The sequence below is a fragment of the Flavobacterium sp. genome (assembly GCF_027484705.1).
Classification (GTDB): Bacteria; Bacteroidota; Bacteroidia; order Flavobacteriales; family Flavobacteriaceae; genus Flavobacterium.
In genome coordinates, this window is the sequence record NZ_JAIXSL010000017.1 from 1 (window position 1) to 115,343 (window position 115,343).

Below are 115,343 nucleotides of genomic sequence, written 5' to 3' on the forward strand. Positions count from 1 at the left end.
CTTCCTTCTCCCTTGCTTAAAATGCGTTGCGTGATTTACGACGGAGAAAATATGAGGACGGGGCTTGGGGTGCGTTGGACTTGTGGGCTATTAATAACGTTTTTTAGTGTGGGGATTTGTAAGAGTCCTTAGATTCTTTGTTTTTCGATATATGTTATCTATGCACTATTCATACAATATGCCCTGTTCTAATTTTGCTGTACAGATTAATAAATAAATTCTGACGTTGCCGAATTTATTTTCTTAAAAAATTTCTCATTCCATTTTCAGTGTCTCAAAGAATGCAATACTGCTCCTAAAGTCCTTTTCTGAATTGCTGTGGCGTTTGACCGGTATACTTTTTAAACACTTTAGTGAAATAGGAATAATTTTCATAGCCCAAGGCAGTGGCCACCGCGTTGACAGTCATTCCTTTGACGGAAAGCAGGCGCTTGCTTTCTAAAATGACCCTGCGATAAATAAATTCGGTAGCGGTGATGTTTAGAACATCTTTGCAAATCCTGTTTAAGTGTTTTAAGCTCATGTTCATTTTTTCCGCGTAAAAGGCAGGGGTTTTCCCGTCTTTGTAATGGCTGTCCACCAAATGCTTCAGCGTGTTCAGCTTAAAATGGTACGTTGTGGTACTGTGATGCTCTCCGGACTCATACCATCGCTCTATTTCGATGTGAATGCAGTCAAGGATGTTTAACAACTGATCTGCTTTTTTGGTTTGCTGCCCTTTTCCCTCGCGGATCAACAGGTCAAAATAGGGGCGAAGCTGCGCCAGCTGTTCGTGGGCTAACACCAGCTGTGGGGTATTGGATGAAGTGCCGTAAAACGAATAATCTTCCAATTTTTTGCTTCCGAAATACAGATTATATACTTCCTGTGAATAAAAAGCGATGTAGCCGTCAATATCCTGCGAAAGCTGCCAGCTGTGTACCTGTCCGGGTTTTAGAAAGTAGAGGCTGCCGGGCGTGATATCAAACCTGTCAAAATCAATCGTATGGCTACCGCTGCCGTGTATAAACAAAACCAACAAATAGAAGTTGTGGCTGTGCGTAGCTTCTATAAAAGCATTGGCCTGAAGATGAGATTTGAAATCGTTTACATACAGGTCATTCTCGTTCGAATCGCAATAGAATTTCCTGATCTGATATATGGGAAGCTTACTCATATTTGAAAATGTCCGGATAATGCCATTTTTAGCGAATTTAAGGAAATTTTGCCTTTGCAACAAACATTAATTTTGCTATGTAAAAATAAGACTATGATGCGTACGTTACAAAAAATTTTCAGAAACGAATGTCCGATTTGTGAACACGGAAAAGTATTCCGGGATAAAAGCTTTTTCTTTAGTTTGGGTTTCCCAAAAATGAATGAATATTGCAGCCATTGCCACTTTAAGTTTGAAAAGGAACCCGGCTATTTCTTCGGGGCCATGTTCGTGAATTATGCCCTGACCGTTGCCGAGGGATTGGCCACGTATGGCGTAGCACAACAGTTTTTTGATCACACTTTTGATCTGAGGATTATACCCATCATCAGTGTTGTGATCATTGCTTTGTGTTTTTTTAATATTCGATTGTCGAGGATGATTTGGATTTATTTGTTTAAAAATTATTCGGTGTGAGGATTGTATTAGGAAAGAAGGTTATTTTTTCTTTTACCTGATTGGTTAATATTTTTTATAGGAATTGCTGCGCGTGTTCGCTTTGCTCGGGGTCGGTGAATCTCCTCTGATAAATAATAACGTGGCGAGTTAAAAGAAGCAAAAGATCAAGTCTTGGCCACCACGCCACCTGGCTCCTTCGCTAAAAATATCCACCGGACATTTTCTTAACGCCAGCCCTGACGAAGAAAATAATAAGACAGAGCTCGCGGTGTGTTGAACCTTTGGGTAATTAAGGACGTTTTTTGGGTGTGGGGATTTTATGGGGTTTAATGTTGTGGTTTGATGTTTTTTTTAGGTTAGACCCAAACCATAACGCTACATTCTTTTCCTAAGACAAGTTGCTCCTTGGCTCTGATGGCTGCTTTTACAGGGAGCACATAGGTGGTTCTTTTGGTATCATACCAAATGGCGGTTTTCCATTCGGTGGTGCCGCTTTTTGCAGTTCCTTTTAGTCAACCCCATCCTTCTTCTTCTTTGCGGAGTAAGTTTCGTATTTCGGCCGAGGTAGTTTCGGGAAGTGATACGAATTGCCAACCGTTTGTGGAGGGTTGTTGCCATAAGGGAGCAGTGAATTCGTATTGTATTTTACGGGTCATAGTTACTGTCTTTGTGATTCTGTAGACCTTTGCGTTAGCGGTTGCCATTGCTAGCACGCACTATCCAGAGACTGTTGTTACCAGTCATTTTAAAAATCCGCCGTAAAACAGGGACAATATCAAAAAATGAAATGTCTAAAGTATCAGTATGAAAATTGAAATTAAATCATATCATCATGATAAAAACTATTTGTCTGTTTATAAAGAAGGCAACTTATTGTATTTGTTTTGATACTCCCATGGTGTAAATCCAGTAAATTTTTTAAAAATAGTTCTAAATGTTTTTATGTCTCTATAACCTAGGTCATCCATGACTTCATTTATGTTTCGGACATTTAACTCAAGACTTTCTTTTGCAGTTTCAATTTTTACTCTGTTGATGTATTCCAAAACTGAATAACCAGTAGCTATTTTAAATCGTCTTTCAAAACTTCTTCTACCCAAAAATACCATTTTGGAAAGCTCTTCGATGGTTATTTTTTTATTCGTATTATTTTCAATATATTGTTGTGCTTGCTTAATTAAATTATCATGATGATTCTTTTTCCCCATAAAAATAGTAAATAGCGATTGACTTTCCCGATCAATATCAATAGCAAAATATTTAGAAGCCAAGATTGCTGTTTGCCTGTCGGTAAATTTTTCAGCTAAATAGATTAATAAATTCCAATATGAATTCGCACCTCCGCTACTATAAATCCGACCCTCTTCAATTATGACACCATCATCAACAACATGCACTTCAGGAAAAAGTTCCTTCAATTCGTTTTGATAAGCCCAATGTGTAGCACATTTTTTTCCATCAATTAAACCGGTAGAAGCTAACAGGAATGCCCCTGCGCAAAGTGATGCTACTGCAGCCCCTTTATTATATTGCTCTTGAATCCAAGGTGTAATTTCTTTATTCGACGCCAAAGCATTTTTCATATCTCCATATAATGCTGGGATAATGAGCAAATCCGTTTTTTTTACATCTTTCAACAATTTGGAAATACTAATTGTATATAATCCTTCATTAATTTTCATTTCATTTTTCAAGCCAACTAATTGTACTTTAAATAGCGTTTTTTTTCCTGTCATCCTCAAAAAATCATTGAGTGCCGTAAATAGATATTGTGGATCTGCAATGGCTTTCATTGGAGTGTTTTCCGGAACAAGTATACTTACATCCATATATTTAGTTTTTTTAATATTTTAATAGACTGATAATCTATACTTAACAAGTATAATGCACTCAAAAATATAATAATTATGTCGTAAACCACCCTCATTTTGTCATTTTTACATAGCGTCAATTTAAAGCGCCAATTTTATCTTAGTACTTATTAAAAAAACCGATAAAAATGAAAACATTATTTACAATGACAAAAAAGATTTTAGTTGTGATCATGACTATTATGGGTGTTGCAACTAATGCTCAACACAATGCGGGTAACAATGGTAAAGTTTTATTAATTGCATCCAATCCTGCGGTTAGTAAACAAACCGGCTGGCCTATTGGAGTTTGGGCTGCCGAGGTAATTCATCCCTATTGGGAATTTGCTAATGCAGGTTATACCGTAGATATTGCAAGTCCTGAGGGTGGAGAAGTAAAAATTGATGGTTTTAGTGACCCATCTGATGAAAGTAAGTATGCCGCATGGGATTTCCTTTCGTTGGGATTTTTAAAAGATGACGCTAAAGCATCTTTATTGAAAAAAACCATGAAGCTTTCAACTATCAATCCGAAAGATTATAAAGCAATATTAGTATGCGGTGGCCAAGGACCAATGTACACTTTTATTGACAATACAGAATTACACAAGTTTTTTGTGGATTTTTATCTCACAGGAAAACCTACAGCAGCTATTTGCCACGGGACAAGCATTTTGCTAAAAACAAAATTACCAAATGGGAAATTTTTGGTGGATGGAAAAAAATGGACTGGTTTTGCTAACAGTGAAGAGAATTATGCAGATGCTTATGTAGGAAAACAAATTCAACCCTTCAGAATTGAAGATTTAGCTCGAAAAATGCCAAACTCTAATTTTGTTGTCGCTCCTATGTTTGAAGCGTTTGCCGTAGAAGATGGAAATTTAATTACTGGTCAACAGCAAAATTCTGGCGCAGAAGCTGCAAAATTAGTGATTGCTCAATTGGAGAAAAATAAGTCTAATTATCCAACATATGTTCTAGTTCACGGTGCATGGGCGGACGAAAGTGCTTGGGGTTTTGTTCGCAATGATTTGGCTAAAAATGCCAATGTGGTCGTGGTAAACCTTCCTGCTCATGGAGCTGACAACACTTATGGTGTTGGAATTGGATTAAATGATTACGTAAAAACGGTAACCAATGCTGTTAATGCGCAAAAAGGAAAGGTTATTTTAGTTGGTCATTCGATGGCAGGCGAAGTAATATCCCAAGTAGCGGAAAACATACCTAATAAAATAGACAAGTTGATTTATGTTGCTGCTTACATTCCAAGAAATGGTGAAAGCGTAATAGATTTATCAAAAAAGGATACTACTAGCAAAGTGGGTGCTGCTTTAGAGTTTAACAAAGATTATTCGTTAGCCACCATCAAAAAAGAAGTAGTCCACGACAATATTTGTGCAGATTGTCCAGATTATATGAAGGACATTTTGGTGAAATACCATAGAGCGGAACCTAATAAAGCATTAAATGATAAAGCGGTTTTAACCGCAAAGTTTGCGAGTGTTCCAAAATATTATATTGCAACAAACAAAGATGAAGTCGTTCCTTATAGTTTGCAACAACAAATGTTAAAAGATAATGGTACCTTCAAAAAAGTATTTGAATTACCAACATCGCATTTGCCATTTGTAGTAATGCCAAAAGAATTTTTAGGTATTCTTTTAAGCATTCAATAAAATGAAAATCAATTTAATTGTAGTATTTCTTTCATTGAGTTTGGGTAAAACTTTTGCCCAAATCAATGAAAGCGATATTTCAAAATTTCAGATCAGAGCAAGTCTTACTGGCAATTATCAGCAAGGAAATGTAGAAGTATTAAACATTAAAACCAAAATTGATATTACTGTAAAACCCATAAAAAAATTTGTATTTAAAACTCAAAATAGCAGTTTGTACCAATCATTTTATGAAAAGAAAGCTGATAATGACATTTTTAGCAGAAATTATCTCTATTATAACCCTGAAAAAAAAGTATACCCGTTTGCTATAGCTTATATTTCATCTAACTATAGGCGTAAAATTGATCATCGTTATTTTGTAGGAGGTGGAGCGACCTGGCAAATTATTAACAAAGAAAATTACGTACTTAAATTATCCAGTAGTACCGTTTATGAAACTACAAAGTTCAAAAACACAAGTTATAATGATCTTGAATATGACGGCAGTAATACAATCAATACCTGGAGAGGAACCTTATATGTTGGCGGTTGGTGTTACTTTTTAGAGAAACACCTGCGTTTTTTTTATGATGCTTATTGGCAACCAGCCTTCAATAATAGAAACAACTATCGAAACCAACTTGATTTAGGTGCAGATTTTCCGATTTATAAAGGTTTATCCTTCAATACAGTATTTGCTTATACGCACGAAAACATAGTTATTTCAAACATCAAACAAAACGACAAAATTTTAACTTTTGGTTTATCTTATAATTTTAAAACAAAATGAAAATGAACACCTCAATACTTTTCATACTACTTGCTATTGCAGCAGGAGCCATGATACCGTTTCAAAGTACCATGAATACAGCACTTGGTAAAAATTTGCAGAGCCCTTATTTCTCTGCGTTATCTGTTTTTGTAATAGCTGCTTTCGGATTACTAATCTATATTTTTATCACAAAGCAAACTGTTCCGTCGATAGCACAATTTTTATCGGCTCCAAAATGGAGTTACTTAGGCGGAATTTTAGGCGGAATCTATATATTGCTGATCGTAATTCTTGCTCCAAAACTTGGTATTGGTAACGTTACCGTTTTGGTTCTTATGGGGCAAATTATTGCCGCAATGCTAATTGACCAATTCGGACTTTTAGGTGCTACTACACATACTATAAATTGGCAACGATTTTTAGGGGTAATCTTATTGTGCACAGGAGTATTTTTAATTAAAAAATTCTAAAAATATGAAAACGAATAAAATCGCACTTATCACGGGCGTTAGCAGAGCAATGGGACTTGGCTATGAAACTGCAAAACAACTTGCAGCCCTCGATTACAAAGTAATCATCACAGCAAGAGAATTTGAAAAAGTAAAAGACCTTGCCAGCAAAATAGATGTAACTGCAATGGCTTTAGACATTACCAATGACCAGAGTGTGCAACAACTTGCTCACGAAATTGAAAAGCAATTTGGGAAACTTGATGTGCTTATCAATAATGCAGGTGCATTTTTTGACCAAGGAAATGACCCACTTTCAGCAGACATTCAATTTATTAAAGACGCTTTTGATACCAACCTTTTAGGAGCTTGGCGAATGATAAAAGCCTTTGAACCTTTGCTTCAAAAAAGTGAAAGCGGGCGAATTGTAAATGTTTCAAGCGGTGCAGGCTCATTTGGCGACCCCGTTTTTGGTTTAGCCAATCACTTCAGTAAAGTACCAGTTTATGGCATTACAAAATTAGCTTTGAATGGATTAACGGTAAAAGTTGCTAGACAACTGAAAGACACAAAAATTAAAATCAATTCCGTTGATCCTGGTTTTACAGCCACATACCCTGGCACAGAAAATTATGGTGCCAGACCAGTGAGTGAAGGAGCAAAAAGTATTATTTGGGCTGTTACAATTCAGGACGATGGACCCAGTGGTGAATTTTTTAGAGACGGACAAACTTTGAGTTGGTAAGCGCACCAGAACCCAACCCGGCCAACGCGCCACCTGGCTCCTTCGCTAAATATGTCCACTGGACATTTTCTTAGCACTCAGCCCTGACGGAGAAAATAATAAGACGGGGCTCGCGGTGGGTTGCGCGAATGGGTAACTATGGACGTTTTAGATGCTAGAAAATGGTTTTCAAACCTGAGCGCTTGCCTTGTTGGTCAACAAATTTAAAAAGGAGCAACTGGTTGCTGCGTTGGATGGATTCGATAACAAAATTTGAGTCAGAGATATGTTGGTTCTCATACAACAACTTCCCGTTTAAATCGTAGACACTAACCGATTGTAAAGGGTTTTCTTTAGTAGCTATCCTTAAGGTGTTGTTTTCCGTGTAAACTGCAATATCGCTCGAAGCATTAGTATAATCATCAACGCTTAAGGATGCCGTGTTGTTGAGCCGTGCTATACAATTCCTACCTACGGTATCAAAAGTATCAAAACTGCCTCCTATAATGATCTTACCATCGGTCTGCAATCCTACACAATAAACCGGACCATTTGGCCCTAAATGAGTATTAAAATTGAAAGTACCATCAGTAGCACCATTGGCGCTCAATTTACCAACATTTCTAATTCCAGTGGGAAAAGTTGTTCCGCCTATGATAATTTTACCATCAGGTTGCAGTACAAAATTCTCAATGTTTGTGGTGGTATTAGAGTTCATACTGAAAGTGGTATCCTTAGTTCCATCTGGGTTTAGCCTCATCATGGGACTCGTGTTTATACTGTTGTAAGTATTTAAGCTGCCCGAAAATAGTATTTTACCGTCAGGAAGCTCCGTAGCGCATTTTACTGTTCCGATTAGTCCAGTACCAGTAATAAAAGTGGTATCGATACTACCATTTGAATTTAGTCTTACAATACCACGTTTGGATACCCCATTGAAACTACTGAATCCTCCAAACAGAATAATCTTACCATCGGATTGTACGAGTACGGTTGAGATAGAAAAGTTGGCTGCAGTCCCCACATTAAAGGTGGTATCAAGGGTTCCATTGGCATTTAGTCTTGCCACACCGTTACAAGTAACCCCGTTAAAGGTTGTAAAATAGCCAACCACTATAATTTTACCATTACTTTGCACCGCTATATCTAACACCCGATTCGGCGAGAACCCCGTTCCAATATTAAACGATGTATCTAAAGAAAAATCGGCATTCAAGCGCGCTACTAAATTTCTAGATGCGGCACCTACTTTGGAAAAGGAACCGCCAATGAGTATTTTTCCGTCAGTCTGTACTTTAAAGGTATAAATGGGACCGTCTATTAATAAATTAGAATTTAAAGTTGTGTCTAAAGTGCCGTCAGCATTTAATCGGGCGATTCGGTTTCTGACTACACCATTATACAAGCGAAAGTTCCCAGCAATCAGCATTTTTCCGTCGGACAAAACCTTCATATCATAGACGGTGCTATTAGATCCGCTACCGGTATTGAAAGTCATGTCATTGGTTCCGTTGGGTAAGGAGCGTGTAATTCTACGTCTAGCCACATTGGCATAGGTTTCAAAATTTCCTGCGACAATAAAATTAGTGTTGCCTTGCATGGCCAAATCATATATCGCATCATCTGTGCCAATAGGACTTAAAGTAGTATCTCTAGTGCCATTTGCATTCAAACGCGCCATATTAATGACCGAGGTCGCATTGGCAAAAATAGGGGTCGCACCATGGAAATTAAAGGCACCACCCAGCAGAATTTTTCCGTCAGGTTGCACAATCATAGAATTTATTACCCCCAATACCCCAAGATCTATTCTAAAAAATCCGGGCGTAAAGGTAGTGTCTAAAAGACCATTCGAATTCAATCGTGCAATCAGACTTGTATCGTAATTTTGATTGTAACTGTTAAAGTCACCCATCATCAAAATCTTGTCGTCAGGCAAAACGATTACCTTTCTGACGACAGCACTAGCGCCTGTGCCGGGATCAAAACTGGTATCAAGACTACCATCGGTATTCAATCGGAGTATTCTGTTTCGAGAAGTAGTTCCATAACTTGTAAATCCGCCACCCACAATAATTTTACCATCCGATTGCAATCCTAACGAGTAAATATTGCCTTGAGCAATAAAAGCATTGACCAGACAAGTAAAGGTGTTATCTATCGCTCCGTTGGCATCTACGCGTACGATGGTTGTATTATCAAATTTTCCTGCTATATAGAGTTTGCTATCTGCTCGTAGGGCAAGTGCGTATACCGTATATAAATTCCCTTGACCCACAGTAACCGTAAAGCTCGAATCCAAACTTCCGTCAGCATTCAATCGGATGACATTTTGAATCGAAGTACCATTGTAGCTATACAATTCTCCACCAATCAAAATCTTACCATTGGGCTGTATGATAATGGCGTTGACCGTTCCTGCCAAACCAGAGCCGCCGGTATTGAAGGTAGTATCATAAAGACCGTCAGCAGTAAGGCGGATAAGCGTACTACAAGTGGTACCGTTATATTGCGTGAACTGACCGCTGCACAATATCTTACCATCGGCTTGCACAGCTACTTTGGAAAAATAAGTACTGGGATCGACGACCGTATTGTACGGGCCAAACCCATTTCTATGACCAATATCGTTAGGATTAAAGGTCAAGTCAGGCGTGCCGTCTTGTGCTGATAAGGTTAGATTGAGGAAAATGGTTAGGATTAAGATAAAGGCTGGTTTCATTTTTTGGGTATAGGTTGTTGGAATATGGAGCAAGTATACAATTAATTTATTTGTTGGAGGGGAAAATGTGATAAGAAGTGTTGTGTGTAAGGGAATTATGTAGTCGTTGCGTTTTTTTCTGTTAGCTCACTGGTTTATAATTTTAATGGAGTTCGGTGAATCTGCGCTAAAGCTCCGATGTGTCTTGATACAAATCGACGCAGGAGATTCAGTGAACACCGCTGATAAATAATACCGTGGTGAGCTACAAGAAACAAAAGATCAAGTCTTGGCCAACGCGCCACCTGGCTCCTTCACTAAAAATGTCCACAGGACATTTTCTTAACGCTCGGCCCTGTGATTGCTCCCTAACTCCAACGCGCAAAATGCATTGGGTGATTTACGACGAAGAAAATAATATGACAGGCCTCGCGGTGGACTCAGCTAATGGGTAATTTAGGGCGTATTTTGGATTGGGGATTTTATTGGAGAGGGAAGTATATGTTTTTTCTACAGGCGAGAAACGATTTTAGAAAATAAACGCTCCCTAAACCGTAAAGTTAGCCATGGCAACCCATTAGCTATTACTTATCAGATTAATTCTTGACTATTTTTTTTGAGTAGACGCCCTTAGCGCTTTTTATAGTAACAAAATAGATTCCAGTTTTTAGGTCATTGATCAGTAAAGCAGTAGCAGGTGTTTTTAGGACTGTGCTCTTCAATAATTGCCCTTGCAAAGTAGATAATTCAACTATAGTATCACCATTTTCCAAATTGAAATTGGTGGTCTCAATAAACAATCGCTCATGGCACGGGTTAGGATAAACGGCTAAAGCCTCTTTATCGTGGTTTTGGACAATAGACAAACTATTGGCGCAAACGTTGTTCACCAACACAGGCGTAAGACGTTGTATGTTGGTCCCATCCCCAAGTTGTCCCGAGTTATTATTACCCACAGACTTCAAGGTACCATCACTCTTCAGGAACATTGAGAAATGTACACCAGCATCTATTGCAATAACCCCATTCAGGCCGGGTATCGCAGTCGGAATACTCTTATCGGTTGTGGAGTTGTCGCCCAGCTGGCCATAAGTATTCGCTCCTGATGCCAGGACTGTTCCGTTGTTATTGAGGAAAAGAGAAAAAAGAAATCCACCGGCCAGTTTCGATATCCCGCTGAGCCCTTCAATTTGAAATGCGTTATAAATATAATGGCCTACATTCGAATTCCCCAGTTGGCCGTAAGCATTCGATCCGACGCCCCAGACCGTCTGGTCATTTTTCAAGAAGAGCGAGTGCGTCCCGCCCGCCGCTATCGCCGTAATGCCGCTGGCGCCAGCAATTTCTACCGGGGTCTGTACCCCAAAATAAGGCTGGTTTCCTATCTGGCCGTAGTAATTGCTGCCTGTAGCCCAAACTGTACCGTCATTTTTAAGAAAAAGGGAATGGGCCATTCCCGCACTGATGGCAGTTATTCCTGTCAGCCCCATGACCTGGACCGCCGTAGTTTTGCTCACGGTGGTTCCGTCACCCAGCTGGCCATTGGTATTGTTGCCGACTCCCCATACAGTCCCGTCATTTTTAAGGAATATAGAAAAGTCGATACTGGCTGCTATCGCAGTGATTCCTGTCAGTCCCAAAACCCGGACGGGTGCGATTTCAGAGGTCGTGGTTCCGTTACCCAGCTGTCCGTTACCGTTGGCGCCGACAGCCCACACCGTTCCATCATTTTTTAGGAAAAGGGAATTGCCATAGGTTGCATCGACCGCAATTATTCCGTTAAGAGCGGAAACTTGGACAGGGGTGCTATGGCTTACCCAAGTCCCGAGGCCAAGTTGTCCGCTGGTATTCGAACCTACGCACTCCGGTGTCCCGCTCGCGCAGTTAAAAAGCGCGTGGTTGAACCCGGCTGAGAATGTTTGGGCATTGGTGTTGGTGATACTTGCTGCAACCAAGATGAGCGTTATATGAAATATAAGTGAGCGTCTTTTGTAATTCATTGATAATTATTTTTTTTCAAAGATACCATCAAAAAATGTATTTGTTAATCGGCACGGATTAATTCGTCAGTTCCCTATGCTCGGGTTCAAATACGCGCGATCGGGGTTTAAAATAATTCATGATGGCATTGCAGCCAACAGTTGATGTTAGAACTCTTGGCGACTTATGGAAATCGTTTGTTCCATAACCGACCGAGCGTAATTATGGAAAGTAGACGAATAATTGACCGCAGAACCAGCCATAAGTTTTAGCAAGTGTAAGCGGTTCGTTGTTCTTAATTCACGGGCACTTTTATTGATTTTCTAAAATATCAGTTGCTGTTTCACTACCAAGTTGTTCCGCTAGTCCGATGAGTAATCCTTCCACCCCACGGATATAACATAGTCGATATGTTTCTCCGAATTGAACAACTTCATCTACTACTTTAGCACCAAATTTTTCAAGTCTGATTAGTAGTTCGTCAAGATTGTCAACCCTGAACATTACACGCAGATAGCCAAGTGAATTTACTGGATTATTCCTATGATCTGCAATTGTTTGAGGTGCAAAAAAATGAGATAGTTCAAGTCGGGAATGTCCATCAGGTGTAACCATCATTGCAATTTCAACAGACTGATTTCCAAGCCCGGTTACACGTCCGGCCCATTGTCCCTCAACCATCATCCGCCCTTCTAATATCAAACCAATTTCTTCAAAAAAAGCCACAGCATGATCGAGAGATTCCACCACAATACCAACATTGTGCATTTCCATTAATTTACTTTTTGTCATCTTATATTTTTAGTTTAATTATTTTATTAATTTTTGTTTATTCAGAGTCTTTTTACCATGACCGCTAACGAACAGGTCTTTGTGCAGGTTGGGGCATAAAATCCCGTCTGCCCGTAAATGAAGTTGAGTTTTGTAATATTGTTGATGTTTTGTTCAATTGCCAAATTTTTAACGTCCTGCTGGAACTGAAGCAAAATAGTAGCACAAATGTTGAGGTTTATTACGTCTGCCCAACTTGCACAAAACCCCTTGTTAGCGGTTCGGGCTTCTTGTCTTGCGATGATATCTTTTCTAATGGTCTCCACGTTTGTAATGAAGTTGAGTTAATCCTGTGTCAAATGATTTTACAGCAATAAGGGCTAACTTTTGTTCAGGTCTACCGTCTTTGAACAGTTTTGTCCCATTACCAACTAATATTGGTATCACAGAAATAATAAATTCGTCAATGAGGTCTCCTTTTAAAAGTTCATTTACTATTTCTGCTCCACCGTCACAAAATATGTTTTTTCCACTCTCTGATTTAAGTCTGTCAACAAGAGATTTAAGGTCTCCTGTGTAAAATTTTAGAGAACCAAGATTTGGTCTAGGTGTCCTTGTGATAATGTATGTGTCTTTGTCTGCGTGTGGAAAGTCAAAACCCATAGAAATTACTTTGTCATAAGTTTTGCGACCAACAATAACAGCGTCTACGGTTTTTATAAAGTCTGCATAACCATAGTCTTGACCTTCTTGTTCCACGATGGAAAGAAATCCGAGGTCGTCATTTGGTTTTGCAATGTATCCGTCTAAACTTGTTGCGATATATAAAATTACTTTTTTGTTTGTTGTCATTTTTTAGATTGTGTTGTCATTACCTGATCGTTAAAGAAAAACATTTGGTATTGGGAAATTCAATTTCAGTCAGCCGATTGCCTAAGTCAATAATTCCAATATTGCCGGTATTTTATTCAAGTGTTCAATAGCGGTAGGTCTGCCCGAATTGATGCTAAATATTAGTATAAATGCTGAAATATAATTCTGCTGCACCACGGTAGTAATACATTTTGTTTGAGATGGTTTTTTATCCTTTTGATGTTACTTCTAATCGATTATTATCCGGGTCAAGTGTTTCAAATTCAAAATACCCGTCACCTGTCATACGTGGACCACTTAAAATTGGAAACCCATCTGTTTTTAATTCCTTTGCTTTGTCTTCTACTTCCTCTATGGTGTCAACGCCAAATGCTAAATGAATTAGACCTCTATGTTGTTTGGTTATGGTATCATTTGTATTCGCAGGTATATTAGGCATTGCCATAATTTCAAGCCTTGCTCCTGAATTAAATGTCAAGAAATAGCTTTGAAAATTATTTTTTTCATTGGTGTATTTTTCGTTTGGTATGCCACCAAAATACTTGACATAATAATCCTTTAATTTTTCCAAGTCATCTGTCCAAATTGCAACGTGTTCAAGTGTCATTTTTTTATATTTATTAAATTGTAATCTTTTTTTGATTTTAAAATACTTTCCCTATAAAATTTGTATCTGTTTCGTCCTGTAATACTATACGCTTTACGTCAACAGATTTAAGTAAGTTTTTGGATTTAGTGTAAATCATATCATAGTGATATCCATGGTGCTCAAATTCATCTAAAAATCAAAACCATTTTTTTATAATTGTTAATTATTTTTTGTTTCAACTGTCATAACTTTAATACAAAATTATCACGAATATTTTTAGGTTTGCAGAACTAAAGTATTTGGAAGCAATAATGTTTGAGTTTAGCAGAAAAGTTCAAGATTATTTTATACCGTTTGTTTTAGTATGCTTGTCAAAAGATCGCATTTAGTTTTGCGTAAATATCAAGGCTAATAAACTTACCGTTTTTAATTTCACATTCTTTCATTGTTCCTTCGTGTTGAAAGCCAAGTTTAGCCATTGCTTTTTTGCAATTTTTGTTTTCAGTCTCAACAATTCCTTCTATTCTGTGCAGCCCTAATTTATTAAAACCATAATCACATATTAATGGTATCACTTCTTTCATTAGCCCTCTGCCCCAAAAGTCTGAAATTAACCAAAATCCTATTTCCGCTTTTTGATGTTCTTTGCTTAAACTGTTAAGTCCGCCTGCACCATAAAAAGTTAGATTGTCTGGTGAGCAAACAGCCCACCAAATTCCTGTTTCCTTTTTTTCAAGGTCTGCGAAAAAAGTCATTTGTTCTTTTGCAGCTTCTAATGTCTGATAATTTACTCCATAATATTTGATAGTTTCTGGGTGCGAAAGTCCTTTGAAAACATTCTCAAGGTCATTTTCTACAAATTGTCTAAGCAAAAGCCTTTCGGTTTTTATAGTTGGGAATTCTGATTTCATTATACTACTTTTCTATCAATTGATGATGATCGTTTTAGTCTTTATAGCCTGACCGCTAACGTTCCGGAGAAAGGCGCTGTTGCGGCTTGGGAACCCTAATTTTCCGCCAAAAAGGAGCGAAGTTAGGAAAAAGAAACGGACAATTTACCGAAAAATTAGCCATGAAGTTTTAGCATGTGTTTGCGGTTCGTTGTTTATTCTCGTATCGGCTCATAATAAAATACTGTCGAACCAGAGCTTAATGTTTTTGTCTTAATGAGTTTCAACATTATTCTGTCAGTGATTTGGTCAAATAGTCTTAGCCCTTTCCCTTCGATGATTGGATGAACACAAATTTGAAATTCGTCAATAAGGTTACTGTTTAACAGTTGAATAATCAAACTCCGACTTCCCACCGAAATGTCCTTTCCTGATTGCTGTTTGAGTTCCAAAACTTTTTCGTTAAGTGGGCTGTCTGAAAGTTCTGCACTGTCCCAGTTCGTGTCCTTTAGCGTGTTGGAGAAAACAAGTTTTGGGATTTTATCTATGGAAATTGCAAAATCGTCCATTGTTTTTTTACCAGAAGGGTTTTGCACTAGTGTTTTCCAAAATTGCATAAGTTCGTAGGTTGTCCGTCCATATAAAATAACTCCTGCATTATTCAATAGGTCAGAATAATGTTGATGTAAATCGTCACTAGCAATACCAGTTGTATGGTCGCAAATACCGTCAAAGGTCATATTGAAAGCAGCAATTACTTTTCTCATATTTTATCTAGTTTGTTTATCGTTCTGTATTAATGGTGTCGTCTGTTACAATAACCGCTAACGGTTTGGTACCAGACGCAGTCGCGGCCTGGCGACCGAGTTTTCTCCATTACCGCAAAACGAATTTAGGAAAAAGAAACGGACAATTTGCCGAAAAATTAGCCATGAGTTTTAGCATTTGTTACCTGCCGTTTTTTCTTTAATCGTTTTCCATTTTCGATTCAAATTTGGTTACAATTTTTAGTATTTCACCAAAACTATTGTCTCTCAAATTTGAATACGCCAAAGCACCTTTTTTTGTCTTTGGATTAAAATAAATAAAAGCATACACTCCATTGTTGCCTCCAAAATGCAGTCTAACGCCTGTTACAGAAACAGACCAAAGAGTTGCAATATTATACTTGTCATTAAATATACTAGTGTCACTCTTATTTAGACCTTCGCAGTTAAGTTGTGGTTTGAAAAGAGTTTGATATGAATTGCTATTTAGTAATTTTCCTTTACCTTCAAAACCTTTAATCAGTTCTATTAAGTAACTACTTAAATCTAAAGCATTTGTTTTTAGTCCACTCACCGGATAGTTTGTCATATAGTATTGTGGATGTTCTACAACTCCAGTTGGTTTTTGTTCATCGTTCTGTGCATAAATTTTTGAAATTAGATTTTGATTTAGGTCTTCAAAATTCCATGCTGTGTTTTTCATTTTTAAAGGTTCAAAAATATATTTCTTTGTGAAATCTATAAATGACATATTTGATTTTATTTCTACAATTCTAGCAGCAATAGAAGCTCCTAAATTTGAGTATTGAAAAAAAGTTCCTGGTTCTTTTTTCAAAAAGGTACTATCAGTGTACCATTTGGCTTTTGGTTGTGTGTATTTCCTAATATTTTCATCTAGTGAAATCTTTTTTCCCATTCTGTAGTATTGAAGGTTCGGTTGCATATATTTTGGCAAGCTATCATATTCTTTACTGTCATTTACAAGACAAATGTCAGCTTCTCCAATATAGTAAGGTACAAAAGCATCGTCTATAATTGTCGAAGTATGTGTTAGGAGATGTCTTACTGTTATTGGTATGTTTGGATAATGCGGATTAGTTATTTTGTACGGTAGAATTGTATTTATAGGGTCATCTAAATTCAATTTGTTTTCTTCAACTAATTTCATAATTGAAAGTGCTACAAAAGTTTTGGAAATTGAAGCAACCCAATTAATTGTCAGTGGGGTGAAAGCAACACGATCTTTTAAATTAGAATATCCAAAGCCTTTGGAGTATAAAATTTCTTTGTCATTTACGATTGCAACAGAAAAGCCTGGAATTAAACTTTTTTTTGCAAAATCATTTAAAGTACTCGTTAAACTGTCTGAATATGTATTAGATACAATACTTGCAGTTTTTTTTGACGTGCTACAACTAGTAAGTAACAGAATCATTATTGGGAAAATTACAAATAGATTCTTTTTCATATTCTTAAAATAAGAGCTTTTCCTAGTTGACAAATAAAATGTATAAATGTTACAAATGGTTGATTGAAAGAAAGTGTTCTATTTGATGTTGTGGAGTCTCGTTCTAAAATGGCAGGTAACGTTTCGCGGACCTGTGAAGTTGTGAAGCCAGCGAACTGAGTTGTTTCCGCTAAGATAGAATTTCTAAGTGAAAACGAAACACGACGCGAGAAAAAACCAGTAATTTCTCGTGACCGCTGTTACCAGCTGGGCTTTTGTCGTCTCTCCTGTCGATGTTACTGATTTATTTAAAAGCCATACATACCTCCTGAAACAGAAATTTGTTCGCCTGTAATCCAAGCCGCATCATCGGAAGCAAGAAATACAGCCGCTTTTGCGATGTCTTCGGGTTGACCTCTTCGACCAAGCGGTGTATGGGCTACAAATAATTTTTCATACTCGCTGCCTTTTGTGACACCTGCATTTGTTGAACCCTCCGTGTCCGTTGCACCAGGCAGAATAGAATTGATACGAATATTTTTTGCCCCCAATTCTTTTGATAAAGCAATGGTTACGGCATCTAATGCTGCTTTGGTGGAAGAATATAACGAAGCTGTTGGAAGTGGCATTTTGCTTGCACCTGAACTAATGTTGATTACATTTCCGCCTTTGTCGCCAAATAGTTTTAACGATGATTGAATTGTAAGGATTGCACCCAAAACATTTACGTTGAAATGCTGATGAAAACTTTCTACTGTTACTTGGTCAATAGGTGTGTAACCTTGATAGGCAGCGTTGTTCACCAAAATGTCCAAAGTGCCAAACGCTTTTTCTGTGGTTTCAAACAACCTTTTTACATCGTTTTCATTTGAAATATCGCCTTGCACCGCAATGGCAGTTCCGCCGTTGTCGGTTATGGCTTTTACTACTTTTTCTGCCTCGTCTTTACTTGAAGCATAATTTACAATAACTTTTGCACCCTCTTTGGCAAATGCTTTTGCAATTCCGGCACCAATTCCTTTTGATGAACCTGTAACTATCGCTACTTTGTTTTTTAATTTACCCATTTTTAAATTTTTGTTTATTGCTCATTTATTTTGTTGCATAGTTGGTCATCCCACCGTCCACTAAGAACTCGTTGCCTGTAATGAAATCGGCTTTGTCAGAAGCCAAGAACAGCACCGTGTTTGCGATTTCTTCGGGTTGTCCCATTCTTTTAACCGCAGTAGAAGCAATGATTTGTTCCGTAACTTGTTTTTCAACATCTTTCGGCATACCTACCTTTGCCAAAACGCCTGTTTCTGTAGGACCTGGCGTAACAATGTTTACACGGATTTTTCTTTCTGCCAATTCATTAGCCGCTATTTTGGCAATAGTGTTTACAGCAGATTTTGTTGCAGAATAAACACCAACATTTATGTTTGACAAATGTACAGCGTTTGATGAAGTGAACACAACCGAAGCACCGTCTTTTAAATGCGGTATGAATTTTTGCAACGTAAAGAAATATCCTTTTACATTGGTGTCGAATTGTGCATCAAAATCTGCTTCTGTTGCAAATTCAATTGGTGCAAAAACTGCAATTCCTGCGTTTAGGAAAAGAACGTCCACTTTGTTACCACTTTCTGCAACTGCTTTTTCTAAAACTTCAATTCCTGCCAAGTTTGATGTATCGGAAACAACTGTTTTTAGTTTTGGGCTGTTAATTTTTTCAGCCGCTTTTTTCAGGTTGTCGGCACTTCTTCCTGTAATCCAAACGCTTGCACCTGCGTTGATAAATGCTTGTGCGGTGGCAAATCCTATGCCTGTGCTTCCGCCTGTAATTACTACATTCTTGTCTGTAAAACTCATTTTGATGTTTATTTATTTGTTCAACGATGCAAACTTACTTACATTTGCTATCCATTAGATATTACTATCCTATTGGATAGCACTTTCCAACGGGATAGTAAAGCAAAAAGAATGATAACAACTACAAAAAATATGGAAGAAAAGCGGGTGGAATGCGTTCATGCAATTCTTCCTGTAAAAGATGCTTTGGACGTTTTAAGCGGTAGGTGGAAGCTGCCTATACTTATTGCGTTGAGTTTTGGCAACAAACGATTTAAGGAAATTTCAAAAGATGTTCAGGGAATTACGGACAAAGTGTTGTCTAAAGAACTGAAAGAATTGGAAGCCAATCAACTTATTACCCGAACGGTTTATGATACGTTTCCGCCAACGGTTGAATATGCCGCCACTGAACACGGACATTCCCTGTTTAATGTTATTGCAGCATTAAGAGAATGGGGTATGAAGCACAGAGGAAAAATTATTGGGAAATAGCCGTTATCAGAAAGTTTGAAAATTGTCTGTTGTTGTATTTTTCAAGTGTCGGACTGTGCAGTTGGTTAGCCTTGCCGCCAACGTTCCCTCGCCAGACGTAGTCGCGGCTTGGGAACAGAGTTTTCTCCGCTTCGTAGAAAACGAATGTAGTAAAAAAGTTGTTCAATCAGCACAGACGTAGCGATTGTGCTTGACGGCTGTTAGCTGTTCGGTTTTATTTTTTTGAAACAAGTTTATTTTCTAAGTAATCAATTATCTTTTTTTGTGTTTCAGAACCATATTCTAACAAATCATTTTTCTTATTATCGGTGCATACAATGCTAATCATATGATGATTCCCATTCGATATTGATTGTAATTTTAGCGTTAATTTGTTTTCACTCCATTCAGGCTTTTTAAATCTCTGGAAATAAATAGTTTTATTAAGTTTTCCATCAATTACTGGATTGACATTCCCCAAATCTAATTCAAGTTTATTAACAAATATTTCTATATCACCATCATAAACAATTTCCAAAGATCTTAATGATTTACCATTTTCAGAAGCGTTACCTTCATTAATCATTTTATCTAAATTATTTGGCGCTGAATGTGAAGCAGCAAACTCAATTTTTTTTCTTCCTTGAGCACGGACAGTAACTGAGTATAAGTAAAGTTTGCAGGTAGTTTCAGCTTTATTTGCCACTAAGTCAGGAGAATTTGCTTTGCGAGTTATTAAATAAATCAAATTTGAAGAGCTATAATTTGATTCTTAAAGCTTTCTCTTTCTGTTGTCTTGATGTAAAAGAAACAAAAAATATTCACGCGTTTTTATTTGTTTTTTATTGGTGTTCATGAATCTGAGATTTCAAGTCTTGCCCACTGCGTCACCTGACTTCTTCGCTAAAAATGTTCAGGGGACATTTTCTTAACGCTCGGCTTTTTCGTGCAAATCATTACGACGCATTTTTTTGTCATTGAATGTTCTTTCTTTTGTCTTGATACAAATCGACGCAGGAGATTCAGCGAACTCCTCTGATAAATAATATCTAGGTGAGCTAAAAGAAACAAAAAATATTCACGCGTTTTTTATTTGTTTTTTATGGGTGTTCATGAATCTGCGATTTCAAGTCTTCATATTTAATCCTGTAAATCATTACAACCCGGCCAACGCGCCACCTGGCTCTTTCGCTAAAAATATCCACAGGACATTTTTTTTACGCTCAGCCCTGACGAAGAAAATATGAGGACGGGGTTCGGGTTGGGTTGAATGAGTGGGTAATTAAGGGCGTTTTTTTTGGTTCTGGCAGTGATAGCATCTGCTAACGCGCAAAATTGATGATTTGACTAACTCAATGCTTTCGTTTGGTTCACCATCTGGGCATTAGAGTATTTCTATTTCCTTTTACGTTATACAGTTATAGTGTTTTTATGTTAAGTTTGAGAAGTTGGAAGATCACAAAAAAGCGATGTCTTTGTGTTTATGACGATTTACTTAGTAGAAGTTATTTGCTTGGCTTTTTTAACTAATTTTATAATATCTCGCTGATGTAAATTTACAGCTAACCCAATGTTGGGCGAGATTTCCCTAAACTCTCGGACTGATTTCGTAAGCTAACATTACAAAATTGAAAAAATTAAAGGTATTAATAAGAAAAAAAAACTTTTATAAATCTTAGATTTACAAAACGATAACAAAAAGTTAGTTAGTATTTTTTGAAAAAAAAGGAAGAATTTGAAAATATAGAAAAATGAAATTTAAATACTTATTTACTGCGCTATTTTTTGTTTTCAATAGCATTCAGGAAATTAATGCTCAAAATTGGAACACCAATTTTGGAGTTAATGGCTATTCTAAAATTGAAATAAATAATAGAAATACAAGGGGAAATATTTTACTACAATTAGACGATGGAAGCTTAATAGTTGGAGTAAATAGCGATTATAGTCAGTGGGGAGCACTTTTTGACAGAAATATTTATATCTATAAACTTAATCCAAATGGATTAATAGATGCCTCTTTTGGAACAAATGGTTTTTTTTTCATTCCTTCTGGTAGTTTTGAAAATTTTTCTTGGGTATCTGCATTAACCTATTCTAATTATGATCATTTTATTTATGGGTTAGCAAAGGTTGCAGGGGTAAAGACAATATTTCGATTTGATACTAATGGTATTTTAGATACAAATTTCGGAAATAATGGTTGGTTAAATGAAGCTACCAATGGAATATATAATATTCTATTAATTCAAAATGACGGTAAAATATTGTTAGTGGGTATGAGTTATAATAATAATATCACAAAGCAATCTTTAGAAAGATACAATACTAATGGAAACTTAGATACAACATTTGGAAACAACGGACTCGTTATTAATGATCTAACCAATTATGCCTACGAAATTGTTTCTTCAGCAAAAATATATGATAACAAAATAATTCTTGTTGGTTCTTCCTATAATAATAATGAGACGCAAAGTTTAGCTACTATTTCACGATACAATTTAGATGGAAGTTTGGATACTTCGTTTGGACTAAATGGTTATAATATTACATTTATTGGTCCAGATCATTTGGCATGTTTTAAAGATATAGACATTAACAGCAATGGAGATATTATTGCAGCGGGTTTTAATTTACATAGTGGCGGAACTGGAGGTGGACATGGAAACAAAGCAATATTAGTGAAGTATAATGCCAATGGAATTTTAGATAATAGTTTTAACGGAAATGGAATAAAAATCTTTGATAGCATTAATGGAGCAAATGATTATTTCAACACAGTAAGTTATCTAAAAGATGGTAAAATTATTGCAGGAGGAAGTTCTGGAAGTTTTTTCCCCATTATGCAATCTTATTATTACCTCACTAAAGTGAATTCTGATGGAACTTTGCATAGCAATTTTTATAATTCAGGATATATGGTTACAGATTTTGAAAACGGAGTTACTAATGTCGCTCAAGACGTAATTACTACTTCAAAAGATGAAATATTTTCGATAGGTATTACGAGAGATATTACGGACACCTATTTTATTGCTGTAGTATGTAAAATGGATAATTCTTTTCTTTCCACTAATAAATTTTATGAAAATGAAACTGTTTTAGAATGCTTACCTAATCCTGTAAATGATTATTTAAATGTATATTCTAAATTAAATATTAAAGACATACAATTGTTTTCTATTGATGGCAGACTATTAGAACAAAAGACAATTAATAACTTTGAGGAAAAAACAATGCTAAATTTCGAGCATTTATCAAAAGGAAATTATTTATTAAAATTTACGGATAGTAATGGTAGGGTCATAAGAAAGAAAATTATTAAACAATAAAAACCAGATTGTTTTTTAGAGGTATATATAAATCTGTGATTTAGGGCTTCATATTTTTACCTGTAAATCATCACAACGCATTTTCCCCCGCGCGACCACAGCGGTTCGTCGCGGGCTCCAAGGCCAACACGCGGCTGGCTCTTTCGCTAAAAATGTCCACCGGACATTTTCTTAACGCTCGACCCTTTGCTGTAAATCATTGCAATGTATTTTTTTGTCATTGAATGTTTTTTCTTTTGTCTTGATACAAAAGAAACAAAAAATATTCACGCGTTTTTTATTTGTTTTTTATAGGTGTTCATGAATCTGCGATTTCAAGTCTTCATATTTAATCCTGTAAATCATCCCAATCCATTTTTCCTATCGCAACCACAGCCGTTCGTACCTCACTCCGTGATTGCTCCCTAACTCCAACGCGCAAAGTGCATTGGGTGATTTACGACGAAGAAAATAATAAGACGAGGCTAGGGGTTTATAGAACTATTGGTGATTAATTGTTTACTTCAACCCTTCAATAATTGCTCTGAAACTAGCTAATCCTGCTTCGATGTTTTCTACAATATCTAATGCTAAAACATCTGGGTCTGGCAAATTGTCTAAATCGGCTAATGATTTATCTTTGAGCCATGTGATGTCCAGACTTGTTTTATCTCTGGCTATGATTTCGTCGTAACCGAACTTTCTCCAGCGTCCTTCGGGATTGGTTTCTGGGTTGTACGTTTCTTTTCTTTTATTGCGGTTTTCAGGATTGTATAAGTTGATGAAATCACGCAAATCTTCTAACTTTAACGGATTCTTTTTCAGCGTGTGGTGGATGTTGGTTCTATAATCATAAACCCAAACTTCTTTCGTCCACGGGTCTTTGCTTGAGGGTTTACCATCAAAGAAAAGTACATTGGCTTTGACACCATTGGCATAGAAGATTCCTGTAGGCAAACGCAATATAGTATGTAAATCGGTGGTGTCTAATAGTTTTTTGCGTACGGTTTCTCCGACACCTCCTTCAAATAATACATTATCGGGAAGTACTACTGCGGCTTGCCCTGTGGTTTTGAGCATGGTGCGGATGTGTTGCACAAAGTTGAGTTGCTTGTTGCTCGTGGTTACCCAAAAATCCTGACGGTTGTAAGTCAGGTCTTCTTTTTCCTGTTCGCCTTCGGCGTTGGTAAAGGTCATGCTGCTTTTTTTGCCAAAAGGCGGATTGGCTAAGATATAATCATAGCGGGTTCCTGAATCGGTTATTAGAGAGTCATTAGGAGAAATAAAATTGTCCGAATCGATATCGCCGATGTTGTGCAGGAATAAATTCATCAAAGCCAAACGGCGCGTGCTGGCTACAATTTCATTTCCGAAGAAGGTTTCGTATTTGAGAAACTTTGCGGCTTCTTTGTCTAAATTTCTGTTAGCGACAATCCAGTCATAGGCAGCGAGGAAGAAACCTCCTGTACCACAAGCTGGGTCGGCAATTGTTTTATTGGCTTCTGGGCGCAAACACTCAACCATAGCTTTAATAAGTGGGCGAGGCGTGAAGTACTGCCCGGCACCGCTTTTGGTATCTTCGGCGTTTTTTTCTAAAATACCTTCATAGATGTCGCCTTTGTCTTTCACGCCCATCAATATCCAATTCTCGGCGTTGATGAGTGCAATGAGTTTATACAACTTGGCAGGGTCTTGGATTTTGTTTTGGCTTTTTACAAAGATTTGCCCTAAGATGCCTTTTTCTTTGGCGAGTTCGCGAAGCATGATGTTATAATGCAACTCTAGTTCAGTACCGCTTTTGCTAGTAAGTGTTTCCCAAGCAAACTCAGCAGGAATGGGCATCGTTCGGTTGTGAGGTGGCTTCGTATATTCGTCTGCCATTTTTAGGAAGAGCAAATAGGTGAGTTGTTCTAAGTAGTCGCCGTAGCCCACACCGTCATCGCGGAGGGTTTGACAGAATGCCCAGACTTTGGAAACTATACTGGAGGCGTTTGGGGAATTTTCTTTACTCATAATTTTTGTTGTAGGCTAATTACCAGATTGTTAAAATATCTGTAAACAGTGTACTTGTTCTATTGTTAATTTTTTGCTCATCCCAAATTTTATCTCCATTATCGTACTGATCTAAAATGTCAAATTTTGTAATTCCTAAATCAGCATAATGTCTTATTCCTTTTTTCCTTCCTTCTCCTTCAATTTTTCTACTAAACTCATAATTTCTTAACGATGTATTTAAGGAACTGTTCAGTAACGTCATATTACCAATAGAGTATATTTTAGACAAACGCTCTTTTTTTGCTACTTCTCTATCAGTGATTTCAACATTTTCTATATTTCTAATCGGTATGTTATTCCAAAACTCTTCCCACTTCTGTGGCATTAAATGTTCTAGCGAATAATTGTATTTTAATTCCTTTACTGATTGTTTATTGTCTTTATCTCTTCTGTAGAGTTCAATCCAAAATAAAAGAATTGTAGCATTTTTATTTGATATGAAAGATATTCCATTACTAATACTGCTGTTATCTAATTCTGCTATTTTTTTATCAATTGCTGAATTATTATTGATAAACTCCTTACACATTTTATTATAACTTTTAGTTTCAGATTTTGTGATCATTCTTCTGATGATTAATGACTCCACTTTTTTGAGTTCTAATTCTAGTCTCTGAGGATCATTATCATATTTATAAAATAATGAAAGTATGTAAGGGTGAAAAGTCGAGATTTCACATAAACTTAATATATGGAATAATCTTGAATGGTTATCTTGATAATTGAACAAAGAACTATTATTAAAGACCAAAATCTTTTCTCTAAAAAGTTTTGCATATTTTGAGATTTCTTTCAAAAATAATTCTAAATCAGATTTGTTAATTTGTTTTATATAATCTTTATAAAGCGTTGATAAATCTGACAACGTGTTTTTATCTGGATCAAAAAAGCCTTTTATAACTGAAATGGAATGAAGTAGTATTTCAATATTGTCTCGCATTAATCTTCCGGTTGTTCTAGGTGTATCCCAAAAATTGATGGCATCTTCATCTTTAGAAAAAACATCTTCCCAATTTTCCTGATATAAAGTTTCAACATCTTCCTGTTTGTCAAATAGATCTAAGGCCTTTTGGAATAACGCATTTTTAACTATATCCGCGCTACTTAACCTAACGCCAGCACTGTTAATAGTATCAAAAATTGACTGCTCATCTTCTTTTTCTGAAAGGTCGATTATCACGAGAATCTTGTTTTCCTGATCGAGTAACCTATTAAACAATTCCAGTCTTAAGTCCTCATCGAGCTGTTTAAGTGTTTCAAAAAAGTATTTATAGCATTGTAAAATTTGATTTGAACTTTTTTGAGTTCTTACACCAGGAATATCAACTACTATTGCATCATATTCTTCCTCTGATACTTCATCCTTTATGATTTTTTGAAAATATCTTTTGTCAATTTTAGAATGTGATATTTTAACATAGAATTCTTTATCAGTTTGATTTTTTTTGTAGAACAGATAATTTCTTAACGATACAATGCAGTTCTGTTGTGTTTCAAAGTCAAAGCCATTATATAATGCTCTTATTAAAACGCTTAATGTTGTTAATCTTTGCTGACCGTCGATAACGAGTACTTCTTTTGGTTTACCGGTTTGCTTTTCCAATTGCTTTAAAATCAATGAACCTAAGAAATGACTTTTTTCAAAATCGAGTAAGTCACTTAAAATATCTTCCCAATTGTCTCTATTCCATACGTATCCTCTTTGAAAAAAAGGGATTTTAACATGTCCTTCGTTACCTAAAAATGTCAATGACATTGCTTCTGCTTTCATATTTCTTATTTATAAATTTATTACTATATCTGTTCCAACAGTTTGAGTATTCGAAACTTGAAACCAGTCAAATGTTAATGCTCTTGTATAGGCAAGTTTTGGATGACCATATCGATTATTACCAACTGAAATCACTGCCTGTTGAGGAGTTGTTCCGGGTTGCATTTTATAATCATAAGCACCTGCGTTACCTCCATGATGAGGAACTACTAAATTATGAAGGTGTGTATGATTTAACATCGGTAATATATAATTTGATAGAAGGTCATAATGACAATCACCAGGTATTATTATACTTGACTTATTTGTTTTTATAGCGAGTACTATACCCGCTTGATTTCTATCTTTGTTATAAGTTGAATTAAATACCATCAATTTGTTTCCAGTGGTTGATATTAAACCCAGAGTGGGAGGAATACCTTTTGTTTTTGGTATGTTTGATACAGTATAAATATTATGAGTTCCTAGAGCAGCTAAAATTCTACCATATAATATTCTACTGGTTATATTGGGTCTAATATCAGGACATATAAATGAAGAAAAACATTGTAATTCAGCATCAGTCATACCAACTAATGAATGATAATGGTCTTTATCCCAATGAGACAATATTAAGCAAGGTTTGCTTTTTAAGTATTCAGTTGGTTTGTTTCCTATATAAGTTCTTACAACAGTTCTTGGAGCATTCATAGGTGCTCCCGCATCATAAACTATTTTTACTTCTTTGTCAAGGTTTATTTCATTCCAATTCCCTTGTCCAATATTTCTAATAGTTATATCAATATTTCCTTTAAGAGGTATATCTAAAATATTTTTTTGAGCCCCACCACGAACAATTGCTCCAATGTTATACCTGTCTAATTCTCCTATTGTTACCGATTCTTTGAATAAAAACTCTGTTTGATTTGGTAAATTTATTGAATAACCAAATAAAAAAGAATCTTCAATTTGTTCAATGTTTTGTCTTAAACTTAGAATTACTTTTCTATCAATGGCATATACAGTATTTTCTCTAATGCTTCTTTGTTTGTAGTTTGTAACTTTAACCATAGAAGCTTGTAATATTTTGTGTTGAATTTCAAGAGTATTGTCAAATTTTTCAAATTCGTTGGAATCAATGAAATCAAATACTACTGTATTTTCATCCCAATTAACCTCTTCAATAAAAACCAAAATATCGCTAGGATAATATTTGTTATAATAATAGTAATACATAATCTCTTTTTTAAACCAACTCCCCACTAAAAGCCTTTTTCAAAATACTCTGCCGCAATGCCTCGGCTTGTTGCATACTTTGCGCAATACTTTCCTCCATTTTATCAGCCACACTTAAACGGCTTTCGATTTCTTGGATGATTTTGAGTTGTTCGGTAAATGGAGCAAGCGGTATGTTTACCTTTTCTAAAATATCAACATTGATGTTTTTTTGAGCAGTTGCAGGTGCTAATTCCTCTAATTTTTGTTTAAATGAAATAAAGAAATAATTCAAGTATTTATTCAGGAGAACATCACTTTTTGATAGCAATCCGACAACACTATCTGGAAAGCAAGCATCAAAATCTAATATAGCAGTTTCGCCAATGTTTGCAGCAATAGTAATACATAATGTGCCCTTCGGCCAAAGCTTACTTTGTGCTAATCCAATTTCACTGTAGGTTTGAGAATATCTTTTTATGTACCCACCATTAGCATTTCTAATATCTCCCGTTTGTATGAATGGATAATTACCTCCATACAATTCTGGTGCATTTCTTGGGCGATGCTTTGATTTTCCTCTTTTTATTTCACATACTTCTTTTAAATCAACTATTTTCCATTCTTTCGGCAACGCACCATCTTTTACATTCTCATTCGTTAACTTACCTTCAAAAGCCCATTTCAATACACTTTGTCGGTAGGTTTTGAGTTGTAGTTGTGCCGTTTTTAAATCTTCTATGCCTTTGTCTAATTCGCTGAAGAGTTCTTCTAATTTTAATACAATATTGAGTTGTTCACTAATTGGAAGTTGAGGAATGAGTGTTTGTCTAATATCTTCTAGATGAAAGTTTTTTAATAAACCACCTTTGATATCTTGAGCAATATTAATATGGTTTAGAAAATTCTCCAGACAGAATTTAAGAAATTTAGAATCAATTCGTTCTTTTATATTTTTAATTAAAGCAACACTTACAAATAGACTAAATTCAGGCTTTTCAGGAACTAAAGCCATTCTGCCAATTGTCCCACTTTTAGTTATAAGAATATCATCTTTTTCAGGAAAACATCTTTTAATAAGTTCTTTGTGTGCTTCAAGAGAAATATATTTACAATTATCAAAATGTACTTTATCATTATATACATCTTTAACTGATATAAATGGGATTCCTTCATTTATATATTCGGGTTTGAAATGTACTCCGTCGCTAATACGAGTACAAAATTCATTTAGTTTTACTAATGTCCAAGATTTTTTATAGGTAACTTTATTTGTCTCTAAGCCCATTATTTTACCAAATATTTACCATCTATTAAGTCCAAAACTTCCTCATTATACAATCGTTGGTTGGCATACGAAATGGTTTTGTCAAACGCTAATTTCCCAATAATCAATGCAGGGTGTATGGCTAGTTGTTTAGCGCAGTTTTCAATATCTTCGGTAGATAAATAATTCAGCTTAGCTTTTAGAAATGTTATAATTTCTTGGTGTTTTAATTTTTCAGCCGCTAGTTGGTTTGCCTCTGTTTCTAAATCATTTACTTCTTCATCTCTAAAATTATCAAGGAAAAAAGTATTCTTTTCGTCAAGATGTTTTAAAATATGTGCTATTTCATGGGCAATAGTAAACCAAAAGTTATCAATGCGTTTGTATCTTCCGGTATAGACAATAACAGGGTTGTTTTTATAATAGAAAGCTGCACCGTCCAAATAGGTTTTTTGCAAATGAGGCAAAACAAAAAAGACAACACCCAATTGGTTTAGTTTTTCTAAAAATTGGTTGATTCCGTTTTCTTTTACCGTATAATTGTGCAAGTCATTACAAAGGACTTCCAGTCCTTTTTTATTAAATTCAGGAACAGAATAACTGCTTGCTACCATCATTGCTTTATGATACCAAGTGTAGGTGTATGAAGCTTTGTATTGATTAAAACTCTCTGATTTTCTTGCCAATAGTGGCGTGATTTGTTTGTCCCATTCTCCAAAATCTAATGTTTTTAAATTCCAAAATTCGAGCATGCTTTCATAAAGCTCATGCACATTAGAAAAATTAGGTATCCAATTTTTAGCAATCATATCTCTAACAGGCATACGCTCGTATAGGTTAGCTTTGAGTTCTGCTTGTTTTTCTTTTTCAGAAGGAACAGAGTCTAACCACAATCTATAATTAGCATCTAAATTCAACCAATATTGCGGAGAAGTGTCAAAAACTTCAGCTAATACTTTTGCAGTATCAAGTGTAATGGGTTGCTTGTCTTTTAAAATTTTATTAATGTGTTTACTAGTCATTCCCATTATTTCAGCTAGTTCATCTTGAGTCCAGCTTCGGTATTCCATTTGTTCTCTAATGAAATAGCCAGGGCCAAATTTAATTGCGGGTCTTAATTTTTGGGTAGTTGCCATACTGATTGTTTGTTTTTAAGAATAGTGATTCGAAATATCGGTTATAATGAAATCCCCAATGGTTAGTTCGTTATTTTTCCAATCAATATCCATTTCAAGACGGTATTTTATTTTTAAACGCATGGAGTAAGAGTTTTCAGTATTTGTCATTTTTTCAAAATTCAAACCTTTATCATTCCATAAATCATAAATATCGTTAGCTGCTTCAATTTGCTGTAATCTAGCAAAGAATTTTTCAATTATATCATTGGAAAGCTTAAGTTTTTTTGATTTTCCTGTAGTATACAATTTTTCTAATTCTTTATTTTTGAACGTAAAATCCATCTTAATTCTTTTGCAAAGGTATAATTATTTTTTGTAAATATAATATTAAAAATGTAGTAATAGGTTAAAATCAACAATCGATTTAGTCTTTTGAGTAATAAAGCTTTGTTTTTAAGCCGCTAAAACCTCATTTAATTCCTTAATGATTCCATCAGTATCTTCTCCAAACAACTGCCACATTTTACTCAACCCACCTTCGGCGTTAAACGGTGGCAAATCAAAATCATCCTTCTCTACGCAAAAGCTATTAGCCACATAGTCTTTCATCATCCGCAGCCAATGCATTTGTTGTTCTGTAAACGCATTGTGTTGTCCGGCATTTTTCTTAAAAATCCATTCCTGAAAATTGCGGTCAACGGTTTTGTCATAACCCGTAAGACATTCATCGGTTCCGATCACTTTGCGCAACAACGACACGAGCAACACCAATTCTTGTTTGGGTTTTTCGGTACGCGGCATGCGTTTGATTAGTTTGCTTTCTGCTTCGGTATCTTCCTGTGTGGCAAACGCATCCCACAACGTATTGAGTTTTATGGTTGGCTTTTCTGAAAGCAGTAAATCATATAATTCCTTAATCATTTTATAAGTCAGGCTTCGGTTGCGGAAGTCCTGAGTGTAAAAAATTTGCAAGGCCGTAATTTCATCCTTATGCTGGTAAATCCATTGTTTGAAATCGATTATCAGTTTGTCGGCGGCTTCTGCATGGTCTTTCACCCATCCAATTTTGGTGATGGCATCGATATTCACAACATCAATAATCTGGTCGTATTTTTTACGGATATCTACTATAAAATCGCGCAGCTCAGGATTGTGAAATACGGCAACGGCATCTTCAATCAATTGTTGGTTGGCTTTGTTGAGTGCTTTTTTAATTTCGATAGGAGCGTGGCCTCGCATGCCGCTTCGGATATCGATTTCTGACTGCGCAAGTACATCAGGATCATAAGCATGCAACAATTGCTTGACAATTTGGTTAATCGTGAGCCCGTTAGCTTTCTCGCTAAACTGTTGTTTGTCTTTGTCCTTAAGTTGCTTATCCAATCGAATCAAGCGGTTGGCTAAGGTCGTTAACATGTCTTCTGAGGTATTGCCCATAGCTACACTGGTCAAAACATCTTTCAGGGATATTCCGGGTAACTTTTCTAATGGGCGGCTGTCGGTTTTCTGTGATTGTTCGACACCAATAGCATCGATAATCACAAAATGGTCTTTGCTGTATTTGGCAGTCGGAGTGCCTTTCGCTTTGAGTTCTTCCACTGTGCAAGTGCGTGTGCCACGTCCTTTCATTTGTTCGTAATAGGAACGGCTTTTCACATCGCGCATAAACAGTAAAACTTCGAGCGGTCTGATGTCGGTTCCGGTGGCAATCATATCAACTGTAACGGCAATGCGTGGGTAATAATCATTGCGGAATTGTTGTAAGACCGACTTTGGATCTTCGACACTGCGGTACGTAATCTTTTTGCAGAACTTGTTTTCTTCGCCAAACTCTTCGCGCACAATGTCAATGATATCTTCGGCATGGCTATCGGTCTTAGCGAATATCAATAGTTTGGGTACTTCAAACGCTCCTTTACTATCAACACGGTCATGAAACATGGCAGGCAAATTGTCTTTAGTGGCTCTGATGATGGTTCTGATCGTGCTTGGGTTTACAATATCTTTGTCTAATTGTTTGCCGCTGTATACTTCATCTTCATCCAAGGCTTCCCAAAACTTTTTTCTAGTAAGACGTTCACGTTTATCTACTTGTTCGCCCATTTTAATGACATTGCCGTTTTTGGTAATTTCGGTTTCAATGGTAAACACATTATAGGGCACCAAAACACCATCAATGACGGCTTTTTCATAACCGTAATCTGAAACAAGGTTCTGATTAAAATACCCGAAAGTTCTGTTGTCGGGTGTGGCGGTTAATCCGATTTGGAACACATCGAAATAGTCCAGTACTTGTTTCCATAAATTGTAAATACTGCGGTGGCATTCATCAATAACGACAAAATCGAAGAACTCCATCGGTACCTTTTCATTGTAGCCTACGGGAATCGGTTCTTTGGGTTCAAAGCGAGTTTCGTTGGGGTTTTCTTCTTCGGCACTTTCATCGAGTTCCGTTTCCTTCAAAATAGAATACATGCGTTGAATGGTACTTATATATACTTGGCTGTCGTTCGGAATAAATGAACTGTTCAAACGGGTTACACCATACAATTCGGTAAACAAACGGTTGTCTTCTTGGGCGGTGAAGGCTCGAAATTCACCTTCGGCTTGTTCGCCTAAGTTCTTCGTATCTACTAGAAAAAGGATGCGTTTGGCTTTGGCGTATTTTAATAAGCGGTAAACAAACGTAATCGCGGTAAAGGTTTTACCCGAACCCGTTGCCATTTGAATTAAGGCTTTTGGGCGCTGGTCTTTAAAAGAGTTTTCAAGGTTGTTGATTGCGGTTATCTGACAATCGCGCAAGCCATCAACGGGCAGGGCAGGAAGGTTGTGCAATCGGGTGCGTAGTGTTTTGGTTTGGCTCAGCCACTGAACAAAAGTTTCAGGACGATGAAATGTAAACACATTGCGCGAGCGGGGTTTTAAATCCCTGTAATCGGTAAAACGGGTTATCTCGCCAGTACTTTCGTATACAAAAGGCAAAGGGTCATTGTTGAGTAATCGAAGTTTTGCGTTGGCATATTGAGTAGACTGGTCTTCCACAGAAGTCAGGCGAACCCCTTCTTCTTCGCGCTTTGCTTCAATGATTCCGACTGGTTTTTTATCAACAAACAAAACATAATCAGCAGGGCCAATATCGGTTTGGTATTCGCGAATGGCTACGCCTAATCCTGCGGCAAGATTAAATTTCTTCTTAACCTGAATAATCCAACCACACGCAAGCAATTGCTTGTCGATATGATCGCGGGCGATTTGCTCAGGATTCTGGTTAATCATGGTTTGTGATAGTTTCACCAAACATACCAATAAATACCCATACCAACAATAGTATTTATACTGAATTTGAAAGGTGTTTTTACCGCGTTAATACGTAATAATCAATAAAAGTTATTGATGGCATGACCTTATCAAAAAAATGCAATCTTCACCCAATACGCTATTGATAACGTATAGAAAAACGTCATCAATTATCAATAAGTTCAACTCTACGCGAGCCCCGTCCTCATATTTTCTCCGTAGTAAATCACGCAACGCATTTTAAGCAAGGCAGAAGAAAGTGACCACGGAGTTGAGGAGGCACGACGAACGGCTGTGGTCGCGCGGCGGAAAATGGGTTGCGATGATTTACAGGCGAAAATATGAAGACTTGATCTTTTGTTTCTTTTGCATCAAGGCAAAAGAAAGAAACGTCAATAATAGAAAAAGGTGTTTGCTGAAGCTCCTCCGTCAATTTGCATCAAAGCAAAAAAAAAGAATAATATAACAGCACATTGTTTCTATTTCAAAATATACTTACGCACCACTTCATCATCACCCACAATCCTAGGTATATTCTCAACAAACTCAACCCTAAACCCATCAATCAAATCAACATCACGCAACTCAAAATCCAACCCACTAATAATATGTTTTTGAAAAAAATAAGAGAGGTCTTTACCAAGATATTTCTGAGCCATTTCTAAAAATAACTCATCCGTAAACTTCCTGTTTTCAGTAGTACAAATTTTTAAAAGATCCCTCATCAAATCATCTAAAGATTTAGTGTAATTACTTTTCTTCAAAATTTGATTGTCCAACCAAAAAGCAAAAATAGCGCCTCTTCTGTAGGGTATTTTTTCAATATTCCGGTTCTTCCAAAAGTCCTCTTTAATCACATAATTGGGTTTGTTTCTCTCTGGATTTTCCCAATGCGCTTTGATGACATCTTTGTTAAAACCATCAAGCCATTCTTTCAAAGTAATGTCCTGATTTCGCAGCCTGTTTTTGTAGGCGTAATAATCGGTAAATCCTTCGCTAAACCAATAATTCAACTCTTCATTTCGCATGGGGATTTTCCCGCCAATCCAATCGTGCATCATTTCGTGATTGAAGATGTAATTCATAGTCGGAAAGTGATTAAACGGATTGTTTGAAGATTGAATCAAAAACCCGTTTTTCACACCGGAGCCTGTGATGCTTTGGCCTTTATAGATGCTATCTGTTTGTGTCATGGTTGGCGTCATAATCACCGTGTAATAATCAAAATTATTGTCGTTCCAAAACGCTCTTTGGCTTGGAATGGTCTTTTTCAAGGCAGTAAAAAGGTTGTCGTCCGTATATGCTCCAAGCCATGTTCCTCTGATGGCAAAATAAACGGTTTTTTTCAGGTAGTTGAAGGATTTGATTCTGTAGTCTCCACCAACAAATAAGGAATTATAAAACGCACTCCAAAGTTTTACTTTTAAGGTTTGTTTTACTTGCTGTGATCCGAAGGTGTTGTGGATGATGAAGTTTTTGGGAAAATTCAACCATTCAATGTCCGCAATAATTTCAGGGTCGTCAATATTAGATTCGAATATTTCTTCAGGAATAACGAACAAACTTTGTCCTAAAATATGGAAATAGTTTTTTTGCAGCAGCGGTCTGTTTTTTGATTTCGGGCTTTCTTCTTTAAGGTCTTGTATGATGTGGTATGAAAAACGGATGTTTTTTTCTTTGGGATGATACACGACGATTCTGTTGCTATCGGCTACAATTTTAAAAGCGTATTTAGGATTTTCTTCTTGTATCAGTTTCAAACAGTTGGTGAGATTCGTTTCTCCCCAAACTTCGTTGGAATATTGAAAATAGGTGGAGTCTGTTGCTTTTTTTGAAGTAAATGAGATTTCGATTTTCAACCCTTCATGTTCGATTTGGTCCGTATAAAATACTTTGTAGTGTATTTTGGTTTGTCCGAAAGTTAAAGCGCTCGTGAATGTAAAGATTAAAAGTAGTAGAACATTTTTCATTTTTCTGTAAGTTTCTTGCCTTTCGTCAGGTGTTTTATATTTACGCTAAAGCTTTGATAAATTGTTTCATTTCCGCCATGGTGCCGATGGTAATTCTTGACCATTTTCCGTTTTCTTCGTATATCTTTGTCCCAAGAATATGGTTCTTTTTTAACTGCTCAAAAAAGTCTTTGTTGTAATTTTCTAATGAAAAATAGACAAAATTTGTATGCGACGCAATACAACGTATTTTTAAATGCTCCAATTGTTCCATCGTGTATTGTCTTACTTCATGGTTAAATGCCATGGTATCGGTTACAAATTTATCATCCTTTAATGATGCTAGAGCGCCTGCAGCCGAGACAACACTGAGACTGCCGTTGGCAGAAAATTGCAGTTGACTTATTGCCGTTATAGTATCAGGATGCGCTATGGCATATCCGATACGCGAACCTGCTAAACCATATATTTTTGAGAAGGTTTTGGCAATGATTAGGTTTCTATTTTCCGTTACAAGGCTTGCCACTGAGGGTTGGTCTGTAAAATCCAGGTAAGCCTCATCGACTAAAACTTTTGTTCTTTTGGTGGCTTCATTGATGAAATTTAGTAATGTTTCACTGGCGCAAATGGTCCCCGTTGGATTATTAGGATTGCAGATGTAAATCAATTTCGTGTCAGCATCAATGGCCTTTAACATGGCTGATAAATCATGTTTTTTATCAGCCGCTAATGGGATGGCAATTTTTTTAAGACCTGCTTGTTCCGCGGTTACGGTCCAATAATCAAACGTAGTTTCCGCTATAATTAAATTCCCTGATGCTTTAGAGCAATACAAGGCCACTAAATTTAAAATTTCAGAGGAACCCGCGCCCAATAAGATGTTTTGGGTAGTTAAATGATGCTTTTGGGCAATTTTTTCAAGAAGTTCGTCCAACAAGTCCCAATCATAGCGATTGCTGACGTTGATACTATTACGCATGGCATTTCTTGCCGATGGAGATGGACCGTAAGGATTTTCGTTTGACCTTAACCGAATCAGGCTTTCCTTTTTTTCTTCAATGAGGTTTTCTGTTGTTGGAATGGCAAAACGCTCCAACGGCATAACGCCTATACCTACAATCCCTAAACCTGTTTGCTTTAACCAGTTTCTCCGATGATTCATAATTTTTAATATAAAATAAACACCCTGTTTTAAGATCAGACAATAGGTTGGTTTATTTTGGATTTGTTACAATTCGTTTAGTGATTCGTTTAGGGAACAAGCAAACCAATCTGATATACCTATGAACCAACTTATTGTAAACATCAAAAATCTCCATTTTTCTTATCATAAAACAAAACAGGATATTGAAAATTTGGAACTAAAAATTCCTAAAGGAAGTATTTATGGATTTCTGGGACCCAATGGTTCCGGAAAAAGTACCACCATTCGTTTGATGCTGGGATTGTTAAAGAAAAATTCAGGCACCGTGGTTCTTTTCGGTCAAACATTTAATAGTAAAACCAGACTTCAAATTTTAAACAGAGTGGGAGCCTTAATCGAGAACCCTTCTTTATACGATCATTTAGATGCGGTTGATCATTTAAGAATAGCAGCCAACTATCGCCAGAATATAGCATTTACTAGAATAGATGAAGTATTAGAAATTGTCAAACTAACACAAGCAAAAAACAAGAAAATAAAAGAATACTCTTTAGGTATGAAGCAACGTTTAGGATTGGCGATTTCATTGTTAAGTAATCCTGAGCTCATCATTTTAGACGAGCCAACCAATGGTTTAGACCCGAAAGGAATTATTGAAATGAGAACACTGATTAAAGACTTAAATAAAAAATACGGGACTACCATATTTATTTCCAGTCATCTATTAAGTGAAATAGAAAAAACGTGCACACACGTAGGTATTATCAGAGATGGTAAAATGTTATACCAAGATACGGTGGCTGGTTTAAAAGAATCTCAGGGGACCAACCTTAAAATAGCTATTGAAGTAGATAAGCCCACAGAAGCTCTGTCCGTTCTAAAGAATTTGAAAATGGAGCATAGCGCTTTACTTGATGATCTTTTACAGATTGAGGTCAAAAATAAAGAAGAAATTACAGCAGTGATCGATATTTTAAGAGCTGAAAGAATAAATGTTTATCAAGTGTCAATTAAAAACGATCTCGAAGAACTTTTTTTATCCCTAACTGAAAACTAAAAATTATGACAGCAGTATCATGCTACGTATCAAGCATAAAAAATGAATTCATCAAGTTAAAAAGAACATTTGCTTTTTGGCTTACGATGATTAGCGCAGTACTTTTTCCTATACTATTTTTCATAGCATTTTTCATAAAACATAAAACAAACAATCCTAAAATTGGCGTAAATCCTTGGGATTATTTTATGACGGTTCAGATTGAAAATTCTACGCCTTTTTTTATACCCATGTTTATTGTGTTAATTACAGGTTTAATCATGCAAATAGAACATAAATCATCAGGAATGAAGCATTTATTCGCTTTGCCTATCCCTAAATGGAGTATCTATTTTGGAAAATTAACCATAGTAATTTTCGCTATAATTACTACTTATATCTATTATTATTTAGCCATTTTATTATCAGGATTTTTATTAGGGATAGTGCATCCAGATTTGGCTTTTTTGAATTTTCAGCCAGAACATTTAAAATACATCAAAATGCTATTGATTTCCTTTGCGGCTTCTTTAGGAATTATCGGAATTCAATTTTGGTTAAGTTTTAGATATAAAAATTTTGTTGTCCCTTTAGGATTTGGGATGTTTTTAGCCATTATTGGGATCATTGTTTCTCAAGCGCCACAATCTATTTGTTTCCCTTATTCTTTTAGTGTATTAGCTGTTTCTTTAGGGGATAAAATGCCTTTGATTTTTGGTATTTCATCGGTTACCGTTTTTAGCTTAGTCTGTTTTTTGGTAACCAGTATCTTGGGTTACATTCATATAAAACAATTAAATATCCAATGAGCATTTGTTTAAATAACCTCAATAGGGTATAAGCCAAATCCTATTAAACCACAAGATAAAACGCCATTGATTATCGATTAGTCCAACCTACCACGAGCCCTGTCTTATTATTTTCTTCGTCGTAAATCACTCAATGCATTTTGCGCGTTGGAGGATGGGAGCAACCCCGGAGTTGAGGAGAGGGCTGAGCGTTAAGAAAATGTCCGGTGGACATTTTTAGCGAAGAGCCAGGAGGTGCGCTGGCCGAACGAACGGCTGGGGTTGCGATAGGGAAAATGGATTGGGATGATTTACAGAATAAAATAATCAGACTTGATTTTTTGTTTCTTTTAGCTCACCAAGATTTCATTTGTCATAGGTGTTCGCTGAATCTCCTACGTCGATTTGCATCAAGGCAAAAGAAAGAGAAAAGTAAAACAGTTACGTAAGCGTCATAATCAAAGACTTAATCTTTTGTTTCTTTTAGCTCACCAAGATTTTATTTGTCACCGGTGTTCGCTGAATCTCCTACGTCGATTTGCATCAAGACAAAAGAAAGTCATTAGCACAACAATTACATAAACGCAATAATCAAAGACTTGCTCTTTTGTTTAAAGGTAGCACTTACTACCTTATTTTCTTACCTTCCATTTTTCTCCCCCCTTGAGAAAAAGTAAGACTTTTCACAGTGTTATTAGCGTCTAAATTAAAAGTAATTTGGGCATCGATCTCTTTGATGAAAAAAATATTCTCGGTTTCCGCAAAAAGCTGAACAGCTGGCTGTCCTGTGGCCTTTGCAAAAATACGGTCATTTTGCCTTTCAATCTCAATTTGAAAAGACGGTTGCAGTTCGTAAACACCAACATATTGGATAAGAATTTCTGGTGCCAAAGTGATGGATTCCTTTTCTGACGCTGGCTTTTTGTCTGTTTCAGTACCCATGCTTTTTTTGATACGGTCTGCAAAGAGTACTTGCTTTTTGCCGTCTTTTGATGAAAAAATATAAGTTGTGGTGAGGTCTTCAAACCTAAATTCATTTTCTGAAAGTGGTATAAGCTTTAAAGGGCGACTGCCTTCACGCATACTGTAAAGCATGCCATGATCGTAAATAATAAAACGAACGACATCTTCAAATTGGTAAGCACCAACCCACTTTTTTAGTTGCTTTTCAGAAAGTTTTACCGCTGCTTTATCCACGATGGGTTTGCCCAAAAGAAAAGATACCGCTTTGAGGTTATGCGTTTCAGGACCTTTGCCGTCATCAAGATTGGTCAATACGATGGCATAAATATTTCTGTCAGGCACATAAATGCCAGAAGTGGAAAAACCATTGATGCCTCCGGTATGTTCGAGCGTTGTCATACCAGCCAGTTCATTTATAAACCAACCATATCCATAATTGTCGCGTTTTCCGTTGGTCAGAGTGTGGTTTGTAAAAGCTAATTTTTTGCTTTTTTCTGAAATAAGGGTGTTGTTCTCAATGGCTTTATTCCATAAAAACATATCATCAACAGTAGCCATCAACGAACCTGCAGCATAAGGAATAGTCGTACTCATATACTCAGGATTTTCGTAGTGGTCTTCATTGAGTTGGTAGCCATTGGCCCTGTCAGGAATAATTTTGTAACTGTTTCCGTAATACGAATTTTTCATCCCGAGTTTGTCGAAGATGTTTTTTTGTATGAATTCCTCATAGCTCATACCGGATAATTTTTCTATGATATACCCTAAAAGGACATAGCCCGAATTGGTGTATTCATACTTTTCGCCAGGGTTAAATTCCAAGGGCAGGTTTTTGACATTGCTAAGGATGTCTTCGGGGGTCAGATCAAGCCGGGTTTTGGTTCTAAATTCAGGCAAATTGGTGTAACTCTTAATGCCAGAGGTATGATTTAGCAAATGGTGAAGCGTAATTTCATTTCCTCTTGGGAAATCTGCAATGTATTTTGATAAAGGGTCTTGAAGGGAAAGTTTGCCTTGTTCCATCAGCATCAAGATCGATACACTTGTAAATTGCTTGGTGATGGAAGCCAAGTGCAATACATTTTCGGGCTTCATTGGCACTTTCAATTCTAAGTTGGCCATACCGAAAGCCTTTCTGTAAATTATCTTGTCATCTTTGGCTATCAGAACAGTTGCCCCAGGCGAATTGACAGGGTAGGCCTGATTGAAAATGGCATCAATTTCGGCTTCTATGTTCTTTGTGGAAGCTGCATCAAAAGCGGAAACCTGCTTTGCTTGTCCGAATACTAGTTGAACCACTAAAAGTACTACTAATGTGACTGTATGTTTCATTGTTTTATGATTTTTAAAATGGATTAATTAAAAGTGTTTGAGTGTTTTTTTTTGAGCAATACGCTGCCAGCCTCACGAAGTGAAGTTTAATTTTTGCGATAATGAAGAGGTGTTAAAAGCAATGCGCTTTAACGTCGCAGGTAGAAGAAATAAGCCAAATAACTGAGTCCAAGACTAAAAGCCATAATGGCTAAGGAATGAATATTAATGGGGGCAGTCAGGTAAGTCATGGTCAAACCTGTTCCAAGGCCGCAAAATAAAATACCCAATTTAATAACCTCATTCTGTTTTTCCTGGTCATTTTTGTTTGACAAATAGGCCGATAATTGTTCTGACATTCCTTTCTCAATGAGTTTGTTTTTTAAACGATATTCTAAAAAATACTTAATCAAAGCGATGAGCATAAATACCAAAAAAAGAATAAACAAAATAGGAAGTATTATTCCAGCTATCGGTTCTGATGCCAACGGTTCAATAGGACTTGATGTTTTAGCTGTTATGGTTTTATTTTGTGCAAAAGCCTGAACTGTTGCCAGTAAAATTAGGATGCTTGTTGGTGATTTTTTCATTTCTAAATTGATTTTAAAAGATACTCTATTAGACAGCCAATTAAAGTATCGGTTGCAAATTGTTTTTAAATATTTTTTGCTCCTTCGTTTTGTATTGTTGGTGAATGTCAGCCAATAAAAATAGCAATACCACCAAGCCTGTTCCCACCACCAATAGCGTTGCGAATATAGATTTTGAATAAAACACGGTCAGGATTTTAGGTATAAATGGAATGGCCAATGATGCCATAATAACAGCTAAAAAAGTCAAAAGCGCCCAAAAGACGAATTCTTGCTTTTTGCTTTTTTTCTTCTCGTATTGCATGATTTTGTCCATCACAGCAGTGGTAAGGTCAAAAGAAAAAGTTTCAGGTGCTATTTCCGAAAGGCTATCATTCAAATGCTGATATTTTTCAAGTTTTTCACGACAGTTTGTACACTCTGCGAGGTGTGTGGCGACGGTATCGTCTTGCCTTTCATGGAATAGAAATGCCTGTAAAGTTTCGTCTGCTAAATGATCATTTTTCATGGTAGCTTATTTTTATAATGGGAATTAATATTGTCTTTAAGGATTTTTCTTGCTCTGGATAGGTAACTTTTTATCGTTCCTTCTGGTAAGTTGGTAATGGCTGCTATTTCCTTATTGGGCAATTCTTCTAAATGGTAAAGTGTGATTAAAGTCTGATACAAAGGTGAAAGTTTGCCTATCTCAGCATTAAGAATTTCGACTGCTTCTGTTTTGATAGTTACGAATTCTGGATGGTCAGTTATTGTAAACTTATTTTCAATCATTGTTTCTATTTCAATGATTGGAATTTTCTTCTTTTGAAGATAATTTACGGTCGTATTGTAAGCAATGTTTGCAATCCAGGTTGATAATTTAGATTTGAATTGAAATGAGGCCAGGTTTTGGTAAGCTTTCAAATAAATATCCTGTACAAGGTCTTTTTGGTCATCTTCATTGGCCAACATTTTTCGTACAATTTGAGTGACCAGTTTTTCTGTATTTTTTACCACAACAGCAAAGCCTTGAATGTTTCCATTCAGGATATTCGTAACAATAACCTTGTCAGAAAAAGGATTACTTTCATTGCTCATATATCATTATTAGACAAGCAACTTGAAGTTTGGTTGCAAAAATATTTGCCTTTTTTATCATTTCGCCTTTTGGGCTTGTGCTGTACGTTCTAAAATGGCAGGTACAGTTAAGGAAACGACACAATTTAAGACAAAACTAAATTATGAAATCATTCCAACCCATTTAAACCTCAAGACAAATCGCAGCATAGCGAAGATTCACCGACCCGAGCAAAGCGAACAGATGAAGCAATTCCTATAAAAAAATAATAACCAATGAGGTAAAAGAAAGCCTATTTCCCGATACAGAAATAATGAGTTATTGATTTTAAAGGGCTTCAATGAAATGAGGTACAAATAAGGTACAAGAAATAAAAAAACAGCGTATTAATTTCCTCTTTAATGAACGTGCAATACAATTGCAATTATCGATATAAATAATTGCAATTGTATTGCAATCTCTTTAATAAAGCCTTATTCAAGTTACATAAACCTTTACAAAAGTATTGCAATTTTTTTAAATCGCATATTGTTTAGATAAGTTGCTCCTTATTTCAGAAATTTATGCTTTAGCAATATAAAATTTTTTCCTAAACCAAAAAGCAAGATTTACCAATGCAATTAATGCAGGCACTTCTACTAGTGGTCCAATAACACCTGCAAAAGCTTGACCACTATTGATACCAAAAACTCCAATAGCTACCGCAATCGCTAATTCAAAATTGTTTCCAGTTGCTGTAAAGGCAATTGCTGTCGATTTTGAATAATCTGCTCCAAAATATTTACCTATGAAAAAACTGATGGTAAACATTATTGCAAAATAAATTACTAACGGAATTGCAATTCGTAATACATCCATTGGAATCTGAATAATTAATTCTCCTTTTAAACTGAACATTAAAATTATAGTGAATAACAATGAAATTAATGTTATTGGAGAAATAAAAGGAACGTATTTATTTTCAAACCATTCTGAACCTTTGAGAGCAATAAGTGTATAACGGCTTATTATTCCGAGTGCAAAAGGAATTCCTAAATATACACCTACGCTTTCTGCAATTTGTCCGATACTAATATTCACTTCAAAGCCTTTATACCCAAAATAAGGAGGTAAAATCGTGATGAAAACATAAGCATAAACACTGTACAGCAATACTTGAAAAATACTGTTTAAAGCTATTAATCCTGCTCCGTATTCACGGTTTCCTTCGGCTAAATCATTCCAAACTACTACCATTGCAATACATCTAGCTAGTCCAATTAGAATTACTCCAATCATATATTCGGGATAGCCATTTAGAAAAAGTAACGCTAAAAAAAACATCAAAATTGGACCAATAATCCAATTGAGAATTAATGATGCACCAAGTACTTTTGTATTTTTAAACACTTCTCCCATTTTGGAGTAATTCACTTTGGCTAATGGTGGGTACATCATCAAAATTAAACCTATTGCTAAAGGAATATTAGTTGTTCCACTTGAAAAGGAGTTGATAAAACCACTACTTGACGGAATGAAATAGCCAACCGATACACCTACAGCCATTGCCAAGAATATCCAAAGGGTTAAAAATCTATCAAGAAAACCTAATTTTTTCCGTTCTACTACCGGAGCACAATTATTAGCTGACATAGTTATTGTTTGATTAGTGAAAAAACATAAAACATTTCGGTTGCAATCTGTAAACTGCGTTCTTCGTATTTTTCTGCTTGTTGTGGAGTGTTGTCGAATGCTTTTGGGTCTTCAAATGTGATTGGAATGCGTTTTTCTGCTCCTGCAATAAACGGGCAACCACCATCGGCTTGTGAACAAGTCATTATAGCCGCAAATTGATTTTCGGGGTTAAAGTCATCATCATAGCTTTTAGAAAAGCCAATAATTGGATGCTCATTTTCTGCGTATTTGATGCTATAAATTGGATTGTTTCCCTCTGCAATTTTTTTAATTTTGAAACCTTGATTTTCTAAAGTTTTTGCAACCATAGGAAACATTGCAGTCGCTTCTGTTCCGCCCGAATAACAAAATACATTATTGATATTATAATGAGCTGCCGCTGTTTGTGCCCAAATTTGAGAAAGATGGCTTCTTCTTGAATTGTGAGTACAAATTAAATTCAATCTTATTTCTTGCTGATTTGTAGTTTTGGACTGAATGTAATCGACAAGCGGTTGCAAAGTTTCTTTTCGCTCTGCCGAAATGTTATTAAAATTAAAAGTGCTTATTAGTTTCTCAATTTCCGAAAAAATAATCGTTTTAGTTGTAGTCATTTTTTTGATTTCTAAAAATTACTTTATTAACAGCAGTTTCCATCAGGAGCGCAACAAGGTTCATCGGTTCTATCTGATAATCTTACCTTTTGCTTTTCGATAGGATTACCACATTGCTCTTGTGCCAAACAAGCTGTTTGTTTGTTCAGTAATACAAAATCGCTTCCGTCAAAATCTAACTCGTATTTACCAATAGTTGTGTCTTGGTATTCTACTTCAATTTCAAAATCTTCTATACCTAATACTTTTTCAGATAGTTCAATAATGTTTATTAATTTTTGGGGTTTTAAACGGTGTTCAAAATCATTAGCATCCCATAACTGAAAATTAACAACAGTTTCTTTTCGTACTGTTCCTCCACAATCGATAAAGTTTTTGGTTATTAAACCAACTTCAGTTACATGGAAATGTTCGGGTACTGAAGTGCCGTTTGGTAAAGTGAAGTTAACTGCTTCAACTGTTTTTAAAATGGATTTAATTTGTGATAATTTCATAATAATTCATTATTTAAGTTTAACAACATTTATTTCTTTTTTTGTCAAGGTCTTCGGAAATATGCTGGAAGAAGCCTTTTATTTTTTCAATTCCAGACTCATTGATACAATAACAAATAGATGTTCCTTCAATGCTTCCTTTTATCAAGCCTGCATTTTTCAGTTCTTTTAGATGTTGGGATACCGTTGGTTGTGCCAATGGCAATTCGTTTACGATGTCTCCGCAGATACAAGTATCAACTTTTAGCAAGTATTCCATAATCGCTATTCGAGCAGGATGCCCTAATGCTTTGGCTAAAATGGCTATATCATTTTGTTGTTCGGTAAAGTGGTCAGTTTTTGTTGCTCCCATTAGTAATATATTTATATTGCAATATTACGATAATTGTATTTAAAAAAAACAAAACTTATATTAAATTTTGTTTTTTAGTTCAAACTATAGTTTATGTTAATCTTTAAAACTTCATCCTTTGAATTCTAACCGCATTAAGTATCGCCAATAACGCTACTCCAACGTCCGCAAAAACGGCTTCCCACATTGTAGCTAAACCGCCTGCACCAAGAACTAAAACAATTGCTTTTACAATAAATGCTAAACCTATATTTTGCCAAACAATTTGTTTAGTCTTCTTGCCAATATTGATAGCGGTAAATATTTTATAAGGTTGGTCGTTTTGAATTACGATGTCAGCAGTTTCAATTGTTGCATCACTTCCTAAACCACCCATTGCAATTCCTGCATCTGCAAGAGCAACAACTGGAGCATCATTTACACCATCGCCAACAAAGGCAATTTTTAGGTTTTGTGATTTTAATTCTGTTACCTTTTCAACTTTGTGTTCGGGTAATAAATCGCCATGTGCAAAATCAATTTTTAGTTCTTTTGCAACTGCATCAACAACTGCTTGTTTGTCGCCCGAAAGCATTACAGTTTTTATATTTACTTTGTGTAAGCTATCAATTGCTTGTTTTGCATCTTCTTTGATTTCATCGGCAATTAGAAAATATCCTGCATACTTTTGGTTGATGGCAATAACAATAATTGTAAAAGGAGTATTATCAATTTCAGCATCGTAACTGATATTGTATTTTTTCATCAGTTTTATATTTCCTGCCAAGATTTCGTTTCCATCTACTTTGCCTTTTAGTCCGTGTCCTGCAATTTCTTCTACATCGGTAACTTTTGAATCCTTTTCAGTTCCTTTTGCGTGTTCAATAATAGCCGTTCCGACAGGATGCGTTGATTTAGTTTCAAGTGCTGCAACCCATTTTACTAAATCAGCTTCAGAAACATCAACGGCTACTACTTTTTGGACTTTGAAAACGCCTTTTGTAAGTGTTCCTGTTTTATCCATAACAACTACTTGAATAGATGCCATTATATCGAGAAAGCTTGAACCTTTGAATAAAATCCCGTTTTTACTTGCTGCTCCAATTCCGCCAAAATAACCCAAAGGAATACTGATAACTAAAGCACAAGGACACGAAATAACCAAGAATACCAATGCTCTATACAACCAATCTCTAAACACATAATTATCTACAAAAAGCATAGGTAAAACACAAATTGCAATTGCTAAAAACACTACAATAGGCGTGTAGATTTTGGCAAATTTTCTAATAAATAATTCTGTTGGTGCTTTTTTGGCTGTGGCTTCTTGCACCATTTCAAGGATTTTTGAAAGTTTACTATCGGTGTAAGCAGTAGTAACCTCCACTTGAACAACGGTGTTTAGGTTTATCATTCCTGCCAAAACAGTTTCTCCTTTTAGCTTACTATCAGGTTTGCTTTCTCCTGTTAATGCGGCTGTATTGAATGTGGCATTGTCTGAAAGCAATTTTCCGTCTAACGCTAATTTTTCTCCAGGTTTTAATTGGATGATTTCGCCAATAGTTATTTCAGAAGCTTTTTTGGAAATAGCAACATTTTCCTTTAAAACGGTAGCTTCGTCAGGTCGCTGGTCTAACAATAATTTGATATTCGATTTTGCTCTTTGAACTGCCAACGTTTGAAATATTTCTCCAATGGCATAAAACAGCATTACAGCAACTCCTTCGGGAAATTGTCCGATAGAAAATGCTCCAAGTGTTGCAATGCACATTAATAGAAATTCCGAAAATATTTCGCCTTTACGGATACTTTCAATGGCTTCTTTTAAAACAGGAAAACCAACAGGAATATAAGCCACAATATACCAACCAATTCGCACCCAACCTGTAAACCAAGTTTGCGTAAAATAGTTGTCGAAAGCAATTGCAATGAGTAATAAAGTGAAACTAATAATTGCAGGTGTAAACATTTGCAATGTAGTTTGGTCTCCGCTAGAATGGTCGTGGTCGTGTCCGTCTTCGTCTGAATGTTTATGCTCTTTGTGAGTAGTACAACAACCGCTATCCTTATCCGTTTTCCTATTTATTTTCTCTTCAAGAGTGCAACAAAGCTGTTTGCCGTTTGCATCGTATTTGTGTTGGTGTGCCATTTGATTTTCTTATTGGTTTTACTCTTCTTCTCCACTTCCTTTTGTCAACTCTGACAGTAAATAATAAGCACCTTTTATCACCACTTTAGCATCGGGTGCTACTTTATCTATGGCTTTTACTTCGGTGTAGCCCATATCAGTTGCTCCAGTAGTAATTTTAATTTGCTGAAATGTATTCTTGGCTGTTTCAATAAATATAAAATGGTCTTCACCATTATTTACGATAGCTTCTGTTGGCAATGCAACAGCATTCGCATTATTGATTTTTACTCTTGCTTCTACATACATGCCCGGCAAAACCGTTTCGGTCATTTCGTTAATTTTTGCGTGAACCAATACTGCTTGTTCGTTAGGCTCAAAAGCTTTATTTACAGCATAAATAGTTGCAGGATGCGTGTGTGCAATATCATTGGCATCACTGAATGTTATCTGTTGTCCAATCTTTATTTTGTGGATGTCTTTTTCAAAAACTTTCAAGTCTAAATGTAAAAAACGGTTGTCAATGATTTCAAAAAGTAAGGCGTTTGGTTCAGCATATTTTCCCATACTCAAATTGATGTGTTGAATATAGCCACTTATAGGAGCTGAAATAGCTATGCTTGAAGCAATGTTTTTTGAAGATAAATTAGCAACGTTAATACCCAATTGCATCAATTTAGATTTAAACGTTTCTCTTTTGGCTTGTGCAATCTGTAATTCCCTTTGTGCTTGTTGATAGGTTTTACCTGCATTAATGTTATCATCCCTTAATTCCTTTTGGCGTTGGTATTCCTTTTCCAAATAAGATAGATTAGCGTTGTTCTCTAAATAATCCTGTTGTAATTGTAAAACTTCGGTATTGACAATGGTAGCCAATGTTTTCCCTGCCTTTACAAATTCTCCCTCTTGAACATAGATGTTTTTTACAATTCCACCACTCAATATACTTACTTGTGCTTGGTATTGTGGCGGTAAAGAAAGTTTACCATTTATTTTTAAGGAAGAAGTTAGATTCTTGTTTTCAAAACTGCCTAACTCTAATCCGATAGCTTTTATTTGGCCATCTGTAAAGTGAACAATAGTTTGACTTTTCGATTCAGTTGTAGCTTCTTCTTTTTTAGCTTCTTCGGAATTGTTCTTGCACGAGCTAAAGGTAAGTATAGCTATCAGTGCGATGATTATATTGTGTTTCATAGTGACGAATTTTATTTGTTTATTAAGTACTGAATATTGATAACCGTTTGATTGTAATTATTCAATACCGTTAGATAATCTGTTTTTATTTTATTGGCATCTTTTAGGTTCTGGGCATACTCAATATATCCGATGTCACCCGATTTGTATAGCCGTTGTGCAGATGTTATTATACTTTCTGCCATTGGCAAACCCTCTGCTTTGTAGTAATTAAGTTGTTCCAAATACTGCTTTTGCTGTTCAAATTGTTGCAAATAGATTGTTGCTAATTCTTGTTGGGATTTTTCCAATTCCTTTTTTGCAATCTCTGTTTCGATTTCTGCTGCTTGGCTTCGTGCTTTGATACCGTTTCTGAACAAAGGAATATTTATACCGACACTTCCGTAATAGAAAGGCTTTTCTTTGTCTAAACTTTGTCCGTTAAAGCCCAAATTAAAAGAGGGAATTGCTTTTGCTTTTTCTGCTTTTACGCTTAACTCTTTGGCAATAATTTGTTGTTGCAAATACTTTAAAATTGGATGGTCTTTCACTAATGTACTATCGGTTAAACTGATTTCGGGCAAAGCTTCATATTTTGATGGAGCTGTGTAGTTTTCATTGCTTTTTGTCCATTTTTGAAGTTCAGCTAAATAATAAACCACTTGCGTATTGGCTTGTGCCAATTGATTTTTCAATTCTTTGCGGTGTAATGAAGCACTGATTTTCTCTAATCTGTTACTCTCGCCAACTTGAAATTTTTTATCAGCATACTTTTCATAATCGGCAAAAACTTTATCGGTTTCAACCAGTAAATTGTATTGTTGCCAACTGTATAGCCAATTATAGTAAGCATTGGAAACGTTTTTAATCAATTCGTTTTTGGTAACTTCTTCAAAGGATTTGGCTACGGTTACATTTTGATTTAACAATTTTCTATCCGCTTTATTAGTTATTCTGAAACCTTGCGCTACACCAACATTGTAATCAAAAAGCTTGCTGTTCATTTGCCCCAAATTACTATTGATATTGAAAGGATCTAAAACAGTAGCTGTTTTGGTTAAAGTTTGTTGTTGCTTGGTTTGCAAAGATGCCTGTTGAATAGCAGGGTAATTTTTAATAGCCAATTGCAAAGCATCGTTTAACTGTAATGGGTTGGTTTGTGCCTTTGCTGTATAGGATAAACTACTCATTAGCAACAAAGCAATAACAGTAATTACAGGATTTGCCTTTTTAAGTTTTTTGGGTGTCATCACTAAATAATATAAAACAGGTAAAACAAATAAAGTTAATAATGTAGAAGTCAATAAACCACCTATTACAACGGTTGCTAAAGGTTTTTGTACTTCTGCACCTGCACTGGTTGACAAAGCCATTGGTAAAAACCCTAATGAGGCTACCGTTGCCGTTGCTAAAATAGGTCTTAACCTTGCAGCACTTCCTTTGTAAATGCGTTGTAATAAATCATCTTCTCCCTCGTCTTTCAGACTATTGTAATAACTGATTAATACAATACCGTTGAGTACTGCAACTCCGAATAATGCAATAAATCCAACTCCTGCCGAAATACTAAAATTCATTCCACGAACCCACAAAGCCAATATACCGCCAATAGCCGCTAATGGAATAGCAGAAAATATAATAGTAGCTTCTTTGATGGACTTGAACGTAATAAACAGTAAGAAGAAAATCAGTAGTAATGCTACAGGAACAGCCAATTGCAAACGTCCTTTAGCTTCCTGTAAGTTTTGAAACTGACCGCCATAAGTAATGAAATAGCCTTCGGGAAGTTTTAGTTTAGCATCTAGCTTTTTTTGAATGTCTAAAACCACGCTTTCCACATCACGTCCTCTAACGTTTGCTTCAATCACAATTCTGCGCTGTGCATCTTCACGGCTTATTTGCGATGGCGATGTTTTAAAAGTTACTTCTGCTACTTCGTTTAAAGGTATTTGATTACCGTTTGGAGTAGGAATCAATAGACTTTTAAGAGCGTCAATATCGGTATTTTCATTTTTTGGAATACGAACCACTAAATCAAACTTTCTCTCTCCCTCATAGACAACTCCAGTAGTTCCACCTGCATAGGCAGTATTTATAATGCGGTTTACATTGGCAATATTTAAACCATACTGCGCAATTTTATTTCGATTATAATTGACTACTAAATTTGGCATCCCTGTTACTTGTTCGACTTTAATATCGGCTAAACCGTCAATTGATTTTAAAAGCGGAACTGCTTTATTAGCTTCTGAAAAAAGGCGGTCTAAATTGTCTCCAAATATCTTAATGGCAATATCCGATTTAACCCCTGCAATCAACTCATTAAAACGCATTTGTATAGGTTGCTCAAAAGACAAATTGCATCCCGGAATAGTACTTAATTTTTCATTCATCTTTTCAGCTAAATCTTCTTTATTGTGTGCTGTTGTCCATTCTTTTTTATCCTTTAAAACAATTATTACATCGCCACTTTCTATTGGCATTGGATCGGTTGGAATTTCGCTACTACCAATTTTGCTTACTACTTCTTTTACTTCTGGAAATTGTTTTAATAAATTTTCTAATTGTGTACTAACTTCTATTGTTTGTGGCAAACTACTACCTTGTCTAATTCTTAAATTCATTGCAAAATCGCCTTCATCTAATTCGGGAATAAATTCGCCACCTAAAGAATTAAATATAAATAATGATGCTATGAATAGAAATATGGCACTTGCAACTACCATTAATCTTCTTTCTAAAGCTTTTACTAGAATCGGTTGATACCAGTTGTTTAGTTTATTCATGAACCTATCTGTAAAATTAGGTTTGTCGTGTATTTTTTTACTTAAAAATAGACTACTAGCCCACGGCACATAAGTAAGGGAAAGTATCAATGCTCCCAATATGGCAAAACTTACCGTTTGCGCCATTGGCATAAACATTTTTCCCTCAACGCCACTCAACACAAATAATGGAATGTAAACTATTAAGATTATAATTTGCCCAAATATGGCACTATTCATAATTTTAGAAGAGTTACTGATTACTTCCTTATCCATTTGATTTTGAGAAAGCATATTGTTTTTGTAATGCTTGGAAAAAATGTGCAAAGTAGCTTCGACAATAATAACAGCTCCATCCACTATAAGCCCAAAATCTAAAGCACCCATACTCATTAGATTGGCACTTAATCCGAACATATTCATAATGATTATGGCAAAAAGCATCGCTAAAGGAATTACTGAAGCTACTATCAATCCTGCTCGTAAACTTCCTAAAAAAAGCACTAATACAAGGATTACAATTAATGCACCTTCCAATAAATTTGTACTAACGGTGTCTACTGTTCTGTCAATCAGTTTTGTCCTGTCTACAAAGACATCAATTTTTACTCCTTGAGGTAATGATTTTTCTATTGATTTTATTTTATCTTTTACTCTTTCAATAACCCGTACTGCGTTTTCGCCTTTTTGCATCAATACAACACCTCCGACAGTTTCTCCGTTTCCGTTTCTTGTCATTGCACCATAACGAGGTGCTGAACCAAATTTTACTTCGGCAATATCTTTTATAAGAATAGGAACACCAGTATTGTTTTTCACGACAATGTTATTGATGTCTTCCAAGTTTTGAATTAATCCTTCTCCTCGTATAAAGTAGATATTCGGACCTTTATCAATGTAACTTCCACCTGTATTTTCGTTGTTGTTTTGTAAAGCATCAAAAACATCTATCAACGTTAGATTATTGGCAGCTAATCGCTCTGGTTTTACTGAAACTTCATATTGTTTAAGCTTGCCACCAAAACTACTTACATCGACCACACCAACAGTTCCTAATAACTGACGGCGCACAATCCAATCTTGAATAGTTCTTAATTCGGATAGGTCGTATTTTTTTTCATAGCCTTTTTGTGGCACTAACACATATTGAAAAATTTCTCCAAGTCCTGTAGTTGGGGGTAATAATTCAGGAGAGCCGTATTGTTTGGGTATATTTTCTGTGGCTGTTTTTATTTTCTCGTCAACACGCTGACGAGCGATATTGACAGGTACGTTATCCTTGAAGACAATTGTTATTACTGATAATCCCGAGCGGCTTGTACTTCGCAATTCTACCATTTCCTGCAATGATTTGAATTCCGTTTCTAATGGATAGGTAATAAATTGTTCTACTTCTTGAGTAGCTAAATTTGGGGAGTTTGTAATTACTTGAACTTGATTATTGGTTACATCGGGTAGCGCATCTACGCTCAATTGTGTAAATGAGTAGATTCCAAACGAAACAAAAATAGCAAGCAAAACCCCTGTAATCAGTTTGTTGTTTACTGAAAAGTTTATGATTTTATTTATCATTGTTATAGTATAATGAATGAGTAATTAGGCACGGATGCCCATTAAATACTGTGGAAAGCCCACAACTCTTTAACCCGAAATTACTCGGGCTTCATTATGCTATTTGAGGCGGTTGCCAAATACTTCCGAAGAAATTGGAAGCAAAAATTGACTTGTATTCAGGTACTTTTTTATCAATACTAGTCTTAATGGAAATAAGACTATAGGCGAATGCATTGTTTAGTGAAAACCCTTGACAGCCACAGCAACTACAAACACACATAGGAGAACAAACATCATTATCGTGGTGTGGCGTAGATTGGTTGCTTATCGCTACTTTTTTGGATGCTGAAAACGCCTCTCCATCTGCACAAGGCATACAGGAAAGAGCTATTATGTAGCAGGATAATATGAGGGTTATTAATTTCACGATTGTAAAAGTAGTATTTTTTTAATAAACAATAACAAACAGCCTATTTTGCCATTTGCCATTGCTATTAAATGTACTTTTAATTTATTTTTTTTCCACTAAATCCATTCCGCATTTAGGGCATTTCCCTGGTTTGTCACTTGTAACTTCAGAGTGCATTGGGCAAACATAAGTCATTGCCATAGTATGCTTTTTAGATTTTGTTTTTTTGCTTTTTGTTGTCATAGAACATTTGTCCATTTTGCCATCCATGTCCATACAGTCGCCTTCTTTCATTTTCATTTTTTTTCCGTCTTTCATAACGCATTCGCCATTTACCATGCAAGTTGTACCATTTTTCATTTTCATGTCTTTGTCCATGGGTATCATTTTACCATCTTTCATGCACATCATTTTACCGTCTTTCATCATGCAACAATCTTTCATCATTGCTTTTTTAGTTTTGGTTTGTGCGTTGATGTTACTTGTTGTAAGAGATGCTGCTATGAATAGCATTACCGTAAACATCTTCGCCATCATTTTTGTGTTTTTCATAATATTTAAATTTAATTTTATTCAGTAGCGCTGTTTCTCGCTCTTCAGATTGCTGTTGCCCAGAAAATTTTTATTTTAATAATTCAAATTTGCCCCAATTCCAAATCCCATATCACTGTCATAATGGGTTCTGATACTTAAATTTCTTTTGATTATATATCTTGCATCAACCATATATTCCTTATCAGTATTTATCATAAATCCCATTCTAAGGCGTTTTGAAATAGGAATATCTTCTCGCATTAGTTGAAGACGCAAAGCTCCGTTTGTGTATATTTCAGACTGGAAAATAACTAACATTGGCAGTGTGTAATTAAGTCCGACGCTGAATGCGGAACGGTTATCTTTTGTGTTGGTTTGTCCAAATAGATTTCTTTCTTCTTCATCTATTCCCATTTTACGGTATCTCCAATCAAAACCAATAAAAGGCATTAACCATTGCATCTTTCCAATATACCTGCCTATGTGGGTTTCGGTTTCATAACCGTGCATATTATTATATCCTAATCTCCATTCAGTCCCAATACTCCAACGAGTATTGGCTAACATTGCCCCACCATCATTTCCATTAGTAGCAAAATCATTTTCAGCCATAAAATGAAATTTTCTATCATCAGCAAATAATTTGCGTTGTGCTAGTTTTGGGTCTGGAATTTCGGGGTTAGCTGCTTGGTTTTCATAAGTGAAAACACGACCCATTCCACTCATCATGTGATAAAGAATATGACAGTGAAAAAACCAATCTCCCTCGACATTCGCATTAAATTCGATAGTGTCAGTTTCCATAGGCATTATATCAACTATATTTTTGAGCGGAGCATAATCTCCTTGACCATTTAACACTCTAAAATCGTGACCGTGCAAGTGCATAGGGTGTCGCATCATCGAACCGTTGTACAATACAATTCTAACATTTTCGCCTTTTTTAATAAGAATTTTATCGGTTTCTGAAACTACTTTGTTGTCTAAACTCCAAACGTAACGGTTCATATTTCCAGACAGTTCAAAGCGTAATTCTTTTACTGGTGCATCTTTTGGAAGATTAGTTTTAATTGGAGATTTCAACATTGCATAATTCAAGGTTGTAATGTCTGAAAGTTCATTGCTATTATAATCATCAGCAGTCATTTTCATTTTACCCATTTTATCGTCTGTTTTTTTCTCGATTTCCCCTGTGATTTCAGGATACATTACTACATTCATATCCATTTGGTTTAATGACATTTGCATTCCAATATCATCTAAATCACCGTTCATTTTCATCATGCCGTTCATCATTTTCATACCTTCAAAATACTTGAGTTTTGGCATTGGCGAAACTAACTGCTTAATGCCCTCACCAATATAAATTGAAGTTGATTTTGTTCGGTCTTCGGGTGTTGCTAAAAGTTCATATCCAGTTTTATCAGCAGGAATGGTAACAATTATATCATAGGTTTCGGAAACTGCAACTATTAATCTATCTACTTCAACAGGTTCTACATCGTTACCATCATTGGCAACGACAGTAATTTTTCCACCTGCATAGGTTAACCAAAAGTAAGTTGATGCTCCGCCATTTGAAATTCGCAAACGAACTTTATCTCCTCCTTTGAATTGGGATAATTGGCTTTCGTTTTTGCCATTGATTAAAAATTTATCATAATACACATCGCTCACATCCATTGCGTTCATTCGCTTCCATTCATTAGCAACTTTGGTTTTGAAATAGCCCTGCTTAATAGCTTCGGCATAACTTTGAGTAGTCCCTTTTTTAATAGCAAACCAGTCAGTAGCATTGTGTAACATTCTATGAACGTTTTCGGGTTTCATATCTGTCCATTCGCTTAAAATTATAGGAACAGTAGGCAAATCGTCAATACCTTTCCTAAAGGTTGGGTCAGTGGTTCTTTTGTTCATAACAAACGAACCATACATTCCGATTTGTTCTTGTAAACCAGTGTGGCTATGATACCAATGTGTTCCGTGTTGGATTATAGGGAATTTGTATAAATGGGTTGTATGCGGTTTAATGGGCATTTGGGTAAGATTAGGCACTCCATCATATTGATTAGGTAAAAATAACCCGTGCCAGTGCATTGAGGTTTCTTCGTTTAACTCATTATGCACATATATTTCCGCAGTATCTCCCTCTGTAAAAGTTAAAGTAGGCATTGGAATTTGTCCGTTTACTGCTATTGCTCGTTTTTCTTTACCCGAAAAATTTACAATAGTATCACGAACATATAAGTCGTAACGAACGGTTCTTGGAGGTTCGCTTTTTGCTGTAACAGTAGTTTGTTTCGGTTCAGTTTTTTCAACCTTTTCTGAATAAGAAATGGTATCTTTTGTTATAGCATCTTTCTTTGGGTATTGAATTTTATCCTGCTTTGGGAGGTTCTTTTTAACACTTGTTTTTGGCTTTTCTTTTATCAAAGTCATACCACATTTGGGACAATTACCCGGTTTCGTAACATGAATTTCGGGGTGCATTACACAGGTGTAAGTTACAGGTTGTGATTGCTGGAGTACTTTGCCTTCAGCAAAGGAATATATAGATAGGACAAATATAAGTAAGACTAATTTTTTCATTTTTTTAAAGTTTTAAATTTCGTAATCGTAACGCATTTACTATTACAGATACTGAGCTGAATGACATTGCTAAGGCAGCTATCATTGGGGATAATAAAATTCCAAAAAACGGATATAAAACTCCCGCTGCAATTGGAACACCTAACACATTATAGAAAAATGCAAAAAATAAGTTCTGCTTAATATTTCTCATAACGGCATGACTTAAATTCTTGGCTTTCACTATACCTTGCAAATCGCCTTTTACTAATGTGATTTTGGCACTTTCAATGGCTACATCTGTTCCTGTACCCATTGCTATCCCGATATCGGCTTGTGCTAAAGCAGGGGCATCATTTATACCATCGCCTGCCATCGCTACAATTTTTCCTTCGGATTGTAAACGTTTAATTTCGTTTAATTTGTCTTCGGGTAAACACCCTGCTTTGTAGGATGATAAGTTTAATTCATCAGCAACAGCTTTGGCTGTATTTACATTGTCGCCAGTTAGCATAATTACTTCAACACCTTGACGCATTAGTTCTTTTATGGCTTCTTCGCTAGAGGTTTTAATAGCATCTGTTATTGATACAAATCCAACCACAATACCATCAACGGCAATATAAGAAACAGTTTTCCCTAATTTTTGTTCGGCAATAATTTTGTTTTCCAAATCATTTGAAACACTTGCCTTTACTTGTTCCACTAGTTTTTTATTTCCTAATGCTACTTTTTTATTGGTTACTGTTCCTGTAACTCCTTTGCCTGCAACGGCTTCAAAATCTTTAACTTCAATTAATGAAATGGATTTTGTTTTTGCATAATTCACAACAGCTTGTGCCAATGGATGTTCACTATACTGATTTAATGAAGCAATGCTTTTCAATAAATCCTCTTCGTTGTTATCTGACGAATAGATTTTTTCAACAGATGGTTTTCCCTCAGTTATGGTTCCTGTTTTATCAGTAATTAGCACATTTACTTTATTCATTTTTTCTAAAGCTTCAGCATTTTTTATCAAAACGCCTGATTGCGCACCTTTACCAACACCCACCATTACTGACATAGGAGTTGCCAACCCCAAAGCACAGGGACAGGCAATGATTAGTACAGCTATGGCATTTATAAAACCATATACTAAAGCAGGTTCGGGACCAAATTTTGCCCAAATGAAAAAGGTAATTACCGAAATAATCACAACAATTGGCACAAAATATTTTGCAATACTATCGGCTAATTTTTGAATTGGCGCTCTTGAACGACTGGCATCATTTACCATTTGAACGATTTGAGAAAGCAAGGTTTCTGAACCCACTTTTTCAGCTACCATTACAAATGATTTATTACCGTTGATTGTTCCTGCAATTACATTATCATCTTTTTTTTTGTCAACTGGTATTGGTTCGCCAGTAATCATTGCTTCGTCAATGCTACTTTCTCCATCGGTTATTTTTCCATCTACAGGAATTTTGTCTCCGGGTTTTACTCTTAATAAATCGCCTTTTTTGATGTCGTGAATTGAGATTACTTTATCGCTTCCATCAATAACCAAAGTAGCTTCTGTAGGAGCCAATTTTAATAATTCTTTTATCGCTCCGCTAGTTTGACTATGCGCTCTCGCTTCTAACAATTGCCCTAACAAAACCAAAGTTAGAATGACAGTTGTAGCTTCAAAATAGAGTAATACTGTTCCGTGTTCTGTCTTAAATTCACTTGGGAAAATATCGGGAAAAAACATTCCGACTAAACTAAATAGAAAGGCTACTCCAGTACCAATTCCGATAAGGGTAAACATATTCAAATTCCATGTGATTATTGACTTCCAAGCACGAACAAAGAATATCCAACAGGCATAAAAAACCACTGGAAGCGAAAGTAGTAGTTGTATCCAATTCCATTTTGAAGCTTCCATTAGTTGAAGTAATGGATTGTTGTGTGCCATTTCTATCATTGCAATAGCGAAAATGGGAACTGTAAATACAACCGCTATTTTCATTTTCTTTACCAAATCCTTATACGTTTTTTGGTCTTCGGTGTCAGTTGGATTCATAGGGACTAAATCCATTCCGCAAATTGGACATGAACCCTGAGTTTCACTAATAACTTCTGGGTGCATTGGACAAGTATACAAAGTTTTGCTAACTGTCAACTCTGGTGCTTTGACTAAATCCATTCCACACACAGGACAATCTCCTGCTTTGTCATAGACTTTTTCGCCTTCGCAGTGCATTGGGCAATAGTATTTTCCATTAGCATTACTTGGCACTTTTAATTCATTTTTGTGGCTGTGAGAATGTGTGGAGCAACAAGATTTTGAAGTAGCTTCATTTGTATTTGATTCCTGTGGATTTTTTCCATTGGTCATTTCTATGATGTATTTTCCAACGGCGGTTAACGCTTCTTGTAACTGCGTTGTTGGAATGTGTTTTTCCATAGTTATAGTAGCTATGGGTGGGTTTAATGAAACTGAAGCTTCAACGCCCTCAATAGTATTTAATGTTTTTTCGACTTTGCTACGACAACCATCACAAGTCATTCCGGTAATGTTATAAGTATGTATCATCTTTTTGTTATTTTAATACAAATTTCCAGTATAACAGTTTATTGGAGTTGCACAATTTTGGGTTTGATTTGCAAGATTTATAAATCTTCTATTTGTCTTCGTTTTACAGATTTTATGCTTTTAAAATAGGTTGGTGAAAAGCCCGTTATCTTTTTGAACTGGTTGCTTAAATGAGAAACGCTACTGTAATTTAGAGAATAGGCAATCTCGCTTAATGATAGTTCATCGTAAATAATTAACTCTTTTACTTTTTCAATTTTCTGATTCATAAAATACTTTTCTATAGTAGTGTTTTCTACTTCGGAAAAGAGATTGCTCAATGTATTGTAATCTTGATGAAGTTGTTGTGAAAGGTAATCGGATAAATTGCTTTTTAAATCATTGTTTTTATTCTGAACCAAATCAATAATGAGTGTTTTAATTTTATCAATTGCTTTACTTTTTCTATCATCAATTAAATCAAAGCCAATAGCACGAAGACTTTTCAGTAATTCTTGTTTTTGGTTTTCTTCAATGTCATTTTTCAATTCAACTTCACCCAATTCAACTCCAATAGGGTTAATGCCTATATTTTCAAACACAGACTTTACAACCATTTTGCAGCGACTACAAACCATATTTTTTATGTACAGTTTCATATGGTAACGGTTAAATTGATTTTGCTATTTTATCCATTATTGAATGGTCTGAACCGAATTTGCAAATGGCATCACAATTGGCTCTCAATTCTGAAAACAATATGTATTTGATAATCATTTTTGAGTTTTTTATAGCAGGTCTGTTGAGTTGCTGAATAACATCTTTTTCTCGACTGTCGGGAATAATGATATAGAATACTTCATCACCATCGGAAATACTAAAATAAAGGTCAGAAAGGCGTAAAATTCCTGAATAAATACTGGTGCTTTTTTCTACTTCAAATGCACCAATAATATTGTTTGTTCCTTTTTCAAACCAAAGGACATCAATTAGTTTGATAGTGTTTTGCGTGTCTTTATCACAGGGTAACTCAGGGAATTTACTCATAGAGATAAAAGAAAAACTTTGTCCATTGAATGCTTTACTTTTATCATTACTGGCAGGTGTAACATCAAAACCTAATGACGCTCCAATTTTTAATAAATGGTATTGCATTTCACTATGAAGGTTTTCTTCTTGCTTTTCTTCCTGAATTTCCTTTTGGCGTTTTACAATGTTCTTTTCAAATTTATTACGTTCTTCTTCGCTCAAATATTCATCATTGCCAATCAACATTTTTTGCGTTCCAATTTCAAAACACAGTCCTGCGATTGCTCCTAAATCATTGGATAATTCAGATTTATGTGCGCTGTTTGTTTCGAGTAGTGTTTCACGGATTTTTAGGTATTCTGTCCAACTTCCTAATTTCTTTTTGTCTTTGTACAAGAAATTAAATCCATTGAGAATAGCTGTATTGAATGGTGGAAACCAAGTAGGGTGTATGAAGTATAAAATACTTGCAACCGCTGGACCAAGTCCCTTTATTTTAAGTGTATCTAACTTTACAATTTCTTTTACAACTTGTTCTTCAGTTTTAGCATTGATGCAATTTTCGAGAAACTGACCAAAAGCTATTTTGTTGGTTTGATTTTCATAAATATCGGGGATGCGCAATTTTGGTTTCCAATAAAAAGGATGTGCAACTCCCACGAAAACCTGCTTTTGTTCTGCAATACAACTCAACACAAACTCTAAACTACTTTCTTTAAAATCGTTTGGGAAGTTTTTGTTTTTTATGTCTTCAATAACTTGTAAAACACCACGTCTAATTGTTCGGAAAGCTTTTAGTCGTTGGTCATTATCTACAAACCAAGTATTGTAAACACTTTCGTTGTCATTTTTGTATTGCTGAATAATTTGTGTTAGGTTACTCATCTTTATTAAGGGTATTTATCCAATTGATTATTTCTTCTTTTTGTTTGGCTGTAAGTATTGCATTTTTGTGAATCAAAGTATAAGAACTTAAAGGCATTTCGTTTGATTTTATTTGTTTGCTTATTGCCTCTAATTTACTTCTTTGTTTTCTATTAGAATAATTTCCAAACTCATTGAAATTTAGTTCCTTTTTTCCTTCATTAATATGCCCGTCCATAAAGAAACGAATGGGTTGAACATAAGAGTACCAAGGATAGTTTGTATTATCACTATGACAATCATAGCAGGATGCTCTTAAAGTGGTTTCGATATTCTTTGGTACTTTATACATTTCAGTGAAATTTGCTGAAAAATACTGCTCGTAACCAATATTACGAGCAGGTTGATAGCATTGCATCAGCAAAAAAATAATGAATCCAATAATTGCTATTTTCTTGATGATTTTTTTCATTTAGTATGTTTTTTTGATAGAACCACAAGTTAACATTTTGCTGCCTTGATATGGGTTTTTAATGTCTTTTACTTCGCTTATCCAAATTGCACCTTTTCCCTCATCTGCCATAGGGCAATAATCTTGATATAACTTTCTTTTTGTGCCGAAGACTTTAATCAAATCATTGATGTCTTTGCTTAATAATACAAAGTGTTCTCTTTGGTGTTCTAATTTATCTCCATTTGCTCCAATATGTTCAGCGTGTTCTTTAGCATCATCGGCAATATCAAGATATTCTTTTTTCTGCTTCGCATCAAGCGTTTTTGCATCAAACCTGTTAAATGATGCTAATAGCATTTTGCCTTTTTCCGCAGCACCTTTAGAATCGTCTTTTGCTAATTTATTTTTAAGATTTATATAGCAAGTTATAATGTCAGTTACATAGTCTGATGGTGCTACCATAGAATTAACAACAGTTTCTTCAACTTTTGTTATTGTATCATTCGTTTTTGACTCTGTGGTTGCAACTGGCTCGGTTAATTCCATACCACATTTTGAACATTTATCGCCTTTTTTCCCTGTTACTTCTGGGTGCATTGAACACGCATATAACTGCGAGGTACTTTCTGTTTTTTCTGAATTAGTTGTTGAAGCTTCTTTGTTTTTTTGATTACAAGAAACTAGAACAAATGCCATTGCTATGGCTGAAAGCATTATATTTTTCATTTTTTTATATTTTAAATCGTTATCGTTGCTATTGGCAACATTTTTTAATAAATATTTTTTTGAAAATCCACTTCAATATGTTTAGTGTTTTTTTCATTTTTATAATTACATTTTTAAAACGATACCATTTGGCTTGTTACCTACAATAATTGTTTTAGTAACTGTATGATTGTTTACATTTATTACAGAAACAGATTTTGCGGATTGATTTGTAACATAAGCTGTATTTCCATCAGTTGTAAAAGCAACTGCATGAGTGCCATTTCCTGTATTTATTACACCTGCATCCATCCACATTCCCATACCTGAATCCCAAGTGTAGTAGTGTACTTTTGCATTCATAGGATCTGTAACCCACAATTCATTTTTAACCCCATTGTGAGCAGCGATACCCGGCATAAAACCTAAAGCAATAGTTTGGTCAACTGCATTTGTAGCGACATTAATTACTGAAATAGATTGTCCGTCTTCGTTGTCAACAAACATTTGTCCGTTGCTTCCAGTCCAAGCACCAACTGGATTATCGCCAACATTTACAGTAGTTATAACCGCTTTTGTAGCAACATTGATTACAGAAACTGTATCATCGTCTCCATTAGCCACATACGCTTTTGTCCCATCAGATGAAAATGTTAATTCTGCGGGCATCATTCCAACTGTAATTGTGTTCATCAATGCATAGGTTGTAGCATTATAAACCAATACTTTTCCATCCATGTCCATTTGCGGAACCCAAATTTCTGTACCGTCAGGGGAATATATAGTATTGTGATTCATTACTGGTAAATCTAAATCCTCTAAAATTGCACCTGTCGTTGCATTTAAAACTAACATTTTACCCGGCATTGAACCAGTTGTTGCATGACCACCACTAAAATCCATTCCTGGTACTCCCAAAGCTAAATGTCCTTGATGATAAGCAATGTGATGTGGCCAAGTAATCATATCGGAACTAGGAAACGATATTGTTCCTGTTACTTCTCCTGTCGATAGTTTTATTACTGAAACTGTTGCATCTTGACCATTGACAACATAAGCTGCTGGGTAATCTACATTTAAAGGAGTAGCTGTATTGTTATCTTTTGAACATGAAGCTAATGTGAAAAGTGCAACTATTGCAGTTGCTAGAACGAATATTGAATTTATTTTTTTCATTTTTAGATTTTATTTGATTGTTTCTACTGTTTTACCACAAGTCAGCATTTGTGAGCCATAGTAAGGGTTTTTAACTGCATTTTCTTTACTTAACCAATTAGCATCCTGCATAGGGCAGTATTGGTAATATACTGGTTCTGTAGGTTTTGAAACCTTTATCAATTCATAAGTGTTTTTAGATAATGATTTAAAAGAATCTCTTTGCTTTTTGATGTCCTGAGTTTCTGAAATACTTTTAGCATCAGCTTTCAAATCTTTCAAAACTTTCATCCAAACCATGTGAACATCCATTTTCAAAGTTTCCATTTTTACGGTTTCAATTGATGTTAGTAATTCATTTGCTTTAGTTGCTGCTGTTTTAGAATCTGTTTTTACTAAGGCATCTTTCAATAAGAAATAGTTATCAAATACTGATTGCAATTGATTTTTTTCTTGACTATCATTCATTGCAGTATGGTCATTCATTGCCATTTTATTTGCTCCCGAAACCGCATCTACTGTTACTGGAACTTTTGCTTCTCGGTCATACTGACAACAGCCTGGAAGATTTGAATAGACTTTATCAGGAGCAAGGAATTTTTCGCTGTCATAACCAACAAGAGCAATACGTTTTAATATTTCATCTTGATTGGTTTTACTTTCATCATAAGTCAGGGTAGCCATTTTGGTATCTTCATTCCAATCGACTTGGGCAATATTTTTTAGATTCCCTGCTTTTTCTATTTTGGTTTTGCACATACCACAGTTTCCGAATATTTTAACTGTTTCGGTTTTAGCATTTTTTATTTGTGCGTTTGATACTATTGATAGCAATACTAAAACTGCCATCATTACTTTTTTTAATGAGTTCATCGTTATGAAATTAATTTTAAATTGAATTAGTTAAACAACCACAAAACGCAGCGTATTATGCTCAAATTTTGAAATTGAATTAACCGAGAAAATAAATGATTTGAAAAGCAAATTACGCTTTCGATTTGACACACTTATGGCTGTCAAAAAGGGGTTTTAGCTTATTTTTGGTATTAACCAAAGGAAGTAGAAACCAGAAGAAATAAAGGTTTCTGAATTAGAGAATTTTTGTTTTTCAGAAGAAAAATCAAAGTTATTGTTTTTTAAAACAAGTTCGGATGAAATTGTAAAACCATTACTAACTGAAGGGCAAGCACATTTTGAATGTCCACATTTTCCACCACAACCGTTATGGTTTTTAGTTTTGGAATGATTATTACTTTCGCAACAACCGTCTTTTTCTGTTTTGGATGAAACTTCTTTTTTTGCTGAATGTTTGTCAGTCGAGCAAGTTCCACAAGCATAAGTGTTATTAGGCATAAAGAATATGCCTAATAACAGAAGTAATATGAAGTGGTATTTTTTCATTTTTAAAACTAAACACATCAAAAGTAATTAAATGCAATTAATATTTCACTAAACATTTGTTAAAACGTTACGCTTTTTTGAGAATTATTCAAAAAACTATTAAGGTGAATTGTTTTTGTTATTTATTTCGTTAAGATAATATTGTAAATTATAGTATACTGTCCCGAAAAGAATATTGCAATGTTTTCGATTATTAATTGCAATGACATTGAAAGAATTAATTAGTATGAAAGTTTCTTTTTACTAAGGAATTGAGAGATATTGCAATGGTATTGCAATGATTTAGGAGGATAATTGCAATGCCATTGCAATGGTTTATTCTTGTTGAAAAACATTTATTTTTCTAAAAACATCTTCTAAATCATTATTATAAATCCCCTCAAGTTTTAATTGTTCGTCAGATTTACTTTCGGTCATATCCCATATTTTAGCATTTATCCCCAATGAAATAAGATGAGGCATTTTATTTGAAATTATGCTAACGGCATTTTCGCTCATATCGGGAACAATTAGCACATTATGACCAATTAAAGGGCTTATTTTACTTTCTGTTAATCCATTAATTCCACCATAAGCCACCCAAACATATTGAGGAAATAAAATGTAGCCAATAATAGCTGTTTTTTCACTTTCAGTTAATACAATGGTTTTCTTTGTTTTGATTTTATCGTAAACCAAATGTTCTCCAAATAAGCAGTTGAAATAACCATCTTCATTTTTATAAGGAACTCTAAATTTATTAGTTCGTTTACCATTTGTATCATAGTAAGCTATTTTAGCCTTTAGAACATTTAGATTGGTGTTTATACTCCAAAATATAATCCCACCATCATTACTTGTTCCTAAAGCATAAGTTTCTTTTGCATCTTCTGTTTTAGTATCGCCATAAGTTTTGCGTAAATATTGTAGAAGATTGTTTTCGGGATTTACTTTGAAATACTTCCATATTATTGATTCATCTATAAATTTTTGAGTAGTTGTTGTAGGTAGATTTGCAATATTATTTCTGGTTGGAATAAAGTCTGTTTGAAATTTATTTTCTAATTCATCCCAAATGTATTCGTTTCCGTTTTCATCAGTATATATAGTAGGGGGTAATGAAGCTTTTCCACAAGAATGACAATAACCATAATTTGAACTTAAATTTTTATAGTTGATAAATTTTCCGTCCGAATTATTTCTACCACAGCAAGGAGTGATTAATTTATAATCTCTTTTTGAGTTGAATGTAAGTTCTAATTTGGTTTTTTGTAGCATTACTATATATTTTTGTTTGCAACCTGCAACTTGCAATCTTTTGAATAATCGTTGTTAAGTATTGTTTCTATTGGTTTTTCAGAGGTTTTGTGTTTTAATCTCAAGTTGCAAGTTGCATCAATTCGTTATTCCATTTTCTTGATATGGTTGATTTATTCATTCCGGTAATGGCAACAACATCTTTTTGACTAGCATTGTTTTTTATTGCCAATCTGATAATGTCTTCAGTAGTTGGTAATTTCTCTTTTTGATTGATGTTTTCATCTAAAACAATTTTGAAGTTAATGAAATAGAACTCAAGAATCAATATTGCAATTTCAATGGTTTCAACATTGATTTTATTCTGATATGATTGTCTTTTAGAATTTAAAATCAAGTGTGTTAAAAGACTTATTTTGTGAATGTTTATCATCATTTTTGAAATGTATTCTTTGCTTAAATCATTCACTTTGTTTTGACGATTTATTAATTCTTGAGAATACTCAAAAAGTCTTTTATTGGCATTTGAATCAAGCTCTATCTGTAAATCGTCCATTTCAAAAGTGTTTTCTATTTCGGTACGATAATTTAAAAGGTTGATTAAGGATTTAGAATAATTTTCAGTTGCTTCAGTAGAAATATCATTTATAGACAATTGATTATTCATTGTCAACTTGTTTGTAAAAAGAATTCTGTCGATTAACCCGCTTTCTAAATTTCCATCAGCGAATAATTTAGGAACAAATTGATTTTGAATTGAGCCTAATAAAGTTGGGTATGATTTTTCGATTCTGAAACTTTCAGTTGTTTTTCGGGATATATCAATATGCTTATTGGTATTTCCTTGTAAAAAGAAAGTTCTCCAAGCTGTGCCTTCAGTACTGCTTTTATTTGCCATTTTTTCAATAATGAAATAGAGTTCATCTATAAAAATCCCAATAGAATATTTGTTTTTATAATGCGTATAAATTGCCGATTCGATGGTAGCATCTTGAAGAAACAATTGTTTTCTATCACTCTTTTCAGTTTCATCTAATTCAGCATTATTTTTCTTGAATTCTTTGTACTTTTCGTTGTCATATTTTACCAAAGGAAGTGTTGCTAAATCCATTGCGGGTGATTTAATATCTCCACGACTTCCAATTATAGAAAAGTATAAATTGGCATAATTTATATATCCCATCGCTTTTATTGAAAAGGCAAGACCACCAGCATTACTGTAAGCGAATAATATTGAACTTAATAAATATTCTTTTGGAATCCTTTTTAAAGTAAACGCATCGTTAATAAGAGTTTTGATTTCAATTGGCATCTTGGAAATTATTTCTTCTAATTGATTAATTGCAATTTCTTTATTTGGTTTAAAAGCGTTTCCAATTTTATCATCAATATCTTTAAGATTTTTTAAATCCATAGTTAACGATTAAACAGTTGGTTTTTCATTAAATATTCATTGGCTTTTGCTTCCGTGTCATCTTTGGAATCTTTTTTCCCAGACTTTAACCAATCAATAATTTGTGATTTCAAAAAGTACAAACGCTTCCCTTTTTTATGAAATGGAATTCTGTTTTGATGAACCAGTCCATAAACACTGGGTTTTGCCAAATTGATGAGTTTTGCAGTTTCATCAATGTTCATAAAGACATCCTCCGTTAAAGAAATAGAGGGATTCATCGCCTTTTTAATGTTTTCCGTGATTTGCTCTGCAAGTACTTTTATTCCTTCCTCCGAGAGCATGTAAATTTGTTGATTCATTTTTCTGTTTTATGGGGCAAACGTAAAATGAAAAAATCCCTAAAGGAATACTTTAGGGATGGCTTATGGATACTTTAGGGATGTATTAATGTATTGAAAAACAATGATATATGTTGAGATGTGATTTTGATTTTTTGTGTTATTTTGTTTCTTTTTGTTCAGAAATCAACGATGTTCTATGTTTTTTTAACGTTTGTTTTGTATGTACTAAATCAAATTCATCAATTTTAATTTTAATGCTGTCTATGGTATCTAACATTGTATTTGAACTACCTCTTCTTAAAATTCCTTTATTTACTTTTTGATATACTTTATTGTTTGAAGACGATTCGTATAAAATGGAGTCGTCTTTTATTTCGCCAATAAGAATTATCAATTTTATTTTTTCGGTTAGTGGAATAGAGTTTTTATCTGATAAGCAAAGGTTTAAAATCAATAACTGTTCGTCAATTTCAAATGTTTGTTTTCTTATTTTGTCTTTTGCTTCAGAATTAATTACAGGAACATTTAATTCTTCGCTGTCTTCAATTATATCATAAACAGTATTAAGATAATCATCAATTCGTTTTACTGCAATAGGGATTTTTTTACTAGGATAATATTCAGAAAATATTTTTCTAAATAACGGTGAATTGACTACATGCCCATCAAATTTTTCTAAAGTGAAATCTTCATAATTGTTTACTTCATAAAACAATTTATACAGCTCAATATTATCCCACAATCTATTATAGGTGTTTTGATAAACATCGTATTTTAATAAATGGATGATAAAGCTTTCATAGCTAATATTGTCAAAATCATCATCATAAGTATAATTTGAAACTTTCTTAATTTTTAATCTCTTCAAAAACTCTTCGTGCGCTTCATTTTTTAAGACAGATTTTACTACATCTACTTTATTTTTGTTATAATTAGATAATGATAGCCTATAAATTCGATATACTTCTTCAAAATGGTCTTTGTACTTATATATGAAACTGGTTTCAATAAATTCATCCCAAATTCGTCTTATTGTATCATCGATTGATTTAAGAGCTGTTCTTCCGTCTTCATAATCCGATTTAAAAGAAGTAATAATAAAGTCGAGTATTTTTTTTAATTCTGTATTTGTTATTTCCTGATGATTTTTAAGATATTCCATCTAATTGTATGTTTATTCGATTTGCGGCTTCAATTTTGTTTTTGTCCATTACTTTGGTATAAATCTGTGTTGTAGAAACGTTTTTATGACCTAATAATTTTGATACGGTATATATGTCTGTTCCATTTGCAAGTTGTAGGGTTGCGTAGCTGTGTCGGAAATTATGAAATGAAATTTTCTTCTTAATGCCGGACTTCGTTATCCAATCTTTTAAAGGTCTAGTTATTTGTGAATATTGAATACCTCCAAATATCAGTCCTGTATTTGTTTTTTGTGTTTTCAGAATATTATAAGCAGTATCAGAAATAGGATGATTTTTTATTGATTTTGTCTTTTCCTCTCTTAATGAAATGTAATATCCTTGATGTTTGTCTTTAAATATGTTTTCCCAGTAAAGATTGTTTATATCTACAAAACGCAAACCACTCAAAGCGGAAAATATTGCCATATATTTTACTTTCTCGATTTTAATTTCAGTTTTCCATAGCAAAGAGATTTCTTCTTCGGTTAAATACTCCCGATGTGTTTCTTCTTCTTTAATGTATTCAGCATCTTCGGCTAAATTCTTTTCAATCAAATTTTGTTTATATGCAATCTTGAGGACAGTTATAAAATTTTTAAAGTATGAAGAAGCAGTATTTTTTGCTAGGTCTTTGGCAATTTTTGAATTTCTTGTACTTTTTGCGTTTAAAAGATAGGCTCTGTATTTTTTAATATAATCGAGCGTCAGATTATTTGATAATATTGTGCCACCACTAAAATTTTCCAAATGATTTAATGAAGCTTTCCAAGAGTTGTAATTGGATTCACTACCACTATTAAAATAATCATCAACAACGCTTTTGTATAGAGTTATAAAATTTACATTCAATACTACATTGTCTTTAAAGCCAAATTCTTTGTTTTTAAGTTGAACATTTCTTTTAGATTTAATTATCTCTGCAAGGTCAAGATTTTCTTTATTGTGTTTTTTTTCTTCTGCTGTTTTTGGATTACTGAATAGATATAATTTTAAAAATTCTCTGCGGGTTTCCGTTCCGTTTTTAGGGTTAATAATAGGAGGGTAGTAGTCTAAATAAAGGCTTATTTTACCAGTATTCAATGTTTTTTCTCTTAATGTTACTTTACTCATATTTGGTTATTGAAAAATTCTGTTTAAATCTTCCTTTTTTACTAATGTATATTTTCCGTGTTTCTCCTTTGGGATGTTGTGCCTTTTGATAATATTGTATAATGCGCCGTTTGAAATATTAAATTTTTCAATGGCTTCATTAATGGTATAGGAGTTTTTCAAATTTATTTCGCTTTTTCTTTCGGGGTTAACATAATCATCACTTATCAAATTCCTTTCAAAATAATCATCAATATCTTTTCTTCTGATAAGTATTTTTCTAACCGAAAAATTGTATGCGTTTAAGTCCTTTTGTTCAATTAATCTATAAATGGTTTTGGAAGACATATTCAGTAATGTAGATGCTTCTTTAACGGTTAAAAAATCTTTTGAATTTACATCCACAACATATTTAGAAACTTTTGATTTTGTTTCTGTATCGCTCGTTTCAATTTTTTTCAATTTTTGATTTAATTTATAACCTCTGCTGTTACAAATATGAGAGCAATATTTAGTCTTTGTTGTTTTAGCATCAAAGGTGTTTTTACAATAATCACATATTCTTTTTACTATAATATTTGAACTCATATTTAGTGGAATTAAAAGGATATAAAGCGAAATAAGCAGAATTAAGGGTAAATAAGGGACATAATTTCGCCATTTCATTTCAAAAATAGTAAAAATATGTTTATGAGGTACAAAAATGGTACAAAAAATAGCAAAAAATAACAAAACAACACGAAGTCAATATTTTAAATAAAATAAAAAATCCCTTTATTTAAAAGGGATTGATGTATTTTTCTTTGTTTTAATTTTTAATGATTTGTGAGTGCTATTTGCCGATACAGAAATTTGCAAAAATATTCCCCAACAACTCATCATTAGTAACCTGCCCGGTAATCATCCCAAAATGGTATAAAGCTTCTTTAATATCAATGGCCATAAGGTCTGAAGATAAATTCGTCTGCAAGCCATATTTCACTTTCTGAATTTCTTCAAGTGCCTTAAGCAGGGAATCATAATGGCGCGTATTGGTTACAATCGTTTCGTTGTTTCTTAATGCTCCGGTGTTGACAAACGACAACAATTGATTTTTTAAATCTTCAATGCCGGTTTTATTCTTAGCCGAAATCGGAATCAGTTGCGCGTTGCTATTGGAAAGTTTTTCAACAATCGAAGTTAATGTTCCTTCAGCCAACGTGTCAATCTTATTCAAAACAACAATCAAAGGCTTTAGCGGAAATTGGTTTCTGATTTTCTCAATCTCCACTTTCAAAAGATCAATCGTAAATCTCGAACTATCCACCAAAAACAAAACGACTTGTGCCTGTTCAATCTTCTCAAAAGTTCTTTGAATGCCAATACTTTCGACGACATCTTTCGTTTCGCGGATTCCCGCCGTATCGATGAATCTAAATCCGATTCCATCAATCACCAGTTCATCTTCAATCGTATCACGCGTGGTTCCGGCAATTTCGGAAACAATCGCGCGTTCCTCATTCAAAAGGGCATTGAGTAAAGTGGATTTTCCAACATTCGGCTCACCAACAATGGCTACAGGAATACCGTTTTTAATTACATTTCCAACGGCAAATGAATCTATTAATCTTTTTAAAACCAGTTCGATACGCTCAATCAATTCATTGAATTGTGAACGATCGGCAAACTCCACATCTTCCTCTGCAAAATCAAGTTCGAGTTCAATCAGCGAAGCGAAATTCAACAGCTCAACCCTCAAATTCGCAATCTCGTTCGAAAACCCGCCGCGCATCTGCTGCATCGCAATCTGGTGTGACGCTTCGTTGTCCGAAGAAATCAAATCGGCAACGGCTTCAGCTTGTGACAAATCAAGTTTGCCATTGAGAAAAGCACGCAAAGTAAATTCGCCCGCATTGGCCATTCGGCAACCTTTACGCAACAACAACTGAATAATTTGCTGCTGAATGTAAGTAGAACCATGACAAGAAATTTCCACGGTATTTTCACCCGTATACGAATTCGGCCCTTTAAAAATCGAAACCAATACTTCGTCTAAAGTCTTATTGCCATCCACAATATGGCCTAAATGCAAAGTATGCGACTTCTGTTTTTCCAGATCTTTCCCACGAACCGACTTAAAAATACCAGTCGAAATGGCAATCGCCGCTTCACCCGAAACGCGGATAATCGCAATAGCGCCGGCACCCGAAGGCGTTGCAAGCGCAACAATAGTGTCTTGTGGAATCATGTTTTTTATTTGAGCGACAAAGATAAATCAAATTGTTTTGATTTTGAGGAGCTGATCCCGCTATCCGTTGCAATCTTTTACGCCGAACACCGGCGCAAAAGGATTTCCTCTACTATCGGGGCTAGGGCATTGGATTTTAAATCAATTTTCTGCAAAATTTGCGTCTTGGCGTCTTGGCGAGCAAACAAAAAAACTGTAAATTTGCGTCACTAAAATCAAAAAACATGAGTTCATTTGACGTAGTCATCATAGGATCCGGCCCAGGCGGATACGTATCAGCCATTCGTTGTGCCCAATTGGGTTTCAAAACAGCCATCATCGAAAAATACAGCACTTTAGGCGGCACTTGTCTTAACGTAGGTTGCATCCCATCGAAAGCATTATTGGCGTCTTCGCACCATTACGAAGAATTGCAGCATTTCGCCGATCACGGGATTGAAGTGTCAGGCGAAGTAAAAGTGAATCTTGAAAAAATGATTGCCCGCAAGCAAGCGGTCGTCGATCAAACTTCTGGTGGCGTAAAATTCCTGATGGATAAAAATAAAATCACCGTTTTTGAAGGTTTGGGTTCTTTCGTAGATGCGACGCACGTAGCGATTGCCAAAGCCGACGGCACTTCAGAAACCATCGAAGGAAAAAATATCATTATAGCGACAGGTTCAAAACCATCGAACTTGCCGTTCATCAAACTCGATAAAGAAAGAATCATCACTTCTACGGAAGCATTGAAATTAAAAGAAGTTCCAAAACACCTAATCATCATTGGTGGCGGTGTGATCGGCATCGAATTAGGGCAAGTCTATCTTCGTTTGGGCGCTCAGGTTTCCGTAGTAGAATTCATGGACCGAATCATTCCAGGAATGGACAGTTCGTTGTCGAAAGAATTAACTAAAGTCTTGAAAAAACAAGGCATGAAATTCTACGTGTCGCACAAAGTGAAATCCGTAGAAAGAAAAGGAAAAGCCGTAACGGTGCAAGCCGAAAACCCAAAAGGAGAAACCATCACTTTAGAAGGCGATTACGCTTTGGTAGCGGTTGGTCGTCGCCCATACACTGACGGACTAAATGCTGATAAAGCAGACGTGAAGCTGACCGACAGAGGCATGGTTGAAGTGAACGATCATCTTCAAACCAACATTCCAAATATTTACGCGATTGGCGATGTCGTTCGCGGCGCGATGTTAGCGCACAAAGCCGAAGAAGAAGGAGCCATGGTTGCAGAAATCCTTGCCGGTCAAAAACCACATATCGATTATAATTTGATTCCAGGCGTTGTTTACACTTGGCCCGAAGTGGCTGCAGTTGGGCAAACAGAAGAGCAATTGAAAGCTTCAGGCGTTGAATTTAAATCAGGAAGTTTTCCATTCAAAGCCTTAGGGCGCGCCAGAGCGAGTGGAGATTTAGACGGTTTTGTAAAAATCCTAGCCGATGCCAAAACTGACGAAGTGTTAGGCGTTCACATGATTGGAGCCAGAACTGCTGACTTGATTGCAGAAGCCGTAACCGCGATGGAATTCAAAGCCTCAGCCGAAGACATTTCAAGAATGAGCCATGCGCATCCGACGTTTGCAGAAGCCATTAAAGAAGCCGCATTAGCAGCTACGGATAATCGCGCGCTGCATGTGTAGACTGTAAGATTTTAAGACTGTAAGATTTTTAAATACGAAAGCCGTTCTATTGAACGGCTTTTTTAATTCGCGTAAATCCGTGTTTTCGGTGTTATCCGCGTGCCGTTTTTCAATGACTAAAACACCACGTTTACTTTTTAGAATACCGCTTAATACCCAAATAAATCAATATTCCTAATAGAATCAAACTCCAGATATGAACCACAAAAACCAACAGGCTTTCCAAAATATACCAACCCGATTTGATCGAATCTAAAAGTTGCAATCCCAATGGCGGCTCATAAGCGCTGGCGTCTTTTTCATTGGCGACAATTTCCTGTTTCACCGTTTCCTTTTGGTAAATATGAAGCGTAATCGTGCTAAAATTGACCTGATCCTGCAAAGCCAGATTTTCAATTTTTTTGTCATCCTGCGCTGTGCCGGTTTCATCAACCTTATCTTCGGCATTGACGATCTGATTTAGTTTTTTGCCTTTGGTATCGACAGCATTTTCAAGCCGTTGTTGATGCTTGGCACTTCGCCGTTGTGCCATTTCGTTCGACAACAACTGGAGCGCCACATCATCCGCTTTGATATGGCGGCTGTCCAGAAAAGCAACCTCACGCGCAATGGTTTTGACCACGGTATCAAATTGTGCATTCGGTATCCTGAGCCGAATATTGTTTTCTACGGTATAACGCGTGGTTTCGAGCGTACTGTCCTGGCTGATTTTAGTCGAAAATTGTTTGTTGATGGTGCTTTCGAGTTCGGAAGAAGCGACAAATCCACCATATTTTCTTGCGGCATTTTCAATGGCATCGGTCGATTTTGAGACATTTTTGACTTTGAATTTTAACTCAGCGGTGCGGATGAATTTCCGTTGAGGTTGTTTTACGGTTTTGGGTTTTACAGGACTAACGGAGTCAGCAGATACTGCGATTTTTTCATTGGAAATTGCGGCTTCTTCTGAAGGTGCTTCTGCTTGTTTGCACGAAAAGATCAGCAGGAAACTGCCGAAAAGAACCAAACTGATGCGTGGGATGGTGTTCATAAAATTGTTTTTAAAGGATGAATTAAAAATTACTTGACGGTAATCGGGTTGTTGCGCTAAAACCTAATAAGTAGTTTTCTATCAATAAGCCTTCAATTTTATGACAATGGATTTTCGGTTTGCCAATAAAAAGCGTGCCACAAATTTTATCGGGTTTTTGTTGTAATTTTGAACCTTCTAAAACCCCAACTTGAGAACATCGATTCATAAAAATATTGCCAACCCGAAGGAATTCAAACAACAGCTTTTGGCTTGGTCACAGGAATTTCGGGAAGTCGTTTTTCTTGAAAGTAACGCGCATCACGACGCTTATTCACAGTACGATTGCATACTTGCCGTCGATGCCTTCACATCTTTAAAAACAGATCAATTCAACGCTTTTGAAGATTTAAAACAATACCAGCAAACGACCAAAGACTGGCTTTTTGGTTACTTGTCTTATGATTTAAAAAACGATGTCGAAGTATTGTATTCCGCCAACCAAGACGGCTTGCAGTTTCCCGATTTGTATTTCTTCCAGCCAAAAAAACTGTTTTTGCTTCAAGGAAATAATCTCGAAATCCGTTATCTCAATATGTGCGATGACGAAGTCGAAACGGATTTTTCGGACATAAAACTTTTTATTTTCAATCCAAATCCAACAAAGGAAACGCTTGCTATTGAACAAAGAATTTCCAAAGATTCCTACGTTCAGAAAGTGAATAAAATGCTCGAACACATCCACCACGGTGACATTTACGAAGCTAATTTCTGCATGGAATTTTTCGCTGAAAACGCGACTATAAATCCTTTAGAAAAGTTTCTGAAACTCAATACGATTTCTCAAGCGCCGTTTTCTGTTTTCCTGAAGAACCACAAGCATTATCTGTTGTCGGCTTCCCCGGAACGTTATCTGAAAAAAACGGGCGAACGAATCATTTCCCAACCCATCAAAGGAACCGCCAGACGTTTTGCTGACGCGATTGAAGACGAAGCTTCCAAAAACAACCTCGCCAACGACCCGAAAGAGCGCTCTGAAAACATCATGATTACCGATCTGGTGCGCAACGATTTATCGCGGACGGCTCAAAAAGGTTCGGTTAAAGTTGAAGAATTGTGCTGCATTTATTCGTTTTTGCAGGTGCATCAAATGATTTCTACGATTGTTTCAAAATTGAAAGATGAACATTCTGCGATTGATGTTTTGAAAACCACTTTCCCTATGGGCAGCATGACCGGCGCACCCAAAATCTCTGCCATGCAAATCATCGAGAACCTTGAAGAAACCAAACGCGGTTTGTATAGCGGTGCTGTTGGTTATTTCACACCCGATAATGATTTCGATTTCAATGTCGTGATTCGCAGTATTCTTTACAACGTTGAAAAACAATACGTTTCATTTTCGGTCGGCAGCGCAATCACTTCACAATCGTTTCCCGAAAAGGAATACGAGGAATGTTTGCTCAAGGCCAAGGCGATGTTGGAAGTGCTGCAATAATTCCACGGAAATCCCTACTTTTGGATATGCTTGAAAAACTCAGAAACCATCTCAACGAGAATTTACCTTTTTTGAAAGATAAAAAGTTGCTGCTGGCCGTCAGCGGTGGCATCGACAGTATGGTGATGGTCGATTTGTTTCATAAACTACACTATAAAATCGCCATCGCGCATTGCAATTTCCAGTTGCGTGGTGCCGAGAGTTTTGGCGATGAACAATTTGTTGTTGATTATGCCGATAAGAATAAAATTCCGGTGTTCACTACAAAATTCGATACCAAAGCGTTCGCTGAAGATTACAAATTATCAATCCAATTGGCGGCGCGCGACCTGCGTTACCATTGGTTTTATGAATTGCTCGAAACCGAACATTACGATTACATTCTAACGGCGCATCACGCTGATGACAACCTCGAAACGTTTCTGATCAATTTAAGCCGCGGAACAGGTTTGGAAGGCCTGACCGGAATTCCTGAACAGAACGACAAGATCATCCGTCCGCTTTTGGCTTTCAACAGAACCGCTATTGAAACTTACGCCGACGAGGATAAAATCAATTGGCGTGAAGACAGTAGTAACGCTTCCGATAAGTATTTGCGCAATAAAATACGCCACGATTTGGTGCCTTTATTCAAGGATTTGAATGCGAACTTTATCGATTCGTTTCAAAAAACACAATCGTATTTGCAGCAATCACAGGCTATGGCGGAAGATGCCGCGGTGATGGTTTATCAGCAAGTGGCAAGCGAACAAGGCGATGAAATTCATTTCGATTTGAAAAAGCTTACGCAATTGCCGAACTACACTTCGTATTTATACCATTGGCTCAACGAATTTGGTTTTACCGCTTGGGATGATATTTACGCTTTGGCCGACGCGCAATCCGGGAAACAGGTTTTTTCAAAGGATTACAGGTTGCTCAAAGACCGCGGTGTTTTGATTGTTGCACCAATAAGCAATGAGATTGAAAATCTTGAATTCACCATCGATAAAAACGTGCAAGACGTTAATTTTCCCTTAAAACTTTCGTTTTGTAAAGTAGCCGACACTGCCCACATTTCTAATTCGGTTATATTTGTTGACGAAGAAAAGCTGCAATTTCCGTTGCTGTTAAGGAAATGGAAATCGGGTGATGCCTTCCAACCCAGCGGGATGCAAGGCCAATCGAAAAAGCTCAGCAAGTTTTTCAAAGACGAGAAATTCTCACTGTTTGAAAAAGAAAACAGTTGGCTTTTATGCTCCGGAAATGAAATCGTCTGGGTAGTAGGGTTTCGCCACGATGAGCGGTTTAAAGCAGACGCCCACACGAAGAAGATATTAAAAATTGAAGTCAAACCATGAAAAAAATCCTTTCCATTATTGTTGCCTTTATAGCAATCGCCACGCAAGCCCAAATTCTGGAGCCCGTAAAATGGACCCACAAAACCGAGAAAAAATCAGACACCAATTTTATACTGGTTTTTGATGCCAAGATTGAAAAAGACTGGCATGTCTATTCGCAGTTTACCGATGATGGCGGCTCGTTGCCTTTAGAACTGACGTTTAAGAACCAAAAAGGAAACTTCACTTTAGTCGGAAAAACAAAAGAACGCGGGACGAAAACCGGATTCAATGATGTTTTTGGCGTCAATGAAACGTTTTTTGAGGATAAGATCCATTTTGAGCAGGAAATCAAAATCACCAATCCTAAACTCAAAAACGTTGAGGCTGTTGTAGATTATCAGGCTTGTAAAGCGTCTTGTGTGAACCTCGTCGAGAAATTCAAATTTGTCATTCCTGAAATTGTTACGACTGCAGAAGTTGCTCCAACTAACATTGATACTACAACTGTAGATACCGCGACTGCAACCGTTGCAGAAGTTAAAGCTGCACCGGTTCCGAAAGTTTCCAAAATTGCAGCGCCTGTAAAACCGACGCGTGGTTTGTTCTCGATTTTCTTTTTGGCCTTTTTAGGTGGTTTCGCGGCTTTATTGACGCCTTGTGTGTTTCCGATGATTCCGATGACCGTCAGTTTTTTCACCAAACAAAGTAAAACTCCGGCGCAAGGAAAAAGAAACGCTTTGCTTTACGGAATTTCAATCATCGCGATTTATGTGATTTTAGGTTTGGCAGTAACTGGCATTTTCGGGGCTGATGCTTTGAATGCTTTGTCCACAAACGTCTGGTTCAACATCATTTTCTTTTTATTACTGATCGTTTTTGCCGCATCTTTCTTAGGAGCGTTTGAAATCATGTTGCCGAATTCCTGGGCGAATAAAGTCGACAGGCAAGCTGATAGAGGCGGGATTGTAGGCATCTTATTCATGGCGCTCGCTTTAGCGATTGTCTCGTTTTCCTGTACTGGTCCAATTGTAGGAACTTTATTGGTTGAAGCTGCTTCTCACGGTGGCATTGCCCCAATTGTCGGAATGTTAGGTTTTTCTTCGGCGTTGGCGTTGCCGTTTATGTTGTTCGCCATGTTTCCAAGTTGGTTGCAATCGTTGCCTAAATCGGGCGGTTGGCTCAATACCGTGAAAGTATTTCTGGGTTTTCTGGAGTTGGCGTTGGCGTTCAAATTCTTATCGAATGCCGATTTGGTGTTGCAGTTGCATTTATTAGAAAGAGAAGTGTTCCTTGCGATTTGGATAGCTATTTTTGGAACTTTGGCTTTGTATCTTTTCGGTAAAATCTCGACACCGCACGACAGCCCGCTGACGCATATTTCTGTAGGAAGATTGCTCACAGGTTTGTTGGTCTTATCGTTCACCATTTATATGATTCCAGGACTTTGGGGCGCGCCTTTGAAACTCATCAATGCTTTTCCGCCACCGATGGAATACAGTGAAAGTCCATTTGGTGTGGGAGGTTCAAGTGCCAGTAATACAACCACAACAGCTTTGCCGGCCGGTGCTAAAATTGGTCCACACGGCATCGTCGTTTTTGATGATTACGACAAAGGTTTAGCTTACGCCAAATCGGTCAACAAACCCATATTGCTAGATTTTACGGGTTATGCCTGTGTCAATTGCAGAAAAATGGAAAACAATGTGTGGTCGGAGGAACCGATTCTGTCGATATTGAAAAATGAGGTAGTCCTGATTTCATTGTATGTTGATGACAAAAGGGATTTACCGAAAAACGAACAATTCACTTCCAAAACCACTGGCTCGGCAATAGAAACCGTAGGAGACAAGTGGACGGACTTTATGATTTCGAAATATAAAACCAATACGCAACCCTTGTATGTATTAACGGATTTGAAAGGGAATTCATTAAATATTGATAAACCAACCACGAGTTATGATCCCGATGTTTCCTTGTATGAGAAGTGGCTGCGCGCAGGAATCGCAAATTTCAAATAACACTGGTATCCCAATCGAAAGGTTGGGATTTTTTATTTTTTTGATTTATCGGGTAGGGTGTCGTAATTTTAGGTTGTCTTAGCTTTGAATCTAAAATCAAATTACTATGAAAACTATAAAATTATTTTGCTTCTTGTTGGCAGTTTGTTCTTTTACCGTTTCGTCCTGTTCGGATGCTTCACCGATAGAAAACAATACGGCAGAAGCTCAAAAAAGTGTGGCTTTAAGAACTACTATTTTCGAATTGCGAAAAGCCAATCAACCAGGAGATAGGTCAGCAAATAATTCGACAAAAGCCCATCGATTAACTCCTGTGAACCCTTTTTGTTTTGAATTTTTGTATCCGCTCGTATTGTCGTACAACAATGGTACGGCGATCACCGTAACCAGTTCAGAGGGATTGTGGCAAATTATCGATAACGAGTCACCAACGCTGTTTTTGGATGGCATTGTTTTTCCTTTTCAAGTAGTGCAAAATTTGACAACGGTTACCATTAATTCGGAAAGCGAATTCATTGCATTAATCAATAATTGTGGTTTTAATAATCTTTATGATGAAATTCACAATACTTACTGTTTTGACATTGTTTTTCCTATTACATTAAACTATAACGGACAAGTAGTCACCATTAATTCCGAGGAAGAACTATTGATATTTGGCGACGCGCCCGGATTCGACGGAGCAGTGAACATCGTTTTTCCAATATCCGTTATGTATCAAGGTCAAACGGTTCAATTGAATACCCTTTATGATTTTTACCAAATGGCGGCCAATTGCACTGGCGATTGTATCTGTACTTTAGAATATGCCCCGGTCTGTGTTCAGACACCTAATGGTATCGTAGAATATGGCAATTTGTGTTTTGCACAATGTGCAGGCTATACCCAAAATGATTTGGTGCCTTGTAATCCGGTATCAGAATGTTCCATTACCAATCTGACAGCAACTCCGGGAACTTGCAATCCAGCTACTTTCCAGTATCCGGTTACGATTGATTTTAATTCAGGCAATACCACGGCTACGCAATTCGAAGTGTACAGTAGTTCAAATGCACTCCTTGGGGTTTATCCGATTGCCTCACTGCCAGTTACCATAGAAAACTATCCGGAATCTATTCTTGGCGCACCTAATTTAAATTTGGTAACGGTTAAAATCAATGAGAATAATGAAAATTGTACCGCTACGCAATCATTCACAATACCGAATTGCGCAAATTGCATTTGCACGACTGATTATCTTCCTGTTTGCGTTCAGTCAGGTGGCCAAATTGTCGAATTTAGTAACGCCTGCTTGGCACGATGCGCTGGATATACATCCAATGATTTTGTGAGTTGTTTACCAGCTACATTCAATTTCATGGAATCATTAGGAACTTGTTTTAATATCATGTATCCGGTAACAGTGCAGTATCAAGGAGCTTTAGTAACGGTTAATTCAAATTCCGAGCTGGTGCAATATTACAATCCGCAAACACAGAAGATGCCCATTATGAACTATCCAATTGCGGTTACGTGGGGCGTTCAAACAGCGACATTTACCTATGCTAACCAAATATCATTTGAAACCGCAATTATCCTTGCGAATTGTCCGTAATTATGAAAAAGAATAATTAAAAATTGCAGTTAAGTTTTGTAAGACCACATGTTCCAGTAACCGGGCATGTGGTATTGCATTTAAAAAGATATCCAAGTTGATGGACGAACAATCACAGTCAAAATTATGTTCAGAAGCGGTATTCCGGTCGGTTTTTGAAGCCCATTTTAAGTTGTTGCGGAACTTCCTGATTTTTAAGTTCAAGGATGTCGCAAGGGCAGAAGATACCGCCCAAAACGCATTCGTGATTTTGTGGGAAAACTGCGCTATTCTAAAACCTGAGCAGGCGAAAAGTTTTTTGTTTACGACGGCCATCCGGATTTCACTCAATAACATCAAGCACGATAAAGTGGTCATGAATTTTGAACTGCAGTCAAAACCCAAAGCCACACATGAAGAATCGCCTGAGTTTTTGCTTGTTGAGGACGAACTCAAAAAGCAACTCGAGAAAGCCATCAACGATTTGCCGGAAAAACAACGTGTCGTTTTTTTGATGAACCGGTTTGAGAATCATACCTACGCTGAAATCGCGTTGCTGTTGGATTTGTCCGTGAAAGCAGTAGAAAAAAGAATGCACTTGGCTTTACTGTCACTAAGGAAAGTGATCAAAAATGTATAACATTTCAGAAAGATAAAGATGAAGAATACCTCAGAAAATAAGGCGAATGAAACGTTCCTGTCCGATTGGATGTCGGGCAAGATCACCGATGAACAATTAAAGGCTTTGGTGACCGAATCCGATTTCAACGCCTACCGGAAATTGAAATTCTCGCTGCAATCCGTTGCGCTTTCCGAGCCCGATATGTCCAAAAACTTCGCGTCGATTCAACAAAAAATTTCGAACAAAAAACAACGCAAAAAATCGAAAGTATTGTCGCTCTACACTTATGCGGCAATAGCTGCGTCTTTGCTGTTGTTTTTCGGATTGTATCATTTGCTCTCTTTCAGCAATACGTTCGAGAGTGATTATGGCAAAACCGCCACACTGGTTTTGAGCGATCATTCCCAAGTGACTTTAAATGCCCACTCGAAAATGAGTTATCCGACGCTTTTTGAATACAGAAGAAATTTAAAACTCGAAGGTGAAGCGTATTTCAAAGTAGCCAAAGGAAGCACGTTCACCGTCGAAACTTCGCAGGGAAAAGTGCAGGTTTTAGGCACGCAATTCAATGTCATTGCGCACCAGGATTATTTTGAAGTGCATTGTTTTGAAGGTAAGGTTAAAGTCACTACGCCAATCACTTCTCAAATTTTAACCCACGGAAAATCGATGCAAGTTTTCAAAGGCAAGATTGAAATATGGGAAGATGAAGCCTATCAAAAACCCACATGGATCAATGCGGAATCGTCTTTCAGAAATACGCCGTTGCAAGTGGTGATCGCGCAATTTCAGAATCAATACCAATCAAAAGTGGTGTTTCAGGAATCATTGACTGACGTACGTTTTACGGGAAGTTTTACGCATCAGAATATCGAAACCGCTTTGCAGTCGATCTGTCTGCCGATGCATCTTCATTATACTAAAACCACTTCAGGAACAATCCGAATCTCAGAATGAAACCCTTTCTAGCGCCATTGATTTTCTGTTTATTGTTTCCCGTTTGCTGGGCTCAAAAAGCGCCACAGCATCATTTTTATTTCAAGTCCATAAAACTGAGTGAGGCACTTACCGCAATAGAAAAGCAATTCGATATCAAGTATTCTTATGTCGATAGTATAGTCGCGGTAAAAACGATTTCATTGCTTCCCAAAGCATACACTTTAAATGAAATCAATACCGAAATTGAAAACCTTACGGATTTAAGAATAACCCAGATTGATGCGCGCTATTATTCGGTTTCCAGAGCTATGGAAGCGCCTGTTCGTGAGGAACAATTGCACGAAATTTTAGTTGAAGGTTTCCTATCGAAAGGAATCAACAAAAGCGACCAGAAAGTAATACTGTTGCCGCAAAAAATTGAAGCGCTTCCCGGCGTTACCGATGCTGATGTGCTGCTTTCGTTACAACAATTGCCCGGCGTCAAAAGCCCGAACGAAACCGCAACTGGCTTGTATATTCGCGGCGGCTCGTCGGACCAGAACCTTATTTTGTGGGACGGCATCCGCATGTATCATCCGGGACATTTGTTTGGAATGATTTCGGGTTTCAATCCGAACGTCACGCAAACCGTCAATTATCAGAATAAGGCGACACACCCAAAATTTGGGGAACGTCTTTCAAGTGTCATCGATATTCAATCAACCGATAAAATTGAAGATCAAACGAAAGTTGATGCCGGAATCAATGCCTTAAATGCCGATGTTTACCTCAAAGCGCCGATCGTCAAAAAGAAGTTGGGCTTGCAGCTTTCGGGCAGAAAATCTTATACAGAATGGCTTCAAACCGCAACATTTAACGCGCTGGCGGAGAAAGTTTTTCAGAATACTAATTTCAAGGATTTTGATGACAGCAATAAGTTTCAATTTGAGGATTATTCCGCGAAACTCAATTATCAACCGAACGAAAATACTGACCTTGCTTTCACAGCGATTGGTATTGACAACAACTTAAATTTCACTACGCAAAACGAAACCGACGGCATCCAGAACCAGAAAATGATGATTGAAAACCAAGGTTACAGTGGGCATTGGAACCAAAAATACGCAGCGAAATGGCGTCAAAAAACCAACGTTTATTATTCCGCTTACACCTTTGATTACAAGAAAAATAAAACCAAAACCGCCACCACTTTTGAGCAGTTCCAGAAACTTAACCGCGTGACGGATTCGGGCTTTGAAACAGGTTTTGAATTTCAGGCCAACGACAAACTCAATATAGCATTCGGTTACCAGCTTTCGGGAAATGACGTTTCGCATTCGTTTACGACCGAAAGTCAGGATTTGAGTATTATTCTCGACCAAAAGCATTTCTACAGCAAGACGCATGTGGGTTATGCGTTTTTAAAATACAAGTGGGAAAGTTGGCATTTTCAGGCCGGAGCACGTTATAATGATTTCAGTTCGTTGCAGTCACACAGTTTTGAACCACGCCTTTTCATCCAGAAAAATATTACGGATGCTTTGGTTTTGCAAGCTTCTTTTGAAAGAAAAAGTCAGATTATGAGTCAGGTCCGCGAAAGTGTGGCCAATGATTTGAGTTTGGAAAATTATCTTTGGGTTGCGTCTGATAAGGAAAGCTATCCGATCCAGAAAGCCAATCAATATACGGCCGGATTGATTTATAAGATGAAATCGTGGGTTTTCGATTTTGATGCTTATTATAAAACCACACGAGGCATCACTTCGCTGACTTTTGGTTTTTTGAATCAATTTGACCCTGACATTCATCAGGGAAATGGCTTTATCAAAGGATTGGATGTCTTGATCCAGAAAAATGCCCCAACCTGGCGCACTTGGATGACTTATACTTTTCAGGATTCCAAAAACAGGTTTGAAGACTTGAATGACCACCAATATTTTGCCGTCAATGCAGATATCCGACATGCGCTCAACATCTCATTCTACAAAAAGTGGAACCATTTTTCTTTGTCAACCGGTTGGTTCTGGCATACCGGAAAACCGTATAGTTTGCTCGATGAAACCAATCAGGTGGCATCTTTTAACACCGAGCGTTTGCCGTGTTATCATCGCCTTGATATTTCGGGAATCTACCATTTCCACGAACAGAAATCGTGGTCGGGAAAAGTCGGTTTTTCGATTTACAATGCCTATAACCAGCGGTCGCTCATCAGCAAAGAATATGAAAGGCAATATGCTACTATTGGAAACGTGATCCGCGCGACCTATAAAGTGCAGGATTATTATTCGCTAGGCATGATGCCTAACGTTTTTGTACGGGTAGCTTTTTAAACACCGTAAAATCGATGTTGATTTTTATTTTAAAATGTGAGTACTTAAAATCTTATAAACGTCATTGATGTTGTTGCCGCCTTTACCGAATTGTTTGACGATTGGCGCGGCTTCATCTTTGATCCAGATTTTTAGTTCGGCATCGAGGTCTAAGATTCCGGCGCTTTCTTTAGAGAATTTGATGACGTTCGAATAAGGAATCGAAAGGTAATCGACTTTGCTTCCGACAAGTTGTTTCTCTACTAAAATCAAGCGTTTGTTGGTGAAGATGAACATGTCTTTGACCATTTTGAATGCCATTTCGATATTCTCGCCGTCAATCAGAATTGGTTCGAATTCTTTGGATACATTGTTTAAATCTACTTCGGAGGCGTTGCCTAAGATGGCGTTGAAAATTCCCATGACTGTATAGTTTTATATTTTTTGGAAGCCCAAAAATACTCCAAAATGATGTTGAGGCGAAGAAATTTTTACTAATTTTAACTTCATATAAAGTATACGCCATGTTAGTTAAAGTATTTGGAAGCGCCGTTTTTGGGGTCGAAGCCACGACCATTACCATTGAAGTCAACATCGATAAAGGGATCGGATACCACCTCGTAGGTTTGCCCGATAATGCCATCAAGGAAAGCAGTTACCGCATCGCTGCAGCACTCAAGAATAACGGGTATGCCTTGCCCGGAAAGAAAATCACGATCAACATGGCGCCCGCCGATCTGCGCAAAGAAGGTTCCGCTTACGACCTGACTTTAGCTATTGGTATTTTAGTCGCGTCAGGTCAAATTCAGGCCGAAGAAAGTGCGCAATATATCATTATGGGCGAATTATCGCTCGATGGAAGTCTGCAACCGATAAAAGGCGCCTTGCCCATCGCCATCAAAGCTGAAGAAGAAGGGTTCAAAGGTTTTTTTCTGCCGAAGCAAAATGTCAAAGAAGCCGCCATCGTTTCCGGACTCGATGTTTATGGCGTCGAGAACTTACAGGAAGTCATTGATTTTTTTGAAGGCAAAGGCACTTTGGAACCTACATGTATCAATACTCAAGAGGAATTCATCCAGAATCTCGATTTTCCAGAGCATGATTTCAGCGACGTGAAAGGGCAGGAAGGCATCAAACGTTGTATGGAAATCGCAGCGGCGGGTGGTCACAACATTATTCTAATCGGCCCGCCCGGCGCCGGAAAAACCATGTTAGCGAAAAGATTGCCGAGTATTTTGCCACCGATGACAATACGCGAATCTTTAGAAACCACCAAAATCCACAGTGTTGCCGGAAAGTTAAAAGAAGTCGGCTTGATGAACCAACGGCCGTTTCGCAGCCCGCACCATACGATTTCGAATGTGGCTTTGGTCGGCGGCGGCAGTTATCCGCAACCCGGGGAAATATCGATGGCGCACAATGGCGTGTTGTTTTTGGATGAATTGCCCGAATTCAAGCGTGAAGTTCTTGAAGTCATGCGACAACCTTTGGAAGACCGTGAAGTGACGATTTCACGCGCCAAATTTACCGTGACTTACCCTTCGTCATTTATGCTCGTGGCGAGTATGAACCCGAGTCCGAGCGGTTATTTCAATGATCCAACCTCGCCCAGTAATGCTTCGCCCAATGAGATGCAACGCTATCTCAGTAAAATATCGGGGCCATTATTAGACAGAATCGACATTCATATAGAAGTGACGCCGGTTCCTTTCGAAAAACTCTCCGACAACCGTAAATCCGAGAGCAGTCAAATGATTCGAGAGCGCGTTACCAGAGCCCGTGACGTTCAATCGAGAAGGTTTGAGGATATTCCCGCTGTGAATTACAATGCGCAGATGAGCACGAAATTAATACGCGAATTTTGTGCGCTTGATGATACTTCTTTACAATTATTAAAAACTGCGATGGAAAGATTGAATTTATCCGCACGCGCTTATGATCGGATTTTGAAAGTTTCCAGAACCATTGCTGATTTGGAAGGTTCTGAGAACGTTGTTGCATCGCATATTGCTGAAGCTATTCAATACAGAAGTCTGGATCGGGAAGGGTGGCTCGGGTGAAGTGGATTAAAAAGTAAATTTTACTACTCCATTTCTGAATTGTATAACAAACTTCACTAAAATAGCAGGAATTTTATAAAACTTTATCATTTGCTTGATGGGGCACTATTTACTGCTGATTCTGGGTGCGAATTACCTACTATCGCATCACAGCAGTTTATAACAACACTATAAGGGATGTTTATTGATAAACCCAATTTAAGAGACTTTATTGGTTCCTTTATAGTGTTGTTTTTTATTTGGAATGCTTATTTTTGAATACCAAAAAAAGCACCATGAAAATTATCATTTCTCCAGCCAAATCGCTCGATTTCGAAAAGCCGTTACCGACGCCAAAACACACGATGCCGAAATTCCTCAAAGACAGTCGTGTGATCAACAAAGCCATCAAAAAGAAAAAGCCGAAAGAACTCATGGAACTCATGTCGATTTCCGACAAACTTGCCGATCTCAACTGGCAACGCAACAAAGTTTGGAAAACGCCTTTTACGCCCGAAAATGCACGCCCGGCGATGTACGCTTTCGCGGGCGATGTGTATATTGGCCTAGACAGTTATTCGATTGTTGAAGATAAATTAGAACCGCTACAGGACAAACTTCGCATTCTTTCAGGTTTGTATGGATTGCTCAAACCACTCGATTTGGTACAGGCTTATAGACTTGAAATGGGAACGCATTTGCCTATTGGAGAAAATAAAAACTTATATGAATTCTGGAAAAAGAAGTTGACTGCAGCCTTAAATAAAGAACTCAAAAAAGGCGAACTGTTTCTCAATTTAGCGAGCAACGAATACGCTTCAGCCATTGATTTTAAAGCACTTAAAGTTCCCGTGGTCACGGCAGATTTTCTCGATATGAAAGACGGAAAACTCAAAATGATCAGCTTCTTTGCGAAAAAGGCGCGAGGCATGATGGTGCGTTATATCATCGATACGAATGCGGAAACCATCGAGGATTTAAAAGGCTTTAACTATGAAGGCTATCGTTTCGACGCCACTTTATCGAAAGGCAATACTTTGGTTTTCACGCGTTAGCGCAGAATGTTAATTAAATTGCTCTTGTATAGTATTTTATTACATTTACATCCATTAAAAATTTTAAATATGATTAAAAAGAGTTTCGTATTCGCAGGAATATTGTGTTCGCTGAGTTTGTTCGCTCAGGACGAACTGATCAAAAAAGTGATTGGAAATGCTTCGGTGAATTCCAAATTTGAGTTCAAAGATGTCATCAACGTTGAGAATACATCCGTGAAAAGTCAAGGTTCAGCGGGAACTTGCTGGAGTTATTCGGGAAATTCATTTCTGGAATCTGAAATGATCAAAAACGGAAAAGCACCGGTTGATTTGGCCGAAATCTATTCTGCACGCCACGTTTATTTAGGCAAAGCCAGAAACTATATCCTTTTTAATGGAAACATAGGATTGGGCGATGGCGGCGAAACGCACGATGTCATGAATATGTTGCGCAAATACGGCGCAATGCCACAACAGGCTTACACTTATGAAGATTACGGAAAAGGTGCTTTGAAATCGGATGACTTCCAAGCGGAATTTAAAAAAATACTCGATGCGTACATCAAAAATGAAGATCCGAAAAAAGGTGCTTCATGGGTTACCGACATCAACAATTATATGGATGAGAAATTGGGTAAACTGCCTGAAACATTTACTTATGCCGGAAAAACCTACACGCCAAAAACGTTTGCTAAAGAAGTCGTGGGCATCAATCCGGATGATTATGTAGAGTTTTCTTCTTATAAAGACAATCCGTATTACCAGAAAATGGTTTTGCCTGTGCCGGACAACTGGAGCTATGATCAAGTGTATAACGTTCCGATGAAAGAAATGACTGATATCATCGATTATGCTTTGACTAAAGGTTACACGGTGGCTTGGTCTTCAGATGTTTCAGAACCATACTTCAGTTGGAAAAACGGTGTAGCCGAAGTTCCGGATTTAGACATTTACAACATCACGCCTGAGCAAAAGAAAACCCTTTTCGATGGCCCAATCAAAGAGAAAGAAGTTACGGAAGATTTGCGTTTGGAAGGTTTATACACTTTGACGACAACTGACGACCACGCGATGCAAATAGTTGGTTTGGCCAAAGACCAAAACGGAAAAGAATACTATAAAGTGAAAAATTCCTGGGGCGCGACCAATGATTATAAAGGTTATTTGTATGTGACCAAAGCGTTCGTACAATTGAAATCTACGGGAATTTTGCTCAACAAGGCGGGAATTCCGAAAGCTACCAAAAGTAAAATCAGAGTATAAATGAAAAATCCCGATGCGAATCGGGATTTTTTTTGGAATTTTATTTACTCAAACTCTTCGTATACTCTCAAAGTTTCGCGGGTAATTTTTCTTTGGCTTAAGGACAACTCGCGCATTGATTCCACGCCTTTTTTAGCGCAACGGTTGATGTGTTTTAAGCCACTCGATAATTCCTCTAATTTTTTGGCTTCGATGGCGGTCAGTTTGCTTTTTATTTGGGAAACAAATTCGGTAAAATCTGAATATACCTGGTGGTGTTCGTCAAATTCGGACTTTAGTTCCTCGAAAGATTCCTTGATGTCGCGGCTTAAATCATTCGAATAATATTCGCTTTTATCGCGAAATTCCTGAATCATTCTTTTGGTATTGTTTCTAAATAATCCCATAATCATTATGCTTTAAAAATGACTTAATTGATTTATTATCAATCAAATGTAAAGATAAATTTTTTAAGTAGGAATGCGTTTGTTAATAAAATCGATAAGTTGTCAATCTAAACCGACAAGCTGTCAATGCATCGCTTCTGACATGTCGACTTTCGATTTTCCTTTTTTGATGAACAGGATGATCGGAATACAACAAAGGAACATCAACCCGAGATACCAGAAAATATCCATATACGACATCACAGTGCTTTGTTTTGTTACTGAAAAATCCATGATTTGGTAGGCTTTTGCCAATGCCTCATTAGGACTGAACCCTTTCGCCATGAAACTTTTTTGAAGTTGGATGACGCGCTGTTGCACTTCAATTTTAGTGACATCCAAATTCGCAATCAAATCCACGCGGTGTTTTTGCGAAAAACGCGTGATATAAGTCGTGATGATCGCAATCCCAAAAGAACCGCCCAACTGACGCATCATTCCTGTAAACGCCGCGCCTTCTCCGATGCTTTTCCCTTTAAGGGTTGACAAAGCCATCGTCGTAATCGGAACGAACAATAAGCCAAGTCCGATACCGCGCATGATTAAAGGCCAAAACATATGTTCGACGCCTGTATCCGGTGTGATGACATTATACATCCAAAAAGTAAAGCCAAAGAAAATCGCAAAACCAAGAGCCACAAGATAGGCCTGAGGCACACCTTTCTGAATCAGGTTCCCAATAATCGGCATCATGAAAGCGGTTGTAATCGATCCCGGAATCAACAGCAATCCCGCATCGGTGGCCGTCCAGCCTAGAATTTGTTGCGTATAGATCGGAATCACCAAAGTCGATCCGTATAGACCAAAACCAAGGATAAAACACATCGCCGTTCCGACGCGCAGGTTTCCATCTTTCAAAACCCGAAGATTTACAATCGGATTTTCATAGGTCATTTCGCGCCAGATGAATGCTAAAAATCCTAATACGCTTACAATACTCAATGTCACAATGACCTCGTCGTTGAACCAGTCGTCCTGTTGGCCGTGTTCCAATACAAATTGCAACGATCCGATGAACGCCGCCAGAAACAAAATGCCCCACCAATCCACTTGATGCGCTTTGAGTTTTTCTCCATATTTTGGGCTTTTTACAAAAGTCAAGGTTAGGAAAGTAGCGATGATTCCAAGCGGAATATTGATGTAAAATATATAAGGCCACGAGAAATTATCGACGAGATAACCACCTAAAGGCGGGCCTAAAGTCGGGCCAACAATCACGCCCATTCCATAAATAGCTTGCGCCATACCGCGTTTTGCAGCAGGATAACTTTCAGTAATAATCGTTTGAGCGGTCACCAGTAACGCACCGCCACCCAAACCTTGGATGAAACGGAAAGCCACGAGTTCCCAGATATTGTCTGCATTCCCGCAAAGGAATGAGGCCGTGGTGAATATGATGATCGAAACCGCAAAATAATTCTGCCGTCCGAATTGTTGTGAAAGCCAGCTCGTCATCGGGATGACGATAACGTTCGCAATCGCGTAAGCTGTAATCACCCAAGCCACATCGTTGAGCGTAGCGCCGAGACTTCCACGCATGTCGGTCAGCGCTACGTTGACAATCGTGGTATCGACGATCTCAAGCAATGCGCACATCACCGCAGTGATCGTAATGATCACACGGCGGAATCCGTATTCTACTAAATCATCGGCCTGAACAGTTGGTGCTGCCATATTGGATTTTCTTTTTGAGCATTAAAAGTAAATTGGTGTACGATTGCGCTAGCCCTGATAGCAGCGATATCCTTTTGTGCCGGCGTTCGGCGCAAAAGATTTAGCGGATAGCAGGATCAGCTTCTGAAAAAATTACTTCAAATGAACGTCTACATCCGCATTCATGCCCGGACGCAACAGTTTGATTTTTTCGATATCGTTGTTCGTATCGAGCGTGATTTTTACAGGCAATCGTTGGATCGTTTTGACGAAATTTCCAGTAGCATTATCAGGCGGAAGCAACGAAAAGCGCGAACCAGTAGCAGGCGAGAACGAAGCAATCGTGCCTTCGAATTCCGTGTCAGGATAAGCATCGACCTTGATGGAAACCTTTTGGCCGGCGACCATTTTGTTGAGTTGCGTTTCCTTGAAGTTGGCGATTACCCATGCTTCGGCGTTGTTGATGATGTAGAACAACGACTGTCCGGGTTGCAAATATTGGCCAGGTTGTATGCTGATTTTGGAAACTTGTCCGTCAATCGCTGCGGTGACTACGGTGTAATTGAGGTTCAGTTTCGCAGCGTCCAATTGGGCTTGCGCTTTTTTGATGTTGGCGGCGGCGACGTCGGTTTGTTTTCCGCTGACATTCGATTTGGCTTCGATCACGGTTTTTTGGTAAGCGCTGGCTTTTTGCTGTTGCTGTAAAATACGCAATTGGCTTTCGGCTTCTTGTTTGGCGGCTAAAGCTTGTTCGAATTGCTGTTTGGTGATCGTGTGGTTTTTATACAAATTGTTGTAACGTTCGAAATCATTCGTAGCCAAACCCAATCGAATTTTGGCGGTTTCGATGTTGCCCGAGGCAGATTTTACATTCGCATCTGATGCGGAAATATTTGCGGAAGCACCCTGAACGTCGGCTTTTGCGGCGGCATAACTTCCTTGTGCGGCTACTAACGCGGCTTCGGCTTCCTCGACTTTTACGATATAATCTTTGTTGTCGATCGTGAATAAAGTGTCGCCTTTCTTTACGAAATCATTGTCTTTGACATACACTTTGGTCACATAACCGCTTATTCTTGGAATGATCGGGTTCATGTTTTTCTCAATCTGCGCATCGTCTGTGGTTTCGTGGGCGCGAGAATGTAAGAATTTATAAACGCCGTAAGTGCCGCCTGCGAGAATCAATACGGAGAAAATGATGATGAATTTCTTGTTGGTTTTTTTTGCTTCCATGATGTTAGTTTTTGCTGAGATTGAAGGATTCCAAAAGTTGGCCTGTAGTGTTTAGTAATTCGTAATATTTTAAAGCGACGTTGGCTTTGGCATTCGCAAGGTTGATTTTGGCACTTAAGGCATCGACGTCGGCTTCGAGCAAATCATTGGTGTTTGACAATCCGTTTTCATATTTGTCTTTGACGATTCGGAAATTTTCAGAAGATTGTATGACGGATTCGCTGTAAACCTTATCTTGTTTGACGGCAAGTTCGTAATCTTCCTGCGCATTTTTGATTTGTATTTTGACGGCGTCGGTGAGTTCGGCTTCCTGTTTTTGAAGTTCAATCGCTTTGCTTTTGGCGACTTTGACGTCTTTGCCGTTTTTGAATAATGAAGACAAGTTATATGATACTCCAACACCAACATTCATGGCATTAGAAACGGTCAAAGCGTTTTGAATGTCAAGCGCAATGTAACCGGCACTTAGCGATAGGGCAGGATAATAACCGCTTTTGGCCACTTTAATTTCAGACTCACTCGCTTTTTCGAGCGAACGGATTGAAGCAACATCATCGCGTTTTTCAATCGCTTCGGCTTCGGTTTTTGGAAGGTTATTGAACAGATTAGGATCAATGTTACTCGGACTTACTACGACTTGCGTGTTCGAATTCATTTTCAATAAAGTAATCAGACGGAAATTGATCATCTTAAGGTTTTTCTCGGCCTCGTCTAAATTCAATTGGATTCTCGAAACCTGCAGTTGTGATTTCAACAAATCGTTTCTGGCGATGATGCCGTTTTGTTCCAAAGCTGTAAAATCAGTGACGCGTTGTTGGCTGCTTTTGAGGCTTTCCTTTAAAAGTTCGACGGTTTGCTGCGCTTTGTATAAGGCGGCGTAATATTCAATAACCTGAATTGCAGTTTCCGATTTCGAGTGTTCGGCACTCGCGACTTCCGATTGGTAAAGATGTTCCGAAGCGTCAATGCTGTTTTTGAGTTTAAAACCTGAGAACAAAGGCAGACCGACATTGGCTTGACCTAACATCAACTGATTCACCGGTTTTGATGCGCCTGAAGTACTGCCCGAATTTGAATTCGATTGGCTTTTGATATTGATATTGGCATTCGTCAAACGCATGTATTGCCCCGAAAGTTTGACATCAGGGTACTGATTGTTCTGCACGACTTGCTTTTCGAATTTTTTGGTTTCTACTTTCGCTTTGGCTAGGCCCACGGCATCACTTTTTTCGAGCGCCATGGCTACCGCGTCATGTACTGACATGCTGGTTTTTTGTTGTGCTTGTATGCTGGAGATTCCAAACAGCAATACTATAAGGAATCTGATGGCGTTAATTTTCATAAAGAAGCAGGGATTGAATGGTTTGCTGAATGTGTTTGGTGAGTTCGGTTTTGATGTATTGGTCGTAAGCCGCATCGGATTCTAATCCGAGCATTTCTTCATAATGTGGGCGGTTCATCTGGAAATGGAAAAAAGGTCCAAGGATGGTGGATGGAATCAGGAAGATGTTGATGTCTTTTCGGAAAACGTTTTCTTTCTGGCCTTCGATGATTATTTTTTTAATGATTTCGAAGTTTTGCTTTTTGACTTCTGTGAACGATTTGAGATCAAGTTCCCTTTTTTTAGAAGTCAGTTCAAAATGCAGAATCTGGTAAATACATTTGTTTTTATTAATTTGGAAAATGTACAATTCTATAAGCTTGTTTATCTTTTCGATGGATGAAATCGCTTCTTTGGACAAAGTTTCCAACTGTAATTTCATATCAGAAGTACGCGAAAAAATCAATGATTCGAGCATTTTCTCTTTAGAACCGAAATAGTACGAAACCATCGCGACGTTGATGTGGGCTTCTCTGGCGATATCCCTGATGGAAGTTCCGTCAAACCCTTTTTCGGCAAACAGCTTTTCAGCCACCTGAAGAATCTGTATTTGTTTTTCGTTTAAATCGTGAGGCATAATAGTCATGTTAAAAACGAGACAAATTTAAACGTTTGTTTAAATTAAACGATTGTTTAAATTTGATTTAACATAATATTAACGGCTACTTAACAAGATTTAATGCTTGACCCAGTTGGCTAATATTTGCATGCCATCTGGAGTGAGGACGCTTTCAGGATGGAACTGCACGCCTTTCACATCATAAGTTTTATGACGTAAAGACATGATTTCGCCGTTTTCGCCAAGCGAAGTAATTTCAAGAATTTCCGGAAAATCCTCAGTGTTAATGACCCACGAATGGTAGCGTCCGACTTCGAACTGCTGATTCAAACCTTCGAAAAGAGTTTCGTCATTGACCACTACATTGATTTTCGTCGCGACGCCGTGATAGACTTTTTCAAGATTCACAATGCTGCCGCCGAAGACTTCACCAATGGCTTGTTGGCCTAAGCAAACCCCGAGTATACTTTTGTTTTTCGCATAGGTTTCGATCACCGCTTTTAGCAAACCTGCATCACTAGGAACGCCTGGCCCTGGAGAAAGTACAATTTTATCGAAAGGTTTTAATTCATCGAGTTCGAATTCATCATTGCGCAAAACGGTCACTTCACAAAGAAAATCTTCAAAGTAATGCACTAAATTGTAGGTAAAACTGTCGTAATTATCGATGATGACTACTTTCTTCATGGTCTTATTTTAGGCGGTTGGGCACTGCAAAAATAGGAAATGATTAATAGGAAAGTTTCACTTGGAGTTCGAATTCGTCATAAATCGTGCGGTCGCCCAAATCATCAAAGAAACTGCCGGAACCATATTGGATACCAAATTTCGTGCGGTCAATGATAAGATTGGCTGTGGCTGTTTTGCCTTTGGTTATTAAATCGAAAGTTACGGGATTGGTTTTTCCTTTGATGGTAAGGTCTGCAGCAATACCATAAGTTCCTTTGCTTTTGAGCTTGATGGTTTTGAATACCATTTTCGCAGTTTTAAATTCATCAGTTGCGAAGAAATCTGAAGACTTCAAATGGCCTTCGAGTTTTTCTTTCCCTTTTCCGGTCTGGTCGGTGTTGGTTAAGGTAGTCATATCGACTGTAAAACTGCCGTTGGTTAAGGTTTTACTTTTAAAAGTAAGCGAACCTTCTTTAAACTTTAAAGAACCTTGATGTTCGCCGGTTATTTTTTTTCCGACCCAAGTGATGGTACTATTCTTAACGTTGATTTTACGAACCTGGGCCGAAACCGAACCAATAAAGCAAATGGCTAAGAGCATGAAGAGTGTCTTTTTCATAATGTCATCTTTAAATAATTGATATTGAGTTCTTTCAAAGTTACGAAAAGATGGTTACCAAAAACGAAAGCGCACAAAAAAACCTTGACCGTTAAGTCAAGGTTCTTTTCAGCAATTTTTCCCAATTTTTTAGAACTGTAGGGATACAGCCAAGTCAAAATTATCAGAAATCGCTTTGTCTCCTAAGTTGTCGAAGAAGCTTCCTGAACCGTATTTGATATCGTATTTCGTTCTGTCAACCACTAGATTCGCTGTCGCTGTATTTCCTTTTACAGTAATATCGAAAGTAACAGGATTCGTTTTTTCTTTGATTTTTAAATTAGCGGTAACCGTATAAACACCATTGGCTTTTGGAGTTACTTTTGTAAACATGATGGAAGCCGTAGCAAATTTATCCGTTCCGAAGAAATCATCTGCTTTCAAATGGCCTTCTAATTTTTCTTTTCCTTCGCCGGCTTTGAGGTCCGTTACTGCGATTGAGTTCATGTCTACGGTAAATTTACCTCTTTCCAATTTATTGTTTTTGAACAATAGGGTACCCTCTTTAAAATTAATGGTTCCTTCATGCTGGCCGGTTACTTTTTTCCCTGTCCATTTGATGGTGCTTTTGGCTACATCGATATTTTTCCCTTGTGTCTGAGCTTTTTCTTGAGGTGCTTTGGCTTTAGTTTGCGCTGAAACCAATGTTGTTGATAATGCTGCGAAAGCAATTACTGCGAGTGTTTTTAAGTTTTTCATTGTTTGATTTTTATGGTTATTAATTATAAAGTTAAAAATAGTTCTTCGTTAGATTTGCGCACTTTGATATAGTGTTGGGTGGCATCTTCTGAATCTCTGTAACCGATAGTGGCAATCACTGATGCATTCAACCCGAGTTTGTCTAATCCTAGAATGGTGTTGAATTGAACCGGATCAAAACCTTCCATTGGCGTAACATCAATCTTAAGTTCCGCGGCAGCATTCAAAAGGTTTCCTAAGGCTAAATAAGTTTGTTTGGAGGTCCAGTTGTTTCTGCTTTCTAAGGGTAATGGTGAGATTTTCGATTTCATAAAATCACTGTAACCATTTAAAGCATCAGCTGGTAAGCCTCTTGTAGTGGTTAGGTTTTCTATAGCCTGATCAATTTCGTGGTCTCCAAAATTGGTAATATTAGCAAAAACTACCAAATGTGAAGCCTCTGTAATTTGGCTTTGTCCCCAAGCTGCTGGTTGCAATTGCGATCTTAATGCTTCGGTTTCAACAAAAATTACTTTGTAAGGTTGTAATCCGTAGGAAGAAGCTGAAAGCCTGATGGCTTCTTTTAATGTGGCTATATCTTCCGCTGAAACTTTGCGCGTTTTGTCAAATTTTTTGGTGGCGTAACGCCAATTCTGATTTTCTATAAATCCTGTCATGATGGTTATGGTGTTAAATTATTTTAATGTTCTATATTTTTCTAGCAATCTGTTGAGTTCCAATAATTCTTGCTGAGTGAGGTTTGAAGCGTAAAACTGCTCGTGAGCAGTAACTTTCGGATCGAGTTCTTGCAAAAGTTCTAATCCTTTGTTGGTAATTAAAATTTCAATCTTTCTACGATTTTCAGGGCAGACTTTTCGGGTTACCAATTCTTTTAGCAACAATTTATCGATCAATCGGGTGGTGTTGCTGTTCTTGGCAATCATGCGTTCCTGAATCACACTCATGTTAGCAGGTAAACCTTTCTGACCTCTTAAAATCCGAAGTACATTATATTGTTCTCCAGACAAATCATAAGGTTTGAGCAATTCGCTAAACTTATCTGCCATAAAATTTTGAGTATACATCAAATTGAGGATGACTCTTTTGGCATCATCAAGGATTACATTTGATTTTATGATTTCTTCAATGGTCATAATTGTAATTACAAAATTTGTAGGTACAAATGTACTGTGTTTTTATATTTGTATATACAAATGTGTGTTATTTTTTTGTTAATTCTACGGAAAGCTTCCGCATCGCAGGTTTGAAATTGAAAACCAGCAGAAGATTTTATTATTTTTACAGAAAAAAAGATGGATTTATCCCAAAAAGACTGGACAGAACAATTACTACAAGACCCAAATGCCGCTATCCTTGACGTGCGAACGCCCGAAGAATGGAGCGAAGGCATCATCCCCAATGCAATAAAACTTGACCTATATCAAGGGCAGGGATTCATTTACAAACTTGAAGAACTCGACAAATCAAAAAATTATTATGTCTATTGCAAAGCTGGCGGCAGAAGTGCGCAAGCTTGCAATATCATGAACCAACTTGGTTTCGAGAATACATACAACCTTATCGGCGGCATGATGCAATGGAATGGGGAAGTGGTAGCTCCTGAATAAAGAGATTTTAAGATTGTAAGATTTTAAGACTTTAAGATCTTATCGTGTTAAAATCTTACAATTTCATAGTCTAATCATTATTTACTGATACGGTTTTTCTCGTCTTCTAAACCGGTTTCGCGTTGTCTCGATTTTTTTACAGCGTCGTTACCGAATTTATAGGTTAAGTTAAAACGCAACTGTCGGCTGTCCTGACCGCCATTTCCATTGATTTTCACAAAAGCGTATTCGGTTTTCCCTTGCCATGGAGAAGTGTACAATACATCCGAAACAGCTACTCTGGCGGTAAATTTCTTATTCCAGAATTGTTTCTGCACCGCAATGTCTAAAGATCCAATACTACTGGTTTTGAAGGTTCCGCCCCAAATGGAAGGCGAACTGTACCAACCTGAAATTTCCAAATTGATCTCTTTCGGCAACTTGAAATTGTTCTGCCCATAGAAACTCAAAGTTTCCTGTTTGATGGAGATGAACGAATCGTTCGTCGCCATGAATTTACTTTGAAACGCATTCACGCTCAAATAAACATTCCACCATTTGTTGACATCAAACGGATAGGAAACGCCAAGATCAATGACTTGCTGATCAGCGACATTTTTGGAAGTCAGGAAACTCTTGCTTGGACCTGCAGCCTCAATGACCTGCGCAAAATAATCCGTGACATGCGAATAACTGATGCTCGTATTCAAGGTATAATTGTAAGTATGCGAAAACTTAATGTTGTCGGTATACTGTGGCTTCAAAAACGGATTCCCACGTTGGAAAGACAATTCGTCAAGCTGATATTCAAAAGGATTTAAGGACTCATAATCCGGTCTTTCGATCCTTCTGCTGTAAGTCAGTCCCAAAGCATTCTTTTGGTTTACATTATAAGTAATTCCGCCGCTTGGGAAGAAATCTGTGTAATTTCTTTTCACGCGTTCATTATTGCTGGCAACTAATGCATTCAGTTTTCCATCGGAATTCGTATTCTCGACACGCAGCCCGAACTGGAAGTTGATTTTCTTAATCGTGCGGTTGTAATTCAGATAACCCGCATTGACGTTTTCCTTATAAAGGAATTGGTTGCTTCGGTTCGGATTTAAAGTGCTGACATCGGATACCACATCATAATAATCTAGCGTATTGTCAGTTTTGACCAACGAAGTTTTCACGCCTAAGCCAAGTTTCCCTTTGAGGAAATTCTGCTCGTAATCAGTTTTGAAAGACTCAATATCAATCGTTACCGGCGTATTCTGAAAACTGTTGTTTTCGTTCAGAATCGTCGCTTCGTCGTTTTCGTAATAGGTATTGGGTTGGTAATTGTCTTTTTTGCGGTCGTATTTTCCGTAATCCAAATCCATGTTCAGCGAAACGCCTAACGTATCGGCATATTTATAATTGATATTGGAGTAAAGGTTGTAGGTTCTCGTATGCCCGTTGCTCTTAGCCAACAAAATGCTGTCATTCACGCTCGTATTGATTTTTCTGATCGGCGTACGCGTTCTGACGTTTGCGAAACTGTTATTGAAATTGCCGCTGACCATCACCCCAAACGTGTTTTTGGCATTCGCGTAATAATCATAGCCTAATTTGAGGTTGTTGGCGTTGACCGTATTCTGGGTTTTAGATTTAGAATCGAATATCGTATTGCTCTGCTCGCGGTAGATGTTGATGAAATCATAGTTATCGCCAAAACGGTTGCTGTAATTCCCGTAGATATTGTTTTTCTTGTTGCGGTTGTTTAATGAAATCGAATTGATGGCCGTTTCGTATTTACCAATGTTTGCACCTGAAGAAGCGGTTCCGTTGGTTCCGTAATTTTTATTTTTCTTGAGTTTGATGTTAACGATACCCGCGTTTCCAGCTGCATCATATTTTGATGAAGGTTGCGTGATGATTTCGATACTGTCGATGTCGCTGGCTTGGATGGTTTTCAGAAAGTTGGTCAAATCGGCTCCGGTCAGATAAGATTGTTTTCCGTCGATGTAGATGAGCACGCCGGTTTTTCCTTCTACGATCAGTTTGTCGTTGTTGTCAATGATTACGCCGGGCGCTTTACGCAAAAGATCAAAACCTGAACTTCCCGTGGCGTTGATTGTATTTTGTACGTTAAACACCGTTTTGTCTGCGAGCACTTGAATCATCGGTTTTTTGCCTTTGATGACCACTTCCGATAGTTCGTTGACGGCTTCTTTTAAAGTGATAGCCGGAAGTACAACCGCAGCTGCATTCATTTTGAACACTTCCGAACGGTATTCCTTATAGCCAACGGCTTTAATCTGGATGTAATAATCGCCATCGGGAATATTCAAAAAACTAAAGGCATTGTTTTTATCGGCTACAGCAGCTTTGTAAAAAACATCCTTTCCGGTTTGAAAAAGCAATACACTTATTCCGGAGCTTGGTGCTTCTTTGGCTAGTTTTAAAGTACCTGAAATTTGATGTTCCTGGGCTGTAATGAATGTGATGATGAATAGAAAAGTAAAGGAGAAAAATTGCTTCATAAGAATGTAATAGGATGATTGATGAATTTTGTCCTGACAAAAATAGCGAAGACAACTACTTGGTCAGCCAAAAAGATTTTTAGTTACAACCAGAGTTGTTAATAAATTTGATTCAGGCTTCGAGTTGCTTTTCAAAACACACGCTGTTTTCCACGCCGGCGTATTGCCCGAAGTTCGGAATGATTTGATACTGGTTTTTTTTGTAGAGCGCGATGGCTTCGGGTTGTTTGGTTCCGGTTTCGAGAAGGCATTTTTGATAACCAAGTTCCTGAGCCCACAATTCGAGTTCTTTTAAAACGATGGAGGCGATGCCTTTTCCGCGCTCTTCTGGAAGCACAAACATGCGTTTGACTTCCATCGTGCTTTCATCGTAAGGTTTGATCGCGCCACAACCTACAGCAAGTGTTCCGTCATAAGCAACGATAACGTGTTTGAGCATGGCAATCGAGTTGAACTGTGCGTAAAAGCCATGCTCGGCGCCATCACGGATTTGTAAATCAAGATCAAGTTCTTTGACTAGGGTTTGAAAATCGGTATTGTCGGATTGTGTTCTTATGGTGGTGATCATCTTGTTTGTTTTAGTGCGATAAAAATAAAGGTTTTTGTGGAAAAGGAGTGAATTTTATTTTGTGTTTTATTGGATTACGCAAAGCCCTAGCCCCGATAAAAGTGGAAATCCTTTAGCGGCGGTGTTCGACGCTAAAGATTGGGAACGGATAGCGGGATCAGCTCCTAAAAAAAATCCCCCCATTAAGTTTTGACACTTAACAGGAGGAAATCTAAATGCAACAAAAACGGTAGGACGTTTTGTGCGCAATTATTTTTGTTTGTTTATTGTTTGACGACGCTGTAGGTTTCGACCGAGACTTTATCTGATTTGTCGTCGTAGGTTTCCAGTACTAAGTTTCCTTTAGTATCGAAATACCCAACCGCGGTTTTGTTTTTCGAACGGAAGATATAACTGTTCGTGGAAGTTTTTCTGAGCAAAGCCGGTTTTTCGCGGCCGTTTGTCATGGTATATCCCGAAGCATCGAGCGCCAATTTGTATTGTGTTCCATTCATATCGTAATAAGAACTTCGGTCTACATCGACCGTTCTGGTGCTTCCGTCAGGATTGGTGATTTGCGTGGTGGAAGTGACGCTCACAGGAGATTCTTTCATCTCAATGTTGAGGGTGTTGGGTTGGGCTTCTTTAAGTTCGATGTTTTGCACTTCGGTCGTGTTTTCATTTTTCACGAATTTTTTCTCGCCGTCAGATGATTTTACTGTGGTGACGGTCGTTTTTGTGGTTTCCTGTACATTCTTGTTCTGTGCTATGCTGTTTAAGGAGCATAATAGGACTGAAACTCCTAATAAAATAGTTTTCATAATCGTAGTTTTTTGCATTGTTATACTACAAAGATAAAGGCAAAGCTGCGGCTTGGGTTTTACAATTTTAACATTAAGTTTCATAATTCACATATTGCTGAATCCTTATAAATAAAGGCTTTATGTGAATTGTGCAAATATTGTGAACGGTTCTTATAACTCCAAAAAACCATTCTGGGGCTAATTTTACCATATCAATAATTACTAAGAAATTTAAAACATAGCAATCATGAAAACAACATTACTTATCGCTTTAGGAATCTTATTTTTTCCGCTACACAATGTAAAAGCACAAGACAGTGCTGAAACCAATATAGACCTCCAGATTGAGAAAAAAGCAACTTCTTCTTATGTAGATGTTCGTTATTACTATTACCCAAACATGCAGGCTTATTTCGATACCAAAAGAGCTTTATACCTAATCAATCAAAACGGCGTTTGGACGACTTCAGAAACCATCGATTTCACTACAAGAGGTTATTGCGTCAGAAACGGCGCTTATGAGATGATTAAAGATTACACAGGCGATAATCCACAACAATTTTTGGCAATACACAAATTGAAATTCCCGGCGAACTTTTCTAGCAGACCGACACCACCAAAAAAAGTTACTGCTCCAGGAAAAGCAACCGATGCTCTCGCTTCTGCTGATTAAAAAAAATCATTTCGTAAAAAAGGAAGTATTACCACGGTAGTACTTCCTTTTTTTTGCATTTGATTCAATAGGTTTTTTATGTGGGTTTGTCGTTGGTATTTCTCACCAGACCAATCCCGCCAAAAAAGAAAATGACGCCCAGTATTCCTGTAATGATGATAGTTTTGATATCTTTCGTGTTGCCGTTTCCGTTCATAAAAGTAATGCCGGCATAAATAAGACCGACGATTCCCATAATCGATAAAATGATTCCTAATACACGTTTTTCCATGTTGTTGTTGATTTTGAAGGTTTATTAATGAGTCAAAAAAAAAAATTGAAATACTGTTATCAATATTTCAATTTTAAGAAGGAATGCGTTTTGAATGCCATCAGAAAAACTTCCTTCCGATGAATTGCACCAGGCCTCTGATCGGTCCTTTAGCCAAACCGAAAAGCCCTATTTTATTAGAAAGATAGGCAGACGCTAAACCCGCCACGCCATTGACCATATCGGTTTTGAGATCGGGAGCACGCACGATGTCTTTGATGGATTTCTTGATGTAATTCAGAGGCGAAATGCTCTCGAGCGAATCATGAAGCTGGTATTTCAAGGCCATCAAATCTTCAGCTTGTTGAATTTCGAGCGTCTGAATGCGTTGTGTGAGTAATTGGGCTTGATTTTTCATTGCAGTTCTTCTTTCATGAAACTTTTGATGATACTGTTGCTGATCGGAGTTTTGAGTAAATCATTTCTAAAAAGATAAACCACCAAACCGACTAGCAAATAAAATAAAGCGACAATAAAAAAACCATAGTAAGGTTCTTCCAAAAGTTTGCCGATCCAGAGCGCCGCACCAATGTTGACCATCGAGAGGAACATGACCATAAAAATGGTGAGGAACATCTTCGCCGCGATATCCGTAATAAAATCGGATGCATTGGAAACAGCCTGACATTTATACAACTCGAAAGTAGTTTTGACGTAGTCTTCTGCTTTTTCAATCAGTTGTTCTACCGGTGATTCTTGATTTTCCATGGTTTAGATTTTTAAATAATGGTAAAAGAAAAACCTGCTTGCGTTCATTGACAACACAAGCAGGTTCCTCCAAAAGCATCACTATTTTAAGTTTTTAGCGATCTCTTTTTCTTTCGCGGCCACCATATCTTTGGCATCATCGAGGAAACCGTTGTATTTCTCGGTCACTTCGTTCTGAAGATCTTCAAATTTGTCTTTGAGATCATCGATATAACCTTTACCGTTCTTTAATAATTTTTTTCTTGTGTCTTTTCCACTGGCCGGAGCCAATAAAACACCTGCTATGGCACCCACGGCCACGCCGCCTAAAATGCCTAATAATACTTTGCTTGAGTTCATGATATTTGGATATTTATTTGTGATTAATGTTATACTTTTTCTCCTTTGATTAACCTTAGGATGATTGCAATGACTGCGATCACTAACAGGATGTGAATGATGCCTCCGGCTGCGTAACCAAAATAGCCGATAGCCCAAAGAATGACTAAGATGACCGCGATGGTGTAAAGTAGATTGCCCATATTTTCTATTTTTTATTGTTTAACGTGAAATTTTTTAATGCGTCGCCCAAATCCGACATATCCGAATTGAATTCTGTTTGGAAAGATTCCCAATCTTGTTTTTTATCGGTTTCGTAAATTTTTACTTTCACTTTGAGATCTTCATTTCTTTTCTGAAGCTCATCGACGTTTTTCTGATACTTAGCATCGAGTTGGTTGCCTTGTCTTTTGATGTCTTTGTTGAGTTCGGCAATGCGCTCTTCGTTTCTGGAAATCGTCGCATTGACATCTTCTTTAAAAGCTTCCCATTTGGCCTGATTGGCTTTTTCGGTAGCTTCATCCACTTTGTTTTCCTGTTGCACTTCTGTCAGATCTTCATTGGCTTGCTGGACGTTTTCGACGGCGTCTTCCTGTTTTTCTGTATTTGATTTGCAGCTTGTCAATCCTCCGTATAATAAGGTCAACATGGCTAGCGTGTAAATGGATTTTTTCATGATGATTTGTGTTTGTTTCTATGTTGTAAAATTGCTAAAACCGGCCTTCAAAAGTGTTACACAACTATTACAATACATTATATAATTTACATTATGGTTTGGCTGTGTCGCTGTTTTCTTCTTCGTGTTGTTCCGCCAGATCGATATATTCTTTGGTCAGTTCGTTGATTTCGTGTTCCGTTTTCACTTCAAGATTCATCACGGCGTTGCGCGCATTTTCATTGGCCGAGACGAGTTCGTTAATCTTTACATGCAAAGCCGCCGAAAATTTATTAAAGGATTTCTGGATGATGAACAAGCACAGAAACGTCGAACCAAAAATGATATCGCCGATGACTTCATGGATGTCGGTCGAAAACGAGATGCTGTTGATCCACCAAAAAGCAACCATAATCACCGCAAACATGAAAGTGATCGAATTTCCCAAAACGGTCGTAGCTATCGAAACCAGTTTTTCAAAACCAGTTTCAGCATGTCGGTATATTATTTTCATGGCTTTTAGTTTTGAGTAAGTGTTAGTCTGCAGTCAATGAATCAAAACAATACTCAGGATCTATTTTTCTTTTCCAGGTAGTTCCGTTTCTTTTTTGGCAGCGGCCTCTTTTGCGGCTTGTTGCTTCTTTTTGGTTTCGGCTTTTTTCTTTTTGTTGATGTAACCGCGCAGTAAAATATTATGCTGTGCCGCTTCTACGGTTTCGCCAATTCCTGTAATGGTCGAATCGATTTTGTTGCCCAGTTTCTCATCGTCTACAAGTTTCGACAACACGTTGTTTTTGTTGTTCATTTTTTGGGTAAAACGATCGACATTGTTCATAATCGATTGCACGTTGTTGGAAAATTTCGGATCGTTCATCAGTTTCGAAATCGCGCCATTCGGATTGTTCATGCTTTTGGTGAACACGGCCAGTTCGTTGGTGATGATCGCAGCATTGTCGACACTTTTTTTGAAACCGTCCATCATTTCGTCCATTCCGGCGGTCGGTTTGGAAGCAATCGTCATGCGATCTGTAACGACTTTATTCGAATTCGAACCCGGAGCGATCGTCAGGATTTTGTCGCCCATCAGACCGTCGGAACCGATGCTGGCTTTCGCGTCAATTTTGATGTACTGGCGCACGTCTTCCTTGATGGTCATAAAAACCACGACATTGGAATCTGAAACGAACTCAATGTTTTTGACCGTTCCGATCGTAATTCCCGAAAAACGGACATTGTTGCCTTCGCGCAAACCGCTGACATTTTTGAAATGCGATTTGAGCTCGAACGTGCTTCCGAACAGGTTTTTGTTTTCCCCAACGAGATACATCGCTACGACAAAGATGAGTATGCCAAACACTACGAAAGCGCCTAATTTGATTTTGAATCCTGAACTATTTTCCATGTGAATGATTTTGATTAATTAAAAAAAGAGCGCACCCATGGGTCTTTGCTTTGCTCCAGTTCTGCATAGGTTCCTTCGGCGTGGATGATGCCATCATTGAGGATGACGATTCGGTTTCCCGTGATTTTCGCACAAGACATATCATGCGTGATGATGACCGAAGTTGCTTTATATTTTTTTTGTACGGACACGATCAGTTCGCTGATTTCTCGCGCCGTGATGGTGTCTAAACCTGAAGTCGGTTCGTCGTATAATATGATTTCTGGTTTGACGATTATCGTTCTAGCCATGCCGATTCTTTTGACCATTCCGCCGGATAATTCCGAGGGCATTTTATCGATGGCTTCTGACAAGCCTACGTTGTCAAGTGCTTCGGCGATGCGTTTGTCAATTTCTGCGTCGTCAATGTCTTTTTGATGGTGCTTCAAGGTGAACCTTAAGTTTTGTCTGACGGACATCGAATCGTATAAAGCGCCGTTCTGAAACATAAATCCCATGCGCAATCTGATGGAATTTAGTTCTTTGATATCTACTTTTGTAATGTCGGTTCCGAAAATCTCAATGGAACCTTTATCGGCTTTAATCAATCCCACCATGCATTTGATCGTGACTGATTTTCCGGTTCCCGAGCGCCCTAAAATGACGAGATCTTCGCCCGGATTTACCGACACGCTGATGCCTTTCAGGATTTCTTTGGTTCCGAAAGTTTTGTGTAAGTTTTCAATTTTTATCGAAGGTTGTACTGTTTTCATCGTTTAGAAAAATAAATCAGTAATTTGAACCGCAATCATATCGAGAATAAAAATCGAGAGCGATGCCATCACTACTGCAGAATTGGCGGCAACACCGACACTTGCGGTTCCGTTGGCAGCATTGAATCCTTTGTAGCAACCAATCATTCCAATAAAAAAACCGAAGAAAAAAGTTTTGATGACCGCCGGAATGATGTCAAGAAATTCAAGGCTTTCGACCACCTCAGAAAAATAACGCACGATGCTGATATTTCCGTGAATGTTATAACCGATATAACCGCCGATAATGCCCACCAAATCAGCATACAATACTAATAAAGGAACCATAATCGTGGTCGCGAGAATTCTCGTAACCACAAGGTATTTATAAGGATTTACAGCTGATACTTCCATGGCGTCGATTTGTTCGGTGACTTTCATCGAGCCGAGTTCCGCGCCAATTCCTGAAGCAATTTTTCCGGCACAAATCAATGCTGTGATTACAGGTGCAATTTCCCGAATCAGCGATAACGAAACCATGCTCGGCAACCAGGATTCCGCACCAAACTGCACCAAAGTCGGTCGCGATTGTATCGTCAGAACCAAACCCATGATAAAACCGGTAATCGTCACCAAAGGCAACGTTTTGAATCCGACGGCATAACACTGTCTGATGAATTCATTAATCTGAAAAGGCGGCTTGAACACTTCCTTGAAGAATTCAGCCGTAAACAAAGCCACATTGCCCGTATCGTGAAATATATTTTTGAGAGATGTTACCAAAGCAATGGGTTTAGGTGAATATTTTTAAAGAAAACAATGTCATCAGTTAGGACCAGAAAGGCTGTGCTTTATGGTGATCATGATTCTTCTCTTGACTCATAACATTGTTTATAAAACTGTAAAGATTACTTGAATGCTCTAGTTGGCTTCGGCAATCGAATCGCGCAAACGTTTCACCTTATCATGGTCGCTTTTCAATAAGGCGTATTGTTTGTTGAGCATGACTTGTTCGCGCGTGTCCGTATTGACATGATCCTGAATCAGTACTTTTTTGTAGGTTTCCAAAGCGGCATCCTCGCCATATTCGCAAGAATCTAAAATGGCTTTGCGGTCGTTTCCGGTGAGTGCTGCTTTGACGTCCATCCAGACACGGAAGAATTTTCCGGACGTTCTGGTGCCTTCATCGGGTGTTCCGCCGAGTTTGTTGACCTCGGCAATCAGTTCTTTTCTGCATTCGATGCTCGTCTGGCTCAAATCTGCAAACAGTTGTTTGAGATCGGTTTCGCGGGCTTCTGTCGCTGCGGTTTTGTAGCCTTCGATTCTGTCGTTGTTGATGACAATTAAACTATTGAGTGCTTCTATCGTTTTTGCGGTTTCCATGATGTAAATGTTTTTCGGTTATTTTCTTATTGGTAAAATTCCATCAATCGATACTGTGAAGTGTTATACAATTTTCCGATTAAGTTGTAATATTCCCTGATGGAACGATTTTATGCAATGGTTTTAACTCAGGTAACGTCTTAATATCCAGGCGTTGGTTTCGTGTTGTTGTAATATTTTAGTAAGCAAATCAGCGGATCCGGCATCGTGATTTTCGTCAGCGCATACATCAATGTCTTTGCGCAATTCCGCGATTAAGGTTTCGTGATCGGATAGCAGTTCCTGAAGCATTTGCTTTTGTCCGGGATAACTGTTCGGATTTTCTTTGATGCGCGAATGCTGGATGAATTCACCCATAGTTCCGATGGTTTTTCCTCCGAGTTTGTTGATGCGTTCGGCCACTTCGTCGATGATTTCCTCGAGTTCGGTATATTGTCTTTCGAAGAGTTTGTGCAGTTCCATAAAGCTTTCGCCCGAAACATTCCAATGGAATTTTCTGGTTTTGACGTATAAGGTCATTTCATCGGAAAGCAATACAGAAAGCAGGTCGATGCTTTTTTTCAGTTGGGCGTCGGTAATCTCAATTTTTGGTTTCATAAGTGTGGTGTTATTGGTAATCAATATTTTTTAAGTTTTATACAGGAACGTTTTTTTGGAACTCGTTTTCCTTGTCGCATTGAAATTTATAGGATGTTTTTTCTTTTCTCCCGTGAAATAATGCGCCATCGTCAATCGTGCCATCAGATAACTCACCGTCGATTCGGCGCCTTGATTGAGGTTGATGTAATCGGTTTCAAGTCCGTCATAACAACCACCTGTGCAAGGATTATAGATGATCTGGTGCATGTGGTTGTTGCCCAGGAACCAACTGAAAGCGATTTCCATTTTTTTGAGGTATTCGGGATCTCCAAAGACTTTGTAAAACTTGTCTAAGGCGAGTATGGTATAAGCTACATCAATCGGTTGTTCGCCGCCAACGGTAAGCGGTTTGACTTTATCGTCGTTGTGCAGCCAGCCTTTATTCGAAATCACATTGATGTTGTTTCCGTTGAATATTTTCGACAACAAAAAGTCGAAGGAAGTTTGCGCAATTTCTTTATAAACCGGACTTTTATCGGTCAGGAAAGCACAAAGCATGGCTTCGGGAAGAATGCTGTTGCCATAAGTCAGATAACTTTCAAACCATTGCCATTTCGAATCGGTTTCATGTTTGTACATCTGAACCAAACGATTGGCGAGGTGTTTTAGAATCAGTGTGTTTTCAAAAGTCTGATGCCTTTTGTTACTGTAATAAATGCCTTTGATGATGAAAGCCATAGCGCGTGGCGAATAGATTTTGTGTACCTGACCTAACGCAGTCTGCATCAAAGTTTGCGCTTTTTCTACGAAATCTTCAGGCAATAAATCACCCACGGAAATCAGATAACCCAGAGCCCAAATCGCTCTTCCGTTGGAATCGGCCAGATTCTCACTGTTTTGCTTGGTGAATTGCAGTGTTTCATTGACATAATTGAGGAAATATCCTTCGGGCTGCAAACAGAATTCAATGAAATTCAAATAAATCCCAATATATGCGATATCATTGGCGTCATGCGTCAGTTTCAGATGCTGACACAGGGCCACCAAAGCCCGCGCATTATCATCTAGCGTATACCCGGATTTGATGTCCGGCTGATTGATCACCGAGAATTGGATGATGCCAAAAGCGGTAGTCATATGCTTCAAATGGTTCAGATTGATCGGCGGAATATTGTAATGCAAATCGATGTTTTCTTCGGTGATTTTCTCCAACAACAAAGCATGCCCAATCGCTGAATTTTCCCAAGCCGTTGGTGCGAGTTGGTGAATTCCGTTGGCGGAAATGTTTTTGCGCAGCGTATCGTTTTTAAAAAGTCGGATCACTTGTTTGGCCAGTTGTTTCGGGTTTTCAAAATCTACGATGATTCCGGAACCTTTTTTCAACACTTCAACCGCATGCGGAATAGGTGTGGAGATGATCGGGCAACCGCAACTGATCGCATAAGAGAATGTCCCGCTGACGGCTTGATTTCGGTCTTTAGAGGTGAATAAATAAATATCCGTAAGCTGAAGGTATTCGAGCAAATCCTGCAAGCCCAGATATTTATTGATGAACAGTACATTTTTTTCAAGTTGTAGAGCTTTCACTTGTGTCTCGAGGCTTTCTCGGTAACGTTCGCCTTCGTTTTTCACGACCTGCGGATGGGTTTTTCCGATCACTAGAAATAACACTTCCGGTTCCTTCGCAACGATTTCCGATAAGGCATTGATGGTAGTTTCGATGCTTTTTCCGGAACTTAACAATCCGAAAGTGGAGATGATTTTTCTCCCTGCTAATTGGTGTTTTTCTTTGAGTTTTTGTTTGTTTGAATGCGACACTAAATGGGTTCCGTGTGGAATCATGGTAATTTTTTGAGCGTCAATGTCATAATCGTCAACCAGTAATTTTGTAGCCGCATGGGTCATCACAATAAATGCAGAGGCGCAGTCATCAATCGTTTTGACCATGTTTTTTAAGGCATCATCAGGATGCGGTAGCACGGTGTGAAAAGCCACAATCACAGGTTTTTTTATAGATTGCAGGCATTCGATGAAATCGGCTTCGTTGGTGCGGAACAAGCCAAATTCGTGTTGCAGCAAAACCGAGTGAATTTCATCGGTATTGTTGATGGTTTGTGCCAACTCACGGTAGGAATTGTTATGGTCAGTTTTCAGGATAAAATCTACTTTGCCGTCGTAATCATTCGCATCATTTTGTAGTTCCAAAGCACAAATCCTGATGTCGAAAGAATCTGTAAATTTGCTTTGCAAAGCGGCAATCAGATCTTCCGAATAAGTGGCAATACCGCATTCTCGTGGCGGATAAGAAGTAATACACAAAATTTGTGGCAGCGGATAGCGTGCCGCTTTATTGTTGTTCTGATCCGTAGTATTGGTCTTAAAAGTTTTAGCTAAGAAAACTGGATCATAGTTTGGGACTGTATTGGCTCTCATTGGTGTTAGGATTAAGTAATAATTCAGTTAGTAGTTCGGAGAGGCTCACAGACGAGCAGGCAATTCGTTCGTCGGCGGCGCCATAATAAATGTAGAGCGTGTCACCATCCAAATAAGTTCCTGTAGGGAAACAGACATTGTTGACTTCACCTTCAAGTTCCCAGTTCAGTTCAGGTTTGAACAGCGCATAAGGCAACCTTGCAATTTCCTTTTGCGGATTTTCGAGATCCAGTAATGCGGCACATGCACAATACACATAACCTTTTATAGTATCATAAACACCGTGATAGATAATAAGCCAACCGTGCGTGGTTTCAATCGGAGGACAACCGCCGCCCAGATAACTTACTTCATGTTTGTATTTCGGTGACATTACAATATGACTATCAAAATCAAGCAGATAGGTTTGCCAGTATTCCGGTGTCAATTCTGAAAGCTCATGACACGAAGCAATTTGAATATCGGGTTTGATGCGGTGCAGGAAAAATAGTTTTCCGTGAATCCTGCGCGGAAAAAAGACCACATTTTTATCCCAGACCAGCACTTTCTTTTTGTTGTTTTGATGAATGCCGTGGTTGGTGTTGAAACGGATGTATTTCTCATTGAGATGTCCTTTGGTTTCAGCCAACCGGATGAATTCCTGATAAAGGATTTGCGGCACGACTATACCTTGTTTCTCCCAATGAATTAAATCCGTGGAAGTAGCGACCGCACCCAATGCATTCACGCCGTCATAAGCACAGTAAGACATGTAAAACAAATCATCGATTTTTACCACGCGCGGATCTTCCACACCATGATGCTCGTAATCGAATTGGGAAATCATCACCGGCACATCGCGCTGCTCAACGATGGTCGAGAAACCTTCCATCTTGCAATAGCCTACAGTCGAATAATTGCCTTTGGCCACCGCGCGGTATAATATATGGACAAAATCGCCGTAATGTATCACCGCGGGGTTCAGCACGCCTTCTATTTCAAATCCCAAGGCTCTTTTCTCGAGAATAATCCCTTCTTTATTGACCGTTAGCATTTTGCGTTGATTGAGGTTATAAGATTAAAATCAAAAGCAGGATCACGATAATAATCGCTCCTACGGAAAGGTAAACACCGCCGCCTGCTGTTGCGAGTTCTTTTTTGATGCCTTTCACTTCTTTGCGCAGCGCTCTTTTGTCTGCTCGGGTCATGTTGGAACGATCCATGGCTTTGATTTCTTCCAGACGGTGCATCAATTTTGCAGCGTAAGCTTCTTCTGTTTTGGGTTCATTTCCGGGAGCCGTCGCGGTATCCATGGCATAAGTCTGCACAGGTAAAACGATGCTTAACAGTAGGATTAGGGTGAATTTTTTTAAGTTTTCAAAGGTTCTCATGAGTGCTGTTTTTTAAGTTTGTTAATAAAAATAAATTTCCGCATAAACGGCTTCAAAGCTGTTATACAATTCTTTTAAAAACTTACATTATTTGATTAAGCAGTGTTTATTCATGTCATAAAAAAAGCGCTGCCAATAAATCGACAGCGCTTTCTTAACAAAACAAAACAAACTAATTTTTAGTAATTGGTTTTCAATTCAACACGACGGTTTTTAGCACGCCCTAAAGCTTTTTTATTGTCGGCAATAGGTTCGGCTTCACCTTTTCCTATACCGGTCAAACGGCTTTCTGCAATACCTTTGCTCACCAAATAACGTTTCACGGATTCGGTACGTTTTTGAGAAAGGTTGATGTTGAACGCATCAGAACCATTACTGTCGGTATGTCCTTCAATGACGAGGTTCGCACCTTCGTATTTGGTCAGTATTTTGGCAAGCTCATCAAGTTGAGACAACGAAGCCACTTTAAGTTTATCGCTGTTGTTCTCGAAGAAGATTTTGCTTCCGATGTAAGTGATTTTCACCGCATCCTGTTTGGTGATTTCAGGACAACCTTTGTTGTCGATGTTTCCTTTGGCATTCGGACAACGGTCATCCATATCGGCTACACCGTCACCATCCGCATCCGGACATCCTTTCAGACTGGCAATACCAGCGGCATTCGGACAACGGTCTACGTCATCAGCCACACCATCGCTATCGCTGTCGGCTACACAACCTTTAGCATCTACTTTACTTCCTTTTTTCGTATTAGCACATTGGTCATCCAAATCGGCTACACCATCGCCATCGGCATCAGGACAACCTTTCAAAGCGGTCGTTCCGGCTGTATCAGGGCAACGGTCTTGTGCGTCAGCCACACCATCTCCGTCTTTGTCAGGGCAACCGTTCAGTGCTTGCGTACCGGCAACATCCGGACAAGTGTCTAAGTAATCGGCTATACCATCGGAGTCTTTATCCAACGGACATCCTTTTTTATCTACTGCTACGCCAGGCGGTGTATCAGCGCATTTGTCTTTGCTGTCGGAAACACCATCTTTATCGGCATCTTTCATTTTTCCGAAACTATAGGTAACGCCCACGGAATGCATCAGGAAGTCATCATCGGCTCCTGAAACTACGCCGTCTCTTGCATCATTATTGGTGAAAAGGAAGGTTTCCTGCAGGTTGATCGCAATCGCATCATTAAGTTGGAACGTAAGTCCACCACCGGCAGATGGCAAAGCGGTATCAATAAGTTCTTTTTGAAAATTGAGTTGTCTGTCGAACAAAATCGCACCGATTCCTCCAAATCCGTAAGGTCTGACCATCCAGTCAGAATTCAGGAAGTAAATCCTTAAATTCGCGCTGATGCTGCTGAAATCGCTTTTGAAACCTGTAACACCGCTATCGTAACCTAAGGTTCCGCGGGTGTAAAGTACCTGAACATCCATATGGCTGTTTAAGTAAGCGGCAAATGAAATACCGCCAAATCCGTACGCTGTTTTGCTGTTGCTGTAAAAATCGTGGCCAAGATCCCCGTGATATTGAATGGCGCCACCGTGAAGGCCGACCGCCCATTTTCTGTCTTTAGTTTGTGCTTGCGTGCTGAGTGTAGCGGCAAAGCAGATGGCTAGTAAAAGGAGCTTTTTCATATTCTGTATATTTTAAATTAGTATACCGCAAAGGTGACTTGGATTGCAGCGTCGTCCGTTACACAACTTCATTCAAAACTTGTATTATTCACAGAAACCTCTTACGAAATCTACATGCGTTCCATATACCACTTGAGTTCTTTCCTGATTTTGTTGTAGAAAAAAATAGAGTTGATGATTTTCTGCAACCGCAGGAACGCCGTTTCGCTTTTCACTACATAATCGTAAGCTTCGTGGTGCATACACTTGACCGCGACATCAATTTTGTCTTGTGAAGACAACATGATGACCGGAATTTCAGCATCATACTTCTTAATCTTATCGAGCGTCTGTACCCCGTTCATCGCGTTGTCTTCGATACCGTCAAGATGGTAATCCAAAATAATGATGTTGGGTTTTCGGTTTAAGTTCTCTATGCAAAGTTCGCCATTGGCGTAGGTTTCGATTTCAAAACTATCGAGGCTCAGGAATTCGATTTCTAAGGCTTTCAGGAACAACGCATCGTCATCGACGAGGAATATTTTTATTTTATCATTGGTTTCCATGGGATTTGTTTTTTATGAGGTTAAGTTCCGTCTCGAGTTCTGCATAGGCGCTGTTGCAGACCGTTTCGAGTTTTGAGATCAATGAGCCGATGTCGCCGATCTTTTCCATATTATTGGCATATTCCTGAATTTTGACCGCGATTTTCTCAAAATCAGAGCTGATGCCCATAATCGTAAACGACGGAATGATTTTATGCGCGGCCGATTTGAGTGCTTTCCAGTCTTTATCAATCAGGCCTTGTTTCATGGCATCAATCAGCGTGGGCGTTTGGCTCAGATAGACAGTAATCATTTCGGTCATCAGCGTCGGATTCGATCGCGTGAGTTTGTTGAGGTATTGCAAATCGACATATTTGACTTTCTCTACAGTTTGGTTGTCGATGGTTTTTTCTTCGATGATCAGGATTGGTTTTTTGATTAAGCCTATGATTTTGCTGTAGAGCAAGCGTTCGTCAATGGGTTTCGCTACATAATCGTTCATGCCAACCGCTTTGCATTTGGCCAGGTCGACCGTCGTGACATCTGCAGTCAATGCCATGATGGGAAGCGTTAGTTTCATGGTATTTCGGATGTATTC

At 37.4% G+C, this 115,343-nt stretch carries 107 protein-coding genes and 1 pseudogene (1 of these 108 running past the window's edge); 22 read left to right on the plus strand and 86 right to left on the minus strand.

Features of this window, described 5'->3' with window-relative positions; translation table 11 throughout:
* Positions 1-295: 295 nt before the first annotated feature.
* Positions 296-1,156 carry a helix-turn-helix transcriptional regulator gene (locus Q0058_RS10360; protein ID WP_298223618.1) on the minus strand — a complete coding sequence of 287 codons (861 nt, stop codon included), beginning with the start codon at positions 1,154-1,156 and terminating at the stop codon, positions 296-298.
* A gap of 93 nt (positions 1,157-1,249) precedes the next feature.
* Here Q0058_RS10360 and Q0058_RS10365 point away from each other — a divergent pair, with 93 nt between their 5' ends.
* Positions 1,250-1,612: a DUF983 domain-containing protein gene (locus Q0058_RS10365; RefSeq protein ID WP_298223620.1), complete on the plus strand. Its 363-nt coding sequence runs from the start codon at positions 1,250-1,252 to the stop codon at positions 1,610-1,612.
* Positions 1,613-1,950: 338 nt separating this feature from the next.
* Here the strand turns inward: Q0058_RS10365 and Q0058_RS14550 are convergent.
* The 3 genes and pseudogenes from Q0058_RS14550 to Q0058_RS10375 form a co-directional block, all read right to left on the minus strand.
* Positions 1,951-2,073 (minus strand): annotated as a pseudogene (locus tag Q0058_RS14550) (DUF1905 domain-containing protein); the annotation flags it as partial.
* A 33-nt stretch (positions 2,074-2,106) separates the two neighbouring features.
* Positions 2,107-2,250, minus strand: coding sequence for a DUF1905 domain-containing protein (locus Q0058_RS14555; RefSeq protein ID WP_366869729.1), 144 nt, complete (start codon positions 2,248-2,250; stop codon positions 2,107-2,109).
* Between the two features lie 198 nt (positions 2,251-2,448).
* The gene (locus tag Q0058_RS10375) at positions 2,449-3,423 is read right to left on the minus strand and encodes a DJ-1/PfpI family protein (RefSeq protein ID WP_298223622.1); all 975 of its coding nucleotides are present in this window, start codon (positions 3,421-3,423) and stop codon (positions 2,449-2,451) included.
* A gap of 170 nt (positions 3,424-3,593) precedes the next feature.
* On the opposite strand from Q0058_RS10375, the gene Q0058_RS10380 reads away from it, so the two are divergent.
* From Q0058_RS10380 to Q0058_RS10395, 4 genes are read left to right on the plus strand one after another with little or no spacing between them, the layout of a single operon-like run.
* On the plus strand, positions 3,594-5,120 hold the full coding sequence (locus tag Q0058_RS10380; RefSeq protein WP_298223624.1) for an alpha/beta fold hydrolase: 1,527 nt from the start codon (positions 3,594-3,596) through the stop codon (positions 5,118-5,120).
* Position 5,121: 1 nt separating this feature from the next.
* Positions 5,122-5,892, plus strand: a complete 771-nt coding sequence (locus Q0058_RS10385) for a DUF481 domain-containing protein (protein WP_298223626.1) — start codon at positions 5,122-5,124, stop codon at positions 5,890-5,892.
* Positions 5,893-5,894: 2 nt separating this feature from the next.
* Positions 5,895-6,344, plus strand: coding sequence for a DMT family transporter (locus Q0058_RS10390; RefSeq protein ID WP_298223628.1), 450 nt, complete (start codon positions 5,895-5,897; stop codon positions 6,342-6,344).
* A 4-nt stretch (positions 6,345-6,348) separates the two neighbouring features.
* Positions 6,349-7,068, plus strand: coding sequence for an SDR family NAD(P)-dependent oxidoreductase (locus tag Q0058_RS10395; protein WP_298223631.1), 720 nt, complete (start codon positions 6,349-6,351; stop codon positions 7,066-7,068).
* A 154-nt stretch (positions 7,069-7,222) separates the two neighbouring features.
* Here Q0058_RS10395 and Q0058_RS10400 read toward each other — a convergent pair whose 3' ends face one another.
* The 10 genes from Q0058_RS10400 to Q0058_RS10445 form a co-directional block, all read right to left on the minus strand.
* Positions 7,223-9,769, minus strand: a complete 2,547-nt coding sequence (locus Q0058_RS10400; RefSeq protein ID WP_298223633.1) for a hypothetical protein — start codon at positions 9,767-9,769, stop codon at positions 7,223-7,225.
* 575 nt (positions 9,770-10,344) lie between these two features.
* Positions 10,345-11,748: a T9SS type A sorting domain-containing protein gene (locus tag Q0058_RS10405; protein ID WP_298223635.1), complete on the minus strand. Its 1,404-nt coding sequence runs from the start codon at positions 11,746-11,748 to the stop codon at positions 10,345-10,347.
* A 292-nt stretch (positions 11,749-12,040) separates the two neighbouring features.
* Positions 12,041-12,520 (minus strand): VOC family protein, encoded by a 480-nt coding sequence (locus Q0058_RS10410; RefSeq protein WP_298223637.1) that lies wholly within the window; start codon positions 12,518-12,520, stop codon positions 12,041-12,043.
* A 291-nt stretch (positions 12,521-12,811) separates the two neighbouring features.
* Positions 12,812-13,351, minus strand: coding sequence for a dihydrofolate reductase family protein (locus Q0058_RS10415; protein ID WP_298223639.1), 540 nt, complete (start codon positions 13,349-13,351; stop codon positions 12,812-12,814).
* A 229-nt stretch (positions 13,352-13,580) separates the two neighbouring features.
* Positions 13,581-13,979, minus strand: a complete 399-nt coding sequence (locus Q0058_RS10420) for a VOC family protein (protein ID WP_298223641.1) — start codon at positions 13,977-13,979, stop codon at positions 13,581-13,583.
* 353 nt (positions 13,980-14,332) lie between these two features.
* Positions 14,333-14,872, minus strand: coding sequence for a GNAT family N-acetyltransferase (locus tag Q0058_RS10425; protein ID WP_298223643.1), 540 nt, complete (start codon positions 14,870-14,872; stop codon positions 14,333-14,335).
* A gap of 194 nt (positions 14,873-15,066) precedes the next feature.
* Positions 15,067-15,618: a dihydrofolate reductase family protein gene (locus Q0058_RS10430; protein WP_298223645.1), complete on the minus strand. Its 552-nt coding sequence runs from the start codon at positions 15,616-15,618 to the stop codon at positions 15,067-15,069.
* A 199-nt stretch (positions 15,619-15,817) separates the two neighbouring features.
* Positions 15,818-17,086 carry a serine hydrolase domain-containing protein gene (locus Q0058_RS10435; protein ID WP_298223647.1) on the minus strand — a complete coding sequence of 423 codons (1,269 nt, stop codon included), beginning with the start codon at positions 17,084-17,086 and terminating at the stop codon, positions 15,818-15,820.
* A 287-nt stretch (positions 17,087-17,373) separates the two neighbouring features.
* Positions 17,374-18,132, minus strand: coding sequence for a glucose 1-dehydrogenase (locus Q0058_RS10440; RefSeq protein WP_298223649.1), 759 nt, complete (start codon positions 18,130-18,132; stop codon positions 17,374-17,376).
* A gap of 25 nt (positions 18,133-18,157) precedes the next feature.
* Positions 18,158-18,916, minus strand: a complete 759-nt coding sequence (locus Q0058_RS10445) for an SDR family oxidoreductase (protein ID WP_298223651.1) — start codon at positions 18,914-18,916, stop codon at positions 18,158-18,160.
* Positions 18,917-19,027: 111 nt separating this feature from the next.
* Between Q0058_RS10445 and Q0058_RS10450 the strand changes: the two genes are divergently transcribed.
* The gene (locus tag Q0058_RS10450; protein ID WP_298223652.1) at positions 19,028-19,390 is read left to right on the plus strand and encodes a helix-turn-helix domain-containing protein; all 363 of its coding nucleotides are present in this window, start codon (positions 19,028-19,030) and stop codon (positions 19,388-19,390) included.
* 214 nt (positions 19,391-19,604) lie between these two features.
* Here Q0058_RS10450 and Q0058_RS10455 read toward each other — a convergent pair whose 3' ends face one another.
* The gene (locus Q0058_RS10455; RefSeq protein ID WP_298223654.1) at positions 19,605-20,117 is read right to left on the minus strand and encodes a hypothetical protein; all 513 of its coding nucleotides are present in this window, start codon (positions 20,115-20,117) and stop codon (positions 19,605-19,607) included.
* Positions 20,118-21,120: 1,003 nt separating this feature from the next.
* On the opposite strand from Q0058_RS10455, the gene Q0058_RS10460 reads away from it, so the two are divergent.
* Positions 21,121-22,704 (plus strand): T9SS type A sorting domain-containing protein, encoded by a 1,584-nt coding sequence (locus tag Q0058_RS10460; RefSeq protein ID WP_298223656.1) that lies wholly within the window; start codon positions 21,121-21,123, stop codon positions 22,702-22,704.
* Positions 22,705-23,202: 498 nt separating this feature from the next.
* On the opposite strand, the gene Q0058_RS10465 is transcribed toward Q0058_RS10460, so the two are convergent.
* From Q0058_RS10465 to hisC, 9 genes are all read right to left on the minus strand, one after another.
* Complete coding sequence (locus Q0058_RS10465) at positions 23,203-24,696, minus strand: class I SAM-dependent DNA methyltransferase (RefSeq protein ID WP_298223658.1); 1,494 nt, start codon at positions 24,694-24,696, stop codon at positions 23,203-23,205.
* 19 nt (positions 24,697-24,715) lie between these two features.
* The gene (locus Q0058_RS10470) at positions 24,716-26,509 is read right to left on the minus strand and encodes a DUF262 domain-containing HNH endonuclease family protein (RefSeq protein WP_298223659.1); all 1,794 of its coding nucleotides are present in this window, start codon (positions 26,507-26,509) and stop codon (positions 24,716-24,718) included.
* A 9-nt stretch (positions 26,510-26,518) separates the two neighbouring features.
* On the minus strand, positions 26,519-27,724 hold the full coding sequence (locus Q0058_RS10475) for a hypothetical protein (protein ID WP_298223661.1): 1,206 nt from the start codon (positions 27,722-27,724) through the stop codon (positions 26,519-26,521).
* Between the two features lie 10 nt (positions 27,725-27,734).
* On the minus strand, positions 27,735-28,991 hold the full coding sequence (locus tag Q0058_RS10480) for a restriction endonuclease subunit S (protein WP_298223663.1): 1,257 nt from the start codon (positions 28,989-28,991) through the stop codon (positions 27,735-27,737).
* Positions 28,991-30,106 carry a HigA family addiction module antitoxin gene (locus Q0058_RS10485; RefSeq protein ID WP_298223665.1) on the minus strand — a complete coding sequence of 372 codons (1,116 nt, stop codon included), beginning with the start codon at positions 30,104-30,106 and terminating at the stop codon, positions 28,991-28,993. The genes Q0058_RS10480 and Q0058_RS10485 overlap by 1 nt, the downstream gene beginning before the upstream one ends.
* Positions 30,107-30,121: 15 nt before the next feature.
* Complete coding sequence (locus tag Q0058_RS10490; protein WP_298223667.1) at positions 30,122-30,430, minus strand: type II toxin-antitoxin system RelE/ParE family toxin; 309 nt, start codon at positions 30,428-30,430, stop codon at positions 30,122-30,124.
* 111 nt (positions 30,431-30,541) lie between these two features.
* Positions 30,542-33,364 carry a DEAD/DEAH box helicase family protein gene (locus Q0058_RS10495; RefSeq protein WP_298223669.1) on the minus strand — a complete coding sequence of 941 codons (2,823 nt, stop codon included), beginning with the start codon at positions 33,362-33,364 and terminating at the stop codon, positions 30,542-30,544.
* 500 nt (positions 33,365-33,864) lie between these two features.
* Positions 33,865-35,355: a M1 family aminopeptidase gene (locus Q0058_RS10500; protein ID WP_298223671.1), complete on the minus strand. Its 1,491-nt coding sequence runs from the start codon at positions 35,353-35,355 to the stop codon at positions 33,865-33,867.
* Between the two features lie 40 nt (positions 35,356-35,395).
* A complete protein-coding gene (gene hisC / locus Q0058_RS10505) occupies positions 35,396-36,496 on the minus strand; it encodes a histidinol-phosphate transaminase (protein WP_298223672.1) in 1,101 nt (366 codons plus the stop codon).
* Between the two features lie 121 nt (positions 36,497-36,617).
* Between hisC and Q0058_RS10510 the strand changes: the two genes are divergently transcribed.
* Together Q0058_RS10510 and Q0058_RS10515 are read left to right on the plus strand one after the other, a co-directional pair.
* Positions 36,618-37,535, plus strand: coding sequence for an ABC transporter ATP-binding protein (locus Q0058_RS10510; protein WP_298223674.1), 918 nt, complete (start codon positions 36,618-36,620; stop codon positions 37,533-37,535).
* Positions 37,536-37,540: 5 nt separating this feature from the next.
* Positions 37,541-38,323 carry an ABC transporter permease gene (locus tag Q0058_RS10515; RefSeq protein ID WP_298223676.1) on the plus strand — a complete coding sequence of 261 codons (783 nt, stop codon included), beginning with the start codon at positions 37,541-37,543 and terminating at the stop codon, positions 38,321-38,323.
* Positions 38,324-38,929: 606 nt separating this feature from the next.
* On the opposite strand, the gene Q0058_RS10520 is transcribed toward Q0058_RS10515, so the two are convergent.
* The 29 genes from Q0058_RS10520 to mnmE form a co-directional block, all read right to left on the minus strand.
* Positions 38,930-40,597 carry a serine hydrolase gene (locus Q0058_RS10520; RefSeq protein WP_298223678.1) on the minus strand — a complete coding sequence of 556 codons (1,668 nt, stop codon included), beginning with the start codon at positions 40,595-40,597 and terminating at the stop codon, positions 38,930-38,932.
* Between the two features lie 128 nt (positions 40,598-40,725).
* Positions 40,726-41,166, minus strand: a complete 441-nt coding sequence (locus Q0058_RS10525) for a DUF6249 domain-containing protein (RefSeq protein WP_298223680.1) — start codon at positions 41,164-41,166, stop codon at positions 40,726-40,728.
* 40 nt (positions 41,167-41,206) lie between these two features.
* Entirely contained in the window at positions 41,207-41,674 is a 468-nt protein-coding gene (locus tag Q0058_RS10530) for a hypothetical protein (protein ID WP_298223682.1), read from the minus strand.
* On the minus strand, positions 41,671-42,243 hold the full coding sequence (locus Q0058_RS10535; protein ID WP_298223684.1) for a sigma-70 family RNA polymerase sigma factor: 573 nt from the start codon (positions 42,241-42,243) through the stop codon (positions 41,671-41,673). Before Q0058_RS10535 ends, Q0058_RS10530 begins: the two co-directional genes overlap by 4 nt.
* A 541-nt stretch (positions 42,244-42,784) precedes the next feature.
* Entirely contained in the window at positions 42,785-43,855 is a 1,071-nt protein-coding gene (gene arsB / locus Q0058_RS10540) for an ACR3 family arsenite efflux transporter (RefSeq protein WP_298223686.1), read from the minus strand.
* A 2-nt stretch (positions 43,856-43,857) separates the two neighbouring features.
* On the minus strand, positions 43,858-44,490 hold the full coding sequence (locus Q0058_RS10545; RefSeq protein WP_298223687.1) for a protein-tyrosine-phosphatase: 633 nt from the start codon (positions 44,488-44,490) through the stop codon (positions 43,858-43,860).
* Between the two features lie 26 nt (positions 44,491-44,516).
* Positions 44,517-44,984 carry a DUF6428 family protein gene (locus Q0058_RS10550; RefSeq protein WP_298223689.1) on the minus strand — a complete coding sequence of 156 codons (468 nt, stop codon included), beginning with the start codon at positions 44,982-44,984 and terminating at the stop codon, positions 44,517-44,519.
* 19 nt (positions 44,985-45,003) lie between these two features.
* The gene (locus Q0058_RS10555; protein WP_298223691.1) at positions 45,004-45,336 is read right to left on the minus strand and encodes a metalloregulator ArsR/SmtB family transcription factor; all 333 of its coding nucleotides are present in this window, start codon (positions 45,334-45,336) and stop codon (positions 45,004-45,006) included.
* Positions 45,337-45,439: 103 nt separating this feature from the next.
* Complete coding sequence (locus Q0058_RS10560) at positions 45,440-47,464, minus strand: heavy metal translocating P-type ATPase (RefSeq protein WP_298223693.1); 2,025 nt, start codon at positions 47,462-47,464, stop codon at positions 45,440-45,442.
* A gap of 18 nt (positions 47,465-47,482) precedes the next feature.
* A complete protein-coding gene (locus tag Q0058_RS10565; RefSeq protein WP_298223695.1) occupies positions 47,483-48,637 on the minus strand; it encodes an efflux RND transporter periplasmic adaptor subunit in 1,155 nt (384 codons plus the stop codon).
* Between the two features lie 11 nt (positions 48,638-48,648).
* Positions 48,649-52,953 (minus strand): CusA/CzcA family heavy metal efflux RND transporter, encoded by a 4,305-nt coding sequence (locus tag Q0058_RS10570; protein ID WP_298223697.1) that lies wholly within the window; start codon positions 52,951-52,953, stop codon positions 48,649-48,651.
* A 94-nt stretch (positions 52,954-53,047) separates the two neighbouring features.
* The gene (locus Q0058_RS14560) at positions 53,048-53,362 is read right to left on the minus strand and encodes a DUF6660 family protein (protein ID WP_366869730.1); all 315 of its coding nucleotides are present in this window, start codon (positions 53,360-53,362) and stop codon (positions 53,048-53,050) included.
* A gap of 84 nt (positions 53,363-53,446) precedes the next feature.
* A complete protein-coding gene (locus Q0058_RS10575) occupies positions 53,447-53,896 on the minus strand; it encodes a DUF6799 domain-containing protein (protein ID WP_298223699.1) in 450 nt (149 codons plus the stop codon).
* A 75-nt stretch (positions 53,897-53,971) separates the two neighbouring features.
* The gene (locus Q0058_RS10580) at positions 53,972-56,467 is read right to left on the minus strand and encodes a multicopper oxidase domain-containing protein (RefSeq protein WP_298223702.1); all 2,496 of its coding nucleotides are present in this window, start codon (positions 56,465-56,467) and stop codon (positions 53,972-53,974) included.
* A gap of 4 nt (positions 56,468-56,471) precedes the next feature.
* Positions 56,472-59,009, minus strand: a complete 2,538-nt coding sequence (locus Q0058_RS10585; protein WP_298223704.1) for a heavy metal translocating P-type ATPase — start codon at positions 59,007-59,009, stop codon at positions 56,472-56,474.
* Between the two features lie 77 nt (positions 59,010-59,086).
* On the minus strand, positions 59,087-59,647 hold the full coding sequence (locus Q0058_RS10590; protein ID WP_298223706.1) for an AraC family transcriptional regulator: 561 nt from the start codon (positions 59,645-59,647) through the stop codon (positions 59,087-59,089).
* A 10-nt stretch (positions 59,648-59,657) separates the two neighbouring features.
* Positions 59,658-60,902 (minus strand): hypothetical protein, encoded by a 1,245-nt coding sequence (locus tag Q0058_RS10595; RefSeq protein ID WP_298223708.1) that lies wholly within the window; start codon positions 60,900-60,902, stop codon positions 59,658-59,660.
* Complete coding sequence (locus Q0058_RS10600) at positions 60,895-61,353, minus strand: heme-binding domain-containing protein (protein WP_298223710.1); 459 nt, start codon at positions 61,351-61,353, stop codon at positions 60,895-60,897. Before Q0058_RS10600 ends, Q0058_RS10595 begins: the two co-directional genes overlap by 8 nt.
* Positions 61,354-62,061, minus strand: coding sequence for a DUF3347 domain-containing protein (locus tag Q0058_RS10605; RefSeq protein ID WP_298223712.1), 708 nt, complete (start codon positions 62,059-62,061; stop codon positions 61,354-61,356).
* Between the two features lie 105 nt (positions 62,062-62,166).
* Positions 62,167-63,216, minus strand: coding sequence for a YncE family protein (locus Q0058_RS10610; RefSeq protein ID WP_298223714.1), 1,050 nt, complete (start codon positions 63,214-63,216; stop codon positions 62,167-62,169).
* 9 nt (positions 63,217-63,225) lie between these two features.
* The gene (locus Q0058_RS10615; RefSeq protein WP_298223716.1) at positions 63,226-64,068 is read right to left on the minus strand and encodes a DUF3347 domain-containing protein; all 843 of its coding nucleotides are present in this window, start codon (positions 64,066-64,068) and stop codon (positions 63,226-63,228) included.
* Positions 64,069-64,224: 156 nt separating this feature from the next.
* Positions 64,225-64,596, minus strand: a complete 372-nt coding sequence (locus Q0058_RS10620) for a hypothetical protein (protein ID WP_298223718.1) — start codon at positions 64,594-64,596, stop codon at positions 64,225-64,227.
* A gap of 315 nt (positions 64,597-64,911) precedes the next feature.
* Positions 64,912-65,853: a DUF6371 domain-containing protein gene (locus tag Q0058_RS10625; protein ID WP_298223720.1), complete on the minus strand. Its 942-nt coding sequence runs from the start codon at positions 65,851-65,853 to the stop codon at positions 64,912-64,914.
* 100 nt (positions 65,854-65,953) lie between these two features.
* Positions 65,954-67,246: a DUF3987 domain-containing protein gene (locus tag Q0058_RS10630; RefSeq protein ID WP_298223722.1), complete on the minus strand. Its 1,293-nt coding sequence runs from the start codon at positions 67,244-67,246 to the stop codon at positions 65,954-65,956.
* Between the two features lie 2 nt (positions 67,247-67,248).
* Positions 67,249-67,587: a helix-turn-helix domain-containing protein gene (locus Q0058_RS10635; protein ID WP_298223723.1), complete on the minus strand. Its 339-nt coding sequence runs from the start codon at positions 67,585-67,587 to the stop codon at positions 67,249-67,251.
* Positions 67,588-67,726: 139 nt separating this feature from the next.
* Positions 67,727-68,731, minus strand: a complete 1,005-nt coding sequence (locus tag Q0058_RS10640; RefSeq protein ID WP_298223726.1) for a hypothetical protein — start codon at positions 68,729-68,731, stop codon at positions 67,727-67,729.
* Positions 68,718-69,863, minus strand: a complete 1,146-nt coding sequence (locus tag Q0058_RS10645; protein ID WP_298223728.1) for a site-specific integrase — start codon at positions 69,861-69,863, stop codon at positions 68,718-68,720. The genes Q0058_RS10640 and Q0058_RS10645 overlap by 14 nt, the downstream gene beginning before the upstream one ends.
* A 6-nt stretch (positions 69,864-69,869) precedes the next feature.
* Positions 69,870-70,430, minus strand: coding sequence for a helix-turn-helix domain-containing protein (locus Q0058_RS10650; protein ID WP_298223730.1), 561 nt, complete (start codon positions 70,428-70,430; stop codon positions 69,870-69,872).
* A 244-nt stretch (positions 70,431-70,674) separates the two neighbouring features.
* Complete coding sequence (gene mnmE, locus Q0058_RS10655) at positions 70,675-72,069, minus strand: tRNA uridine-5-carboxymethylaminomethyl(34) synthesis GTPase MnmE (protein ID WP_298223732.1); 1,395 nt, start codon at positions 72,067-72,069, stop codon at positions 70,675-70,677.
* 224 nt (positions 72,070-72,293) lie between these two features.
* Between mnmE and lpdA the strand changes: the two genes are divergently transcribed.
* Positions 72,294-73,697 (plus strand): dihydrolipoyl dehydrogenase, encoded by a 1,404-nt coding sequence (gene lpdA, locus Q0058_RS10660; RefSeq protein WP_298223734.1) that lies wholly within the window; start codon positions 72,294-72,296, stop codon positions 73,695-73,697.
* A gap of 130 nt (positions 73,698-73,827) precedes the next feature.
* Here the strand turns inward: lpdA and Q0058_RS10665 are convergent, their stop codons facing one another.
* Positions 73,828-74,727 carry a DUF4349 domain-containing protein gene (locus Q0058_RS10665; protein WP_298223735.1) on the minus strand — a complete coding sequence of 300 codons (900 nt, stop codon included), beginning with the start codon at positions 74,725-74,727 and terminating at the stop codon, positions 73,828-73,830.
* Positions 74,728-74,917: 190 nt separating this feature from the next.
* Here Q0058_RS10665 and Q0058_RS10670 point away from each other — a divergent pair, with 190 nt between their 5' ends.
* From Q0058_RS10670 to Q0058_RS10700, 7 genes are all read left to right on the plus strand, one after another.
* Complete coding sequence (locus tag Q0058_RS10670; protein WP_298223737.1) at positions 74,918-76,204, plus strand: anthranilate synthase component I family protein; 1,287 nt, start codon at positions 74,918-74,920, stop codon at positions 76,202-76,204.
* Positions 76,205-76,230: 26 nt separating this feature from the next.
* Positions 76,231-77,544: a tRNA lysidine(34) synthetase TilS gene (gene tilS, locus Q0058_RS10675; RefSeq protein WP_298223865.1), complete on the plus strand. Its 1,314-nt coding sequence runs from the start codon at positions 76,231-76,233 to the stop codon at positions 77,542-77,544.
* A complete protein-coding gene (locus Q0058_RS10680) occupies positions 77,541-79,544 on the plus strand; it encodes a cytochrome c biogenesis protein CcdA (protein WP_298223739.1) in 2,004 nt (667 codons plus the stop codon). The genes tilS and Q0058_RS10680 overlap by 4 nt, the downstream gene beginning before the upstream one ends.
* Before the next feature lie 106 nt (positions 79,545-79,650).
* Positions 79,651-81,138, plus strand: a complete 1,488-nt coding sequence (locus Q0058_RS10685) for a hypothetical protein (RefSeq protein WP_298223741.1) — start codon at positions 79,651-79,653, stop codon at positions 81,136-81,138.
* A 100-nt stretch (positions 81,139-81,238) separates the two neighbouring features.
* Positions 81,239-81,757 carry a sigma-70 family RNA polymerase sigma factor gene (locus Q0058_RS10690; RefSeq protein WP_298223743.1) on the plus strand — a complete coding sequence of 173 codons (519 nt, stop codon included), beginning with the start codon at positions 81,239-81,241 and terminating at the stop codon, positions 81,755-81,757.
* An 18-nt stretch (positions 81,758-81,775) separates the two neighbouring features.
* Entirely contained in the window at positions 81,776-82,696 is a 921-nt protein-coding gene (locus Q0058_RS10695) for a FecR domain-containing protein (protein ID WP_298223745.1), read from the plus strand.
* A complete protein-coding gene (locus Q0058_RS10700; RefSeq protein WP_298223747.1) occupies positions 82,693-84,987 on the plus strand; it encodes a TonB-dependent receptor plug domain-containing protein in 2,295 nt (764 codons plus the stop codon). Before Q0058_RS10695 ends, Q0058_RS10700 begins: the two co-directional genes overlap by 4 nt.
* A gap of 24 nt (positions 84,988-85,011) precedes the next feature.
* Here Q0058_RS10700 and Q0058_RS10705 read toward each other — a convergent pair whose 3' ends face one another.
* On the minus strand, positions 85,012-85,389 hold the full coding sequence (locus Q0058_RS10705) for a PH domain-containing protein (protein ID WP_298223749.1): 378 nt from the start codon (positions 85,387-85,389) through the stop codon (positions 85,012-85,014).
* 101 nt (positions 85,390-85,490) lie between these two features.
* Here Q0058_RS10705 and Q0058_RS10710 point away from each other — a divergent pair, with 101 nt between their 5' ends.
* The 3 genes from Q0058_RS10710 to Q0058_RS10720 all read left to right on the plus strand — a co-directional run bounded on the left by Q0058_RS10710 (position 85,491) and on the right by Q0058_RS10720 (position 89,305).
* Complete coding sequence (locus Q0058_RS10710) at positions 85,491-87,026, plus strand: YifB family Mg chelatase-like AAA ATPase (RefSeq protein WP_298223751.1); 1,536 nt, start codon at positions 85,491-85,493, stop codon at positions 87,024-87,026.
* Positions 87,027-87,301: 275 nt separating this feature from the next.
* Positions 87,302-88,060: a peroxide stress protein YaaA gene (gene yaaA, locus Q0058_RS10715; RefSeq protein ID WP_298223752.1), complete on the plus strand. Its 759-nt coding sequence runs from the start codon at positions 87,302-87,304 to the stop codon at positions 88,058-88,060.
* A 69-nt stretch (positions 88,061-88,129) separates the two neighbouring features.
* On the plus strand, positions 88,130-89,305 hold the full coding sequence (locus Q0058_RS10720) for a C1 family peptidase (protein WP_298223754.1): 1,176 nt from the start codon (positions 88,130-88,132) through the stop codon (positions 89,303-89,305).
* A 44-nt stretch (positions 89,306-89,349) separates the two neighbouring features.
* On the opposite strand, the gene Q0058_RS10725 is transcribed toward Q0058_RS10720, so the two are convergent.
* From Q0058_RS10725 to Q0058_RS10770, 10 genes are all read right to left on the minus strand, one after another.
* Entirely contained in the window at positions 89,350-89,691 is a 342-nt protein-coding gene (locus Q0058_RS10725) for a hypothetical protein (RefSeq protein ID WP_298223756.1), read from the minus strand.
* A 123-nt stretch (positions 89,692-89,814) separates the two neighbouring features.
* Positions 89,815-91,404 (minus strand): MDR family MFS transporter, encoded by a 1,590-nt coding sequence (locus Q0058_RS10730; RefSeq protein WP_298223758.1) that lies wholly within the window; start codon positions 91,402-91,404, stop codon positions 89,815-89,817.
* Positions 91,405-91,536: 132 nt separating this feature from the next.
* On the minus strand, positions 91,537-92,616 hold the full coding sequence (locus Q0058_RS10735; RefSeq protein WP_298223760.1) for an HlyD family secretion protein: 1,080 nt from the start codon (positions 92,614-92,616) through the stop codon (positions 91,537-91,539).
* Between the two features lie 4 nt (positions 92,617-92,620).
* On the minus strand, positions 92,621-93,880 hold the full coding sequence (locus Q0058_RS10740; protein WP_366869731.1) for a TolC family protein: 1,260 nt from the start codon (positions 93,878-93,880) through the stop codon (positions 92,621-92,623).
* A gap of 67 nt (positions 93,881-93,947) precedes the next feature.
* On the minus strand, positions 93,948-94,574 hold the full coding sequence (locus Q0058_RS10745) for a TetR family transcriptional regulator (protein WP_298223764.1): 627 nt from the start codon (positions 94,572-94,574) through the stop codon (positions 93,948-93,950).
* A gap of 99 nt (positions 94,575-94,673) precedes the next feature.
* Entirely contained in the window at positions 94,674-95,243 is a 570-nt protein-coding gene (locus Q0058_RS10750) for an aminodeoxychorismate/anthranilate synthase component II (protein ID WP_298223766.1), read from the minus strand.
* A gap of 43 nt (positions 95,244-95,286) precedes the next feature.
* The gene (locus tag Q0058_RS10755) at positions 95,287-95,844 is read right to left on the minus strand and encodes a YceI family protein (RefSeq protein ID WP_298223768.1); all 558 of its coding nucleotides are present in this window, start codon (positions 95,842-95,844) and stop codon (positions 95,287-95,289) included.
* 129 nt (positions 95,845-95,973) lie between these two features.
* Positions 95,974-96,582, minus strand: a complete 609-nt coding sequence (locus Q0058_RS10760) for a YceI family protein (protein WP_298223770.1) — start codon at positions 96,580-96,582, stop codon at positions 95,974-95,976.
* A 23-nt stretch (positions 96,583-96,605) separates the two neighbouring features.
* Complete coding sequence (locus Q0058_RS10765; protein WP_298223772.1) at positions 96,606-97,238, minus strand: NAD(P)H-dependent oxidoreductase; 633 nt, start codon at positions 97,236-97,238, stop codon at positions 96,606-96,608.
* Positions 97,239-97,256: 18 nt separating this feature from the next.
* Positions 97,257-97,715: a MarR family transcriptional regulator gene (locus Q0058_RS10770; RefSeq protein WP_298223774.1), complete on the minus strand. Its 459-nt coding sequence runs from the start codon at positions 97,713-97,715 to the stop codon at positions 97,257-97,259.
* 159 nt (positions 97,716-97,874) lie between these two features.
* Here Q0058_RS10770 and Q0058_RS10775 point away from each other — a divergent pair, with 159 nt between their 5' ends.
* Positions 97,875-98,189, plus strand: coding sequence for a rhodanese-like domain-containing protein (locus tag Q0058_RS10775; RefSeq protein ID WP_298223776.1), 315 nt, complete (start codon positions 97,875-97,877; stop codon positions 98,187-98,189).
* A gap of 77 nt (positions 98,190-98,266) precedes the next feature.
* On the opposite strand, the gene Q0058_RS10780 is transcribed toward Q0058_RS10775, so the two are convergent.
* The 3 genes from Q0058_RS10780 to Q0058_RS10790 all read right to left on the minus strand — a co-directional run bounded on the left by Q0058_RS10780 (position 98,267) and on the right by Q0058_RS10790 (position 102,043).
* Positions 98,267-100,675, minus strand: a complete 2,409-nt coding sequence (locus Q0058_RS10780; RefSeq protein ID WP_298223778.1) for an outer membrane beta-barrel family protein — start codon at positions 100,673-100,675, stop codon at positions 98,267-98,269.
* A gap of 112 nt (positions 100,676-100,787) precedes the next feature.
* The gene (locus Q0058_RS10785; RefSeq protein ID WP_298223780.1) at positions 100,788-101,243 is read right to left on the minus strand and encodes a GNAT family N-acetyltransferase; all 456 of its coding nucleotides are present in this window, start codon (positions 101,241-101,243) and stop codon (positions 100,788-100,790) included.
* A 263-nt stretch (positions 101,244-101,506) separates the two neighbouring features.
* The gene (locus Q0058_RS10790; protein ID WP_298223781.1) at positions 101,507-102,043 is read right to left on the minus strand and encodes a hypothetical protein; all 537 of its coding nucleotides are present in this window, start codon (positions 102,041-102,043) and stop codon (positions 101,507-101,509) included.
* A 229-nt stretch (positions 102,044-102,272) separates the two neighbouring features.
* Here Q0058_RS10790 and Q0058_RS10795 point away from each other — a divergent pair, with 229 nt between their 5' ends.
* Positions 102,273-102,698: a hypothetical protein gene (locus Q0058_RS10795; RefSeq protein ID WP_298223783.1), complete on the plus strand. Its 426-nt coding sequence runs from the start codon at positions 102,273-102,275 to the stop codon at positions 102,696-102,698.
* Positions 102,699-102,774: 76 nt separating this feature from the next.
* On the opposite strand, the gene Q0058_RS10800 is transcribed toward Q0058_RS10795, so the two are convergent.
* The 18 genes from Q0058_RS10800 to Q0058_RS10885 all read right to left on the minus strand — a co-directional run.
* Positions 102,775-102,969 (minus strand): hypothetical protein, encoded by a 195-nt coding sequence (locus tag Q0058_RS10800; protein WP_298223785.1) that lies wholly within the window; start codon positions 102,967-102,969, stop codon positions 102,775-102,777.
* Between the two features lie 100 nt (positions 102,970-103,069).
* Positions 103,070-103,366 (minus strand): hypothetical protein, encoded by a 297-nt coding sequence (locus tag Q0058_RS10805; protein WP_298223787.1) that lies wholly within the window; start codon positions 103,364-103,366, stop codon positions 103,070-103,072.
* Positions 103,363-103,716 carry a hypothetical protein gene (locus Q0058_RS10810; RefSeq protein ID WP_298223789.1) on the minus strand — a complete coding sequence of 118 codons (354 nt, stop codon included), beginning with the start codon at positions 103,714-103,716 and terminating at the stop codon, positions 103,363-103,365. Before Q0058_RS10810 ends, Q0058_RS10805 begins: the two co-directional genes overlap by 4 nt.
* Before the next feature lie 81 nt (positions 103,717-103,797).
* Entirely contained in the window at positions 103,798-104,055 is a 258-nt protein-coding gene (locus tag Q0058_RS10815; RefSeq protein ID WP_298223790.1) for a YtxH domain-containing protein, read from the minus strand.
* 29 nt (positions 104,056-104,084) lie between these two features.
* The gene (locus tag Q0058_RS10820) at positions 104,085-104,237 is read right to left on the minus strand and encodes a lmo0937 family membrane protein (RefSeq protein WP_298223792.1); all 153 of its coding nucleotides are present in this window, start codon (positions 104,235-104,237) and stop codon (positions 104,085-104,087) included.
* Between the two features lie 5 nt (positions 104,238-104,242).
* Positions 104,243-104,710 carry a hypothetical protein gene (locus Q0058_RS10825; RefSeq protein ID WP_298223793.1) on the minus strand — a complete coding sequence of 156 codons (468 nt, stop codon included), beginning with the start codon at positions 104,708-104,710 and terminating at the stop codon, positions 104,243-104,245.
* 91 nt (positions 104,711-104,801) lie between these two features.
* Entirely contained in the window at positions 104,802-105,203 is a 402-nt protein-coding gene (locus Q0058_RS10830) for a low affinity iron permease family protein (protein ID WP_298223795.1), read from the minus strand.
* A gap of 60 nt (positions 105,204-105,263) precedes the next feature.
* Positions 105,264-106,091: an MlaD family protein gene (locus tag Q0058_RS10835; RefSeq protein ID WP_298223797.1), complete on the minus strand. Its 828-nt coding sequence runs from the start codon at positions 106,089-106,091 to the stop codon at positions 105,264-105,266.
* A gap of 14 nt (positions 106,092-106,105) precedes the next feature.
* Positions 106,106-106,843 (minus strand): ATP-binding cassette domain-containing protein, encoded by a 738-nt coding sequence (locus tag Q0058_RS10840; protein WP_298223799.1) that lies wholly within the window; start codon positions 106,841-106,843, stop codon positions 106,106-106,108.
* Between the two features lie 3 nt (positions 106,844-106,846).
* Positions 106,847-107,605, minus strand: a complete 759-nt coding sequence (locus Q0058_RS10845) for an ABC transporter permease (protein ID WP_298223801.1) — start codon at positions 107,603-107,605, stop codon at positions 106,847-106,849.
* A gap of 138 nt (positions 107,606-107,743) precedes the next feature.
* Complete coding sequence (locus Q0058_RS10850; RefSeq protein ID WP_298223803.1) at positions 107,744-108,205, minus strand: PA2169 family four-helix-bundle protein; 462 nt, start codon at positions 108,203-108,205, stop codon at positions 107,744-107,746.
* 123 nt (positions 108,206-108,328) lie between these two features.
* A complete protein-coding gene (locus Q0058_RS10855) occupies positions 108,329-108,802 on the minus strand; it encodes a DNA starvation/stationary phase protection protein (RefSeq protein ID WP_298223805.1) in 474 nt (157 codons plus the stop codon).
* A 30-nt stretch (positions 108,803-108,832) separates the two neighbouring features.
* A complete protein-coding gene (locus Q0058_RS10860) occupies positions 108,833-111,217 on the minus strand; it encodes a glycosyltransferase (RefSeq protein ID WP_298223807.1) in 2,385 nt (794 codons plus the stop codon).
* Positions 111,189-112,250, minus strand: a complete 1,062-nt coding sequence (locus Q0058_RS10865) for a pesticidal protein Cry7Aa (protein WP_298223809.1) — start codon at positions 112,248-112,250, stop codon at positions 111,189-111,191. Before Q0058_RS10865 ends, Q0058_RS10860 begins: the two co-directional genes overlap by 29 nt.
* 16 nt (positions 112,251-112,266) lie before the next feature.
* Entirely contained in the window at positions 112,267-112,587 is a 321-nt protein-coding gene (locus tag Q0058_RS10870; protein WP_298223811.1) for a hypothetical protein, read from the minus strand.
* A 179-nt stretch (positions 112,588-112,766) separates the two neighbouring features.
* Positions 112,767-114,221, minus strand: coding sequence for an OmpA family protein (locus Q0058_RS10875; RefSeq protein ID WP_298223813.1), 1,455 nt, complete (start codon positions 114,219-114,221; stop codon positions 112,767-112,769).
* A gap of 110 nt (positions 114,222-114,331) precedes the next feature.
* Positions 114,332-114,766, minus strand: coding sequence for a response regulator (locus Q0058_RS10880; RefSeq protein ID WP_298223815.1), 435 nt, complete (start codon positions 114,764-114,766; stop codon positions 114,332-114,334).
* On the minus strand, positions 114,753-115,343 hold the final stretch of the coding sequence (locus Q0058_RS10885) for a CHASE3 domain-containing protein (protein ID WP_298223817.1). It continues 2,436 nt past the right edge of the window; the window shows 591 of its 3,027 coding nt (coding positions 2,437-3,027); the start codon falls outside the window, past its right edge; its stop codon occupies positions 114,753-114,755. The genes Q0058_RS10880 and Q0058_RS10885 overlap by 14 nt, the downstream gene beginning before the upstream one ends.

What these genes read in the sequence shown, in the direction of transcription:
- Q0058_RS10360 (WP_298223618.1), bottom strand. Translation starts at nt 1,156, where the DNA reads ATGAGTAAGCTTCCCATATATCAGATCAGGAAATTCTATTGCGATTCG.
- Q0058_RS10365 (WP_298223620.1), top strand. Translation starts at nt 1,250, where the DNA reads ATGATGCGTACGTTACAAAAAATTTTCAGAAACGAATGTCCGATTTGT.
- Q0058_RS14555 (WP_366869729.1), bottom strand. Translation starts at nt 2,250, where the DNA reads ATGACCCGTAAAATACAATACGAATTCACTGCTCCCTTATGGCAACAA.
- Q0058_RS10375 (WP_298223622.1), bottom strand. Translation starts at nt 3,423, where the DNA reads ATGGATGTAAGTATACTTGTTCCGGAAAACACTCCAATGAAAGCCATT.
- Q0058_RS10380 (WP_298223624.1), top strand. Translation starts at nt 3,594, where the DNA reads ATGAAAACATTATTTACAATGACAAAAAAGATTTTAGTTGTGATCATG.
- Q0058_RS10385 (WP_298223626.1), top strand. Translation starts at nt 5,122, where the DNA reads ATGAAAATCAATTTAATTGTAGTATTTCTTTCATTGAGTTTGGGTAAA.
- Q0058_RS10390 (WP_298223628.1), top strand. Translation starts at nt 5,895, where the DNA reads ATGAACACCTCAATACTTTTCATACTACTTGCTATTGCAGCAGGAGCC.
- Q0058_RS10395 (WP_298223631.1), top strand. Translation starts at nt 6,349, where the DNA reads ATGAAAACGAATAAAATCGCACTTATCACGGGCGTTAGCAGAGCAATG.
- Q0058_RS10400 (WP_298223633.1), bottom strand. Translation starts at nt 9,769, where the DNA reads ATGAAACCAGCCTTTATCTTAATCCTAACCATTTTCCTCAATCTAACC.
- Q0058_RS10405 (WP_298223635.1), bottom strand. Translation starts at nt 11,748, where the DNA reads ATGAATTACAAAAGACGCTCACTTATATTTCATATAACGCTCATCTTG.
- Q0058_RS10410 (WP_298223637.1), bottom strand. Translation starts at nt 12,520, where the DNA reads ATGACAAAAAGTAAATTAATGGAAATGCACAATGTTGGTATTGTGGTG.
- Q0058_RS10415 (WP_298223639.1), bottom strand. Translation starts at nt 13,351, where the DNA reads ATGACAACAAACAAAAAAGTAATTTTATATATCGCAACAAGTTTAGAC.
- Q0058_RS10420 (WP_298223641.1), bottom strand. Translation starts at nt 13,979, where the DNA reads ATGACACTTGAACACGTTGCAATTTGGACAGATGACTTGGAAAAATTA.
- Q0058_RS10425 (WP_298223643.1), bottom strand. Translation starts at nt 14,872, where the DNA reads ATGAAATCAGAATTCCCAACTATAAAAACCGAAAGGCTTTTGCTTAGA.
- Q0058_RS10430 (WP_298223645.1), bottom strand. Translation starts at nt 15,618, where the DNA reads ATGAGAAAAGTAATTGCTGCTTTCAATATGACCTTTGACGGTATTTGC.
- Q0058_RS10435 (WP_298223647.1), bottom strand. Translation starts at nt 17,086, where the DNA reads ATGAAAAAGAATCTATTTGTAATTTTCCCAATAATGATTCTGTTACTT.
- Q0058_RS10440 (WP_298223649.1), bottom strand. Translation starts at nt 18,132, where the DNA reads ATGGGTAAATTAAAAAACAAAGTAGCGATAGTTACAGGTTCATCAAAA.
- Q0058_RS10445 (WP_298223651.1), bottom strand. Translation starts at nt 18,916, where the DNA reads ATGAGTTTTACAGACAAGAATGTAGTAATTACAGGCGGAAGCACAGGC.
- Q0058_RS10450 (WP_298223652.1), top strand. Translation starts at nt 19,028, where the DNA reads ATGATAACAACTACAAAAAATATGGAAGAAAAGCGGGTGGAATGCGTT.
- Q0058_RS10460 (WP_298223656.1), top strand. Translation starts at nt 21,121, where the DNA reads ATGAAATTTAAATACTTATTTACTGCGCTATTTTTTGTTTTCAATAGC.
- Q0058_RS10465 (WP_298223658.1), bottom strand. Translation starts at nt 24,696, where the DNA reads ATGAGTAAAGAAAATTCCCCAAACGCCTCCAGTATAGTTTCCAAAGTC.
- Q0058_RS10470 (WP_298223659.1), bottom strand. Translation starts at nt 26,509, where the DNA reads ATGAAAGCAGAAGCAATGTCATTGACATTTTTAGGTAACGAAGGACAT.
- Q0058_RS10475 (WP_298223661.1), bottom strand. Translation starts at nt 27,724, where the DNA reads ATGTATTACTATTATTATAACAAATATTATCCTAGCGATATTTTGGTT.
- Q0058_RS10480 (WP_298223663.1), bottom strand. Translation starts at nt 28,991, where the DNA reads ATGGGCTTAGAGACAAATAAAGTTACCTATAAAAAATCTTGGACATTA.
- Q0058_RS10485 (WP_298223665.1), bottom strand. Translation starts at nt 30,106, where the DNA reads ATGGCAACTACCCAAAAATTAAGACCCGCAATTAAATTTGGCCCTGGC.
- Q0058_RS10490 (WP_298223667.1), bottom strand. Translation starts at nt 30,430, where the DNA reads ATGGATTTTACGTTCAAAAATAAAGAATTAGAAAAATTGTATACTACA.
- Q0058_RS10495 (WP_298223669.1), bottom strand. Translation starts at nt 33,364, where the DNA reads ATGATTAACCAGAATCCTGAGCAAATCGCCCGCGATCATATCGACAAG.
- Q0058_RS10500 (WP_298223671.1), bottom strand. Translation starts at nt 35,355, where the DNA reads ATGAAAAATGTTCTACTACTTTTAATCTTTACATTCACGAGCGCTTTA.
- hisC (WP_298223672.1), bottom strand. Translation starts at nt 36,496, where the DNA reads ATGAATCATCGGAGAAACTGGTTAAAGCAAACAGGTTTAGGGATTGTA.
- Q0058_RS10510 (WP_298223674.1), top strand. Translation starts at nt 36,618, where the DNA reads ATGAACCAACTTATTGTAAACATCAAAAATCTCCATTTTTCTTATCAT.
- Q0058_RS10515 (WP_298223676.1), top strand. Translation starts at nt 37,541, where the DNA reads ATGACAGCAGTATCATGCTACGTATCAAGCATAAAAAATGAATTCATC.
- Q0058_RS10520 (WP_298223678.1), bottom strand. Translation starts at nt 40,597, where the DNA reads ATGAAACATACAGTCACATTAGTAGTACTTTTAGTGGTTCAACTAGTA.
- Q0058_RS10525 (WP_298223680.1), bottom strand. Translation starts at nt 41,166, where the DNA reads ATGAAAAAATCACCAACAAGCATCCTAATTTTACTGGCAACAGTTCAG.
- Q0058_RS10530 (WP_298223682.1), bottom strand. Translation starts at nt 41,674, where the DNA reads ATGAAAAATGATCATTTAGCAGACGAAACTTTACAGGCATTTCTATTC.
- Q0058_RS10535 (WP_298223684.1), bottom strand. Translation starts at nt 42,243, where the DNA reads ATGAGCAATGAAAGTAATCCTTTTTCTGACAAGGTTATTGTTACGAAT.
- arsB (WP_298223686.1), bottom strand. Translation starts at nt 43,855, where the DNA reads ATGTCAGCTAATAATTGTGCTCCGGTAGTAGAACGGAAAAAATTAGGT.
- Q0058_RS10545 (WP_298223687.1), bottom strand. Translation starts at nt 44,490, where the DNA reads ATGACTACAACTAAAACGATTATTTTTTCGGAAATTGAGAAACTAATA.
- Q0058_RS10550 (WP_298223689.1), bottom strand. Translation starts at nt 44,984, where the DNA reads ATGAAATTATCACAAATTAAATCCATTTTAAAAACAGTTGAAGCAGTT.
- Q0058_RS10555 (WP_298223691.1), bottom strand. Translation starts at nt 45,336, where the DNA reads ATGGGAGCAACAAAAACTGACCACTTTACCGAACAACAAAATGATATA.
- Q0058_RS10560 (WP_298223693.1), bottom strand. Translation starts at nt 47,464, where the DNA reads ATGGCACACCAACACAAATACGATGCAAACGGCAAACAGCTTTGTTGC.
- Q0058_RS10565 (WP_298223695.1), bottom strand. Translation starts at nt 48,637, where the DNA reads ATGAAACACAATATAATCATCGCACTGATAGCTATACTTACCTTTAGC.
- Q0058_RS10570 (WP_298223697.1), bottom strand. Translation starts at nt 52,953, where the DNA reads ATGATAAATAAAATCATAAACTTTTCAGTAAACAACAAACTGATTACA.
- Q0058_RS10575 (WP_298223699.1), bottom strand. Translation starts at nt 53,896, where the DNA reads ATGAAAAACACAAAAATGATGGCGAAGATGTTTACGGTAATGCTATTC.
- Q0058_RS10580 (WP_298223702.1), bottom strand. Translation starts at nt 56,467, where the DNA reads ATGAAAAAATTAGTCTTACTTATATTTGTCCTATCTATATATTCCTTT.
- Q0058_RS10585 (WP_298223704.1), bottom strand. Translation starts at nt 59,009, where the DNA reads ATGATACATACTTATAACATTACCGGAATGACTTGTGATGGTTGTCGT.
- Q0058_RS10590 (WP_298223706.1), bottom strand. Translation starts at nt 59,647, where the DNA reads ATGAAACTGTACATAAAAAATATGGTTTGTAGTCGCTGCAAAATGGTT.
- Q0058_RS10595 (WP_298223708.1), bottom strand. Translation starts at nt 60,902, where the DNA reads ATGAGTAACCTAACACAAATTATTCAGCAATACAAAAATGACAACGAA.
- Q0058_RS10600 (WP_298223710.1), bottom strand. Translation starts at nt 61,353, where the DNA reads ATGAAAAAAATCATCAAGAAAATAGCAATTATTGGATTCATTATTTTT.
- Q0058_RS10605 (WP_298223712.1), bottom strand. Translation starts at nt 62,061, where the DNA reads ATGAAAAATATAATGCTTTCAGCCATAGCAATGGCATTTGTTCTAGTT.
- Q0058_RS10610 (WP_298223714.1), bottom strand. Translation starts at nt 63,216, where the DNA reads ATGAAAAAAATAAATTCAATATTCGTTCTAGCAACTGCAATAGTTGCA.
- Q0058_RS10615 (WP_298223716.1), bottom strand. Translation starts at nt 64,068, where the DNA reads ATGAACTCATTAAAAAAAGTAATGATGGCAGTTTTAGTATTGCTATCA.
- Q0058_RS10620 (WP_298223718.1), bottom strand. Translation starts at nt 64,596, where the DNA reads ATGAAAAAATACCACTTCATATTACTTCTGTTATTAGGCATATTCTTT.
- Q0058_RS10625 (WP_298223720.1), bottom strand. Translation starts at nt 65,853, where the DNA reads ATGCTACAAAAAACCAAATTAGAACTTACATTCAACTCAAAAAGAGAT.
- Q0058_RS10630 (WP_298223722.1), bottom strand. Translation starts at nt 67,246, where the DNA reads ATGGATTTAAAAAATCTTAAAGATATTGATGATAAAATTGGAAACGCT.
- Q0058_RS10635 (WP_298223723.1), bottom strand. Translation starts at nt 67,587, where the DNA reads ATGAATCAACAAATTTACATGCTCTCGGAGGAAGGAATAAAAGTACTT.
- Q0058_RS10640 (WP_298223726.1), bottom strand. Translation starts at nt 68,731, where the DNA reads ATGGAATATCTTAAAAATCATCAGGAAATAACAAATACAGAATTAAAA.
- Q0058_RS10645 (WP_298223728.1), bottom strand. Translation starts at nt 69,863, where the DNA reads ATGAGTAAAGTAACATTAAGAGAAAAAACATTGAATACTGGTAAAATA.
- Q0058_RS10650 (WP_298223730.1), bottom strand. Translation starts at nt 70,430, where the DNA reads ATGAGTTCAAATATTATAGTAAAAAGAATATGTGATTATTGTAAAAAC.
- mnmE (WP_298223732.1), bottom strand. Translation starts at nt 72,069, where the DNA reads ATGATTCCACAAGACACTATTGTTGCGCTTGCAACGCCTTCGGGTGCC.
- lpdA (WP_298223734.1), top strand. Translation starts at nt 72,294, where the DNA reads ATGAGTTCATTTGACGTAGTCATCATAGGATCCGGCCCAGGCGGATAC.
- Q0058_RS10665 (WP_298223735.1), bottom strand. Translation starts at nt 74,727, where the DNA reads ATGAACACCATCCCACGCATCAGTTTGGTTCTTTTCGGCAGTTTCCTG.
- tilS (WP_298223865.1), top strand. Translation starts at nt 76,231, where the DNA reads ATGCTTGAAAAACTCAGAAACCATCTCAACGAGAATTTACCTTTTTTG.
- Q0058_RS10680 (WP_298223739.1), top strand. Translation starts at nt 77,541, where the DNA reads ATGAAAAAAATCCTTTCCATTATTGTTGCCTTTATAGCAATCGCCACG.
- Q0058_RS10685 (WP_298223741.1), top strand. Translation starts at nt 79,651, where the DNA reads ATGAAAACTATAAAATTATTTTGCTTCTTGTTGGCAGTTTGTTCTTTT.
- Q0058_RS10690 (WP_298223743.1), top strand. Translation starts at nt 81,239, where the DNA reads ATGGACGAACAATCACAGTCAAAATTATGTTCAGAAGCGGTATTCCGG.
- Q0058_RS10695 (WP_298223745.1), top strand. Translation starts at nt 81,776, where the DNA reads ATGAAGAATACCTCAGAAAATAAGGCGAATGAAACGTTCCTGTCCGAT.
- Q0058_RS10700 (WP_298223747.1), top strand. Translation starts at nt 82,693, where the DNA reads ATGAAACCCTTTCTAGCGCCATTGATTTTCTGTTTATTGTTTCCCGTT.
- Q0058_RS10705 (WP_298223749.1), bottom strand. Translation starts at nt 85,389, where the DNA reads ATGGGAATTTTCAACGCCATCTTAGGCAACGCCTCCGAAGTAGATTTA.
- Q0058_RS10710 (WP_298223751.1), top strand. Translation starts at nt 85,491, where the DNA reads ATGTTAGTTAAAGTATTTGGAAGCGCCGTTTTTGGGGTCGAAGCCACG.
- yaaA (WP_298223752.1), top strand. Translation starts at nt 87,302, where the DNA reads ATGAAAATTATCATTTCTCCAGCCAAATCGCTCGATTTCGAAAAGCCG.
- Q0058_RS10720 (WP_298223754.1), top strand. Translation starts at nt 88,130, where the DNA reads ATGATTAAAAAGAGTTTCGTATTCGCAGGAATATTGTGTTCGCTGAGT.
- Q0058_RS10725 (WP_298223756.1), bottom strand. Translation starts at nt 89,691, where the DNA reads ATGGGATTATTTAGAAACAATACCAAAAGAATGATTCAGGAATTTCGC.
- Q0058_RS10730 (WP_298223758.1), bottom strand. Translation starts at nt 91,404, where the DNA reads ATGGCAGCACCAACTGTTCAGGCCGATGATTTAGTAGAATACGGATTC.
- Q0058_RS10735 (WP_298223760.1), bottom strand. Translation starts at nt 92,616, where the DNA reads ATGGAAGCAAAAAAAACCAACAAGAAATTCATCATCATTTTCTCCGTA.
- Q0058_RS10740 (WP_366869731.1), bottom strand. Translation starts at nt 93,880, where the DNA reads ATGTCAGTACATGACGCGGTAGCCATGGCGCTCGAAAAAAGTGATGCC.
- Q0058_RS10745 (WP_298223764.1), bottom strand. Translation starts at nt 94,574, where the DNA reads ATGCCTCACGATTTAAACGAAAAACAAATACAGATTCTTCAGGTGGCT.
- Q0058_RS10750 (WP_298223766.1), bottom strand. Translation starts at nt 95,243, where the DNA reads ATGAAGAAAGTAGTCATCATCGATAATTACGACAGTTTTACCTACAAT.
- Q0058_RS10755 (WP_298223768.1), bottom strand. Translation starts at nt 95,844, where the DNA reads ATGAAAAAGACACTCTTCATGCTCTTAGCCATTTGCTTTATTGGTTCG.
- Q0058_RS10760 (WP_298223770.1), bottom strand. Translation starts at nt 96,582, where the DNA reads ATGAAAAACTTAAAAACACTCGCAGTAATTGCTTTCGCAGCATTATCA.
- Q0058_RS10765 (WP_298223772.1), bottom strand. Translation starts at nt 97,238, where the DNA reads ATGACAGGATTTATAGAAAATCAGAATTGGCGTTACGCCACCAAAAAA.
- Q0058_RS10770 (WP_298223774.1), bottom strand. Translation starts at nt 97,715, where the DNA reads ATGACCATTGAAGAAATCATAAAATCAAATGTAATCCTTGATGATGCC.
- Q0058_RS10775 (WP_298223776.1), top strand. Translation starts at nt 97,875, where the DNA reads ATGGATTTATCCCAAAAAGACTGGACAGAACAATTACTACAAGACCCA.
- Q0058_RS10780 (WP_298223778.1), bottom strand. Translation starts at nt 100,675, where the DNA reads ATGAAGCAATTTTTCTCCTTTACTTTTCTATTCATCATCACATTCATT.
- Q0058_RS10785 (WP_298223780.1), bottom strand. Translation starts at nt 101,243, where the DNA reads ATGATCACCACCATAAGAACACAATCCGACAATACCGATTTTCAAACC.
- Q0058_RS10790 (WP_298223781.1), bottom strand. Translation starts at nt 102,043, where the DNA reads ATGAAAACTATTTTATTAGGAGTTTCAGTCCTATTATGCTCCTTAAAC.
- Q0058_RS10795 (WP_298223783.1), top strand. Translation starts at nt 102,273, where the DNA reads ATGAAAACAACATTACTTATCGCTTTAGGAATCTTATTTTTTCCGCTA.
- Q0058_RS10800 (WP_298223785.1), bottom strand. Translation starts at nt 102,969, where the DNA reads ATGGAAAAACGTGTATTAGGAATCATTTTATCGATTATGGGAATCGTC.
- Q0058_RS10805 (WP_298223787.1), bottom strand. Translation starts at nt 103,366, where the DNA reads ATGAAAAATCAAGCCCAATTACTCACACAACGCATTCAGACGCTCGAA.
- Q0058_RS10810 (WP_298223789.1), bottom strand. Translation starts at nt 103,716, where the DNA reads ATGGAAAATCAAGAATCACCGGTAGAACAACTGATTGAAAAAGCAGAA.
- Q0058_RS10815 (WP_298223790.1), bottom strand. Translation starts at nt 104,055, where the DNA reads ATGAACTCAAGCAAAGTATTATTAGGCATTTTAGGCGGCGTGGCCGTG.
- Q0058_RS10820 (WP_298223792.1), bottom strand. Translation starts at nt 104,237, where the DNA reads ATGGGCAATCTACTTTACACCATCGCGGTCATCTTAGTCATTCTTTGG.
- Q0058_RS10825 (WP_298223793.1), bottom strand. Translation starts at nt 104,710, where the DNA reads ATGAAAAAATCCATTTACACGCTAGCCATGTTGACCTTATTATACGGA.
- Q0058_RS10830 (WP_298223795.1), bottom strand. Translation starts at nt 105,203, where the DNA reads ATGAAAATAATATACCGACATGCTGAAACTGGTTTTGAAAAACTGGTT.
- Q0058_RS10835 (WP_298223797.1), bottom strand. Translation starts at nt 106,091, where the DNA reads ATGGAAAATAGTTCAGGATTCAAAATCAAATTAGGCGCTTTCGTAGTG.
- Q0058_RS10840 (WP_298223799.1), bottom strand. Translation starts at nt 106,843, where the DNA reads ATGAAAACAGTACAACCTTCGATAAAAATTGAAAACTTACACAAAACT.
- Q0058_RS10850 (WP_298223803.1), bottom strand. Translation starts at nt 108,205, where the DNA reads ATGGAAACCGCAAAAACGATAGAAGCACTCAATAGTTTAATTGTCATC.
- Q0058_RS10855 (WP_298223805.1), bottom strand. Translation starts at nt 108,802, where the DNA reads ATGAAACCAAAAATTGAGATTACCGACGCCCAACTGAAAAAAAGCATC.
- Q0058_RS10860 (WP_298223807.1), bottom strand. Translation starts at nt 111,217, where the DNA reads ATGAGAGCCAATACAGTCCCAAACTATGATCCAGTTTTCTTAGCTAAA.
- Q0058_RS10865 (WP_298223809.1), bottom strand. Translation starts at nt 112,250, where the DNA reads ATGCTAACGGTCAATAAAGAAGGGATTATTCTCGAGAAAAGAGCCTTG.
- Q0058_RS10870 (WP_298223811.1), bottom strand. Translation starts at nt 112,587, where the DNA reads ATGAGAACCTTTGAAAACTTAAAAAAATTCACCCTAATCCTACTGTTA.
- Q0058_RS10875 (WP_298223813.1), bottom strand. Translation starts at nt 114,221, where the DNA reads ATGAAAAAGCTCCTTTTACTAGCCATCTGCTTTGCCGCTACACTCAGC.
- Q0058_RS10880 (WP_298223815.1), bottom strand. Translation starts at nt 114,766, where the DNA reads ATGGAAACCAATGATAAAATAAAAATATTCCTCGTCGATGACGATGCG.